Genomic DNA, 111,556 nt, shown 5'->3' on the forward strand with positions numbered 1-111,556 from the left:
GGCCATTTTCCGCGCAGTCATCATCGAACTAAAAGGCAGGCCTATGCAGCGGCTGTATCGAAAACGCATTGTTTTGGGCGTCGGCGGCGGCATTGCTGCTTACAAGAGTGCAGAGCTGGTTCGCCGCCTGCTCGATCAAGGCGCAGAAGTGCGCGTTGTCATGACCCGTGGCGGCAGTGAGTTCATCACCCCCCTCACCATGCAGGCCCTGTCCGGGCACCCCGTTCATCTGGACTTGCTCGACCCTGCGGCAGAAGCCGCCATGGGTCATATCGAGCTGGCCAAGTGGGCGGACCTGGTGCTGATCGCGCCCGCGACGGCCGACCTGATCGCCCGTCTTGCCCAAGGCCTGGCGAATGATCTGCTGACCACGCTGGTACTCGCCACCGATGCAACGGTGGCCATCGCGCCTGCGATGAACCAGGCCATGTGGCGTGACCCGGCGACCCAGGCCAATACCCGATTGCTTGAAAGTCGCGGTCTGCGCGTGTTTGGCCCGGCCTCCGGGAGCCAGGCCTGTGGTGACGTGGGCTTTGGTCGCATGCTCGAAGCCGATGACCTGGTGCACTGCGCCGCCGAGTGCTTCCAGCGTCAGTTGCTGACCGGCAAGCACGTGCTGATCACGGCTGGCCCGACCCAGGAAAATATCGATCCGGTGCGTTACATCACCAACCACAGCTCCGGAAAAATGGGCTTTGCCCTGGCCGAAGCGGCGGTTGAAGCCGGTGCCCGCGTGACCCTGATTACCGGCCCGGTACATTTGCCGACCCCGGACCGGGTTAGCCGCATCGACGTGGTCAGTGCCCGTGACATGCTCGCAGCCTGTGAGGCGGCGATCCCGTGTGACGTGTTTATTGCCTCTGCGGCGGTTGCCGACTACCGCCCGGAAGTCGTTGCCCCGCAAAAACTCAAGAAAGACCCTACCAAGGGCGACGGCCTGTTGCTGCAGATGGTGCGCAACCCGGACATTCTGGCCACTATCGCTTCGCGCCCGGATCGCCCTTTTAGTGTCGGCTTCGCCGCAGAGACCGAGCACCTGCTCGATTACGCTGCGCGCAAGCTGAAGGACAAAAACCTCGACCTGATTGTCGCCAACGATGTGGCTAACCCCAGCATTGGCTTCAACAGTGAGGAAAACGCGTGCAGCGTGATTGACCGCGAACTGCACGCCACTGTGTTTGCCCAGACCAGCAAGGGCAAGATTGCCCGCCAGCTGATCACTTTTATCGCCGAACGTCTGAACCAGGTTTAACTCGTATGCACGCTTTGCAAGCCAAGATCCTCGACCCACGCATTGGTAACGAATTCCCGCTGCCGCAGTACGCCACGCCCGGTTCCGCCGGTCTTGACCTGCGCGCCATGCTTAAACAAGACACTGTTCTGGAGCCGGGCCAGACCCTGCTGATCCCGACCGGCCTGTCGGTGTACATCGGCGATCCGGGCCTTGCCGCGCTGATCCTGCCGCGCTCGGGCCTGGGCCACAAGCACGGCATCGTGCTGGGCAACCTGGTGGGTCTGATCGACTCTGACTACCAGGGTGAATTGATGGTTTCGTGCTGGAACCGTGGCCAGACCGCATTCAACATCACAATCGGCGAGCGTATCGCTCAGCTGGTGCTGGTGCCGGTGGTACAGGCGCACTTTGAGCTGGTCGAAGAGTTCGACGAAAGCCAGCGTGGCGCTGGTGGTTTTGGCCATTCCGGCAAGCTCTGAGCATGCAGTGTCAGGTCAGGCGTTCTGCCTGACCGCTTCAGCGTATCCCTCCGAACCCTCTGAGCGTGGAGTCCCCCTGCAATGAGTAGCCCAGCGTCGGTCGCACCCAAATTCCCTGACAGCATTTTTCGCGCTTACGACATTCGTGGCGTGGTGCCAGAAACGTTGACGGCTGAAACCGCGTACTGGATTGGCCGTGCCATAGGTGCTGAGAGCCTGGCCAAGGGTGAACCCCATGTGTCGGTGGGTCGCGACGGGCGTTTGTCTGGCCCTGAATTGGTCGAGCGTTTGATCCGGGGTGTGGCGGACAGCGGTTGCCAGGTCAGTGATGTGGGCCTGGTGCCGACGCCTGCGCTGTATTACGCAACCCATGTGTTGGCGGGCAAATCGGGCGTGATGCTCACGGGAAGCCACAATCCGCCGAACTACAACGGTTTTAAGATCGTGATCGCGGGCGATACGCTGGCCGACGAACAAATTCAGGCGCTGCATACACGTCTGAAAACCAACGACCTGACCTGGGGCGCAGGCAGCATTGAGCGCGTTGATATTTTGCCGCGCTACGCCGATGTGATTACCGGGGACATCAAGCTGGCCAGGCGCTTGAAGGTGGTTGTGGACTGCGGCAACGGCGTCGCCGGTGTGATCGCGCCGCAACTGATCGAAGCCCTGGGCTGTGAAGTCATCCCGTTGTTCTGCGAGGTGGACGGTAATTTTCCCAACCACCATCCAGACCCGAGCAAGCCGCAAAACCTGCTGGACTTGATTGCCACAGTCAAGGCAAACCATGCCGATATCGGGTTGGCCTTCGATGGTGATGCCGACCGTGTGGGCGTGGTAACCAACGCGGGCACCATGGTGTTTGCGGACCGCCTGCTGATGTTGTTCGCTCAGGATGTGCTGGAACGCAACCCGGCGGCCGAGGTCATTTTCGATGTGAAGTGCACTCGTCGCCTGATCCCGCTGATCAAGGAGCGGGGCGGCCGCCCACTGATGTGGAAGACCGGCCATTCATTGATCAAAAAGAAGATGAAAGAAACCGGTGCCTTGCTCGCCGGTGAAATGAGCGGGCATATCTTTTTCAAAGAACGCTGGTTCGGTTTCGATGACGGTATTTACAGCGCCGCGCGCCTGCTGGAGATCCTCAGCAAGCGCCAGGAGACGTGCGAAGAGCTGTTTGAGGCTTTCCCGAACGATATTTCCACGCCTGAGATCAATATCGATGTGACGGATGAGAGCAAATTCAGCATCATTGATGCCCTGCACGACGCCCAATGGGGTGACGGCGCCGAGCTGACGTCCATTGATGGTGTGCGGGTCGACTACCCGCATGGCTGGGGCCTGGTTCGCGCGTCCAATACCACACCGGTGCTGGTGCTGCGATTTGAGGCCGAAACCGAGGCCGAACTGCAACGTATCAAGGACGTCTTTCACGCCCAACTCAAGCGTGTGGCCCCTGATCTCCAACTACCGTTTTGATCGACTTGTTCTACCGGAGCCCTGAATGACCCTCGAACGTGATGCCGCCTCCAACGTCGCCAAGGTTTTGTCCGAAGCGTTGCCCTACATTCGCCGTTACGTCGGCAAGACGCTGGTGATCAAATACGGCGGCAACGCCATGGAGAACGACGAGCTTAAAACCGGTTTTGCCCGTGACATCGTGTTGATGAAGGCCGTGGGTATCAACCCGGTCGTGGTTCACGGTGGCGGGCCGCAAATCGGTGATCTGCTCAAGCGTTTGTCCATCGAGAGTCATTTCATCGACGGTATGCGCGTGACCGACTCGCAGACCATGGACGTGGTTGAGATGGTGCTCGGTGGCCATGTGAACAAGGAAATCGTCAACCTGATCAATCGCCATGGCGGCAGCGCCATCGGCCTGACGGGTAAAGACGCCACGCTGATCCGGGCCAAGAAAATGGTAGTAACCCGCCAGACGCCAGAAATGACCTCCCCGGAAATCATCGACTTCGGTCATGTGGGTGAAGTGGTCGGGATCAACACGGACCTGCTGCACATGCTGACCAAGGGTGATTTCATCCCGGTCATCGCGCCCATTGGTGTGGGTGAAAACGGCGAGTCCTACAACATCAACGCCGATCTGGTGGCGGGTAAAGTCGCCGAGGCACTGAAAGCTGAAAAGCTGATGCTGCTGACCAACATCGCTGGCTTGATGGACAAGCAGGGCAAGGTGCTGACCGGCCTGACCACTGCCCAGGTGGACGACCTGATCGCCGATGGCACCATCTACGGCGGCATGCTGCCGAAAATCCGCTGTGCGCTGGAAGCCGTGCAAGGTGGCGTGACCACGGCGCATATCGTCGACGGTCGTGTACCGAACGCGGTACTGCTGGAAATCTTTACCGACACCGGTGTGGGTACGCTGATCACCAACAGCAAATCGGTTTAAACCGAACTGAAAAAGCCCCGCCCGGCGATTGCCGGGCGGGGCTTTTTTATGGGGGCTGTGCGGGTTTAGATCCCGTACTGCGCCCGGTACGCTTCAACGGCTGGCAGGTATTGCTTGAGCGTTTCGTCTTCGGCCAGGTACTGCAAAACCTGGTTCAACGACACGATGCTGATAACCGGAATCCCGAAGTCGCGTTCGACTTCCTGGATTGCCGACAGCTCGCCATTGCCACGTTCCTGACGGTTCAAGGCAATCATCACGCCCGCGGCCTTGGCGCCTTGGGCCTGAATGATCTGCATGACTTCACGGATGGCGGTGCCGGCCGTGATCACGTCGTCGATGATCAGGATATCGCCTTCGAGCGGCGAGCCAACCAGGCTGCCACCTTCGCCGTGTGCCTTGGCTTCCTTGCGGTTGAAGCACCATGGAAGATCGCGGTCGTGGTGCTCGGCCAGGGCGACAGCTGTGGTCGCGGCCAGGGGGATGCCCTTGTAGGCCGGGCCAAACAGCACGTCGAAGGAAATGCCGCTGTCAACGATGGCCGCTGCATAGAAGCGCCCCAACTGAGCCAGCGCAGAGCCTGTGTTGAACAGGCCGGCATTGAAGAAGTAAGGACTGGTACGCCCCGACTTCAGGGTGAACTCACCGAAGCGCAGTACGCCGCGATCGATGGCAAAACGGATGAAGTCGCGCTGATACGCTTGCATGAAAAATGCCCCAGATACCACGGATTTAGCTAATTAGTAAGACCGCGTGTATCATACACGCACGTGATTTTTGGGGCCATTTATGCGGATCATCAGTGTGAACGTCAATGGTATTCAGACGGCAGTCGAGCGCGGTTTGCTCAGTTGGCTGCAAGCTCAGAATGCCGACGTTATCTGCCTGCAGGACACCCGCGCCTCCGCCTTTGAACTGGACGATCCAGCTTACCAGCTCGATGGCTACTTTCTTTATGCCTGCGAAGCTGAAGTCCCTGCCCAAGGCGGTGTGGCTTTGTACTCGCGGTTGCAACCGAAAGCAGTCATCACTGGGCTGGGCTTTGAGACGGCCGATCGCTACGGGCGCTACCTGCAAGCCGATTTCGATAAGGTCAGCATCGCGACCTTGCTGCTCCCTTCGGGGCAGAACGGCGATGAAGACTTGAATCAAAAATTCAAGCTAATGGACGATTTTGCACGCTACCTTGACAAGCAGCGCCGCAAACGTCGTGAGTACATCTACTGCGGCTCGTTGTATGTGGCGCAGCAGAAGCTCGACATTAAAAACTGGCGCGACAGCCAGCAATCGCCTGGTTTCCTGGCGCCTGAACGGGCCTGGATGGATGAGATTGTCGGCAACATGGGCTATGTCGATGCCCTGCGTGAAGTCAGCCGTGAAGGTGACCAGTACAGCTGGTGGCCGGACAACGAACAGGCCGAGATGCTGAACCTGGGCTGGCGTTTCGACTATCAGTTGCTGACACCGGGCTTGCGTCGCTTTGTACGAAGCGCTCGTTTGCCGCGTCAGCCACGCTTCTCGCAACATGCGCCATTGATCGTGGACTACGACTGGACACTGACAATCTAAGTGTCTTTTCGTTGATACAAAAAAGCCGACATCGCTGTCGGCTTTTTTGTGGGCGCTGATTTACTTGAGCGGACGCCAGGTGAAGGGGTAGCGGTACACCACCCCGTCATTGGCCTTGACGCCTGCAATCACCACCAGCACCACAGCGCCGATCAGCACCAGGCCGAGCAGGGCGAAGCCGATCAGAACGAACATCAGCACGTAGCAAATAGCCGAAGCAATCGCCACGGTGATCTGAAAGTTCAGCGCTTCCTTGCCCTGGTCGTCGATAAAGGGGTCGCTCTCGCGTTTCATCTGCCACAGGATCAGCGGGCCGATCAGGCTGCCAAACGGAAACCACATCCCGAGGAACGCGGAGAAGTGACAAAACATGGCCCATTTGCGAGCGTCGCGGCTCGGTTCGGGTTTTGAAAGGTCCAGCTCACTCATGGCGTTCTCCGGGTAGTTGTTAAGACTTGGACAATCAATCCGCCAATGCAGCTTGCTGCAGGGCGAAAATTTCGTTCATGCCTTTTTGTGCCAGTGCGAGCATGGCGTTCAGCTCTTCAGGCTGGAACGGCGCGCCTTCGGCGGTGCCCTGAACTTCGATGAAACCACCGGAACTGGTCATTACTACGTTCAGGTCGGTTTCGGCTGCCGAATCTTCAGGGTAGTCCAGGTCAAGTACCGGTACGCCCTGATACATGCCTACCGATACGGCTGCGATCATCTGCTTGATAGGGTCGCCGCCTTTGAGGCCGCCACGCTTCTTGATGATTTTCAGTGCGTCGACCAGTGCAACCATGGCACCGGTGATGGAGGCGGTGCGGGTGCCGCCGTCAGCCTGGATCACGTCGCAGTCGACGTACAGGGTGATATCGCCCAGCTTGGACATGTCCAGCGCTGCACGCAGGGAGCGGCCGATCAGGCGCTGGATTTCCAGGGTGCGCCCGCCTTGCTTGCCGCGGCTGGCTTCACGCTGGTTACGGTCGCCGGTAGCGCGTGGGAGCATGCCGTACTCGGCAGTCAGCCAGCCCTGGCCCTGGCCTTTAAGGAAACGCGGCACGCCGTTCTCGACGCTGACGGTGCAGATGACTTTGGTGTCACCGAACTCGACCAGTACAGAACCCTCTGCGTGTTTGGTGTAGTTGCGGGTGATGCGGATCGGACGGAGCTGATCGGCAACGCGACCACTTGGACGTTTCATGTGGGATACCTGTACGGGACGGAAAACTGCCGAGCATTATAAAGGAAAGGCCATGGCTGCGCAGGGCGCGTCTGTAGTCGCTGACGCGTAACGAAGGGCGCAGTCGGGCGATACGGGTGCTTAAACGTATTTACGACCGACGTCATTTGGGGCAGTTGGCCGCACTGCGCTACAATCTGGCGCCTAAATTGCCGTCAGGCTTAATTCATTGAATCGCGAGGTACCGTCCATGGTGCATAGCATGACCGCCTTTGCCCGCGTCGAAAGCGCCGGCACTCAGGGCACCCTGAGTTGGGAGCTGCGTTCGGTCAACAGCCGCTACCTGGAGCCGCACCTGCGTCTGCCTGAATCGTTCCGTGACCTGGAAGGTGCCGTGCGTGAAGCGCTGCGTCAGGGGATCTCCCGGGGCAAGCTGGAATGCACGCTGCGTTTCACCGAAGAAACCACGGGCAAGCCCTTGCAGGTTGATCGTGAACGCGCGGCGCAACTGGTGGCCGCCGCCGAAACCATCGCGAGCCTGATCAAGCAGCCGGCTGCACTCAACCCGCTGGAAGTACTGGCCTGGCCTGGTGTTCTGGTGGCTGATGCCAGCGACCCGCAAGCCCTGAACAGCCAGGCGCTGGCGCTGTTCAAGCAAGGTCTGCAAGAGCTCAAAAGTGGCCGCGAGCGCGAAGGCGCGGAGCTGGCCCGCTTGATCAGCGAGCGCTTGAGCGCCATTGAAAGCGATGTCGACACCCTGCGCGAACTGGTACCGCAGATGCTCGCCACCCAGCGTCAAAAAGTGCTCGATCGCTTTGCCGACATGAAGGCCGAGCTTGATCCGCAGCGTCTTGAGCAAGAAATGGTCATGCTGGCGCAAAAAAGTGATGTGGCCGAAGAGCTGGACCGCCTGAGCACCCATATTCTTGAGGTGCGTCGCGTGCTCAAGTCGGGTGGTGCCGCGGGTCGTCGTCTGGACTTCCTGATGCAAGAGCTTAACCGAGAGGCCAATACCCTGGGCTCCAAGGCATTCGATCCACGCAGCACTCAAGCGGCGGTCAACCTCAAGGTGTTGATCGAGCAGATGCGTGAACAAGTACAGAATATTGAGTAAGGCATCCCCTGACATGACCCACAGCACTGGCACCCTTTATATCGTTTCTGCTCCTTCGGGCGCAGGCAAGACCAGCCTGGTCAAAGCGTTGATCGACGTTGAACCGCAGATCCGGGTTTCGGTTTCGCACACCACCCGTGCCATGCGCCCAGGTGAAGTGAACGGCGTGAACTATCATTTCGTCGAGCGCGAAGAGTTCGTGAAAATGATCGAGCACGGTGACTTCCTGGAGCGCGCCGAAGTGTTCGGTAACCTTTACGGCACGTCCCAGAGCCACTTGCAGCAGACACTGGATGAAGGCCACGACCTGATTCTGGAAATCGACTGGCAAGGTGCCGAACAGGTTCGCAAGCTGATGCCCCAGGCGCGTTCGATCTTCATCTTGCCGCCTAGCCAGGAAGCCTTGCGTCAGCGCCTGGACAATCGTGGCCAGGACAGCAGCGAAATCATTGACGGTCGCATGCGCGAAGCCGTGAGTGAAATGAGCCACTATGTTGACTACGACTACCTGATCATCAACGACGATTTTGCTCTGGCACTTGAGGACCTGAAGGCCATTTTTCGCGCCAATCGGCTCCAGCAAAAGCGTCAGCAGCAGCGTTTCGGCAAATTACTGGCCGAATTACTCGGTTAAAGAGCACTTCCCAAAACCCCTGTAAGGGCTTTACATTGGCGCTTACAGAGGTTTTTTGGGCAATGCTCGAAAAATCAGCGCTTCCCTAATGGCTGGTGATTTTTTAAACTGTTTAGTCCGCTCGCCCATCCGGGCAGCGCGCATATTGCATTTGCTACGAGGAAGACCATGGCCCGCGTAACCGTTGAAGACTGTCTAGAACACGTGGATAACCGTTTTGAGCTGGTCATGCTCTCTACCAAGCGTGCCCGTCAACTGGCCACCGGCGGTAAAGAGCCACTGGTTGAGTGGGAAAACGACAAGCCTACCGTTGTTGCCTTGCGTGAAATCGCTGCAGGCCTGATGAGCTACGAGTTTATCGCCAACGCTGAAATCGTCGAAGACGAACCGCTGTTCGCAGCGTTCGAGGACGAGTCCAACGAGGCGAACTAAGCCTATGCCCGGTCGACATAGCACGGCGAAGGGTAAAAAGTTTTGGCAGGAGGTTTCCTCATGCCGAGCATAGACGCCCTCGCCGATCGCTTGTCGGCGTACCTCGGCCCGGACCAGGTCAATCTGGTCCGCCGGGCGTACTTCTACGCAGAACAAGCCCACGACGGCCAACGCCGACGTAGCGGCGAGCCTTATGTCACGCATCCGCTGGCAGTGGCAAACATCCTTGCCGACATGCATATGGACCATCAAAGCCTGATGGCGGCCATGCTGCATGACGTAATCGAAGACACCGGTATTGCCAAGGAAGCGCTAGTCGCGCAGTTCGGCGAAACCGTGGCCGATCTGGTCGATGGGGTCAGCAAGCTGACTCAGATGAACTTCGAAACCAAGGCCGAAGCCCAAGCCGAAAACTTCCAGAAAATGGCCATGGCCATGGCGCGTGATATTCGCGTGATTCTGGTGAAGCTGGCTGACCGCCTGCACAACATGCGTACCCTCGAAGTGCTGTCCGGCGAAAAACGCCGACGGATTGCCAAGGAAACCCTGGAAATCTATGCACCCATTGCCAATCGGCTGGGCATGCACAGCATTCGTATCGAATTCGAAGACCTCGGTTTCAAGGCGATGTACCCGATGCGCTCCGCGCGCATTTATCAGGCCGTAAAACGCGCCCGGGGCAATCGCAAAGAGATCGTGAACAAAATTGAAGAATCGCTCAGCCACTGTCTGGCCATTGATGGCATTCAGGGCGAAGTCAGCGGTCGTCAAAAGCATATCTACGGCATCTACAAAAAGATGCGCGGCAAACGCCGGGCCTTCAACGAGATCATGGACGTTTACGCGTTCCGGATCATCGTCGACAAGGTTGACACCTGCTACCGGGTGTTGGGCGCTGTACATAATTTGTACAAACCCCTGCCTGGCCGCTTCAAGGACTACATCGCCATTCCCAAGGCCAACGGCTATCAGTCGTTGCATACCACGCTGTTTGGCATGCATGGCGTACCGATCGAAATTCAGATCCGTACCCGTGAGATGGAAGAAATGGCCAACAACGGTATTGCCGCTCACTGGCTCTACAAATCCAGTGGCGACGAGCAGCACACGGGTACACATGCCCGGGCGCGGCAATGGGTCAAGGGCGTGCTGGAGATGCAGCAGCGCGCTGGCAACTCCCTAGAATTTATTGAAAGCGTGAAAATCGACCTGTTCCCGGACGAGGTCTACGTCTTCACGCCCAAAGGCCGGATCATGGAGCTGCCCAAAGGCTCCACGGCAGTCGACTTCGCTTACGCGGTGCATACCGACGTGGGCAACAGCTGCATTGCGTGCCGGATCAATCGCCGGCTCGCGCCGTTGTCCGAACCGCTGCAAAGTGGCTCCACGGTCGAGATCGTCAGTGCGCCCGGCGCGCGTCCCAACCCGGCCTGGCTCAACTTTGTGGTCACCGGCAAGGCGCGCACGCATATCCGCCATGCGCTCAAGCTGCAGCGTCGCTCCGAGTCGGTCAATCTGGGCGAGCGCCTGCTGAACAAAGTGCTCAACGGCTTCAACAGTGCGTTGGATAAGATCCCGGCCGAGCGCGTCCAGGCCATGCTCCAGGAGTATCGTCTGGAGCAGATCGAAGACCTGCTCGAAGACATAGGCCTGGGCAATCGCATGGCCTACGTGGTGGCCCGACGTCTGCTGGGCGAAGGCGAAGCGTTGCCTAGCCCGGAAGGTCCGCTGGCGATTCGCGGTACGGAAGGTTTGGTGCTCAGTTATGCCAAATGCTGTACGCCGATCCCGGGAGACCCGATTGTTGGCCATCTGTCTGCGGGCAAAGGCATGGTTGTGCATCTGGACAACTGCCGCAATATCAGTGAAATCCGCCATAACCCCGAAAAATGCATCCAGCTTTCGTGGGCCAAGGACGTTACCGGCGAATTCAACGTCGAGTTGCGCGTCGAGCTGGAACACCAGCGCGGCCTGATTGCGCTGCTGGCCAGCAGCGTAAACGCCGCCGACGGCAACATCGAAAAGATCAGCATGGACGAACGCGATGGTCGAATCAGCGTCGTTCAACTGGTGGTCAGCGTGCACGACCGCGTGCACCTGGCTCGCGTGATCAAAAAACTGCGCGCCCTTACCGGGGTTATCCGCATCACTCGTATGCGTGCGTAGCCATCTAATTACAAGGAGTCACCCATGTCCAAGACTGTTATCACCAGCGACAAGGCACCTGCTGCAATCGGTACTTATTCTCAGGCGATCAAAGCTGGCAATACTGTCTACATGTCCGGTCAAATCCCGCTGGACCCAAAAACCATGGAACTGGTTGAAGGCTTTGAAGCCCAGACTGTTCAGGTTTTCGAAAACCTGAAGTCGGTGGCTGAAGCTGCTGGTGGTTCGTTCAAGGACATCGTCAAGCTGAACATCTTCCTGACTGACCTGAGCCACTTCGCCAAGGTCAACGAGATCATGGGCAAATACTTCGAACAGCCATACCCGGCCCGCGCCGCCATCGGCGTTGCAGCCCTGCCAAAGGGTTCGCAGGTAGAGATGGACGCTATTCTGGTACTTGAGTAACACCCTCGGCGCAGCGTCTTCATGCTGCGCCAACCCCCGCTCCTCCTTGTTTCAAAAGGACCCCGCCATGCGCAAAGCGCTCGTGTTGTCACTGCTCACTGTTGTTCTGGGGGGTTGTGCCGGCGTACCCGCCCACCGCGACATCAGTGGTGTCTGGATCAATCAGGCCGCAATCGACGCAGCTGCCAGTGGCGGCAACTTGCGCGAAGCCCTGCTGGCCTATGGGCCGAACCTTGAATGGGACATCGACGCCAAAAACGCTACGGCTCAGTACACCAACGGCTTTGAACGGGTTGAAGGCAAATTGCTGCCTGAAAACGATGGTGGATGGCAAGTCAGCTTTTATGGCAGCAGCGCCACAGGCCTGAGCCTGGACGGTGAGTCGCTGATCCAGGGCGAGACCGAGGCCGAGCCGCGCCAGGCATTTGCTCGTTCGCGTGTCAGCGTTGCAAGCGACGCACCCTTGGGAACCAGCTTTGAAACGTCACTCAACTCAGCCTATCTGGGCGGTAAATGGCGTATTGCTAGCGGTAAGGGCCAGGGCAATCAGGTGATTTTCGCCCCAGATGGCCAGCTTCAAGGTCTGCCCGGCATCCAGAATTACGCCCTGTGCCTGGCTGGCGATTGCGCATCGATGAGTGGCGAGTACGACAGCCTGTGGTTGCAGCAGGGTGAGGTTGGCGCTGCGCACATTTTTGTGCGCGATGGTCGCCGGCTTGAAATCTTCCAGGCGCTGGACGCCTCCGCACCCGACGACATGCCCCAGTTCTACCCGGGCAAGCGTGAGTGGGTGCTGGAGAAGCTGTAAACCGTATTAACCCTGTAGCCGCCGAGGATGCAGCCTTCGATCCTTGTCAGTGGCTACAGGCTTTACAGGGCTTTCCCGTCCAGAATCTCGGCATACCCCTCGCGATAGCTCGAGTAGCGCGGCTCCCAGCCCAGTGCCTTGGCGCGGGCGTTGCTGCAGCGCTTGCTGCCCGCCCTGCGGGTGCTTGTCTCGGCAGCCCACTCGGTCACTCCCAGGCGTTCACGTAACCAGCCCACCACCTCGGCCAGTGGCACCGGTGCGTTATCGACGCCTATGTAGCAGTCGTCCAGGGCTTTACCCTGGCGGTCAGCCTCAAGCAAAAAGGCCAACAGGCCGCCCGCGTCGTCGGCATGGATGCGGTTGCCATACATCGGCGGGTCGATGGCTACGCGATAGCCTTTACGTACCTGCCCCAGCATCCACTCACGGCCCGGCCCGTAGATCCCGGTCAGACGCACCACACTGGCGGCAATGCCGCTGTTGAGCGCCACCTGCTCGGCGTCGAGCATGATTCGCCCCGAGTAGTTTGTTGCCCGGGCGGGTGAGGTCTCATCAATCCACTCTCCGTCCTTCTGGGCAAAAACGCTGCTGCTGGAGACAAACAGCAACCGCTTTGGCTTCTGGCCGTGTTGCTTGAGCCAGCTCAGGGTGTGCTTCAGCCCGTCCACATACGCAGCTTGATAACCCGCCTCGTCATGCTCGGTTGCAGCGGCGCTGTACACCACATAGTCGATGTCGCCCGATGGCCATTGCGCCGGGCACTGCTCGCTGAACAAATCGCCAGCCACCCCGATGACACCCGCAGGCAGCCGCTCGATCGAGCGCCGAAGCCCATACACCTGCCAGTCATTGGCGAGCAGTTGAGTGGCCATGCGGCTGCCGATATCACCGCATCCGGCGATCAAAACAGAGGCTTTTGGCATCTCAAAATTCCTAATGAAAAGTTACAAAGTGACGTAAATAGACACGACCAAAGTCGTGAGTTTCGAAAAAAACAGATGCTATTGCTTTTGTTAACAAGAATTACTTGCAATAATAACGCATCATTTTGCCCTTGGTCTTACACCGCGTTGTAGGGCTTTACCTCATTACTTTTCTCAGGTCCGGCTAGCATGACACGCAATCATCCCACCGCTTCGCCAACCCAGCCTTTGAGCCCAACACGCGTCTGGCGTGGGGTAGCGGCGCTGATGTTCAGCTTGATGTTGGCACCTGTCGCGGCATTTGCCGACGAGCCTGCTGCTCCAGCTGTACACGCCGCCACTGAGGCTGCTGCCCCGGCACCTGTTGCTGCACCAGGTGCGACTGATCCTACACTGGTTGAGGGCGCTGTTGCCCCGGCCGATGACGCGCCGCAAATCATTGCCGAAGAAGAGAACAGCCTGGGCATGGCCCATGACCTGTCGCCTTGGGGCATGTACAAAAACGCGGACATTGTCGTAAAAATCGTAATGATCGGTCTGGCCATCGCCTCGATCATCACCTGGACCATCTGGATTGCCAAAGGCTTTGAAGTTCTGGGTGCCAAGCGTCGTCTGCGCGCAGAAATCATCCACCTGAAAAAAGCCCGCACCCTTAAAGAAGCCAGCGAGACTGCGGCCAAAGAAGGCACGCTGGCACATTTGCTGGTGCAGGACGCCCTTGAAGAAATGCGTCTCTCGGCCAATAGCCGCGAAAAAGAAGGCATCAAGGAGCGTGTGAGCTTCCGTCTTGAGCGTCTGGTAGCAGCTTGCGGTCGCAACATGAGCAGTGGCACTGGCGTACTCGCAACCATCGGTTCAACAGCTCCGTTCGTCGGTCTGTTCGGTACCGTATGGGGCATCATGAACAGCTTTATCGGCATCGCCAAAACCCAAACCACCAACCTGGCCGTTGTTGCACCCGGTATTGCCGAGGCCCTGCTGGCGACGGCTCTGGGTCTGGTTGCAGCGATCCCGGCGGTCGTGATTTACAACGTTTTCGCCCGCTCTATCACTGGCTACAAGGCTCAAGTGGCAGACGCATCGGCTGAAGTGTTGCTGCTGGTAAGCCGTGACCTCGATCACTTGCCGCCCGAGCGTAGCTCGCAACCGCACATGGTGAAAGTGGGGTAATCGGCCATGGGCCTGCATTTAAAAGAAGGCGATGACGATCTCGCCGAGAACCATGAAATCAACGTCACCCCCTTTATTGACGTGATGCTGGTACTGCTGATCATCTTCATGGTGGCAGCACCGCTGGCCACTGTGGATATCAAGGTTGACCTGCCCGCTTCGAGCGCCAAACCGGCGCCTCGGCCTGAGAAACCCGTGTTCCTCAGCGTCAAGGCTGATCAGCGCCTGTACCTGGGCGAAGAACCGGTTACGGTTGAGGCTTTGGGCCCGACCCTGGATGCTAGGACCCACAACAACAAAGACACGACAATCTTCTTCCAGGCCGACAAGGGCGTGGACTACGGTGACCTGATGAGCGTGATGGATGCTTTGCGCGCAGCCGGTTACTTGAAGGTGGGTCTGGTCGGACTTGAGACGGCAGCCAAGAAATGACCATAGCGCGCCAAAAGATGACGCGTTACGCAACCAGCCTGGCCGTGGTATTGGGTGTCCATGCAGTGGCAGTGATTCTTGCCCTGCAATGGTCCACCCCCCGTGCGATCGAACTTCCGCCGCAAGCGATGATGGTTGATCTGGCACCACTGCCGGCACCGCCTCCTCCTGCGCCGCCTAAAGTGGTGACACCACCACAACCGCCGGCGCCAGTGGAAGAGTTGCCGATACCCAAGCTGGCCGAAGCGCCAAAGCCGAAGATTTCCGTACCTAAACCGGTCAAACCCAAGCAAAAGCCTCAACCGCCCAAGCCTGTGGAAAAACCGGAACCGGTCAAAGAGAAGCCTTCAGAAGAGAAACCCAGCGACGCGACGCCGACCAAGAACACCAGCGAGAAATCAGCTGCACCGGCCCCGGGGCCGTCGGCGCAACAACTGGCCGCCAAAGCCAGTTGGGAAGGTACTTTGCTGAGCCATCTGGGCAAGTACAAAAAGTACCCGCCTGCTGCGCAGTCTCGCGGCAAGGAAGGTCTGAACCGTCTGCGCTTCGTGGTGGATGCTGAAGGCAAGGTACTGTCCTACGAGTTGGTAGGGCGCTCCGGCAATGCTGATCTGGACCGGGCCACCCTGGAAATGATCCGCAGGGCACAGCCATTGCCCAAGCCACCGCCTGAAATGCTGACCAATGGCAGTATCGAGATCGTGGCACCCTTCGTTTATTCCATCGACAAACGTCGGCGATAACACCGCAAAGGGCACCTCAGGGTGCCCTTTGTGCATCTGCGAGCAAGATAAATCAGCCCCGCCATTGATTAGCGACTGTAGCTCTGAGGGTAATGTCTGATAACGTGCGTCTATCGATTGCAGCCGCTATGCTTGGCCCGCAACCACAGGGACGCCGCTATGACGCTTACAGAATTACGCTACATCGTTACCCTCGCCCAAGAGCAGCATTTCGGTCACGCCGCTGAGCGTTGCCACGTCAGCCAGCCAACCTTGTCGGTGGGCGTGAAAAAACTGGAAGACGAACTCGGTGTGCTGATTTTCGAGCGCAGCAAAAGCGCCGTGCGCGTGACCCCGGTGGGTGAAACCATCGTGGCCCAGGCCCAAAAGGTGCTGGAGCAGGCCCAAGGCATTCGCGAACTGGCCCAGGCTGGCAAGAACCAGCTGACCGCCCCGCTCAAAGTGGGCGCGATCTACACCGTAGGCCCGTACCTGTTCCCGCATCTGATCCCGCAATTGCACCGGGTTGCCCCGCAGATGCCGTTGTATATCGAAGAAAACTTCACCCACGTGCTGCGCGACAAACTGCGCAACGGCGAGCTGGACGCGATCATCATCGCCCTGCCGTTCCAGGAGGCGGACGTGCTGACCCTGCCGCTGTACGACGAGCCGTTCTACGTGCTGATGCCGAGCGAACACCCATGGACCCAAAAAGAAACCATCGACGCCGCTCTGCTCAACGACAAGAGCCTGCTGCTGCTGGGTGAAGGGCACTGCTTCCGCGATCAGGTGCTGGAAGCCTGCCCGACAGTGGCCAAAGGCAATGATGGCGCCATGCACACCACGGTTGAATCCAGCTCGCTGGAAACCATCCGTCACATGGTGGCGTCAGGTTTGGGTATCTCGATCCTGCCGTTGTCGGCGGTCGATAGCCATCACTACGCTCCCGGCATCCTGGCCGTGCGTCCGTTGACCCCGCCAGTGCCGTTTCGCACCGTGGCCATCGCCTGGCGAGCCAGCTTCCCGCGGCCCAAGGCGATTGAAATCCTCGCGGACTCGATCCGTCTGTGTTCGGTGGCCAAGCCGCCTGCTGCGAAGTAAGTAAGCCGATGACCGAGTTGTCGAATGTGTCGGTCACCGCGCTCAAGGGCGTGGGCGAGGCCATGGCTGAGAAATTGGCCAAAGTGGGACTGGAAAACATACAGGATGTGCTGTTCCATTTGCCATTGCGCTACCAGGACCGTACCCGCGTGGTGCCGATTGGCGCCCTGCGCCCCGGCCAGGATGCCGTGGTAGAAGGCCGGGTCATCGGTGCCGACGTGGTCATGGGCAAGCGCCGCAGCTTGCTGGTGCGCATCAACGATGGCACCGGGGGCTTGAGCCTGCGCTTCTACCACTTCAGTAATGCGCAAAAAGAAAGCCTCAAGCGCGGTACTGAAGTGCGTTGCTATGGTGAAGTCCGGCCCGGTTCCTCGGGGCTGGAGATCTACCACCCCGAATACCGCGCCATTACCGGCGATGAACCACCGCCCATCGACACCACGCTGACGCCGATTTACCCCACAACCGAAGGCCTGACCCAGCAGCGCTTGCGCCAGCTCAGCCTGCAGAGTCTGGACATGCTTGGCCCGCGCAGCTTGCCCGACTGGCTGCCGCGTGAACTGGCCAAGGATTACCAGCTGGCCCCGCTGGCCGAAGCCATCCGCTATCTGCACCAGCCACCCGCCGATGCCGATGTCGAAGAGCTCTCCTTGGGCCATCACTGGGCCCAACACCGTTTGGCCTTTGAAGAACTGCTGACACATCAGCTGTCCCAGCAACGTCTGCGCGAAAGCCTGCGTTCCCTGCGGGCGCCGGCGTTGCCCAAGGCGCAAAAGCTGCCTGTGCAGTTTCTCGCCAATCTGGGCTTCCCGCCGACGGGCGCCCAGACCCGCGTCGGCAACGAAATTGCCTACGATCTCAGTCAGCCCGAACCCATGCTGCGCCTGATTCAGGGCGACGTGGGCTCGGGCAAGACGGTCGTTGCGGCGATGGCCGCCTTGCAGGCGCTTGAGGCGGGTTATCAAGTGGCACTGATGGCACCCACGGAAATCCTCGCCGAGCAGCACTTCATCAACTTCAAGCGTTGGCTCGAGCCCCTGGGGCTAGAGGTTGCCTGGCTGGCTGGCAAGCTTAAAGGCAAGGCCCGGGTGACGGCGATGGAGCAGATTGCGAGCGGCGTACCCATGGTCGTGGGCACCCATGCCTTGTTTCAGGACCATGTGCAGTTCAAGAACCTGGCGCTGGTGATCATCGACGAACAGCACCGCTTCGGCGTGCAGCAACGCCTGGCCCTGCGCAACAAGGGCGTGGGCGGCGTGATGTGCCCGCACCAGTTGATCATGACCGCCACCCCGATCCCGCGCACCCTGGCCATGAGCGCTTACGCCGACCTCGACACCTCGATCCTCGACGAACTGCCGCCCGGCCGAACCCCGGTCAACACTGTGCTGGTGGTCGACACGCGTCGCTTCGAAGTGATTGAGCGGGTGCGCGCCGCCTGTGCCGAGGGGCGGCAAGCCTACTGGGTCTGTACCCTGATCGAAGAGTCTGAAGAGATGACATGCCAGGCTGCCGAAACCACCTTCGAAGACCTCTCCAGCGCCCTCGGCGAACTGCGCGTGGGCCTGATCCACGGGCGCATGAAAGCGGCCGAAAAAGCCGCCGTCATGGCCCAGTTCAAGGCCGGTGAACTGCAATTGCTGGTGGCAACCACGGTGATTGAAGTGGGCGTTGACGTGCCCAATGCCAGCTTGATGATCATCGAAAACCCCGAGCGTCTGGGGCTGTCCCAACTGCACCAGCTGCGTGGGCGTGTAGGCCGGGGCAGCGCCGCGAGTCATTGCGTGCTGCTGTATCACCCGCCGCTTTCGCAAATTGGCCGCCAGCGCCTGGGCATCATGCGTGAAACCAACGACGGCTTTGTGATTGCCGAAAAAGACCTTGAGTTGCGCGGCCCCGGCGAAATGCTTGGCACACGCCAGACCGGCCTTCTGCAGTTCAAGGTCGCCGACCTGATGCGCGACGCCGACCTGCTGCCCGCCGTGCGTGACGCAGCCCAGGCATTGATTGAGCGTTGGCCGAGCCATGTCAGCCCTTTGCTGGACCGCTGGCTGCGTCACGGGCAGCAATACGGGCAGGTGTAAAAGACCGTTCAGTAAATGGACCAGCGGCCGATCAAGTAACGGGTTATCAAATTTGAGTTGTAAAGAATGGATGCAGACCATGACTGAAGTTGCCAGTGCCCCTGTCGTTTTGCGCACGCCGTCGGTAATCGGGCAACTGCTCGGTGATCTGGCCATCACCTATCGAGAAGTGCCCGACCACCCGGGGCTTGACCCTGCCAGCAAGGTACAGGCCGTACTGCTCGATGACACGGTCGGCATCCTGATGGTGTTGTTCACGCAAAATCATTTGCTGGATCTCAACCGCCTGGCCGATTTGACCGGGCGGCGCATGACAGCAGTCTCGGCAGAGCGTCTGGAGCGCATGCTCGACAAGCACGGCCTGAACCAGCTGCCCGGCTTGCCAGCACTGATTAACTCGCCCTGCCTGTACGAAGAGCAGCTGTTGCTGCAACCCGCGCTGTTGATCAGCGCCGGCGAGCCGGGTTTGTTGCTTGAAGTGACTCAAAAGGACTTCAAGCGCCTGCTCAACAATTCCAGTGCTGGCCGTTTTGGCGAGCCCTTGAGTGAAATCAAGCTGGATCATACCGGTGATGACGGTGAGGCCATCACCCGGGCGGTTCAGGCGTTCACGGCGCGGCGCATCCAGCAACGGCTTGAAGCCACCATTGAATTGCCGCCGCTGGCCGAGAGCGTGCGCAAGATCATGCGGCTGCGGTCCGACCCCAACGTCACCATCGATGAGATTACCAGTGTTGTCGAAACCGACCCGGCACTGGCGGCACAAGTCATGAGCTGGGCGTCATCGTCGTACTACGCGTCGCAAAGCAAGATTCGCTCGGTCGAAGATGCCATCGTGCGCGTGCTGGGGGTGGATCTGGTGATTAACCTGGCGCTGAGCCTGTCGCTGGGCAAGAGCCTGAGCCTGCCCAAGGACCACCCGCAATCGAGCACGCCTTACTGGCAGCAATCGATCTACACCGCAGCGGTGATTGAAGGACTGACCCGTGCCATGCCGCGGGAAAAACGCCCGGAAGTCGGCCTGACCTACCTGGCGGGGCTGTTGCACAACTTCGGCTATTTACTGCTGGCCCACGTATTTCCACCGCATTTTTCGCTGATTTGCCGTCATCTTGAGGTTAACCCGCACGTCAGCCACAGCCTGATTGAGCAGCATTTGCTGGGCATCAGCCGTGAGCAGATGGGGGCGTGGTTGATGCGGTTTTGGGGCATGCCGGACGAGTTGGCCCTCGCGGTGCGTTTTCAACATGATCCGACCTACATCGGCACTGATGCCCACTATCCGAATCTGGTGTGCGTGGCACTGGGGTTGCTGCGTAGCCGGGGCATCGGGCACGGGGCTTGTGCGCCGTTGCCGGACGCGTTGTTCGAGCGTTTGGGCGTGCCCCGTGACAAGGCAGAAGCAGTGGTCGGCAAAGTGCTTGAGGCTGAAGTGATGCTGCGTGAAATGGTGGCGCAGTTCGGTCGGCCCTAAAACCAGGCCAGCTCCCTTTCTGTAGGCACTGAGGAGCGAAGCGAGGCTGCGATCGGCTGCGAAGCAGTCGTAAACATCCCGGCATCGCAGCCTCGCTATGCTCCTCAGCGGCTACCAATATCCGAGACCTACGCTTTCGCCTTCTTGCGCGGCTTGAGGTACTTGGTCAGGCCCTGGAACCAGATCACCAGTGCCGGGTTGCCCTTGATCTGAATCGACTTGTCCTGAATCCCGGTCATGAACGCCAGCTGCTTGTTCTTCGCTTGCAGCGTGGCGAAGCCGTAGGCGGCATCTTTAAAGGCGATGGCAAACGCAGGCTCGGGGTACAGGCCGCCATGGCTGGTGATGCGCTGGTCTTTGACTTTGAAATGACGGGCCACTTTGCCGTCGAGGGTCTGCAGTTGAAAAACCAGATCCTTGTCAGCCAGTTGCTGCTGAAACGCAGGATTTTTGCGGCTCGCTTTGCCCATCAAAAAGCCCAGCATCCAGAGTAGAAAACGAAATTTCATGTACGCGGCCTCGGGGGAATAAAAAATGGCCGGCGCAGTGTAACGATTTGAGCGAAGAACGCCATATTTGTGCAGAGATAGGCGCTGATGGGATGGGTTTTGCCACTTATGGCCGCACAATCGGCCCTTGAACAATCAAGAATGGGCTGCCGGCAGTACCAGCCTGCCCATTCTTCAGGCCGTTAAGGATTAACGCTGTCCTTGAGGAACTTGCCTGGTTTGAACGCTACGGTGTTGCTGGCCTTGATGGTGACCGGCTGACCTGTTTGGGGGTTTTGCCCGGTACGGGCACCGCGATGGCGCTGAATGAAGGTGCCGAAGCCGACCAGCGTGACGCTGTCTTTGCGGTGCAGTGCATTGGTGATTTCTTCAAGCACTGCATTGAGTACGCGGCTGGCTTGTTCTTTGGTGAGGTCAGCCTTTTCAGCGATAGCGTTGGCGAGATCTGGTTTACGCATGATGAAGCCTCATTGACGGTTTTTTGTTGTTATGTCCGTGCTGCTCTCTACGGAGCAGCGCCCAAGGCGCCGCAGGCTCTAAACTGCGGCAGACCGGTGTGAGAATGGCACGCGGCCAAGGCCGGCGCCAGCCTCGGTATGGGCTTTGTTGAGTCAAGGCGATGGCATATACGACAGATTACGCAGTGTTTACGCCAAAAGTGCAGGCAGCTCTTTGTTCAGTGCCAGTTTGTCGCGAACCGCTTCACCGGTCAGGGCATAGCCGAGCAATTTGCCATCAGCGTCTCGGCACAGTGCCTTGATGTCGCCGCCTTGCCCCTCCACAGTCCACACGCCTTCGTAGCCACGTGGCACGGGTGAAACCACCAGCGGGCAAACCGGGGTCTTGACCGTAATGGGCATGGCCCCGTAACTGACCGTCGTCGGGTTGCCGGCCAGAGTCTGCGCCAATGCGCGGGCGCAGCTCATCAGCGGCATCACGTACAGCAGGCTCAAACCCTCAACCTCGGCACAGTCGCCCAGGGCATAGATGTTGTCGTGGGAGGTTTTAAGCTGGCGATTGACCTCAATCCCGCGGTTGACCTGAATGCCGGCAGCGGCGGCCATATCAATGCGCGGGCGCAGGCCAATGGCAGACACCACCACATCGCACGGGATCACGCTGCCATCCGACAAGTGGGCCTCAAGCCCGCTCTCAGTGCGCTGCAGGCGCGTCATGACCGGGCCCAGGTGCATGCGGGCGCCCAGGCTTTCAAGCCCGGCTTGAACCGCTGCCGCCGCCGCCGGGTGCAACAGGGTTGGCATCACTTGCTCGCAAGGTGCGACCAGGTCAACTTCATAGCCACCGGCGATCAGGTCATTGGCAAATTCGCAGCCGATCAGCCCGGCACCCAGGATCAGCACGCGGCGCTTGCCTGCCGCGGCGTTACGAAAGCGTGCGTAATCTTCAAGATCATTGATCGGAAAAATGGCGTCCTGGGCATCGCCCTCCACCGGCACTTGCACGGTTTGGGCGCCCCAGGCCAGGATCAGGTCGCGATATGGCACCGCTTCTTCACCGATCCACAACTGCTTGTGGCCCGGATCGATCCCGCTGATACGGGTGTGAGTGCGCACCTGGGCCTTGAGTTGCCCGGCCATCGCTTCGGGCGTGGCCATGCTCAGGCCATCGGCCTCTTTGTTCTTGCCAAAGCCGGTGGACAGCATTGGCTTGGAGTAAGAGCGCCCGTCATCCGCGGTGATCAGCAGCAGCGGTGTCTCGCTGTCCAGCTTGCGAAACTCCCGGGCCAGGTTATAGCCAGCCAGCCCGGTGCCAACGATCACGACAGGTGCGTTCATTCCAATCTCCAGAGGGTCAATCAGGTTGTTAAAGGGTCGATCAGTTGATTTCGATCATCTCGAAATCCATTTTGCCGACGCCACAGTCCGGGCACAGCCAGTCTTCCGGGACGTCCTGCCACAGCGTACCGGGGGCGATGCCGTCATCCGGCCAGCCGTCGGCTTCGTTATAAATAAGACCACATACAATGCATTGCCACTTTTTCATGGGGGTACTTCCTAGGGATTCAGGCCTGGACAAGACCACAGACTTTTTACGTCGACTGAGTTGCTCATCAAATTCAGGGCGTTTTGTACTGATGACGACAGGCAGATGCAAGCACGAATACTGCCAGCAAGCCCTCGGCCGCTCATTCAGGAACCGGCGTGATAAGCTCGCCGGCCTCAATGGCTGCCAATTATGACCCACCGTGCCGCACATAACTTCTCCGCTGATCTCCCCTGTCTGGCTTGAGCAAGGCCAACTTCCTGCGTTGCCTGATGCACAGGTCCTGGACTGGCTGTTTGACCAAGGCTCCCTGACTAGGCGCCTCACTACTGTTTCAGAAAACTCCTTCAGCGTACTTCCGCTTTTTGAAGGCATGCAGGCATTCCGTCCAGACGAATGTGCCGCTTTGAACCTTCCTCGGGGGGCTCAGGGCTGGGTACGTGAAGTGTATTTGCGCGGGCACGGCCAGCCGTGGGTGTTTGCCCGCAGCGTGGTGGTCAAAAGTGCGCTGGAGGATGGTGGCCTGAATATGGATGAGTTGGGCACCCGCTCACTGGGCGAGCTGCTGTTTTGCGATCAGGCGTTTGAGCGCGGCGCATTGCAAGTGTGCCACTACCCGCGTGACTGGTTGCCGCTGGGCGATCAGGCCGATCACTTGTGGGCCCGGCGCTCGCGCTTTGTGCGCGGAGCACTGAGCGTGCTGGTGGCCGAAGTGTTTTTACCCAAACTGTGGGCCGCCCTGAGTGCCCGGTCGGAGAACAACTGATGTACGTGCGCCTGCTCAAATCGCTCAATCGCCTGAACCCCCGGGCCTGGGACTTTATCCAGCTGACCCGCATGGACAAACCCATCGGCATCTACCTGCTGCTGTGGCCGACCCTGTGGGCGTTGTGGGTCGCCGCCAAAGGTGTACCGTCGCTGAGCAACCTGCTGATCTTTGTGTTCGGTGTGATCCTGACCCGAGCCGGTGGCTGCGTAATCAACGACTTTGCCGACCGCAAGGTGGATGGCCACGTCAAACGCACGGAACAGCGACCCTTGGTCAGCGGAAAAATCAGCAGTAAAGAAGCGCTGGTGTTTTTTGCGTTGCTGATGGGTGTCAGTTTCCTGCTGGTGCTGTGCACGAATGCCCCGACCATCTGGCTGTCATTCGGCGGCCTGGCCCTGGCCGCCAGTTACCCGTTCATGAAACGCTATACCTACTACCCGCAAGTGGTGCTGGGCGCGGCGTTCTCGTGGGGCATGCCCATGGCCTTCACCGCTGAAACCGGCAGCCTGCCTGCTGCGGCCTGGTTGCTGTACATCGCCAATCTGCTGTGGACCGTGGGTTACGACACGTACTACGCCATGACCGACCGTGAGGACGACCTCAAAATCGGGGTCAAATCCACCGCCATCCTGTTTGGAGATGCCGACCGCGTCATCATCCTCAGCCTGCAAGGCCTGGCCTTGGGCTGCCTGTTGCTGGCGGGTTCGCACTTTGAGCTGGGAGGCTGGTTCCATCTTGGTCTGCTGTCGGCCGCGGCGTGCTTCGTGTGGGAATTCTGGTACACCCGTAACCGCGATCCGCAGCGCTGCTTTAAAGCCTTCCTGCATAACCACTGGGCCGGGTTGGCGATTTTTGTGGGGATTGTGCTGGATTACGCGTTGGCGTGAACACCTTCGGCAGCTCCTGCGAGTCTGCCGGCTTGCTTGGTCCCTCGGTCTGCGAACCCGCACGCAGGCGCCACCCTCTTTGTTTCGCAGCAAACGGTGGCGCTAGCCTTCAGACGTAGAGACCAAGCCATGAGTACTCAAAACCCTTCCCAACGCTTTGCCCTTCTCCACACCCTGACCACCCAAACCCCGGTGCTGTATATCGACAGTCATGCGCCGGTTCAATTCCAGATGAGTTGGCGCCCCTCGGCCTGAGTCATTTTCGGCAAGTTGGTCAGTGGGATGAACCGCATTGTTTACGAAGTGCGTTCAGAGACGGTCAACGTGCACATCATTGTTGATTCGCGCAAAAGCTTGCAGTTGCTGCTGATTCAGCAATTGCTACAGGTTGGCCAGTCACCTGGGAAAACACCCAAAACCTGTGGGAGCCGGGCTTGCCCGCGATGGCCGCGGTCAGCCAGAGACGCCAGGGCGATCCAGTCGCGAGCAAGCCCGCTCCCACAGCAGGTTTTCAGGGTTTTTACCTCACCGGTACCAACCGCAACGTACCGCGTGTATTGAGCTGGATTTCGGCTTCATCCATGTGGGTGATGTCGTAGTCGCCTTCGATGTAGGACTCGGCCTGGTCGCGGTAGTGTTTATCGAACGGCACGCCGCTTTGACCCACCGGGTTGATGGTCAGGCCGTGGGATGGGGTCGCGAAGTCGATCAGGCGTCGGGTTGACGGGCCGTAGGTCACTGGCCAGGGCGCGTTGCCCAGCTTGGCACTGAGGTTGTTCGGCACTTCGTGGCTGCCGGGGGCGGCGAAGGGGCCTACGTTGAACAGCCAGTCCAGCGGCTTTTGCCGGCCCAGCGGGTGGCCGTGGGTCAGGGTGTGGGCGCGGCCCCAGCGCCATTGGGCAGGGTTGTCGCCCAACGCGGCCTTGAGTTGGGTAATGCTGGCCTGCCACGCCACCTTGACGGTGTCGGCCCGGGTCTCTTTTTGCGCTGTAGTGCGGTTGTCCCACCACGGTGAGTCGGGGCTTTGGGCCAGGCGCGGCAAGGCCGCATCGATCACGCGGGTGCTCAGCATGGCGTCAAAAAAGGCATCGCCCAACTTGTCCCGCATGGCCGCCTCGGTCAGGCTGAACAGGAACTGGTTGAACAGCGTGGCGGCGGTCGAGTCCAGCGGGTAATCGCCTTTCCACTGCGCCAGTTGCTCCACCAGTTTGCGTTCGGCCGGGTCGCTGACCACTTCGCGCAGCACCGGCAGCAGGGGCTTGAGTACACGTTGCCCGTAGTTGGTTGCGGTACCCAGTTGCAGTGCCTGGCTATTCTTCAGGTTCCATTTAACGCCGGGCTCGCTGAGCTGGCGATTCAATTGCTGGCCGCGATCCGCCAGGTTGTAGTACCCGGGGATTTCGATGCCAGCCGGTGAGACCGGCTGAAAGTTGGCCGACACGATATAGCCCCGTGCCGGGTTCTCCTCCTGTGGGTTGGCACTGAACGGGTAAAATCCGTCCTTGTCAGCCTGGCCGGTACTGCCATCCAGAATAAACGCCGGATTCACCCCGGCCGGGCGCTTGGGCAGTTGCGCGGCCGCCCACCAGCCAATGTCACCCTTGGCATTGGCCCATACCAGGTTCAGCCCCGGTGCCTGAATATACGTGGCGGCTGTGCGGGCCTTGCTCAAGCTGTCCGCGCGGTTGAGTTGATAGAAACCTTCGAGGATCGGGTTTTTGGTCTCCAGAAAGCCCCACCACATGGCGATCGGGGTGCTGCCCGCCGTGGCGCCCAGCACATCGTTGATGATCGGCCCGTGGGGCGATTGACGCAGGGTGAGCGTCACCGGTGCTTCGCCCTTGACCGCAATCTGCTGCTCGGTACGGGCCATGTCGACCCACTGGCCGTGGTACCAGACCTGATTCGGGTTGTCGGGGTTGGTCTTCTCGGCGATCAGGTCCAGATCGTCGTTCTGGAACATGGTCAGGCTCCAGCCAAAGTCGCGGTTGTTGCCCAGAAAGGCAAACGGCACCAGCGCCTGATGGTAACCATAAAGCTCAAAATCGGGCGCCGAAAGCTGGGCTTCGTACCACACCGATGGCGCTGAAAAGCGGATATGCGGGTCGCCTGCCAGCAGCGGTTTGCCACTTTGCGTCCGTGTGCCCGACACCGCCCACGCGTTGCTGCCCTCAAACTGCGGCAAGCCGGCCCGGCTCAGGGCCTGGTCGCTGAGTCGGGCCAGCTCGCCCAGGGTTTGCCAGTCGCGGGCGGCCAGTGCCGGGGCCAGTACGCCTTGGGGTTGCCAGTTGAGGTCAAAGATTTTCAGGTAGTCGCTGCCCAATTGATCGCGTACGTATGTCATCAGCGGCTCAGTACGAAAGGCTGCGGCAAAGCTGTAGGCCATGTAACCGGCAACGCTGATGGTGTCTTCCGCGGTAAAGGGCCGTGGCGTGATGCCCAGCAGGTCGAACTCCACGGGTCTGGCGCGGGTGGCTTGGTACTGATTGATCCCGTCCAGATACGCCTGCAAGGCCACAAAGGCCGCAGACTGCTGATCCAGCTCGTTCAGGTAACTGGCCGCCCGCTCGCGAATGCGCAGGCTGCGAAACAGTTTGTCGGTATCGACCAGCTTGGGCCCCAGCACTTCGGCCAGCTCGCCCCGGGCCAGGCGCCGCATGATTTCCATCTGAAACAGCCGGTCTTGCGCCTGCACATACCCAAGGGCGCGGTACATGTCAGCCTGATTGCCTGCGCGAATATGTGGCACCCCGCGCTCGTCATAACGCACTGTGACCACCCCTTGCAGCCCATCCAGCGCGGCCTGGCCCTGGCGCTCGGGCAGCTTGCTTTGCACGTACCAGACCCCGCCGCCTGCGAGGGTGGCGACGATAAGGGCGATGACGGTCAGGCTGCGTTTCATGGAGCGTCCTTAGGGTAATAACTACAGCGAGTGTAGGGGCTGAGACTTGATTGAGAAAGTCAGTCATTCAATTCGAGCAGGTTATTTCGTACAAGATTCAGGGCTTAGCCTTACATGGTAAGACGTTGTGCAGATTAGGATGCCTGTCTATAAATCAAGTGGCGTTATTTATAAGAAGTTTATCGCCTGCTTACCCGCTTAGATATTTAATCAACTGCATGGATACCCTGCCTTTAGTCAGTTTTTTGACAAGGAGTAAGTATGTCATTTGATATAAGTGATAATTCGGCTTTGCAGACCGCCTGTGTTATTGAGGCGCGATCATTTAAATATAAAGCCAAGATAGCCTCGGTGTCACCGCTTGCAAAGCGCAATGAGTTTGAACTGTCAGGTCGTTGTTTTCTTGGAATAAGCCTTGAAAATAGCCACTTCTACCCACAGAAGCTGGCTGGAATTCTGGAGTGGATTTCTCGGCGATTTGCGCAGTGTACGGTGCTGGTCGGGGACAGTATTCATCGGTTGACCCTGCAATCAGTGCATAACTTGCAGCCGCCAGTGGCGATGGTTGCAGCACTGGCGTTGGGCGAGCGTTTTATGCGGGAAAACCAGCCGGTATTTGACCGTTTCAGTACGGCCACACGGTTTCGCTTTCTCACCTGTCACGGGGTTCAGGCGCAAGTTGGCTATCAGTATTTTCATCGCCAGCTCCTGCAGCTCTATCGTACGGATGCTCGGTTCAATCAGTCGGTAAAACGCTTTGCCGAGCACTACTTGCGCAAAAAATTCGATCTGTTGGAGCCATCAGAATGGGCGCGGCAGGTCGCGTTTTCGGCGGATTATTTTCTTGAAGAGTTTGCGATTTTTGCCTGCCTGCAACAACAGGGGCACTCGGTCATGATCTACCCAGGGTCGTTCAGCACCCTGTCGGAGATCGCCCAAGGTTTGCATCCTCTGGCGCCTGAAGAGCTCAAGGCGCTGACCATCGTTTCTCTGTGTGTGAAAGGGCGTTGAATATGCGCAGCTTTAGGGCGCAAGCCCCTGCGAATCAGCTCTACAGCACGGTTTACCACAAACGCGTGGATACCCGCCCCGTAAGCTGTACCGCTGATTTGGTGTGTGCCTGGATGACGGGCCGCCGATTGAGTTTTGCCAGCGACCAGGACCGACACCAAGCCTTTGCCGACGGTGTGTTTCTGCTCAAGATCCCTACCGAACTTGATGTTGGTGCGGCAGACCAGTTTGCTAATCAGTTCTACCGGGGCGATGCCAGTGAATATGGGCATTTCAAGTCCATTACCGCCAGCCAGTTTGGCGACGGTTTGCTGGGTTTTCATGAGCGGGTCGACCAGATTGAACAGTTTTTGCTAGAACGCAGGTTTTGGGCCAGCCATTACCCGGCCGAGGTTGCTGATACTGGAGAGAAAATGACCGCATTGTCCCGGCAGATTCTTTGCGCAGCACTCGATTACGCAGGTATACCTGCACGGGTCTGGACCCGGGCCACGGGGAGCTGCTCCCATGGTGGTGGCGCTTATCACCTGACCTTCAACCATTATCGTGCGCAATTGGCCGAAGTGGGTTTGAGCTCCCACAAAGATGATGGTTTTTTGACGATTTTGCGTACTACCCAACCTGGGCTTGAGGTTAACCGGTTTGATGGTTGGGAAAGGGTTCCCTGTGCGCCTGATAAATTTGTCATTAACTTTGGCCTGTCAATGGAATGGTTAACCGCCCGCTGCAACTCCCCAGTGGCGGCCATTCTGCACCGTGTTGCACGGCAAACCAAAGATCGCTCCAGCTTCGGCCATTTCAGCTCCAGTAACTTTCTACCTCGTGACAGGGGCATTTTTAATTATTGTCCGGTTCGGGGTTTGCAGCGCGTATGTGATGCGCGGGAACTAATCGATAACAATGATCGGGAGATCTATCAAGGCACTTTTTATTCGGGAGATATGCCTGATGATTTATCCTGACGCTCACCTGCATTGCGCCTCGCTTATTAAAGGCAAACTTGTATTTGACAAAGATGGAAGTTTGCGCGACGCCATTGCACAGGGTTTGTTTTTATTGAAAGTGCCTGAGTATTTGGATCTTGAACCGGGTATCAAGCTGTGTCGCGAGTTTTATCTGCCCGCTACAGATCACACGAACTATGGAGGGTTCCGCCAGCAAACGGATATCTACTTTGACCGTGAGCACTTTCAAACCGAGCATCTGTTGGTCGACAAGTCGCGATGGGCCGGGCGCTTGCCCTGTGCTGTAGTGCAGATGGCCCAGGTAATGGATGCAGTAGGACAGGTGATTTTTCAGGCAGCGCTATGGGAACTTGGGGTAGCGGAGCATCTGTGGCGTCGGATCAGTGGTGGCGCCGTGACGGGTGAGGGCACTCATTGGTTTGCCGCCAGCCATTATCGCCCCGAGCGTCGTTTGCCAGGCTGTGCCGAACATAGGGACACCGGCTTTGTGACGCTGCTCTATACCCGCCAACCGGGCTTCGAAGCCTTTATCGGTGGTCAGTGGCAGTCCATCGCGCCTGTGCCTGGGTGTTTTATCGTCAACTTTGGGGCATGCCTTGAAGCGCTCAGTGGTCGTTTGCCGTTGCCTGCCCGGGCGATTGAGCACCGCGTGCGCGAGTGCCCGGCGGTGCCCAAGGGCGAAGACCGCTTTTCCTTTGCAACTTTTATCAACCCGCCTGCCTGTGGCGATCTGTATGAGTTGCAGCCCCAGGGCGAGCTGCTGCGGTTAATGAGCGTTGAAGCCTTTCTTCGCCAGTTCAACCAGTTCACCTGGCAAGACCGGCACACCACATTCGGCATCGAGTCGGTTCCGGCTCCGGATGCGGTCCATGAGTAACCCCAAGGCTCCCTTTGTCGGTGTGATTGCCCATCACCCGGGGCCGTGCCCTGTGCAGGGGCATGGCGATGCGTTCCATCACGCCACGGTGGAACTGGGGTTGCCGGCCACCGAGTACTTTCGATTCAGCGGCATTCGCAGCTGCGCCAAACAGGCGGGCGGCCTCTGCAGTTTCTGGATGGGTGGGCGCTTGGCTCTGTACCAGATCAACAATAGGCCGCTGCTTGATGACGAGTACCTCGCGGCCTCAACCGAGGCCAACCATGAACTGTTTGGCGGCTTTTTGGGCTCGCTGCATATCAGTGATCCGCGGCGAGCCCACAAGCGCCGAGTGGTCGAGCAGGCGTTGGGCAGTCAACGTTTTATCGACGGGTTGAAACCCGAGATTTTCCGATTGGCTGGCGCCTACCTGCGGCCACTTCAGAATCTGCCGTTGTGCATGGAGCAATTGGCTATGCAGTGGGTCAGCCATGTAGACAGCCACTTGCCGGGGGTACTGGATTGCAGGGTAAAAACCCTGGCCCAGTACCTTGAAGATGATCGGTTCAAGGGTGTTGTCAGCGGGTTTTTCGAGCAGGCCTCCAAGGTGATCAGCCACGACGATGCCCAAGGGTTAGAGCAGCAACCGGCGCTGATGCCGTTTGTCAAAGACCTGCTTCTCAGCAATTTTGAGTCCATTGGCGTGGCGCCTTCATCCAACCTGATCCTTGGCCACTTCGCGCTGTGGGGGCTGGCCTTTACCCGCCAGGCTATCGCGGAATTAAGTCAGGATCAGGCGCTGGAAATCGGCACCATCATCATCGCGACCTACGACACCACCGCGCTGAGCCTGCTGTGGTCGATGGCCTATATCGAAACCTCGCCGCGGGTAAAGCGCGAGATCATTTTGGCGGCCACAAACGATAGCGATCACGCCCCGCATGTGATTGATCTGGCGGTGATGGAAGCGCTGCGTCTTGGCGGCTCCAATCCCACGGCGCTGTGGCGGCGCACCATCAAGGCATGCGAGATCGAACATGAGGGGCAGCGCCTGGTGATTCCTGCAGACACCCTGCTGTGGCTCGACCGCTGGCAGGCCAATCGAGACCCGCAGGTGTTCCCTCGCCCTGAGGTTTTCGACCCGGGCAATATTTTGGTTCTGCAAAAAAGTGGCGATCAGCCCCACGCCTTCTGTACGTCGTTGCTGGCGCGCAATCGTTACGACCTCAACTCGTTCAGCATGCTCAATACCCGGCGCAACCCACGCAAATGTCCGGGCCGCCTGTTCTCGGTACAAATGCAGGGTTTGTTGTTGCGTGAGCTCTATGGGCATTACGAAGTGAGCAGCACGGGTATCGACCTGAGCCTGAGGCGTTATTGCGCCATGCCCAAGCCTGCCCGGTCCGGGGTAATGACCCTGCGCCTGAAAGAAGGAGGTCACGCCGATGACCAGCACCCGTAGCGCCACCTACCGTGACAGCCTGACCCTGCCTTCGCCGCTACATCAGGCCCACGCGCAAGCCATGTACCCGCCACTGACTCTGGAGCGTGCGCGGTTTTCGGGCCGTCGGCTGGTGTTCGATTCAGCCAATGGCTTTGCCCGGGGCATTGAGCAGGGTTTTTTCCTGCTGAAAATTCCTCAGGGCATGATCTGCGCTGCAGCTGACCAATTTGCCCGGCAGTTTTACCTGCCCGATGACGGTTATCGCGAGATGGAGGTGCCGGGGCTTTATCAGGGCTACTTCGACCGCCCCCACGATCAGTGGGAGAACTTTTATATTGAGCGCGACAACTGGCACTTGCTGCCGCGAGCGGTGGCGATGCTGGGTACGCAACTGGCCTCGCTTGGCTTGAATGTGCTGCGTAACACCTTTGCTTATCTGCAGCTACCTGCGTTCGATTGGCCCCGTATATCGTCAGGCCTGACCGATAACTGTGGCCACCAGATGCTCGCGTTCAACCATTTCCGCTGCGCAAAAAATGCCCGTGGCTGCAAGTTTCACCGCGACTCGGGCTGGGTCACGGTGCTGCGCTCCACCGAGCCCGGCCTGTACGCCTGGATTGATGGGCAGGTACGCGCCATCAACCCTCTGCCCGGCTATTTCATTATCAATTTCGGCAGCTCGTTCGAGGTGCTGACCGAGCGCCTGGCAACCCCGGTCAGGGCCAATATCCACGGGGTGGCACAACTGGAGCCTCGACCGGTGGAGAGTGAGCGAACGTCCTACACACTATTTCTGGACTCGGCGCTCGACGGCAATCTCTATCAGTACCGCAACGGTCGCGCTGTGGTTGTGCAGAGCGTTGCGCAGTTTGCCGAGCAGGAAGTGGCACGTACTTACGATCAAACCGCAAGGTTGTAGTACCGGGCAAAGTTATCCACAGGAAGATTGAGGTGCAGATGGCATGAGCAATCAATCGGTTTCGTTGTCTTTGCCCCGTGCGCGGCTCACCGGGCACGGGCTTGAGTTCAGTGACAGCAGCCTTGGACAGGCGCTGGCATTGGGTGCGTTTTTGCTGCAAATCCCGTCTTCACTGGATGTAAGCCCGGGGTTTGAGATCTGTCGCAATTTTTACCGACCCAGGCGTGATGCGCAGGATCTGCTGCGCGGTCATCGCGAGGACCCCCACGAGCGCTCAAAGCTGGGCTATGAAGACCGACCCAACCAGGTCGAGCAGCTGCAAATCGAGAGTCACTTGTGGCGCGAGTATTTCCCGCTGCCGATTGCCCGGTTGCTTGGGGCCATCAAGGTTGTGACCTTGCAGGCCTTGCGTCATCTGTTTGAAGCCAGCGGTGTGCATCAGGACCACTGGGCAACCATTACCGGAGGTACGCTGGATGAAACCAGCCTGTGTTACACCACCCTCAATCACTATCGCTCCGGCGTCAGGGGCACCCTGGGGATTGTCGAGCATACCGACAGTGGTTTTATTACGGTGATTGCGGCTGATCAGCCGGGTTTTGAAATCTATCACCAAGGTATGTGGCAAGCGGTTCCCCTTGAACCGGGTTGCTTTATCGTCAACCTGGGCGATGCCTATCAGATATTGACGGCACACCTGCGTCTGCCGGGGCGTGCCGTGCTGCATCGCGTCATCGAAACCGTGCCAGTCTTTGACACGCCGGATCGCTCGTCATTTACGGTGTATATGGGCCCCAACTTTGACATGAGTCTTTATCAGTACTGCGGCTCGGGCGCGCTTGAGGTGTATCAGTCGTTTCGGACATTTTCGGTGCTTAAGGCGCAAGGGATGGGTTATGGCTTTCATGACCGAGTGTAAGTACCAGTGGCAGCGGGCCGTGCTGTCTGCGCGTCGACTGCATTTTGACCGGGCTGAGGGGCTGCAACAGGCGCTGCGCGACGGATTTTTCTTTGTGGAGCCCGCACAGGCATTCGACCTGGCACCGGGTGATCGCTTTGCCCGCCAGTTTTATTTGTCGGGTCACGGCACTTACCGAGGTTTTTGCACGCAAACCGAAACGGAACTGGGCAAACATCAGGGCTATTTTTGCCGGGACGCGGACCAGACCGAGCAGTTCTTTCTGCGCAGTAGCGACTGGCACAGGTTATTCCCCGAAGCAGTGCGCATTCAGGCGCAATGCATGAAAACCCTGGCCATCGAGGTGCTGCTGGCGGTGCTGGCATCTCTGGATATTCCCCCGGCACTTTGGCGCAAGGCCACCGGGCATTGCATGGCCAGCCAGGGCACGCATACCTTGACCTTCAACCACTTTCGCCCGCAGGTGAATGCCCGTGGTTTGAATATTCACAAGGATTCAGGTTGGGTCACTGTGCTGCGGTCGCTGGAACCGGGGCTTGAAGTGCTGCGCGATGGTTTTTGGTACCCGATTGATCCCCGCCCCGGCAGTTTTATCGTCAACTTTGGCTGTGCGATGGAGATTTTGACCCGGCACACGGCCACACCGGTGGCTGCGGTCGCCCACCGCGTGGTGCAACAGCCTCGTGAGCCGGGCAAGGCGGATCGTTTTTCGTACGCGCTGTTTCTCGACAGCAGCCTCGACAAGCGTTTCTGCGAGGGCCTCTACAGCTACCGGCCGCAGATTGGGCTTAGGCTTGAGGCCGACTTTGAGCAATTTTTGAAAAGTATCCTTGAGCACACATACGAACCTCATTCGGCAGGGCTGTATTGAGTGGGGAAGCCTATGACTTTTTTCTCTGATCGATCGCGCCGGTTGGCGCTGCTGGCATTTGCAGCCGGGATCTTTTGTATTCAGTTGGATGCGTTTGCCTTGAATCTGGCATTGCTGTCGATCGCGCAGGATTATGCCGTGCCGGTTGGCCGGCTCAAGTGGGTGGTCAGCGGCTATTTGCTGTCGGTGGGCATTTTTATGCTGGCCGCCGGGCGCCTGAGCGACGGTTTTGGTCACGGGCGCTTGTTACGCCTGGGGCTGGCGTTATTTGGCAGTGCGTCGTTGTTGTGCGCCGTGGCCCCGTCGCTGCTCTGGCTGGTGGCTGCCAGGGTGCTTCAAGGCATTGGCGCTGCGTGCATCATGCCCTCGGGGTTGGCGCTGTTGAGCCATCTGTATCCGAGTGAGCAGCGCGGGCGGGCGATTGGCTTGGCGTTGGGGCTGGGGGCAATTGCCACGGTGATCGGCCCTTTTCTTGGAGGGGGGCTGACGCAGTGGTTTGGCTGGCGGCTTATCTTCTGGATCAACCTGCCCGTGGTGCTGGTCGCACTTGCGTGCTGCTGGCGGCTCGCTGAGCCGCCTGTGTGTGGCGCGCGTGTGGCGGTCAACGGACCCGCGTTGTTGCTGGTGAGTCTGGGGCTGGCGGCCTTGGGCTTGCTGCTGGATGAGCTGGGCAGCCCGGCACGGGCAATGCCCCGGGTAGGGCTGGCGCTGGGGATGTTTGTGTTGTGTGCCAGCCTGTTTGTATGGGGTGAAAAGCGCGCTGCCGCGCCTTTGATCGACACCAGCCTGTTGCGCAATCCGCCGTACTGGATGCTGACCCTGGCCGGTGCTGTGGTGAATACCGCTACGGTGGTGCATCTGCTTGTGGTGCCACTGTCATTGCAAGGCGTATGGAGCCTGAGCCCCTTGCAGGCGGGTATGGCCTTTCTGGCGCCTGCGGCGTTGCTGGCGTGTGGCGGGCCGATTGCCGGGCGTATCCCAGGCTCTGAGGCGGTGTGGGCAATGGCGATATGCCTGGGTGTCAGCGCAATGCTGCTGGCGGGTGCGGCCCTTGCCTATGGCTGGCTGCTTTATCTGCTGTTGGTGACCTTGTGCGGCGCCTCGTTGGGGATTGCCAATGCCCTGACCTTGATTGCAACGCAGGCAGTTGTCGATGAACAGGTCGCGGGGGTGGCCAGCGGGCTGACCAAAACCATCATCACCCTGGCAGCTGGCTTTGGCGTGATACTCGCGGGGCACAGCAATGGGCCGCTATTGAATGTCCAAGGTGTATTTATCAGCCTCGCAGGCTGCTGCCTTGTGGCCTGTTTCGCGCTGCTGATGGGGCAGCGTTTTTGGGCGGGAAAACAGACTGTGGATAAGTTGACTGGCCGGTAGCTCAGTGGGTAGAGCGCGCCCTTGATAAGGGTGAGGTGGGAGGTTCGAGCCCTTCCCGGCCAACCATTTAAAGCCGTTTTTCGCTCAAGGTTGCGGTTGCCACGGGCAATAGCAGCCCACGGCCATGGTGTGGGTGGCCTTGACCGGGCGGCCCTCGCTCAAGGCTTGCAGGATCGGCTCGATAAAGCTGTTGCTGGCGTTGCAGGTGGCGCCTTCGCTGTAGGGGCCGAAGTAGGCCAGCTGGCCGCTGCGGTCCCAGATGGCCACGGCCGGGCTGGCGCTCAGGTGCTCGGCGCCGGGCAGGCTGGCCAAGGGCTGGAGGGCGCCCAGGGTGGCGGGCAACCGGCCCTGGGTGCCGGGTTTTTGCACGGAGTAGAATTCGACGCCCAGTGGCACGTAGTGCGCCAGCAGCTCGCTCAGATGCTGCTGGTTGCCGACGTTGCACGGGCAGGCGGGGTCCCAGAAGTGCACCACACGGATCGGTCCCGGGCCGGACAGTTCGGCGGGCAGGCTCAGCACATCCCCGGCAAACAGAGCGGTCTGATCGCTGAAGGCACGGATGTAGCGGCCCTGAAACCAGTCGTAAGCGACCCACAAACCCACTGCGCAGATCAGCGTCAGCAGGCAGGCCAGCAGAGTCTTGAAGGTGGGCACCGGCATGCAAATAGCTCCTGGAGGGCCGCGTAGCTTGCCATGCTTGACCTGACAGATGAATATCGACGGTCTATAAAGCTTGTTTCGTCATTCCCCCGCTCTGTTTGGAAACCCTTATGCCAGCCCCGTTTACTCCCGATTCCTTGCGCGCCAGCTTGCAGCCTTTGGTCGCGGGTCAGCCGTTATCGAGTGAGGGCCTGGCGTATCAGCACTTTTACGGGCTGGACTTCCCTCACCGCCCGGTGGCGGTCAAGCGCCAGCTGGGTCGCTTTAACGCGGGCAGCTACGAGCTGGTCAGCCAGGTGTGGTGGCCGGAGTCGGCGCCGGTGGCGACGCTGTTTGTGATCCACGGTTTTTACGATCACATGGGGCTGTATCGGCATGTCATCGAGTGGGGCCTGAACCGGGGCTTCGTGGTGATTGCCTGTGACCTGCCGGGGCATGGTCTGTCCAGTGGCGAGCGGGCCAGCATCGACGATTTCGCGCAGTACCAGGCGGCGTTGCAGGGGTTGTTTATCGAGGCGCAATCGCTGCAACTGCCGCAGCCCTGGCATCTGTGCGGGCAGAGCACGGGGGGGGCGATTGTGCTGGATCATCTGCTGCACTACGGGGAGCAAAGCCCGGCTCAGGGCCAGGCGATCCTGCTTTCGCCGCTGGTTCGGCCCATGGGCTGGAGCTGGTCAAAACTTAGCTATTACCTGCTGCGCCCGTTCGTCAAAGGCATTGCCCGCCGTTTCAGCGAAAACTCCAACGACCCGGATTTCTTGCCGTTTTTGCAGGCAGACCCGCTGCAACCGGTACGTCTGCCAACTGCCTGGGTGGGCGCTCTGGCACGCTGGATTCCGCGCATTGAAGGGGCGCCACCGTGTGCGCGTCAACCGTTGGTGATCCAGGGGCAGGCCGACAAAACGGTGGATTGGTCGCATAACCTTGAGGTATTGAAGGCCAAGTTCAAACAGCCTCGGGTGCTGTTGTTGCCCGAAGCGCGGCACCATCTGGCGAATGAAACGGCTGAGATTCGCGAAAGGTATTTTGCGTTTCTGGATAAGTACTTCTGATCTGCGATAAAGACCCCACAGGACATTTGAAACATCAGGCCTATTGAGTCAGGTCGGAAGTACTTTGCCCCACGGCTAACCCGGCGCGGATCGCGGCCAGCGCAGCCTGGTAATAAGTTTTGCCGTCAGACGATTCAGCAAAGGTGACGAATTCTTCCAGCTCCGGGTCAGACAGGTCGCGATAGACGTAGAGCAAGGTGTTATCCAGCTCACCTGCGATCTGATCCATCAAGCGCTGGCGCTGGCCATTGAGCATGCCTTGAGCCTGCCCGCCGCCCAGCAGCCCCGGGATCATGGAACTCAAACTGTCAGCGGCCACCCCGGCAATCGCCAGGCTGACTTCCGCCCCGGCCTCACGGGCGGGCAGCGCGCGGGACAAATGATTGATCAGCAACTGGCGGGTGGCGCTGGCTTCCATGCGCGGCAAGCCTTGCGCGTGCTTGGTCAATTGATCGCGGCGGGTGGCCAGCAGTTCGGCAGCCACAATCTTGCTGCCCAATGGCGACTGAAAAAAGGTCAGTGCGGGGTTCGGGTCAGGCAGATGTTTGCGCATCTGCTCTTTGGCGCGCTTGTCCATCGCCTCGGGTGCAAAACGCTGGTTGCTGTTGTTGACCAGCGCCTGGTAAACCGCCGGCGGCAAATTGTTGCGATAGCGTTCCTGGGCGGCACTGAGAGCGTCATTGAAATGCGCGCGTTGTTGCGGCCAGCCAGCGACCGTAAACAGGTCATCAAGGTTGTCTGCCCATGCGGGTAACGTACAAAACATAACGATCAGTAAAAACAAGCGGCGCATGAGGGACTCCTGTCTGCAGGGCGCTATTGTCCGGGTGGGTGTAGGACTTGTCGAGAATTCGTCTCTCTGTATTCGGCTTAAAGTGCGCAGATGATTTTTTTCGAGGTTGCCAGCCAGACGGAGCTGTCAGATTTTGAGGCGGCTCGATACTATGCGCGCCATGCAAATACCCTCTGATCATCCGCTGTTGCTACGCATCGTCGACGACCTGTACGCGCAGGGATGGTCACAGCAAAATATTTTTCTGCCCGAGGCTTTGACCCTCGAACTGGCGGCTGAGTGCCATAAACGTTCTGCCGAGGGTGAGCTGACCCCGGCAGCGGTAGGGCGCGGCCTGACGCAGGAGGTTCGCGAAGGTATCCGCGGGGACCATATCCAGTGGCTGGAACCGGGAGAGGCTCTGGCCTGCGACAGTTATCTGGGGTTAATGGAAAGCCTGCGAATCGCCATGAATCGCAGGCTTTTTTTGGGCCTGGAGGACTTTGAAAGTCACTTTGCGCTGTACCCGCCCGGTGCGTTCTACCTCAAGCATCTGGACCGTTTCCGCGACGATGACCGGCGCATGGTGTCGGCCGTGGTGTACCTCAATCAAAGCTGGCTGCCCGAGCATGGTGGGCATTTGCGCATGTACCTCGACGGTAATGTCGACTATGACGTACTGCCGACCGGCGGTTGCCTGGTGGTATTTCTCTCCGGGGAGATCCCGCACGAAGTGATGCCGGCGACCCGTGACCGTCTGTCGTTGACAGGCTGGTTCCGCCGCCGCGCTACCGAGGTGTTCTTATGACTCAAAAACTGTTGATCAGCCGCTGCCTGTTGGGCCACCGGGTGCGCTACGACGGCGGCGCCAGCGGCCCGTACGCGCAACTGGCGCAATGGCAGGCCGAAGGGCGGGTCATTGCGCTGTGCCCGGAAGTGGCGGGCGGTTTGCCCACGCCCCGTGCTCCGGCGGAAATACCCGGCGGCCAGGGGGTTCAAGTGCTCGACGGCACGGCGCCGGTAATGACCGTCGAAGGCGAAGACGTGACTGCAGCGTTTGTGTCCGGGGCCCGTCAGGCATTGGCGCTGGTGCAGCAGCACGGTATCGGCATTGCTATCCTCAAGGCCAACAGCCCGTCTTGCGGCAATGTACTGACCTATGACGGCAGCTTCAGTGCCACCAAGGTTGAAGGCCAGGGCGTGACGGCGGCGTTACTGACCCGTGCAGGCGTTCAGGTGTTCAGTGAGTTGCAGCTGGAAGAGGCCGTCGAGGCGTTGGCGCAGCTTGATGCCCGATGCTGACTGCGGCTGGCAAGCCAGCGGCCACAAGGCCTTGTAGAGCGGGGAAATGAGTTCAGGTAACATCCGGTGCCACTTTGCCCAGGGGATACACGATGACTGACAAGCCCAAACCGCAGCCCTCGACCGCGTCTGAAAGTGCCGACACAGCACTGCATCATATCGTTGATGGTTTTTTGCATTTCCATCACGAAATCTTCCCCGAGCAAGAAGCCTTTTTCAAAAAGCTCGCCACGGCCCAAAACCCGCGCGCAATGTTTATTGCCTGCGCCGATTCGCGCATCGTGCCGGAGCTGATCACCCAGAGTGCTCCGGGTGATCTGTTCGTAACGCGTAACGTGGGTAACGTTGTGCCGCCATACGGTCAGATGAACGGTGGTGTTTCGACTGCCATCGAGTACGCGGTGCTGGCACTCGGCGTGCAGCACATCATCATTTGCGGGCATTCGGATTGTGGCGCGATGCGTGCGGTACTCAACCCCGCCAGCCTGAAAAAAATGCCGACGGTCAAAGCCTGGTTGCACCACGTTGAAGTGGCCAAGACCATGGTGCAGGACAACTGCAACTGCGCCAACGAAGCTGAAAGCATGCACGTGCTGACCGAAGAGAACGTGATCGCCCAACTGCAACACTTGCGCACGCACCCGTCGGTGGCGTCACGCATGGCCAACGGGCATTTGTTCATTCATGGCTGGGTGTACGACATCGAAACCAGCGAGATCAAGGCCTACGACGCCGACAAGGGCGCTTTCCTGCCGCTGGACGGCACCAGCCCGATCCCGAGCGCGACGCCCAAGGCGCGGTTTTAAACAGCATGAACTGTGGGAGCGAGCCTGCTCGCGAATGGCCTTCGCGAGCAGGCTCGCTCCCACAGCTGAAGTCTTCCTGCAACCACAGTTACAGCGCCAAACCAACGCCCAATTGCTTGGACAGGCACGGCCAGCGCTTCCAGGCAGCGCCGGTCTGCGGGCTGGTCAGGCGCTCGCGGTAGGCCTCGACGGATTCCAGGGCAAAGCTTTCGTCGTTGAGCATCAGGTCAACGGCGTGATGCACGGCGGCGTCGAGCTGGTTGGCAAAATCTTCGCCGATCAACTGGTGGGCAATCAGGTTGGCCACGGTCATGTCCAGCGGGATCAACGGCTGCTGGAAGTGCTTGATGTAGAGATCGTTGACCTCTTCGACCAGGCGGTGCGCCAGATAAGCCTCGTCCAGCAAACCTTCAAGCCCTTGGTGGCCATCAAGCAGCGGCAGTGGCTGAGCAAAAAACTGTTCGGCGATTTTCAGGATCGGCTTGATTTGCGATTCGATACCGGCCTCGCGAGCGACTTCATTGGCCGCATCGAGCAAGTCGGGTACCTGGTCGATATAGGCGCTGACGAAACGCGTCATCACTACATTGCGGTCGACTTCAGGCAGTTGAATGGCGGTGTGAAGGTGTGGCAATTGAGCGGCCAGATGCTTGGCGAGCAGGCCTGTTTCGGCCTCATGTTCTTGGGCACGCGAGATCTGCACGCGGATGGCGGCGGTGTTCATGGGAACTCCAGGGGGGGTACTAGGCAGGGAAGTACTTTAAAAGTAGCCGTCCTCAAGTCAAGGAGAGGGCTTTTTTCAGGGGGAGTATTGTCATTCATTTTATGACCGGGCAGTGAGTGCCATTTGTCGATGGGGCCTTATTTCATTGTTTTGACCCCTCGCGTTGCGGGGTTGGTCTCGGTGTCTATACTCGTTTTTGTAACCGTTTTTTGATGACGCCCGACTGCCTGAGCAGACGAGGCTCGGCGGTAAGAGTTCGCAGGTTTGAAACCGCCCCCTTGTAGCGCTGCCCGTAACACGATGCAGACCGGCGCAATAACAAGAAAAATAAAGGGGAACCCAGCGATGCGACATCCACACCTATGGATGGGCCTGCTGTTGTGGTCAGTTTTCAGCCAGGCGCAAGCGGCCTGGACAGTGAACATGGCGCCGGGTGCGACCGAAGTCAGTCATGCGGTGTTCGACCTGCACATGACCATCTTCTGGATCTGTGTGGTAATTGGCATCATTGTCTTCGGTGCCATGTTCTGGTCGATGATCGCTCACCGCCGCTCCACCGGCCAGGAGGCGGCCAAGTTCCATGAGAGCACAACGGTCGAGATTCTCTGGACCGTAATCCCCCTGCTTATCCTGATCGCCATGGCCGTGCCTGCGACCATTACCCTGATCAGGATCTATGACAGCAGTGAATCGGATGTCGACATCCAGATCACCGGCTATCAGTGGAAGTGGCACTACAAATACCTGGGCCAGGACGTCGAGTTCTTCAGCAACCTGGCCACCCCCGCCGAGCAAATCCATAACCAGGCCCCCAAGGGCGAGCATTACCTGCTTGAGGTCGATGAGCCGCTGGTGTTGCCGATTGGCGCCAAGGTACGGTTTCTGGTGACCTCGGCCGACGTGATCCACTCCTGGTGGGTGCCGGCCTTTGCGGTCAAGCGTGATGCCATTCCCGGCTTTATCAACGAAGCCTGGACCCGGGTCGAGAAGCCCGGCATCTATCGTGGTCAGTGCGCCGAGCTGTGCGGCAAGGACCACGGGTTCATGCCGATTGTGGTCGACGTCAAAACCCGCCCGGACTACGACGCCTGGCTGGCCGAGCGCAAGGCGCAAGCTGCGCAGCTCAAGGAGCTGACCAGCAAGGACTGGACCCTCGACGAACTGGTGGCCCGTGGCGACAAGGTCTACCACACCGCCTGCGTGGCCTGTCACCAGGCCGAGGGGCAGGGCCTGCCACCCATGTTCCCGGCCCTCAAGGGATCGCCGATAGCCACCGGTCCGGCGGCCGATCACCTGCACCGCGTGTTCTTCGGCAAGCCGGGCACCGCGATGGCCGCTTTCGGCAAGCAATTGTCAGAGGTCGATATTGCGGCCGTGGTCACTTACGAGCGCAACGCCTGGGGCAACAACAAGGGCGACATGGTGACGCCAAAAGACGTGCTGGCGCTCAAACAGGCGCAAGGCAAATGAGCCGCTCAGGGATGTGCGTGCACAACGGCCGGGGGCAACGTGCCGCTGGCTTCTTGGTCCAGCTGTTTGCAGGAGTCAGGACATGAGTGCTGTTATCGATGACCACGGCCATGCAGACGGCCAGGCACATGGCCCGGCCAAAGGCTTGATGCGCTGGGTGTTGACCACCAACCACAAAGACATCGGCACCTTGTACCTGTGGTTCAGCTTCTGCATGTTCCTGCTCGGCGGTTCGTTCGCCATGGTGATTCGCGCCGAGCTGTTCCAGCCGGGCCTGCAGATCGTGGCCCCGGCCTTCTTCAACCAGATGACCACTATGCACGGGCTGATCATGGTGTTCGGCGCGGTCATGCCGGCGTTTGTCGGCCTGGCCAACTGGATGATCCCGCTGATGATCGGTGCGCCGGACATGGCGTTGCCGCGGATGAACAACTTCAGCTTCTGGCTGCTGCCCGCAGCGTTTTTGCTGCTGGTTTCAACCTTGTTCACCGCAGGCGGAGGGCCGAACTTCGGCTGGACGTTCTACGCGCCGCTGTCCACGACCTATGCACCCGAAAGCGTGACGTATTTCATATTTGCAATTCATTTGATGGGTATCAGTTCGATCATGGGCGCGATCAACGTGATCGCCACCATCCTCAATCTGCGTGCCCCCGGCATGACGCTGATGAAAATGCCGCTGTTTGTCTGGACCTGGCTGATCACGGCCTTCCTGCTGATCGCGGTGATGCCGGTGCTGGCCGGTGTGGTGACCATGATGTTGATGGACATTCACTTCGGGACCAGTTTTTTCAGCGCCGCGGGTGGCGGTGACCCGGTGTTGTTCCAGCATGTGTTCTGGTTCTTCGGGCATCCCGAGGTGTACATCATGATCCTGCCGGCCTTCGGGGCGGTGAGCGCGATCATCCCGACCTTCTCGCGCAAGCCGCTGTTCGGTTACACCTCGATGGTCTACGCCACGGCCAGCATCGCGTTCCTGTCGTTTATCGTGTGGGCGCACCACATGTTTGTGGTGGGGATCCCCCTGGTGGGCGAGCTGTTCTTCATGTACGCCACGCTGCTCATCGCGGTGCCGACCGGGGTCAAGGTGTTCAACTGGGTCAGCACCATGTGGCAAGGCTCGCTGACCTTCGAGACGCCGATGCTGTTTGCCGTGGCCTTTGTGATTCTGTTCACCATTGGCGGGTTTTCCGGGCTGATGCTGGCCATCGCCCCGGCGGACTTCCAGTACCACGACACCTATTTTGTGGTGGCGCATTTCCACTATGTGCTGGTGCCGGGGGCGATCTTTGGCATCTTCGCCTCGACCTACTACTGGCTGCCGAAATGGACCGGCCATATGTACGACGAAACCCTGGGCAAGCTGCATTTCTGGCTGTCGTTTGTGGGCATGAATCTGACCTTTTTCCCGATGCACTTTGTGGGACTGGCCGGCATGCCGCGTCGGATTCCGGACTACAACCTGCAATTTGCCGATTTCAACATGGTGTCGTCGATTGGCGGGTTCATGTTTGGCGCGACGCAGTTTTTGTTCCTGTTTATCGTCATCAAATGTATTCGCGGCGGGCCCAAGGCCCCGGCCAAGCCCTGGGAGGGTGCCGAAGGCCTGGAATGGAGCGTGCCTTCGCCCGCGCCCTATCACACCTTTACGACACCGCCAGAAATCAAATGAAAGGTCCAAAGCCCCTCTAAAGGAGGTAAGTGTGAACAACTCAACACCCATCAAACGCCTGGTCCTGCGCCTGTCACTGATGGTGGTGGTGATGTTTGCCTTCGGCTTTGCGCTGGTGCCGATTTACGACGTGATGTGCAGAGCCTTCGGCATCAATGGCAAGACCGCCGGGCAATACGAAGGTGAGCAGGTTGTCGACCCGAGTCGACAGGTGCGGGTGCAGTTCTTGTCCACCAATGCCATAGACATGGTGTGGGAGTTTTACCCCAAGGGCGATCAGTTGGTAGTCAATCCCGGCGCGGTTAACGAGATGGTGTTCGTCGCCTACAACCCCACCGATCACCCGATGTCAGCGCAGGCCGTGCCGAGCATTTCCCCCGCCGAAGCGGCCCAGTACTTCCACAAGACCGAATGTTTTTGCTTTACCCAACAGGTGCTGCAACCGGGTGAACGGATCGAAATGCCGATGCGCTTTATCGTCGATCGTGCCATGCCCAAGGATGTGAAACACCTGACCCTGGCCTACACGCTTTTCGACATCACCGCTCGCCATCCGCCCGTCGCCGCTGTCGCCGGCAAGGACGCTGACCGGCCTGTCCGATAAGGAGAATGCACCATGGCAACTCACGATCAGTACTACGTCCCGGCGCAAAGCAAGTGGCCGATCATTGCCACGGTGGGCCTGCTGGTTACGGTGTATGGCCTGGGGACATGGTTCAACGATCTGAAGGCGGCGCGGCCAGAGTCCCACGGCCCGCTGATCTTTTTCTGTGGCGCCCTGATCGTGGTGTACATGATGTTCGGCTGGTTCGGGGCAGTCATCAAAGAGAGCCGGGCCGGCCTCTACAGTTCGCAGCTGGACCGCTCGTTTCGCTGGGGCATGACCTGGTTCATTTTTTCGGAGGTGATGTTCTTTATCGCGTTTTTTGGCGCGCTGTTTTATGTGCGCCACTTGTCTGGCCCGTGGCTGGGTGGCGAAGGCAGCAAGGCGGTGGCGCACATGCTGTGGCCTGACTTTCAGTTTGCCTGGCCGCTGCTGCATACCCCCGACCCTGCGCTGTATCCGCCGCCCAAAGGCACTATCAGCCCGTGGGGCTTGCCGCTGCTCAACACGGTGTTACTGGTCACTTCCAGCGTCACCCTCACCATCGCTCACCATGCCTTGAACAAAGGCCATCGCGGGGCGCTGAAGTTCTGGCTGGGGCTCACGATATTGCTGGGTATCGGGTTTTTGGGGTTTCAGGCCGAGGAATACATCCACGCATATACGGAACTGGGGCTGACCCTGGGTTCCGGGGTGTATGGCGCGACGTTCTTTATGCTCACCGGCTTTCACGGCGCCCACGTGACCATCGGTGCGCTGATTTTGCTGGTGATGCTGATTCGTATCGTGCGCGGGCATTTCACTGCCGAGCATCAGTTCGGGTTTCAGGCCGCGACCTGGTACTGGCACTTTGTGGACGTGGTGTGGCTCGGCCTGTTCTTGTTTGTGTACGTACTGTGAGCCGCCCATGACGCGCTTTCGCCCCGGCATCGCGCCCACCCTGGTGGTGTTGGCGTTGCTGCCGTTATTGGTGTTTTTGGGCTTCTGGCAGCTGGCCCGCGGCGAGCAAAAGCGCGTATTGCTCGACAGTTATGCCCAGCGCCAGGCCGCCGCGCCGGTGACGGCCGGGCAATTGCTGAGTACCGATGAACCGGCCTTTCGCCGCGTGCAGCTGCGCGGGCATTTCGACGGGCAACACAGCCTGCTGCTGGACAACCGCGTGCGCGACGGCAAGGTCGGTGTCGAGTTGCTGCAACCGTTTCAGGATCAGGCCAGCGGCCAGTGGCTGTTGCTCAATCGTGGCTGGCTGCCCTGGCCGAGCCGCCTTGCGCCGCCGCAGTTCAGCACTCCCGGGCAGATACTGGATATTCAGGCCTGGGTCTATGAGTCGCCGGGTGCCCCCTTTCAATTGCACGCCGACCCGGCCGATGCGCCCTGGCCTCGGCTGGTGACGGCGGTCATGCCGGCCAAACTGTGGGCCGAACTGGGGCGCGAAGGTTTTGCCGATGAAGTGCGTATCGCCCCCGGCCCGGCTGCTTACCAGGCTGACTGGCCGCTGATTTCCACGGGCATGGGCCCGGAAAAACACACCGCGTATGCCGTGCAATGGTTCGCCATGGCGCTGGCCCTGTTCGGTCTTTATCTGTACCTCGGTTGGCACAATGCTCAGGAGAAACGCCATGGGAACGGCCATCAATCCGCCTGATACCCCGCGTGCCATCGCCCCGGCGACACGACGGCGCGGGCGGTTGCAGTTGATCCTGATCTTGCTGCTCACCGTCGGCCCGATGGTGCTGGCCACGGGCATGTACAAACTCAAGTTCTGGGTGCCCGAGAGCCGCAGCTATCACGGTGAAATGATCGGTAACGGGCAAAGCCGCGCCGCCCTTGGCGTGGCCACGGATGAACAGCGGTGGCAACTGCTGGTGACCGCGCCTCAAGGCTGCGCGGCCGATTGCCAGCAACTGGTGTACCTGGCCCGACAGCTGCAAATCGGCCTGGGCCGCGATGCCTCCCGTGCGTCCCACGGGTTGGCCGTCGCACAGCCGGTGAGTGCGGATTATGCCGCCAGGTTGCAACTCGAATACCCGCAGTTGCAGCGTTACACCCTGGACCTGCCGACTTATACACAGGGCGCCGAGGGCAACGGTGCGGCGCAACTGTGGATCATCGACCCCCACGGTAATCTGGTGCTGCGCTACGGCCCCGGGGTCAACGGCAAGGACGTGCTCAACGACCTGCGCCACCTGCTCAAGCTGTCCAATATCGGATAGGGGGATGTCATGGCCAAAGCCGGATTTCGTCTCGCCTTGCTGGCCACCTTGCTGGCGTTGGTGGTGGTATTGCTCGGCGCCTATACCCGCCTGACCCACGCAGGGCTGGGCTGCCCCGACTGGCCCGGCTGTTATGGTTTTATCAGCGTACCCCGGACCGAGGTGCAACTGGCCCATGCCGAGCTGCACTTTCCCGATACGCCGGTGGAGGCCGACAAGGGCTGGAGCGAGATGACCCATCGTTATTTCGCCGGCACTCTTGGGTTGCTGATCCTGCTGTTGGCCGCCCGGGCCTGGAGGCAACGCCATATACCGGATCAACCCCTCAAGTTGCCGCTGTTCATCTTGCTGGTGGTGATTGCCCAGGCGGCCTTTGGCATGTGGACGGTGACGCTCAAGTTGTGGCCCCAGGTGGTCACCGGGCATTTGCTGGGCGGGTTCGCGACCTTGAGCCTGTTGTTTTTGCTGACCTTGCGCCTGTCCGGCGTATTGCCGGCGCTGGCCGTGCCGCGACGCTTACAGCGCTGGGCCACGGCCGGGCTGGTGCTGGCGATCATGCAGATTGCGCTGGGTGGCTGGGTCAGTTCCAACTATGCCGCCGTGGCCTGTGTCGACGTACCGACCTGCCACGGGCAATGGTGGCCCGAGGCTGATTTCGCCAATGGTTTTCATCTGACCCAGCACATCGGCCCCAATTATCTGGGAGGGCAGCTGGACAGCGAGGCCCGCACCGCGATCCACCTCACCCACCGTCTTGGCGCATTGCTGCTGACCCTGGTATTGCTGGGTCTGGCCTGGCAGTTGCGCAAGGTCGGCATGACCCGGCTGGCAGGTTTGCTGCTGGTGGCGCTGGCCGCACAAATCAGCCTGGGGCTCAGTAACGTGCTGTTTGGTTTGCCGCTGGCGGTGGCGGTGGCGCATAACGCCGGAGGTGCGGCGCTGCTGCTGACGCTGGTGCTGGTCAACTACCACGCCCGCACCGCGCTGGTCAGGGTCAGGGCCCCGCGCTTTGCCCGCTGGACCTTCAGCCTTAAAGGAGAACAGCCATGGCGACCTTGATTGTCGAGCGCCCGCAGCAAGCGCTATGGCGTGATTACCTGGAACTGACCAAGCCCAAAGTGCTGGTGTTGATGCTGATTACTTCATTGGTGGGCATGTTTTTGGCGACCCGCGCCGGGGTGCCCTGGACGGTACTGGTCTTCGGCAATCTTGGGATCAGCCTGTGTGCCGGCGGCGCGGCGGCGGTCAACCATGTGGTGGACCGGCGCATTGACGCACTCATGGCCCGCACCCGTAAACGGCCATTGGCCCAGGGCCGTGTTTCGCCGCTGGCGGCGCTGGCATTTGCCCTGTTGCTGGCAGTGGCGGGCATGGTGTTGCTGCTGGTGTTCACCAACCCGCTGACGGCCTGGCTGACCCTGGCCTCCTTGCTCGGCTATGCGGTGATTTACACCGGGTTCTTGAAGCGGGCCACGCCGCAAAATATCGTGATCGGCGGGCTGGCCGGGGCTGCACCGCCGTTGTTGGGATGGGTGGCGGTGACGGGGCATGTCACCGCCGAGCCGTTGCTGCTGGTGCTGATTATCTTCGCCTGGACCCCGCCGCACTTTTGGGCGCTGGCCATTCATCGCAAGGAGGAATACGCCAAGGCGGATATCCCGATGTTGCCGGTGACCCACGGCGAGCACTACACCAAGGTGCATATCCTGCTGTACACCTTCGCATTGCTGGCCGTCAGCTTGCTGCCGTTTGTGATTCACATGAGTGGCTTGCTCTATCTGGTGTGTGCGCTAGGGTTGGGCGCACGCTTTCTGCATTGGGCGTGGGTGCTGTACCGTGGCACCCAGCCGCACGCGGCGATCAACACGTTCAAGTACTCTATCTACTACCTGTTCTTGCTGTTTATCGCGCTGCTTGTCGATCACTACTTAGTGTTGAACCTATGACTAGAACTCAAAAAACCGTCTTTATCCTTGTCGCGCTGGTGGCCCTGGTCATGGGCCTGACGTTTAACAAGATGATGTCGGGTAAAAGCCAGAGCGATAACACCACCCTGATTGATGCAGGAATCATTTTGTTGCCCCAGAGCCGTCAGTTGCCGGATCTGAAGATGACCAACCAGGACGGCCAGCCGGTGGTGATGAACGAGCTGAAAGACAAGTGGAGCATGCTGTTTTTTGGCTACACCTTCTGCCCGGACATCTGCCCGACCACCCTTGCCCAGCTGCGTCAGATCAAAAGCGAACTACCTAAAGAGGTGCAGGACAAACTGCAAATCGTGCTGGTCAGCGTCGACCCCAACCGCGACACGCCGCAGCAGCTCAAGCAGTACCTGGGCTACTTCGATCCGCAATTTGTGGGCCTCACCCCGAGCTCGATCGATGAGCTGCAAACACTGGCCAACGCGGTGAGCATTCCGTTCATTCCGGCCGATACCAGCAAGCCGAACTATACGGTCGATCACAGCGGCAATCTGGCGCTGATCGGGCCGGACGGCACGCAGCGGGGTTTTATTCGCGCACCGTTTAGCACGCCGAAGATGGTTGCCCAATTGCCGGGGTTGGTTGAACGCAAGTAAGGAAGGTTGCAGAAAACTGCTGTGTGGGAGCTGGCTTGCCTGCGATGCAGGCGGCACGGTATTTAAGACAAACCGTAATGATGCCATCGCGAGCAAGCCCGCTCCCACAGGGGGAAGGGTTTGCTCGCGATGGTGTGTGTCAGAACGCCGGAACGATGGCGCCTTTGTACTTTTCAAGAATGAAGGCTTTAACTTCCGGGGTGTGCAGGGCAGCTACCAGCTTTTGCATGTCTGCCGAATCTTTGTCATCCGGGCGAGCTACCAGAATGTTCACGTAAGGCGAGTCGCTGCCTTCGATGACCAGTGCGTCTTTTTCCGGGTTCAGCTTGGCTTCCAGCGCGTAGTTGGTGTTGATCAGCGCCAGGTCAACCTGGGTCAGCACGCGTGGAATGGTGGCCGCTTCCAGCTCGCGGAACTTCAGGTTTTTAGGGTTGCTGGTGATGTCCTTGACCGTGGACAGAATGTTGGTCGAGTCCTTGAGCTTGATCAGCCCGGCCTTGTCCAGCAGCAGCAGGGCACGGCCGCCGTTGGTGGCGTCATTGGGGATCACGACGGTGCTGGCGTCCTTGATCTCATCCAGCTTTTTGTACTTGCTCGAGTAAGCGCCCAGCGGCTCCAGGTGGACAGCGGCAACGCTGACCAGGTTGGTGCCCTTGGCCTTGTTGAACTCATCCAGGTACGGCTGGTGCTGGAAGAAGTTGGCGTCCAGACGTTTTTCGGCAACTTGCACGTTTGGCTGGATGTAGTCGGTGAAAACCTTGACCTTGAGGTTGACGCCCTCTTTGGCCAGCGCAGGTTTCACGAACTCCAGGATTTCAGCGTGAGGTACCGGGGACGCAGCCACCGACAGATCGCCCGCGTGGGCCGAGAACGCCGCTACAGCGGCCACAGCAGCAAATAACTTCTTCATTCAGCAACTCCTTGTGAACACCTGATTTCAGGTATCTGCCAGCCGTGGCTGGCGGTTACGTTTATTAACGCGGGTCGCGTTTACTTGCGCGAAAAGTGCACCACCAGCCTGTCGCCAACGGTTTGCAGAATTTGCACCAGAATCAGCAACAGCACCACCGTGACGATCATCACGTCAGGCTGGAAACGTTGGTAGCCGAACCGGATGGCCAGATCGCCCAGGCCGCCTGCGCCGACCACGCCCGCCATTGCGGTGTAGCCCACCAGCGTAATGGCTGTGACCGTGATCGCGGCAAAGATGCCGGGGCGTGCTTCTGGCAGCAGGGCATTGGTAATGATTTGACGCGTATTGGCGCCCATCGACTGAGTGGCTTCGATGATGCCGCGGTCCACTTCACGAAAGGCGGTCTCAACCAGGCGTGCAAAGAATGGCGTGGCACCCACCACCAGCGGCGGAATGGCCCCGGCAACACCCAGCGATGTTCCGGTGATCACTACAGTAAGCGGGATCATGACGACCAGCAGGATGATGAACGGCAGCGAACGCAGAATGTTCACCACGAACGACAGCGCGGCATACAGACTCTTTTGTTCGAGCAGCTGGCGCGGGCTGCACAGGAACAGCAGGATGCCCAGCGGCAGGCCGAGCAGCACGGTGAACAGCAGCGAACCGCCGAGCATGATCATGGTGTCGCCGGTGGCCAGCCAGATTTCGTACCAGTCGATATTGGCGAAAAAGCCCAGGAAGGATTCCATTAGCGCAGCACCTCCATATGAACGTCTGCAGCAACGAAGCGGGCGAAAGCCGCTTCCATGTCGCCACCGGTGATGGCGAGGGTCAGTTGCCCATAAGGGGTGTCTTTGATGCGGTCAATGCGACCGGCCAGGATGCTGTAGTCCACGCCTGTCTCGCGGGCAATAGTGCCCAGCAACGGTGCGTAGGTAGCTTCGCCCTGGAAGGTCAGGCGTACGATGCGACCAGGAACATGGGCGAAATCGTCGCGCTGCTCGCTTTCGTCGATCTGCTCGTCCTCCTGCACAAAGCGCTTGGTAGTCGGGTGCTTGGGGTGCAGGAACACTTCAGCCACCGGGCCTTGTTCAACGATAACGCCGCCATCCATCACCGCCACTTCGTCACAGACGCGACGGATCACATCCATCTCGTGGGTGATCAGTACGATGGTCAGCTTCAGCTCGCGGTTGATTTCAGCCAGCAACTGCAGCACCGACGCTGTGGTTTGCGGGTCGAGAGCGCTGGTGGCTTCGTCGCACAGCAGTACTTTGGGTTTGGTGGACAGGGCGCGGGCAATGCCCACGCGCTGTTTTTGACCGCCCGAGAGCTGCGCCGGGTATTTTTTTGCGTGATCGGACAAGCCCACTCGCTCCAGCAGCTCGGCAACACGCTGATCGATGGCACTGCGGGACAATTCACCGGCCAGTGTCAGCGGCATCGCGACGTTATCAGCAACCGTCTTGGATGCCAGCAGGTTGAAGTGCTGGAAAATCATGCCCACTTGCTGACGGAAACGGCGCAGGCCGTTGGCGTCCATTGCGGTTACGTCTTCGTTGTCGACGATGATCTTGCCGCCGCTCGGGGTTTCAAGGCGGTTGATCAGGCGCAGCAATGTACTTTTACCCGCGCCAGAGTGGCCAATCAGGCCGAACACCTGGCCGCTCTCAACACGCAAACTGGTGGAGTGCAGCGCGGGGATGTCCTTACCGGCAACCCGGTAAGTTTTATGAACGTTATGAAACTCAATCACGTAGCGAACCTTGTGGGCGCGTAAATAGAAGTTCAGCGGTAAGCCGGGCACGCATCTTATCGTGCTCGCATATGCTTGACTTAGCATTTATTGGTGGCAAAACCTTTGATTTTGGAATAAGAAGTCAAAGGTCAGAAAATGCCAATCGCCGCGTGTGCCAGTTTTGCGCAAGGGCGCAAAACTCTGGGTTGGCACAGGCGGCGATCTTTTGTTTCAAGGCTTGCGCGGTGTCAGTACCAATTGCGCAGGCACATGGCGAATGATCTGACGCTCAAGGCTCAGATCAAACCCGGGGTCGAGCTTTTTAACCCGCTTGCCGATCAGTGTGGCCAACCATGGGTAGTCCGCTGTACGCGGGACTTGCAGGCTGACGGCGCACTGGTAATTGACGATATCTTGCGCGATCAAATCCAGTTGATGGCGAAGTTTCGCAATATCGGTGATGTTCAGCGTTACGGTGGTGCTTGGGGCAGCAGGGTCGATCACCTTGGCCGGTGGTCGGGCCTCGGCAGCCCTGAGGGCGGCTTCAGCCTTGTCCAGCTCGGCTTTGCGCGCCTGGGCGATGGCGCCCGTGACGCCGCCTGTCAGGGCCGGGGCCTTGGGCATCAAGGCACGGGCACGGCTCAGGGCTGTGGCAGCGGCGTTGACATCACCTTTTTGCAGAACGATCTGGCTGCGCTGCAAGTAGGCTTCCGCCAGCTGGCGCTGGTACTGCACCAATTGCGGATCATCCGGCGTTTGGGCCTGCAAGGCGCTCAGTTGGTCTTCTGCGGTCGCAAGTTCGCTGCTGGCCAGGTTTTGCTCCAGCTGTGCGATGGCCACAGCGCGTGCGTCAGCGGCAGTAATGTCGGCCGACGGCGTGCTTTGGCAGGCGCCCAGCAGCAAGGAAAATGCGGCCAGGAGCAAGTAACGGGAGTTGAACAGCTTCATTCCTGCGGCTCTCTAAGTGCGCAAAAAACAAGCAAGTCTACACCCCTCGACGGGGCAGAACAAAACTCAGCAGAAACAGTGCCGCGGCGCACACCACAATCGATGGCCCTGCCGGCGTGTCTTTGAACCATGACAATGCCAGGCCGCCACATACGGCCAGTATTCCCAGCACGCTGGCGCCCAGTGCCATTTGCTCCGGAGAACGGGCGTGGCGTTGGGCCGCCGCTGCCGGAATGATCAGCAAGGACGTGATCAACAGCACGCCGACGATCTTCATCGCCACGGCAATCACCACCGCGATCAGCAACATAAGGGTCAAGCGTAACGCTGCAACGGGCAAGCCTTCAACCTTGGCCAGTTCTTCGTGCACGGTAATGGCCAGCAGTGGCCGCCACAGGGCGACCAGGAGGGCCAGTACTGCGGCACTACCGCCCAGGATCCACATCAGGTCGTTCGGGCTGATAGCCAGCAGGTCACCAAACAGATATGCCATGAGGTCGATCCGAACTTCATGCATGAAGCTTAGTACGACCAGCCCGAGGGACAAGGTGCTGGGTGCGAGAATTCCGAGGAGTGTGTCGGAAGCAAGCGACTGGCGCTGTTGAAGCGTGACCAGCAACACGGCCAGGAGCAGGCAGCCCACGGTCACTGCGATCGTGGGGCTGACGTCCAGCAGAAAGCCCATCGCTACGCCCAGCAGGGCGGCGTGCGACAACGTGTCGCCGAAATAGGCCATGCGTCGCCACACCACAAACGAGCCCAGTGGTCCTGCAACGATTGCCAAAGCCAGGCCTGCCAGCAGGGCGTAAATCAGAAAATCAGCCATGCTTGCAGCCTTCTCCATGTACGTGGGTGGGCGCCGCAGGGGTGCCGTCGCTGACCACTGAGCCATGCAAGTCATGGGCGTGGTCGTGATGGTGGTGATAAATCGCCAGGCTTTGTGCGTTTTGCCCAAACAGCTCAACAAAGGCCGGATCGCCGCTGACCTGCTCCGGGTGGCCCGAGCAGCAGATATGGCGGTTGAGGCACACCACCTGATCGGTTGTGCTCATCACCAGATGCAGGTCGTGAGAAACCATCAGTACGCCGCAGCCGTGGCGGTCGCGCAGACGGGTGATCAAGGCGTACAGCTCTGACTGACCGGCCACGTCCACGCCTTGTACCGGCTCGTCGAGCACCAGCAGTTCGGGTTTGCGCAGCAGGGCACGGGCCAGCAGCACGCGCTGCATTTCGCCGCCCGATACGCTCTGCACCGGGCTATCGATGACCTTTTCAGCGCCGACTTCCTTGAGCGCGGACAATGCCTGGGCGCGGTCTACACCGGGTACCAGACGCAAAAAACGCAACACGGACAACGGCAGCGTCGGGTCGACGTGCAGTTTTTGCGGCATGTAACCGACGCGCAGTCTGGGTTTGCGCCATACGCTGCCGCTGGTTGGCTTGAGCAGGCCCAGCACAGCCTTGACCAGCGTGGTCTTGCCGGCGCCGTTGGGGCCGATCAGGGTCACGATCTGGCCCGGCTCAACGCTCAGTTCAATGTTGTCGAGTACGTTTTGCCCGGCATAGGTCACGGTGACGTGTTCCAGGCGAATCAGTGCAGCGCTCATCAGGCCTCCCGGCAACCCGAACACAAACCGACCACTTCGACGGTCTGGCCTTCGACAGTAAAGCCGACATCGCGCGCGCTGTTGATAATCGCGTCGCTGATGGCTTTTTGTTCAAGTTCAATGGCGGCATGGCAATTTCGGCAGATCAGGAATTGGCCTTGATGCGGATGCTCGGGATGGCTGCAGCCAATAAAGGCATTGAGCGACGAGATGCGGTGCACCAGGCCATTGTCGAGCAGGAAGTCCAGTGCCCGGTACACGGTCGGCGGCGCGGCGCGGCGGCCGTCCTGCTCGCTGAGCACGGCCAGAATGTCGTAGGCACCCAGCGGCTTGTGGCTCTGCCACACCAGCTCAAGCACCCGGCGCCGCAATGCGGTCAGGCGCAAACCCTTTTGCGCACACAGAACGTCGGCTTCTGAAAGCGCGCTGTGGACACAGTGGGAGTGGTCATGGGGACGGCTGGCAAGCGGTGTGATGGGCATGGGCGGCGACGTTTTTTGAGAGAGACGTTATTATGTTACCTGTTTCAGCCACCCTGAGTGCTCATCGTGCCCCGTCTTTTTTCTCTTTTTCTTGCTCTAAGCGCCAGTTTGCTTGTGATTGGCCCGGCTCAGGCCGATGTCAGCGTGCTGACCAGCATCAAGCCCTTGCAGCTGATTGCCGCCGCCGTGCAGGACGGCGTGGGTCAGCCGGAGGTGCTTTTGCCGCCTAACGCATCACCGCATAACTATGCACTGCGCCCATCCGACGTACGGCGTGTGCAGTCGGCTGATCTTTTGTACTGGATCGGCCCGGACATGGAAGGTTTCATGCCGCGGGTAATCAAGACTCGAACATTACCTTCGGTGACGGTGCAAAACCTGCCAGGTTTGAAACTTCGTCATTTCGCCGAAGATAGCCACTCCCACGAAGAAGATGCAGCCGAACACGATCACGATCATCGCCCTGGCACCCTGGATGCGCATTTGTGGCTGGCCCCGGACAATGCGCGGGTGATTGCGGCCAGAATGGCGGCGGACCTGAGCGCCAAAGACCCCGCCAATGCGGCCAGATACCAAAGCAACCTCAAGGCATTCAATGAACGCCTGGATGCACTGGACGCTCGTCTGAAGTCCCGTATGGCCGCGATTGCCGACAAACCTTTCTTCGTCTTCCACGAAGGCTACGACTATTTCGAAAGCGCTTATGGCCTCAAGCACGCGGGTACATTCAGCGTGGCTTCCGAAGTGCAGCCCGGTGCCCAGCACGTAGCGGCCATGCGCAAGCGTTTGGAGGCAGTGGGCAAGACATGCGTATTCAGCGATCCGCCACTGCGCCCGCGGCTGGCTGACACCTTGACGGCGGGGCTGCCGGTCAAGCTGGCGGAGCTGGATGCGTTGGGCGGCTACACCCCTGCGACGGCGAAGGGCTATGAGCAGCTGCTGGAAAAGCTGGGCAATGACCTGGCGGGGTGTCTGGAGAGTTTGTAACCCGTACAGAGTCTGTGGGAGCGGGCTTGCTCGCGATTCAGGTGACGCGGTGCGATTGATACACCGGGTCGATCCCACCGCGAGCAAGCCCGCTGCCACAGTCAGTAATCAGTGTTTCTTACAGCGCGAACGGCAGCTGGATGGTCACGTTCTGGTGCAATGCCAGGAGGCGTTCAAACTCGCCCGGATCGTGAATCAGCACGTCCTGGCCGGCAAAGGAGTGCGCCGCAATCAGGCGCGACAACCAAAACCGCACACATGCAACACGCAGCATGGTTGGCCACAGCTCGGCTTCGCTGGCGGTGAACGGGCGAAGTGCGGCATAGGCACCGAGCAGCGCGCGCGCGCGCGGGCCGTCAATCTTGCCGTCTTCGTCAGCGCACCAGTCGTTCAGGGCAATCGCTACGTCGTACAGCATGGGGCCGGAGCAGGCATTGTAAAAGTCGATCAAGCCCGTCAGGTGCGTGCCTTCGAACATGGCGTTGTCGCGGAACAGGTCCCCGTGCAGGTTGGCCTGAGGCAGCGCCAGGATCTGGGCCTTGCGCTCAGTGATTTCGTTCAGCGCCTTTTGCAGCAATTGTGCCGAATCAGGTGACAGATCGGCCATCAATGAGGGCCCTTCAGCCAGCATCCAGTCCAGGCCGCGATCAGTCTTGCGCACCAGCACGTTGTGGCGGGTAGCGGTATGCAAGTGCCCGAGCAAATCACCCACCTGGGCGCAGTGCTGTGCGTTGGCTTCGCGAATGTGTTTGCCCGCCAGGCGCGGCTGCAGCAGCGCCGGTTTGCCTTTGAGTTCGCGCAGGGCCTGCCCGTCCTGGGTGCGCAGGGCATAAGGCACCGGCAAGTCGGCATCGTGCAGCACATCCAGCAGTTCAATAAAGAACGGCATTTCGCTGATCGGGCCGCGCTCCACCAGGGTCAGGACACATTCACCCTGCTCCAGACTGATGAAGTAGTTGGTGTTTTCGCTGCCAGCGGCAATCCCCTGGAAATCGAGCAGACGGCCGAGCCCGTAAGGCGCAAGGAAGGCTTCCAACTCGCTGCGAGTCAGTGGGGTGAATACAGACATGGTTTAAAACTGCCAGTACGGGCGCCGCATCGAGTCGGCGCCGATTAAAGTTAAGACGCTATTTCCATTCGAAGATTTTCCACGAAGGAATCAGCATATCCGGCTGGTCGGAACGGATGAAATTGGCATCAGTACCATCGGCGCGTACCAGAAAGTACGGCGGTGCTCCTTTTGGGGTGACCTTGATGGCATATAGGAAACCGTTTTGACGGTATTCCTGAATGGTTTTATCGCCTTCCGTGCGAATGGTTACTTCTGGATCATCAGCTGCAAAGGTTAACAGCGGAGTGAATGCAAACAAGCCGGTCAGCAACAGGCGATTGAGTGTGCGCATGATAACCTTGTCCCTTTGTCGTCATTGGTCCGGACATTCTAGCGCCGGACTCGCCGAAAAGGTTGATCCTGCTCATGAGCCAAGCTCCCCTCGTCCTGGTGGACGGTTCTTCATATCTGTACCGCGCCTTCCACGCGCTGCCGCCGCTGACTACGTCCAAGGGCCTGCCTACGGGCGCCGTGAAGGGCGTGCTGAACATGCTCAAAAGCCTGCGAAAACAGTATCCGGACAGCCCCTTTGCAGTGGTTTTCGATGCCAAGGGCGGGACATTTCGCGATGACATGTACGCCGAATACAAGGCCAATCGCCCGAGCATGCCCGATGACATGCGCGTGCAAATCGAGCCATTGCACGCCAGCGTGATCGCGCTGGGCTTCCCTTTGTTGTGCGTCGAAGGCGTTGAGGCGGACGATGTGATCGGTACGCTGGCCCGCAGCAGCGCCGCAGCAGACCGCCCGGTGGTGATCTCGACCGGCGACAAGGACATGGCGCAACTGGTCGATGGCCATATCACCCTGGTCAACACCATGACCGGCAGCGTGATGGACATTGAGGGCGTGAAAGAGAAATTTGGCGTTTCGCCCGAGCAAATCATTGATTACCTGGCGCTGATGGGCGATTCGTCCGACAACATTCCAGGCGTGCCTGGCATTGGCCCCAAGACCGCCTCTGGCTTGCTGGTGGGTGTAGGCGGTGGTCTGGCCGATTTGTACGAGAAGCTCGATATCGTGCCGACCTTGCCCATCCGCGGTGCCAAAAATCTGCCCGCCAAGCTGGAAGAACACCGGGAAATGGCATTTTTGTCGTATCAGCTGGCCACGATCAAGGTCGATGTGCCGCTGGATATCGGCCTGGAAGACCTGCACCTCAAGGCTCCGGACTGCGACAAACTGATCGAGCTGTACACCGAACTGGAATTTAAAAGCTGGATTGCCGAAGTCGAGCGCGAGGCCAAGCGTGTCGGTCAGGTGATTGTGCATGAAGCGCCTGAAGCCCTCGCCGAAGAGGAGCAGCAGCAATACGAAACAATCCTCGATCAGGCGCGTTTCGACGTCTGGTTGAAGAAGCTCAACGATGCCAAATTGATTGCCTTCGATACTGAAACAACCGGTCTTGACGCGCAGCAAGCGCAATTGGTGGGTTTGTCGTTCGCGGTCAAACCCGGCGAAGCGGCCTACATCCCGTTGACCCACTCTTATATGGGCGTGCCGGAGCAACTGGACCGCGACACCGTGTTGCGCGCCCTCAAGCCGTTGCTGGAAGACCCGGGCAAGGCCAAGGTCGGCCAGCACGCCAAGTACGACATCAACATCCTGGCCAATTGCGCCATTGGTGGTGATCAGGCGTGCGGGATCATGGTGCAGGGCGTGGCCTTTGACACCATGCTCGAATCCTACGTGCTCGACTCCACGGCCACGCGCCACGATATGGACAGCCTGGCGCTCAAATACCTGGGGCACACCACTACCAGCTTCCAGGACATTGCCGGTAAAGGTGCCAAGCAACTGACCTTTGATCAGATTTCCCTGGAGCAGGCCGGGCCGTACGCAGCCGAAGATGCCGACGTGACCCTGCGTTTGCATCACGTGCTGCATGAAAAACTGGCTGCGATCCCGAGCCTGAACACCGTACTCACTGATATCGAGATGCCGCTGGTGCCGGTGCTGGCCCGTATCGAGCGTCAGGGCGCACTGGTGGATGCCAACCTGCTGGGTATCCAGAGTGTTGAGCTGGGTGACAAGCTGGTTGCGCTTGAACGTGAGGCTTTTGCCATTGCGGGTGAAGAATTCAACCTGAGCTCACCCAAGCAGCTGGGTGTGATCCTGTACGAAAAGCTCGGTCTGCCGATTCTCAGCAAAACTGCCAAGGGCCAGCCTTCGACCGCCGAAGCCGTGCTGGCCGAGTTGGCCGAGCAGGATTATCCGCTGCCCAAAGTGCTGATGCAGTACCGCTCGATGAGCAAGCTGAAAAGCACCTACACCGATCGCCTGCCAGAACAGATCAACCCGCGTACAGGCCGGATTCATACGTCTTACCACCAGGCGGTCACGGCGACCGGGCGTTTGTCCTCCAGTGATCCAAACCTGCAGAACATTCCGATTCGTACCGCGGAAGGTCGTCGTATCCGTCAGGCGTTCGTGGCCCCCAAAGGCTACAAACTGCTGGCAGCGGACTACTCGCAAATCGAACTGCGGATCATGGCACACCTGGCCAAGGACGAAGGCTTGCTGCACGCCTTCCGCAACAATCTGGACGTGCACAGCGCCACGGCCGCCGAGGTCTTCGGGGTTGAGCTGGGTGATGTCACCACTGATCAGCGCCGCAGCGCCAAGGCGATCAACTTTGGCCTGATCTACGGCATGAGCGCGTTTGGTCTGGCCAAGCAGATCGGTGTGGACCGCAAGCAATCGCAGGCTTACATCGACCGTTACTTCGCACGTTACCCGGGTGTACTGGACTACATGGAGCGCACGCGTACCCAGGCCGCCGAGCAAGGCTATGTCGAAACCATCTTCGGTCGTCGTCTGTACCTGCCGGAAATCAACGCGAAAAATGGAGCGCTGCGCAAAGGCGCAGAACGAACCGCGATCAACGCCCCGATGCAGGGCACGGCGGCCGATATCATCAAGAAAGCCATGGTGGCGGTGGACAACTGGTTGAGCGCGTCGGGCCTCGATGCCCGCGTCATCCTGCAGGTACACGATGAATTGGTGCTCGAAGTGCGCGAAGACCTGGTTGACCAGGTGCGCGATGAAGTGCGTATCCACATGAGTGAGGCAGCGACGCTCGCTGTGCCGCTGGTGGTCGAAGTGGGTGTGGGCAATAACTGGGACGAGGCGCACTAATGGGGCTGAGTGCTCTGTATTGAATGTGGGAACGGGCTTGCTCGCGACGAAGGCGGTGCGGTCTGTCAGGTAGGCCGCAGTGATTTCATCGCGAGCAAGCCCGCTCCCACACTAAAGATTCTTGCTGCTGGAGATCGAAGGCTTATTCCAAATGGTTTTTTAGCCATCGGGAACTAAAGTTGCCCATCACCACTCAGATTTATTGAATGGGTGGTGAAGCCCTTCAAAGCTCCTAATGTTGTGTTAAGTGTTGGCAGATATCTGGACCCCGCCCTAGAGGTCCAGTACTTGAACCCCGAACTTCCGGTCCCCCCCGTGCGAAGTTCGGGGTTTTTTTTGCCTGTGATTCCTTACTCGCCGGCCTCAACCAGTTCTTCACCCTTGTTCGGCAGCTCCATCCAGCGTGCCAACACGGTGTACGCCTCTTCCAGGCCCATGCGCTTGGGGGTGGAGAACAGCTGAATGGTGACTGCGTCGCCCCATTGCTTGCGAATATCTGACTGAATTTTGAGCAATGTATTTTTGGCTGCGCCGTACGTCAGTTTGTCGGCTTTGGTCAGCAAAATATGCATCGGCATGCCGCTGGAAACGGTCCAGTCGAGCATCAACAGGTCGAAATCGGTCATTGGATGACGGATATCCATCATCAAAATCACGCCTCGAAGGCTTTCTCGGCTGCCGAAATAGGCTTCCAGGTGACGCTGCCAGTGCAGCTTCAGCGGGATTGGCACCTTGGCGTAGCCGTAACCCGGCAGGTCGACCAGGCGACGCTCTTCGTCCAGCTGGAAGAAGTTCAGCAGTTGAGTACGCCCGGGCGTTTTCGACGTCCGCGCCAGGCTGGCGTGGGTCAAAGTGTTGAGTGCGCTGGACTTGCCGGCGTTGGAGCGCCCGGCAAACGCGACTTCGTAGCCTTCGTCGTCGGGGCATTGATCGACTTTGGCAGCGCTGAGCATGAAGGTAGCCTGTTGGCACAGACCGAGAATGGGGTTCTTGAGTTGCATGGGATTTCCGATGTGAGCGGCGTCAGGAATGGACGCGGCGAGCGTGTCGTTTCCGTTTCAGTGGCGCCAGTATATAATGCCGCAGATTTTGTGTGCGCTTTGTCCCAGCGTAGGATGAAGTACACGGGAGCGAAAAACATAGGTTGCGCATTAGAACGCAGCAAGCTCCCAACCCTGAAAAGGTCGTTTTATGACGAAATGGCTGCTAGCTGCCGGTATCTTGATGCCACGTTACAGCGCTCAGGCTACACAGGATCCGGAAGCCGTGTACAACCGCGTTTGTATTGTCTGCCATGCTGGCCAGCGTAGGGCCAAGGTTTGAGCAAGGTATGGAGGCGCTGGTGCAACACGTGACCCAGGGTTTCAAGGCGATGCCGCCGCGTGGTTTGTGCATGGACTGCAGTGTCGAGGATCACCGAACTGTCCTACAGTGGATAAGCGAGTGAGCCCGGCCCATAACTCTTTAACCCTTAGCCGTAGTTGGATTAGCTGATGAACAAATTACTCGTGAGTCTGCTGTTGACCTTGGGCGTCACCGGTATTGCCCAGGCTGCAGGCACCGCTCTTGTAGGCGATGCTGCTGCAGGCCAGGCAAAAACCGCTGTGTGTGGCGCATGTCACGGTCCGGACGGCAATAGCATGGCCCCAAACTTCCCTAAACTGGCCGGGCAAGGTGATCGTTACCTGCTCAAGCAGTTGCATGAAATCAAGGACGGCAAGCGCCAGGTGCTGGAAATGACCGGCCTGCTGGCCAACCTGAATGATCAGGACCTTGCGGACATCGCGGCTTACTACTCCAGCCAGAAAAGTTCGGTCGGCGCTGCTGACCCTGCACTGGTTGCCCAGGGCGAAGCGCTTTTCCGTGGCGGCAACCTTGAAAAAGGCATGCCGGCCTGCACCGGTTGCCACTCCCCGGACGGCCAGGGCAACGCAGCTGCCGGCTTCCCGCACCTGGGTGGCCAGCACGCAAGTTACATCGAGAAGCAGCTGACGGATTTCCGTGAAGGCGATCGCACCAACGATGGTGATTCGATGATCATGCGCGGCATCGCGGCCAAGATGAGCAACAAGGATATCAAGGCGCTGGCCAGCTACATTCAAGGCCTGCACTAGGTTTTATACGGTCTGCGGGGCCAGGGGTTGATACATATGGTCACGTTAACGATCGTTTAATCCTTGGATGTGAACCTCAAAGGGCAGCTTCGGCTGCCCTTTTTCATGGCATCTGCCGTTACACTACAGAACTCAAGCCAGAACGGACCTGTCTGAATACAGGTCACGTTGAAGCGACCTTATCTGCCCAGGAGTAAAGCATGCGTAATCTGATCCTCAGCGCCGCTCTCGTCAGCGCCAGCCTGTTTGGCATGACCGCTCAAGCTGCCGAACCGCTAGAAGCGGGCAAACAATATGTAGAGCTGAGCAGCGCCGTTCCGGTTGCCGTACCTGGCAAGATCGAAGTGGTTGAACTGTTCTGGTATGGCTGCCCGCATTGCTTCGCCTTTGAGCCAACCATCAACCCGTGGGCTGAAAAGCTGCCGGCGGATGTGAACTTTGTACGCATCCCTGCCATGTTTGGCGGGATCTGGAATGTTCACGGCCAGCTGTTCATCACCCTTGAAGCCATGGGCGTTGAAAACAAGGTCCACAAAGCGGTATTCCAGGCCATCCATGACGGCAAAAAACTGGCGACCCCTGAAGAAATGTCCGAGTTCCTTGCCGGCGAAGGCATCGATAAAGACAAGTTCCTGAGCACTTACAACTCGTTCGCCGTTAAAGGCAAGGTTGAAGACGCCAAGAAGAAGGCTCAGGCCTACCAGATCTCCGGCGTACCGACCATGGTTGTCAACGGCAAGTACCGTTTCGACCTGGGCACTGCCGGTGGTCCTGAAGGCACGCTCAATGTTGCCGATCAGTTGATCGCCAAAGAGCGTGCAGCGAACGCTAAAAACTAAGCGGCGCCCTCTCCCGTGCGCGGCTGGAAGAGCGAACGAATCGTTGGCCTGCATGAACCGCAGGTCAACGAGGACCATCTGGCAGCCTGCGGGATGCCGGATGACCGACGTTTGCGTTTGCTCAGTTTCAATATCCAGGTCGGTAACAGCACCCAGGGTTACCGGCACTACCTGACCCGCAGCTGGCAGCATGTGCTGCCACACAAGGGGCGGGCCGGAAACCTGGAACGCATTGGTGATTTGTTGGGCGACTTCGATCTGGTCGCCCTGCAAGAGGCGGACGGTGGCAGCCACCGCTCCGGCTACATCAATCAGGTCAAGTACCTGGCCCAACAGGGCGAATTTCCCTACTGGTATCAACAGCTGAATCGCAATCTCGGCCGCCTGGCCCAGCACAGCAACGGGCTGCTAAGCCGGCTGCGTCCCAGCGCGATTGAAGATCATCCCTTGCCCGGCCCTGCGGGTCGTGGCGCGATTCTGGTGCGTTTTGGTGAGGGCCCGGATGCACTGGTGGTTGTGGTCATGCACCTGGCGTTGGGGACAAAAACCCGCACCCTGCAGCTGGCCTATATTCGTGAGCTCATTGGTGGCTATCAGCATCAAGTGCTGATGGGCGACATGAACACCCATGCCAACGACCTGCTGCATACTTCGCCTCTGCGCGACCTCGGTTTGCTGGCGCCGCAAATGGAGGCCACTTTCCCCAGCTGGCGTCCGCAGCGTTGCCTTGATCACATTTTGCTCAGCCCCAGCCTGACCCTTGAACGGGTAGAGGTGCTGAACCAGCCTATTTCTGACCATCTGCCAGTAGCGGTCGATATCCGCTTGCCCGGCTCTGTCGGCGTTGATTCACAGCTTGTGTTGAGGCCGCCTGACATTGAGCCCAAGGCATGAGAGACGACGCAGCGCACTGGAAAGAAAAATACCTCAAAAGCATCGAACAGCAGGACACGCTTGAGCGCCGCTGGAATGCCCGTCTCGATTTGCTGCGCCGTGGGCTGGTGCGCAGCACCCTGGCGGCGGAAGGCACCGACCGGACTGTCGATCAGTGCATGAAGGAAATGCGCGAAGCAGTACGTACCAATGAGATGGATGCTGCCCTGGCCGCCTTGTTGCCGCGCCTGGAAAAAGCCGTGCTCGACTCCGAGCAGCGCCGCGCAACGCGGGTCGAGCAAGTCAGCGAGGCACTCACTAGCCTGGTTACCCAACTGCAAGCCTTGCCGCTGCCCCGTGAAGTCAGCAGGCCACTCAAGGCGTTTGCCAAGCAGCTCGACAACCGGGTGGCCCACGCCCGTGAGATACCGTTGCTGCTGGGGGAGCTCAGCCACTTGCAGGGGCAGGCACTGGCGCCACAGCTCAATGGCTTGGAGCCACCCCGTCCGGGGTTGCTGCAACGCTTGTTCGGGGGCAACGACGCCGATAACGCGCCGAGCGAGCCTGGTGAAGTCATAGCGCCACCGGCTGTTGCCAGACCGCTGGCAGCGCCCTCGCCAGAGGTTGCGCCTCGTGTCGCAATTGAGGTGGCCCCTGCGCAAGTCAAAGCACCGGAGCCGGAGGTTCTACCTTTGGCCGACGCTGAACCTCAACCGCTCCCTGAAGTTGAGCCGGAGCCTGAGCCCCGGGTTCCTGAGGCGCCTGAAGAGCAGGCCGCGAGCGGTGCGCTGGAGTCGGTTGTTGCGCTGGTAGATGCAGAAAACACGCTGATCGAACCGCCGGCCCTTACGGCGATGGTCAGCCCCGCCCCGGTCGGAGCTGACATTGATGCTGTCTATGCCCTGCCTGAGAGCCCCGAGCCGTCCTACAGCTCGGTCGCGGCGCATATCGAAGCCACATTGCTCGGTTTGCTGAGCGATCTGTCACTGCCCGAGCACCACAGGCCGCAGGCAGAAGCTATGCGGCAGCGTCTTGAAAAAGGGCTCAACTGGTACGAATTACTGCCGATTCTCGACGATCTTGCCGTCTTGATGCTGGCCATCACTGACAGTGGCCAGCACGAATTCGAGGCCTATCTCAAACAGCTTAACGAGCGCCTGGAGTCGTTCCAGAACAACCTTCAGGCAGCCAGTGAGGGTCATGCTGAAGGTCAGTCCGCCGCCGACGATTTGCACGCCCAACTGCGCGAACACCTGGGCGGAATGCAAAACAGCGTGCAATCGGCCGTCGACCTGCGCAGCCTCAAACACCTTCTGGAAAACCGCCTTGAAGGATTGTTGGGCACGCTGGACCAACATCAGCAGCAGCGTAATGCCCGTGAGCAAGAAGTGTGCGCCCATCTGCAAGGGCTGACCGAGCGCGTAGCGCACATGGAGCAGCAAGCCCAGGGCTATCGCGAACACCTTGAAGAGCAACGCCAGAAAGCGCTGATAGACCCTCTCACCGGGCTGCCCAACCGGGCGGCCTGGGGTGAGCGCCTGCAGCATGAGGTGCAGGCGTGGCAAACCCATGGCAATTCCTTGTTGATAGCCATGCTCGACCTTGACCACTTCAAGCGCATCAATGATGGCTATGGCCATCTGGCCGGCGACAAGGTGCTCAAGATCATCGCTGCGCAGTTGCGAAAACACCTGCGCCCCGGCGACTTTGTTGCCCGCTTTGGCGGCGAAGAGTTTGTGTTGCTGATGCCTGACACAACACCGGTGACCGGCCTGCAACAGGCCGAAAAACTGCGGGCGGCCATCGAGGCGTGCCCTTTCCACTTCAAGGGCGAACCAGTGACCCTCACAGCGTCCATCGGTGTGTCAGCGTTCAAGGCAGGTGATCGCAGCGACCACGTGCTCAAACGGGCAGATGAGGCGTTGTATCGGGCCAAGGCTAATGGGCGCAATGTCGTCGAACCGAGCTCGTCAGATAATTAACTGAAGTGTGTAGTTGGTGTGTGTTAATAATTAAAGTTTGGTTGGTTGATGCTTGATACATGTAATAACTGTCCAGTGGATCGGTAGTACTTGTCGGTTTTTTAACTTCTCCGGTTAATACCTTCTCTGCTTTCTTGACGCGCTATGCGTGAGCAACTTATATGAAATGGCAGGCTGTTAAAGGTTGCTTCTCCGGTAGCCGCAGTACTGCCGTCGATTTCTCAATCGAATGTTCATCAACAGTGCCCTGCTGGCGTATTCAGTCGATGTGGTGCCCTGCGCGACTCAAAAAGGTAATGTATGAAAACGTTAATCTCCTTGTTGTCCGTCCTTGTTTTAATGGCGGGCGCCGTCTCGGTTAATGCGGCGGATAAAACACATATATATTCAGCCTATATAAATAAAGATGGAACGCTGGCGGCTCAATCGCCCCGTTGGATTCAAGCTGTCGAATATTCCAGTCAGCCTGATTATGCCGCCAGTTATAAAGTTAAGTTGATGCCCGGTGCCTTTCAAAAAGCGCCGAAGTTCTGTGTGGTATCGGCCGACGACAAATCAAGTTATGAACACACACTGTATGGCATCGCAAAGCTGTCGGGAAAACCGACACGCGAAGAGGTCAATGTCATTGGCCTGATGCTGGGGCTGGATGTGCCGTCTGGCGACTCATCCACGAGCTTTTACCTGGTGTGCGGTAAATAAAAGCTGGCCCCTTGCTCCTGGGCGAGCAGGGGGCTTGCTTCAGCCCGGCGCAGTACTTCAGCTGCGCGACAACAGCACTGAGGTATGCTTGAGCATTAACTGTTAGCTGTGTTGTCTTTGCCCATGAAATTATCCGCCCTGCTTTTGTCCATTGCTTTGCTGGCCGGTTGCGCCAGCGGTCCCCGCATGGACACCAGTCATCCTTCGATCAACCACGACAGCCGTGTGCAATTCGTGGTGCTCCATTACACCTCGACCTCGCTGGAGCGCTCGCTGGAGCTGCTGACCCGAGGGCCTGTGAGCAGCCATTACCTGGTGGGCGATACACCGCCGACGATCTACAAGCTGGTGGACGAGAACCAGCGTGCCTGGCACGCCGGTGAAAGCCAATGGAAAGGCCGCACCTGGCTGAACTCCAGCTCCATTGGTATCGAGATCGTCAACAAGGGGTTCCGTGATACGCCAAACGGGCGAGTCTGGTACCCCTATACCGAAGGCCAGATCCAGTCTGTAATTGCGCTGCTTAAAGACATTTCGACCCGTTACAAGATCGACCCTCACAACATCATCGGCCACAGCGACATAGCTCCGTTGCGCAAGCTCGACCCGGGCCCGTTGTTCCCCTGGAAGCGTCTGGCCGATGAAGGCTTTGGTATCTGGCCAAACGCTCAGGCGGTCGCCCGCGAACAGGCCCTGTATGCCAACGCATTGCCGAGCATTACCTGGTTCCAGCAGCAACTGGCGCTATTGGGCTACGAAACCCCGCAAACCGGTGAGCTGGATGTAGCAACCCGCCACGTGCTGGCAGCATTCCAGATGCATTTTCGGCCTTCACGATTCGATGGCACACCCGATGCAGAAAGTGCGGCCATCCTGAAAGTGCTGAACACGCAAAAGGGCCGATCCGCGTAGCCTCGTGCCCCCGACAGCGACTACACCAACGGCAGCGCCATGTAAAACTGTGTGCCTTGCCCGGGCCGCGAGTACGCCCCGATGCGCCCGCCATGCAGTTGCACAATCTCTTTGCACAGGGCCAGGCCAAGGCCGGCGCCGCCCTTTTTGCGCCCGACTTGCACGAAGGGTTCGAAAATACGCCCTTGCTGGCCGTAGGCAATACCTTCGCCATTGTCTTCGACACTGATGATCACCCGCTCGCCATGGCGTCGGGCCTGCAGACGAATCTGCCCGCCATCGGCGGTGTGGCGCAAAGCGTTATCCAGCAGGTTATCCAGCACACGTTCCAGTTGGGCCTGGTCGGCATTCAGCTCGGGCATTGGCGGCTGCAGGTCGATCAACAATTCGATGCTTTTGGCGGCTGCCCGGTCGGCGAAGCGGGCGCGGGCCTGTTCGAGCATTTCCTCGATATCGCAGGGGGCCAGCGTGAGCTTTTGCAGGCCGTTCTGGTAGCGGGAGAAGTTCAGCAGGTCATTGATCAGCTGCATCAGCCGCTGCATTTCTTCGTTGACCGTGTTGAGCAAATCGGTTTCACGGGACTGAGGATCAAAGCGTGCACGCTCCAGAAACAAGCCGAACGCCATATGCATGCCGGTCACAGGAGTGCGCAACTCATGGGAGGCGCGCAGTACGAACTCGCTGCGTACACGCTCAAATGCGCGTTGCTCGGTCACATCATGCAGCACCATTACCGCGCCGAGAATCGGCCCTTTGGGTTGGCTGACCGGGGTCAGGCTGTAGGTCAGCAGGCGGTTCTCGCCCTCGATATCCACGCTCAAGTCTTCAGGTAGCCGTTCAAGGCTGCCGCCGCGCAGCACCGTTTGCAGCTGCTGGTCGAGTTCGGTGCGTTGCAACGCCTCACCCAGCGGCTGGCCGAGACGGCTCTCGTCCCAGCCCAGCTGTCGTTGGGCTACCGGGTTCAAATGCTCAAGCCGGCCCTGCTGATCGATCATCAACAGACCGTCATCAATACTGTCGAGCACCGCCTGAAGCCGCTGCTGGCCTGCCAGCAGTTCGTCGACATTGGTTGCTTGATGCTGACGCAAAGCCTCGGCCATGATTCCGAAGCGCCGGGTCAGCAGGTTCATTTCAGTGGCAGACGAGAGCGGCAACACCACCTCGAAGTTGCCCTTGCCGATGTTGTCGGCCGCTTTGGCCAGCGCCTCGATAGGCGCACCAAAGCGCCGGGCAATGCCGTGGGCGGTAATAAAGCCGATGATCAGCACCGCAAGCCCGACCAGGCCAAGCAGGGAGGCGATGATCAGGGCCCGGTCACGGGCCGATGCCTGTGCGGCATAAATAGTGTCTAGCGCACGGCGGTGCTCGGTAATCAGGCCATTGCGCAACTGGTTGAAACGGCTTGAAAGCTCGTTGTCGGTACTCAGGTTGAGTGCTTCGCTGTCGGCCTGGTGTAACGCTTGCAGAAAGTGGTTGTAGTCTTCCCGCGCCTGGGCAAAGCCGCTGTGCAGATCGTTTTTGCGCTCATGCTCGATGCCTTCGTCGAGCAGTGCCAGATACTCCCCGGTCGATGCCTGGAGTGCTTTCGAGTCGGGCTGGTTGCGCAGCATCAGGATCAGTTGGTCACCCAGTGACTGGCGCAGCTTCAGGCCCAGGTCCAGGGTGATGAAATTGTTGCGGATCAGCGCTTCCTGGCTCTTGGCCATTTGCATCACGCTGACGACGCCCAGCAGAAGCCCGAGCAACGCCACCGTGATCAGTGCCGAAATACTCAGGAACAGACGGGTACGCAACTTGATCGCCAGTTTCATCGGATGCTCACAGGTTGTACTGCTTACGTTTGCGATACAGCGTCGAGGCATCGATGCCCAAGGTTTTTGCGGCCTGGTCCAGGGTTTCGCTGGTAGCCAGGACGGCGCCGATATGGGCTTTTTCCAGTTGGTCCAGGCTCAGAGCCGCACCGATACGCGGAGCATTGGGGGTGGTTTGCTCAGCCATGCCCAGGTGGCTGATTTCGACCACTTCCTGTGGGCAAATAATGCTTGCACGCTCCACCACGTTGCGCAGCTCGCGGATATTGCCCGGCCATCGATAATTGGCCAGCGCCAGGCGGGCTTCTTCGCTGAAGCCGCGGGCAGGGCGGGCGTACTCTTTGACGAAACGGGCCAGAAAGCGGTCGGCCAGGGTCAGGATGTCTTCACTGCGTTCGCGCAGCGGCGGCAGATGCAAGGTGATCACGTTCAGGCGGTAGAGCAGGTCTTCGCGAAAACGCCCGTCGCGCACCATGTCTTCAAGGTTGAGGTTGGTGGCGGCCAGAATCCGCACATCGGCGCGGCGGGTTACGGGGTCGCCGACGCGTTCGTATTCCTTGTCCTGAATAAAGCGCAGCAGCTTTGGTTGAAGTGCCAGCGGGAAATCACCGATTTCATCCAGGAACAATGTACCGCCGTCGGCCTGGTTGACCCGGCCCAGGGTGCTTTCGCTGGCGCCGGTAAACGCCCCGCGGGTGTGGCCGAACAGTTCGCTTTCCATCAGCTCGGCGGTCAGGGACGGACAGTTGATAGTGACGCAGGACTTCTTGGCGCGTTTGCTCCAGCCATGAATCGCCCGTGCAAGCTCGCCTTTACCGGTGCCGGACTCGCCGAGGATCAGGATATTGGCATCGGTGCCTGCGACCTGACGGGCAGTTTCCAGTACCGCCATCATGGCCGGGCTGTGGGAGTCCAGGCCGTCCTTGGGTTTGCGCACTTCACCTTCGAGGGCTTCAAGGCGGGCGGCCAGCTGGCGCACTTCCAATTGCTTGGCCGTGGCCAGGCGCAATTGGTCAGGGCTGCAGGGCTTCACCAGATAGTCGGCCGCACCGGCCTGGATCGCATCAACTGCGGTGTCGACGGCCGAGTGGGCAGTGACAATCACCACACGCATCCACGGCGCTTGAATGCGCATCTGGGCCAGCACATCCAGGCCGTTGTCCTCACCCAGGCGCAGGTCCAGAAAGCACAGGTCGAACACCTGGCGCTGTAACAGCGCGTCGGCCTGTGCCGCGCTGCTGGCGGTGGCGACGGTGTAACCCTCATCTTCGAGGCAGTAGCGGAATGTACGCAGGATGGCGGACTCATCGTCGACCAGCAGAATGCGGCCCTGGTGCTCTTTGGCTGATTCCATTTCCTACGTTCCTTTATGAGTGATCTTGGTTAGTGTCGGAATAATCGGGCAAGTTGCATGGTTTTTCTGGATTGATTCCGAGGCTAGCACTGAAGGCGTTGCACTGCCTTGAGTAACTGACTGATTTTAAAGCTTATTAGATGTTTTTTTTCGGCTATCAAAAAGGTGAACATCGTGCTTGCCCTGTAGCCGCTGCCGGGGCACGAAGGCTGCGTCCGGCTGCGCAGCAGTCGTAAATCCTGAGTTCGAAGTTTATCTGATGTACCGCGTACTCCGACGTTACGACGCGCTTCGCGTTCGATCGCAGCCTTCGGCAGCAGCTACATGTGCACATGAGATCGTGCAGAACGCACGACAGCCGTTGAGGGTATCGTGCAGGATGCGCGTAAAACCTATCTCAATAAATTACTAAGCTATTGATTTATATAGGTTTTATTTCTATTCAAAAGCTGGCACGCCCCCTGCAGATACCCTTGTACAGAATGTCGCTGCTGGCGACGCAACCTCACATTGACCGCCGGGTGGCAGGAGTTTGAACATGAATCGTCAAGATTTCTCCAACATGCGCGTTACGTCATTGCATCTGCAGCAGGGGCTGTTTGCCAGCCTTGCATTGTCGGTGACCTTGATCGGTGGTCAACAGTTGGGTCGCTGGGAGACAACGCCGCAGCCCGTTGCCACGGTTGTGCATTCAGTCGCTCCCCAGCAGCATTTCAAGGCACTGGGCCCGGTAACGGATTCCATTGGTCACTTCGAACTGGCGGCTTCGGATGAAACGCAAACAGCGAATTCGCAACCTGAACCGCAACGTTGGGTGTTTTAAGCGTTCACAACCTTGAGGCCCATGACGGGCGTCGAGTTGCACCATTGGCCTAATCCTGTTTCGTACAGTAATAAGGAGAATCACCATGTTGAGTTGGGCAATTACCTTCCTGATTATCGCCATCATCGCTGCTGTTCTGGGCTTCGGTGGTATTGCGGGCACCGCGACCGGCATCGCCAAGATTCTCTTTGTCGTGTTCCTGGTGATGTTTGTGGTGTCGTTCATCTTTGGCCGTCGCGGTCGAGGTTGAACCTGCCCCACCCAAACCTGTAGTCGCTGCCCAAGGTTGCCTGGCCTTTTTAGCAACCTTGGGCAGCGACTACAGAAGATCTTGTACAGGGCTTGCCCTGTTTTTTTATGCCCGCCGAGAACTATTCCGTTTTTGTAATGCCTTATCAGGGCTCATTTTTTCCAAAAAAATGTGGCTTCAGACGTCCTTCAGAACGTCGACCGTATATCGACTAAAAGAAAAATAGCCCGTCCTTATATCTGATTTGTGTTGTCGGATATTTCTTGGATATATGTGGCTTTTTGTCACCCCATCCCTGCCTAAAAAGACCTTGAAACAGCCGGTCCACGGCACTTATGTCGTCTATTCTGTGGAATCGCAGAAGGGGCGATTTGAGGTCTTGTCGGACAAAACCCATGCCGATTCGGCATGGGGTAGGCGTTTACGGCATTAGACGGCCACCTCATGCATGGGAATAGTTGCGCCTTTTTTCGCCTGCCAAAGAGCCTTTCTGGCTCGGTTTGGGCGACCTTCTACGGGGGTAGAGGTTTCTGGTTTTTGCGCTTTACAGCGCTCTAGTCTGAGCCTTTGCCCGAGTCCACTTGAAGTAAGGGTAATGACATGAAGAAGGCAAAACTTAGCCTCGCCTGGCAGATCCTGATTGGTCTGGTCCTCGGGATTGCAATCGGCGCGCTGCTTAACCATTTCAGTGCTGAAAAGGCCTGGTGGATCAGTAACGTTCTGCAACCTGCCGGCGATATCTTTATCCGTCTGATCAAGATGATCGTAATCCCAATCGTGATTTCTTCACTGGTTGTCGGGATTGCAGGCGTGGGAGATGCGAAGAAACTCGGTCGCATCGGTTTTAAAACCATCATCTACTTCGAGGTGGTGACCACCATCGCGATCCTGGTCGGCCTGGTGCTGGCCAACGTGTTCCAACCCGGTGCCGGGATCGACATGAGCACCCTGGGCACGGTCGATATCTCCAAATACGCAGCCACTGCTGCTGAAGTAACGCATGAACATGCGTTTATCGAGACCATCCTCAACCTGATTCCATCGAACATCTTCGCGGCCATGGCTCGCGGTGAGATGCTGCCGATCATCTTCTTCTCGGTGCTCTTCGGTCTCGGCTTGTCGAGCCTGAACGCCGAGCTGCGCGACCCGCTGGTGAAAACCTTCCAGGGCGTGTCCGAGTCGATGTTCAAAGTCACTCACATGATCATGAACTACGCGCCAATCGGTGTGTTTGCCCTGATCGCCGTGACTGTCGCCAACTTCGGTTTCGCCTCGCTGGTGCCATTGGCCAAGCTGGTGCTTCTGGTTTACGGCGCCATCCTGTTCTTCGCCGTCGCGGTGCTGGGCCTGATCGCCAAGCTGTTCGGCTTCTCCGTGTTCAAGCTGATCCGCATCTTCAAGGATGAGCTGGTCCTGGCTTACTCCACCGCCAGCTCCGAAACCGTGCTGCCGCGCGTGATCGAGAAGATGGAAGCCTACGGCGCGCCGAAAGCCATTTGCAGCTTTGTGGTACCGACCGGCTACTCGTTCAACCTTGACGGTTCGACCCTGTACCAGAGTATCGCGGCGATCTTTATCGCTCAGCTGTACGGCATCGACCTGTCGATCAGCCAGCAGCTGCTGCTGGTTCTGACCCTGATGGTGACCTCCAAAGGCATCGCCGGTGTACCGGGCGTGTCCTTCGTGGTGCTGCTGGCCACTCTGGGCAGCGTGGGTATCCCGCTGGAAGGCCTGGCCTTTATCGCCGGTGTTGACCGTGTGATGGACATGGCCCGTACTGCCCTGAACGTGATTGGTAACGCCTTGGCGGTGCTGGTGATCTCGCGTTGGGAAGGCATGTACGACGACGCCAAGGGCGAGCGTTACTGGAACTCGCTGCCGCACTGGCGCAGCAAGGAAGCCCTGCCAAAAGGCGAATAATCGCCCCTCGGCAGCCGCACTCCCACAAACCCCGGACTTGTCCGGGGTTTGTTGTTTCTGGGGGTTGGCCGCTATCATTCGCCGCATCTTCCAGGAGTTCTCTCGATGCTCAACGGCCTATGGCTCAGCTTTTTCGTCGTCGCTATGGTGTCGGCGCTCGTCCAGTGGCTGGTGGGCGGCAATGCGGGGATTTTCTCGGCGATTGTGGAAAGCATCTTCGCCATGGCCAAGTTGTCGGTCGAAGTGATGATTCTGATGTTCGGCACCCTGACCTTGTGGCTGGGGTTTTTGCGCATTGCCGAAAAAGCCGGGATCGTCGACTGGCTGGGCAGGGCGCTGGGGCCGCTGTTCAAGCGCTTGATGCCGGAGGTGCCCGAAGGCCACCCGGCGCTGGGCTTTATCACCCTGAACTTCGCTGCCAATGGCCTGGGGCTGGACAACGCCGCCACGCCCATTGGCCTCAAGGCCATGCGGGCGCTGCAAGAGCTCAACCCCAGCGCCACCAGCGCCAGCAATGCGCAGATCCTGTTTCTGGTGCTCAATGCCTCGTCCCTGACCCTGTTGCCGGTCACGATCTTCATGTATCGCGCCCAGCAAGGCGCTCCTGACCCGACGCTGGTGTTCCTGCCGATCCTGCTGGCCACCAGCGCCTCGACCCTGGTGGGTCTGCTCTCGGTTGCAGTTGTGCAGCGTTTGCGCCTGTGGGACCCGGTGGTGCTGGCGTATCTGGTGCCGGGGGCGTTGATCCTCGGGGGGTTCATGGCACTGCTGGCGACCTTGTCGGCCACGGCGCTGGCCAGCCTGTCCTCGATTCTGGGCAACTTGACGCTGTTCGGGCTGATCATGCTGTTTTTGGTGATTGGCGCCCTGCGCAAGGTCAAGGTGTACGAAGCGTTTGTCGAAGGGGCCAAGGAAGGCTTCGACGTGGCGAAGAACCTGCTGCCGTATCTGGTGGCGATGCTCTGTGCGGTGGGTGTGCTGCGGGCTTCGGGAGCGCTGGACTTTGGCCTCGACGGCATTCGCCATGTGGTCGAGTGGCTGGGCTGGGACACCCGCTTTGTCGACGCGCTGCCGACGGCAATGGTCAAACCTTTCTCAGGCAGCGCCGCTCGGGCCTTGCTGATCGAAACCATGCAGACCCAGGGCGTGGACAGCTTCCCGGCGCTGGTGGCTGCCACGGTGCAGGGCAGCACTGAAACCACGTTCTATGTGCTGGCGGTGTACTTTGGCGCCGTTGGCATCCAGCGCGCCCGGCATGCGGTGGGTTGCGCCTTGCTGGCCGAGCTGGCGGGCGTCGTGGCCGCGATTCTGGTGTGCTACTGGTTCTTTGGCTAACCCCGCGCCGACACAACCCCCCTGTGGGAGCGGGCTTGCTCGCGATGGTATCGCCCCGGTTCATCCATAGACCGAGGCGCCTGAATCGCGAGCAAGCCCGCTCCCGCGGATTTAAAGCGTTTTACGCCAAACGCTCACCAGCCACGGCTGCTGGTCACGGGGCAGGCCTGCCGGGCGATAGTAGTGTTCAAGTTCAACAAAGCCGGCAGCGACCAGCATCGCGCGCCAGTGTTCCAGGTCGTGATACGCGCCATAGCGCTCACCGTTCCAGCCTTCGCGGTTGTCGCCCCGGGGGTTGGAGCTGAGCAGCACGCCGCCGGGTTTCAAGCTGCTGTGCAGTTTGCTCAGGACTTGCCCCAGTTCCTGGGTCGGTACGTGGAACAGCGAGGCGTTGGCGAAGATGCCGTCGAAGCGCCCGGCGGGCAAATCGAGCTTGAGAAAGTCCTGGTGCAACACCTCGCAGCCGCTGTCTTCGCGGGCCATTTGGGTGAAACGTTCGGTGCCGTCCAGCCCGACTGCTATATGTCCCAGGCGGGTGAAGGTTTGCAGGTCGCGGCCTGGCCCGCAGCCAAAATCCAGGATCGTGAACGGCGGCGTGCCTTGAATATGGCGCAGCAATGCGTCGATGTTCTGGCTCACGTCGTGATCGCGGGTACCTTCGCGAAAGCCTTCGGCGCTCTGTTGATAGTGGCCAAGGGTAATGGCAGCGATCTGTTCGAGGGTTTTTGGGTCGAGGGTCATCGCAGGCTCGGTCGGCGGCAGTCAGGCCGCCGACTATACCTCAGCGTTTGTTGAGGGCCAGGGCCAAACGGTCGCCACCGAGCTGAATCAGGGCCACCAACGCCACCAGCAATACGATCACGGTCAGCATCACTTGTGTGTCGAAGCGCTGATAGCCGTAGCGGTACGCGATGTCACCCAGACCGCCGGCGCCAATCGCCCCGGCCATGGCGGAGGAGTTGATCATCGTCACCAGAGTGATGGTGAAACCGCCGACGATGCCCGGCAAGGCTTCGGGCAACAGCACGTGCCAGATGATGTGATGGCGCTTGCAGCCCATGGCCTGGGCGGCTTCGATCAAACCGTGATCTACTTCCCGCAAGCTGACTTCGGCGATCCGCGCAAAGAACGGTGTTGCCGCTATGGTCAGCGGTACGACGGCCGCCCATACGCCGTAGGTGGTGCCCACAATCAAGCGGGTAAACGGGATCAGTGCCACCATCAAAATCAGAAAGGGGATCGAGCGAAACAGGTTCACGAACGCGCCCAGTGCCTTGTTCAGGGCCGGCGCTTCATAGATCCCGCCCTTGCCGCTGGTGACCAGAATCACCGCCAGCGGCACCCCCAGGATCAGTGCGATCAGCGACGACACGCCGACCATCAGAAAGGTGTCGATCACCCCCTGCCATAAACGATCAAATCCCATAGCCCACCACCTCGACCTGTTGCGCCCATTGACCGGCGCGTTTGCGCAATTCATCCGCGCCCAGCGACGTGCTGGTCACGCTGAGCAGTAATTGCCCCAGGGCGTGGCCCTGAATCTGCTCGACCCCGCCGTGCAGCAACCGCACTTGACCGCCCAGGGCACTGAACAACGCGCCCAGGTCGGGTTCTTGCGCCTGGCTGCCGGTAAAGCGCAGTCGCAGGATCACGCTCGATTGTGCCGACAGCGGCTGCGCCGTAATGCGGTTTTGCAGTGCCGCGGGCAGGGCGTCCTGCAAGGGCGCGAGCAGGGTTTTGCTGACCTCGTGTTGCGGGTCGCCAAACACTTGCCACACCGGGCCTTGCTCGACCACCCGACCTTGCTCCAGCACCACCACGCGGTGGCAAATGTCGCGAATCACGGCCATCTCATGGGTGATCAGGATGATGGTCAGGCCCAGGCGCTGATTGATTTCGCGCAGCAAGCCGAGGATCGACTGGGTGGTTTCGGGGTCGAGTGCCGAGGTGGCTTCGTCGCAGAGCAGAATGGCCGGGTCGTGAACCAGCGCCCGGGCAATGCCCACCCGCTGTTTTTGCCCTCCGGAGAGCTGTGCCGGGTAAGCCGTGTGCTTGCCTTGCAGGCCAACCAGCTCCAGCAGCTCGCGCACCTTGCGCTCGCGTTGCAGTTTGGGCACGCCCGCCACCTTGAGCGGCAGCTCGACGTTTTGCCACACGGTCTTGGCCGACATCAAATTGAAGTGCTGGAAGATCATGCCGGTTTGGCGGCGCAGGGCTACCAGCTTGTTTTCATCGAAGTCACCGATGTCGATCTGATCGATCAGCACGCGACCGGTGCTGGGTTGTTCGAGGCGGTTGATGGTGCGGATCAGCGACGATTTTCCGGCGCCGCTGCGACCAATAATGCCGAAGATCTCCCCGCGCTGAATCGCCAGGTCGATACCTTTGAGCGCATCGACTAGGCCCTGGCGGCCTTCATAGGTTTTGCCGACGCCAATGAAGCGCACATGGGCGCGGCTCAGTTCGGGGTGCAACTCGGTATGGGTCGCGCCGGGCAGCGGCTCATCGAGCCGCACGCGAGCAATGGCCACGCTCATGATCAGCCTCCCCAGCCAGGTTGGTACAAGGTGCCGTAGGTTTTATCCAGCGCGGCCTTTACCACAGGCGAGTGCTGGTAAATGTCGACGAACTTGGCCAGGCGCGGGTCGTCCTTGTTTTTTGGCTGGATCACGAACTGGATCACGTACTCGGGGTGGTCGATGCCGTCGAACAACAGCGCCGATTCGGCATCGAAGGTTTTGGACAGGCGGATATAGGCCGGGTAGCCCTGCACCAGGTCGGCATCGTCGTAGGCACGCACCAGTTGCACGGCTTCGACTTGCAGGATCTTGATCTTTTTCGGGTTGGCGATGATGTCCTCTTCGGTGGCCTTGTAACCGACGCCGGGCTTGAGGGTGATCAGACCGGCCTTGGCCAGCAGTTGCAGGCCGCGCCCGCTGTTGATCGGATCGTTGGCGATGGCCACCGTGGCACCCGCCGGCAAGTCTTCAAGGCTTTTGTGCTTCTTGGAATACAGCCCCACGTTGTTGATCACGCCTTTGGCATACGGCACCAGATCAAACCCGGCGGCGGCCTTGGCGTTTTCCAGAAAGGGGATGTGCTGGAAGTAGTTCACGTCGATATCGCCGGCGGCCAGGGTGGTGTTGGGCGCGATCCAGTCGGTGAACTCCACCAGTTCAACTTTCAGCCCTTGCTTGTCGGCTTCGGCCACGGCGGCTTCCAGCGGGATGGCGAAGGCGGCAGTGGTGCCGACCTTGAGGGGCTTTTCGGCCGCGTGGGTAATACCGCTTAACAGCCCCAGGGCCAGAACCAGTGCGTGTTTTTTGTTCATGGTGTTTTCTCAGTCAAATAGTCGGAATTCGGACCCTGTGGGAGCGAGCTTGCTCGCGATGGCAGCGCTGCGGCTTGCCTGACAGACCGCGTCGCGAGTATCGCGAGCAAGCCCGCTCCCACAAAAAATCAGTTATGTGTTGTGTCTGAAGGCCGCACCGGTATGCCGCTCGGGCAAATGTGCGCCGCCTTCGGCAAACAGCTTCTGGCGCAGGCTGCCGGTGTCATAAGCCGTCTTGTAGGAGCCCCGGCGTTGCAGTTCCGGGACCACCAGGTCGATAAAGTCGACGTAGCTTTCGGGGGTGACGATGCGGGTCAGGTTGAAACCGTCCAGGCCGGTTTCAGCGATCCACGATTCCAGCTCATCGGCCACCTGCCCGGGTGAACCCACCAGCGTGATGTAGCGTCCGCCCAAGGCGTGTTGTTCAAGCAATTTGCGCCGGGTCCAGTCGTTGTTTTGCAGCACTTTGGTCGCCGACTGGATCGCGTTGCTCTTCACGTACTGGATCGGTTCATCCAGTTCGTAGTCGGCAAAGTCGATGCCCGTGGAGCTGGAAAAATGCGCCACGCCCGCTTCGGCGCTGGCATAGCTCAGGTACTCGTCACGCTTGGCCAGAGCCAGTTCTTCGGTAGGTGCCACGATCACGTTAAGGCCCATGAACAGCTTGATGTCGTCGGGGTTGCGGCCCGCCGCCACAGCGCTGGCGCGGACCTTGTCGACCTGGGCCCTGGTGGCGGCCTTGGTCTGCCCGCTGATGAACACACACTCGGCATGACGCCCGGCAAACACCAGCCCGCGATCCGAACTGCCGGCCTGAAACAGCACCGGCGTGCGCTGGGGCGACGGCTCGCAGAGGTGATAACCCTCCACCTGATAGAACTCACCGGCGTGTTTGACCTTGTGCACCTTGTCGGGCCGGGCGTAGATGCGCTGCGCCGGGTCATTGAGCACGGCGCCGTCTTCCCAGCTGCCTTCCCAGAGCTTGTAGAGGACTTCGAGGTACTCGTCGGCCTGGTCATAACGGCGGTCGTGCTCGACCTGTTCGGTCAGGCCCATGGCCTTGGCGGCGCTGTCGAGGTAGCCGGTGACAATGTTCCAGCCCACGCGGCCACGGGTCAGGTGGTCAAGGGTCGACATGCGGCGTGCGAACAAGTACGGCGTTTCGTAGGTCAGGTTGGCGGTTAAACCGAAGCCGAGGTTTTTAGTGACAGCCGCCATGGCCGAAACCAGCAGAAGCGGGTCATTGACCGGCAGCTGGATCGCCTCTTTGAGCGGAACATCAACCGATTGTTGATAAACGTCATACACGCCCACGATGTCGGCGATAAAGAGCCCGTCAAACAGCCCGCGCTCCAGCAGCTGCGCCAGCTCAGTCCAGTATTCCAGGGTGTTGAACGTGGTCGAGGTGTCCCGCGGGTGCGTCCACAGCCCGTGGTTGATATGGCCAATGCAGTTCATGTTGAAGGCATTGATCAGGATTTTCTTTTTGCTCATCAGATGGTCCCCCGCAGCGGCGGGTTGGCATCGTTGAGGTAGTAGTTGCCCACGGCGTGGTACTTCCAGCGCACCGGGTCGTGCAGCGTGTGCACCCGGGCGTTGCGCCAGTGACGGTCAAGGCCGTGTTCGGCCAGAGTGGCCTGGCTGCCTGCCAGTTCAAAGAGGGTGCTGGCAGCGGCCAGGGAAATTTCAGTGCTGATGGCCCGGGCCTCGGCGATGGCAATCGATGCGGCAGCCACCGTGCTGGCGGTGGTGTCGGTGCGGGCCTTGTCGAGAAACTCCCCGGCCCGGTCCAGCAAGGCTTCGGCGGCGTGCAAGCGCACGCTCAAGTGGCCGAAGCTCTTGAGGGTCAGGGGGTCTTCGCTGGCAATATCGGTGGTGGCGTCGATCCACGGCCGGGTTTTGGTTCGCACAAAGTGCAGTGCGTCTTCAAAGGCGGCGCGGGCGATGCCGGTGTCGATGGCCGCGTGCAGAATCTGCGCCAGCGGGCCAACCGTGGTCGGTCGCTCGAAAGCGCTCTGGAAGGGGATAACGTCTTCAGCGCCGACAAAAACGTTGTCGAAGACCACCGAACCGCTGCCCGTGGTGCGCTGGCCAAAGCCGCTCCAGTCGTCAATCACGCTCAGGCCGTCGCTGTCGCGGGGCACAAATGCCAGTTGCTGGACGCCATTGTCATCCACCACGGAGGTAGGGATGCGCTGCGCATACAGTGCGCCGGTGGCGTAGAACTTGCGGCCGGTGATCCGATAACCCTGCTCGGCCTTGGCCAGATGCGTGGTGCGGTCGTGGGCGGTTTTAGTGCCGATTTCTGCCAGCGCATTGCCGAAGCGCTGCCCGGCCAATACCTCGGCATACAGCCGCTGCTTTTGCGCCTCGCAGCCGTTGAACCGCAAGACTTCCAGTGCATAAAAGTGGTTTTGCGGGATTTGCCCCAGCGAGGCATCTGCGGCGGCGATCAACGCCACCACCTGAGCCAGGGTGACATTGGACACGTCCGCGCCGCCGTAAGCTTTGGGCACGGTAATGCCCCACAGGCCAGTATGGGAAAACAGTTCAAGTTCATCAAAAGGCAGGCGGCGTTCACGGTCGCGCAGGGCGCTGTCACGTTTGAAATGTGCGGCCAGTTCACGGGCTACGCTCAGGGCCTCGGCATCGCTGTGGATAACCGGGACCTGTTTGGATATCAGTGACATGGGTGTCTCCGTAGTCAGATCCAGGAATGCCGGGCGGGCAGAGTGCCGTTGAGGCGGTAAGCGCCGATGGCGTAGTACTTCCAGCGCACCGGGTCGTGCAGGGTATGCACCCGGGCGTTGCGCCAGTGGCGATCGAGGTTGAACTCGGCGAGGCTGGCGCGACTGCCGGCCAGCTCGAAGAGTTTTTCGCTGGCCAGCAACGACAGCTCGGTGCTCAACACCTTGGCTTCGGCCACGGCAATCGAAGCCAGGGCAGCGGCAGGTGCGTCAATCGGTGCGGCGCTGACCTCATCGAGCACCCGGCCGGCCTTGCGCAACAGTGCTTCAGCTGCGTGCAGTTCAATGCTCAACTTGCCGATGTCGGCGATCACGTAGGGGTCGTCGCTGTTGCGCTCGACCTTGGCATCGATCCAGGGGCGGGAGCGCTCACGCACAAAACTGATGGTGTCGGTGATGGCGGCGCGGGCAATGCCCAGGTCGATGGCGGCCTGGATCAACTGCGACACGGCGCCTTGAATATTCGGGGAGTCGTTCAGGCGCCAGTTTTCGACCACCAGCCCGGCTCCAACCTGCACGTTGTTGAGCAATACGGTGCCGCTGGAGGTGGTGCGCTGACCAAAGCCTGACCAGTCATCCACCACGCGCAGGCCGGGCGTGCCACGACGGACAAAGGCAATCACCTGCTTGCCGTCGTCATTGAGTGCCTTGACCGCGATCCAGTGGGCAAACAGTGCACCGGTGGAGTAAAACTTCTGGCCGTTGATGACGAAATCATCACCGTCAGCCGTGATGCGAGCCTTCAGCTCCAGAGTGTTTTTACTGCCGCGCTCGGGCCCGGCATTGGCGATGCGCCAACCTTGCAGCACGCTGGTGAACAGTTGCTCTTTTTGCGTATGCGTCGCGGTGTTCGCAATCAGGCTGAGCAGGCCCACCTGGTTTTGCGGAATCTGCCCCAGCGCCGGGTCGGCGGCCGAGATGATGGCGAATACTTCGGCCAAGGTGACAAAAGACACCTGCGGCCCGCCAAATTCGCGGGGAATGGAAATACTGCCCAGGCCGCTACGGGTGAATGCTTCGATATGTGACCACGGCAGTTTGCGTTGCCGGTCGCGCTTGGCCGCATGTTCAAGGGCGCTGGCAGCCAGCGTGCGGGCGGCTTCAAGGGCTTCGTTATCGGTGCGCAGAACATGCGCTGCCAATAACAGAGGCGCGACATCCTGGTCGCTTTGCAGGTGTGCATTGGCCAAGTCAGACATCAGTGCCGCTCCTTGGCTGCACGCAATGCCCTGGGGCCAGGGTGATTGTGTTACTGACCATACCTACCTCGCATCTCGTTTGGGAGCGCCGCTTGAGCGGCGCGAATAACAGCTGAGAGTCCGGTGGTCCGGTGCATATACCCTAATCGAGTATAAAAATTAAAAGAACTAACTTTTAGGAATATAGATAGATGATTCCATCGAGCCCTAGTTGCGCCAGTTGGGCCGTGGTTCTGCAGCGCGCAGTGCCTCGCGGGGGGCGGGATTGATATAGAGCTTCGTGGCGCCGACTTTAAGCGTGCGTGCCGGAGCCCAGCGTGAATTGTTGCCTGCGCGATCGATCACACAGTAAGTGACTTCCAGTTTGGGGTCTTCACCGGCTTCCTGAATGATGTGCGCAGGGATGAAGACGTTGACGGGCTGGTCGATATCGACCTTGCGCAGTTTGGGCAAGTCCAGGCGCACGTCCCCCCAGAGCAGGGTGATTGCATCTTCGCAAGCCATGTTTCGATAAGGTTCGATGGTCACGGGAACGCCGCGCTTCATCTGCCCGGGGTTAACCCCGTAACGCAGGATGGGTTCCGGGATCATGAGCGGGGCGAGCCCCTGGTTTTCGTCACCGATGGCCTCGCCACCGGGGCAATCAAGTTTGATAAATACTTTAAGTTGCGCTGAGAGCGCGGGGCTGCTGCCGATATGCATGACCCGGTAATAAAGGCGTGCGGTACCGTTTTGAATAAAACTCTGCGGCACTCTTAATGAAACAGGCTGGCCGATGTCCGCCTTGTGAAGATGTTGTGAGGTTACATAGCAACCGTCCCAGAATAATTCGATCAGGTCGCCTTCTTCCATATTCTTGTAAGGCGTTATTGTAATAAGCAGTTGTTCGGCCGCCCGGGCACAAATAGTGTTTTTGCCCGGGTTTGAAAGTGCAGGAGGTGGCAGTTTGTTGAGGCATGAAGTGAAGGGCATATATAAAAGATTCCTTTCTGGCGTGTAAGGGAGCGGTGCTCGCCTGAACAGGGCGTTTATTCGGCTTGTTAGCAGAGTGGTGCGGCGGCCGTCATGACTTTGATCGTCGGGCTGGAGCGACTTGTTTTTATTAGATAAGAGGCTGTAGTAATGAGTGTCAAGGGCGAGTGGAGTTAATCTGGATGTCTTTTGTTTATTCGGAAAGTTCCTACCAGTAGAGTGCTGAATAGTATGCTGCGTGTAGTGTTCGAAATGGGGTGATGAATAAAGTTTATATAAAATATCGTAGAGTCTTGGTTGTTTGACAGGAATAAGTAATGTGCTGAATTTAGCGACTGAAGTTAAAGATGCCTCCTACATATGTGCTTATAGCTCCGGGCGGTTTTTTGTTGTTGGGCTACGCTACTCGTTCAATCGAACTGGGCCAGTGCCCTGACGATTTTTTTGTGCATTTACCATTTCTTTCACATGGCATTTGCATAATCACTGCGCGCGAGGCAGTCGGTTTGCCCGCTTTGTGATATTTAGATGCAGCCAAATTTCTCGGAAGACCATTCAAATGGCCATAGACCCTCAGTTGACTCCGCCTGCCCGCCGCCGCCCGCGCTTTAACTTGCGCTGGTATCACTGGCTTCTGCTGTTTGGTGCAGCGCTTTATACATTAGCGTCGGCCATGCATTGGGATGACCGCGGCGCATTGTGGATGCTGGAGCGGTTTGAGAGCCCGACAGAGCAGAACGAAAGTGTGTGGTTGCCCGACTATACGGCGGTGATTGATGCCAAGCCGTTACCGGGGATGGAAAGGGACGAAGCCTCGGATCTGGCTTACAGCCCTTTGAGCAAAACGCTGTTTTCGGTGATGGGTAAAAACCCGTTCCTGGTGGAGCTGAGCCTCGACGGTGATGTACTGCGCAAAATTCCGCTGGTGGGCTGGAGCAACCCGGAAGGTCTGACGGTGATGGAGAACGGTCTGCTGGCCATTGTCGATGAGCGTGAGCACTTGCTGACCATCATCAAGGTCGATGCGGACACCAAAAGCCTGAATATTGCTGACTTCCCGAAGTACGATCTGGGCCCTTCGAAAAACCAGAACAAGGCCTTTGAAGCCATTGCCTGGGACCCGCGTCGCCAGCAGCTATTGCTGGGCGAAGAGCGTCCGCCGGCGTTGTTTGTATGGAAAAGCGACGGCAGCCAGGTGCTGACCGGCAGCAAGCAAAAAGTGCCCAGCGACGAACTTGACCTGCGCAACCTGTCTGCCCTGAGCGTTGACCCGCGCACGGGCCATACGCTGGTGCTCTCGGCAGATTCGCATATGCTTCTGGAACTCGACGAGCTGGGCGAACAGGTCAGCTTCATGACCTTGCTCGGTGGTTTCAACGGCCTTGAAAAAACCATTCCCCGGGCTGAAGGGGTCGCAATTGATGAAAACGGCACGCTGTATATGGTGAGCGAGCCGAACCTGTTTTATCGCTTCGAGAAGAAAACCCGGTAAGCAGGCTTGAAGATTAAGTTTGAATTCATGAAGTCGTGGTATTCCAACCGCCTGATTTGTTTAGAGTTCGACCCATGCGCCGTGTCAGCCGTACTACCGCTCTTGTTCTTGGTGTAACGCTGGTGGCCCTTGTGGCCGCCGGTTTTGCTGCGCAACACTTTCGTCTGTTCGAACGAACCTGGTTCCAAGTCAGCCAACTGTGGCAGACCACCGATCCGGCAGCGATCAACCTGGACCAATATCAGGCCGTGCTGCAAGGCAAGGCGATTGAGGGGCTTGAGGACGATGTTTCTGCACTGACCTACGATCCGCTGCGCAAAAGCCTGTTTACCGTGACCAACAAGAAAGCCGAGCTGATAGAGCTGTCCCTCGATGGGCGGATCTTGCGGCGTATTGCACTGATCGGCTTTGGCGATGCCGAAGCGGTCGAGTTTGTTGGCGAGAACACCTACGTCATTACCGATGAGCGTCAACAACGGCTGATCAAGGTCAAGGTTGATGACAGCACACAGGTGCTGGATGCCCGCGATGCGGAGCAATTGACGCTGGGGCTCAATCGGTCAGGCAACAAGGGCTTTGAAGGCCTGGCCTACGACTCTGTGGGCAAGCGCCTGTTTGTGGCCAAGGAGCGTGACCCGATGCTGATTTATGAGGTGCGCGGGTTCCCCCAGGACAATCCGCAGCAACCCTATGCCACCCATGTGGTGACCAACCCGAGACGTGATGCGCGATTGTTTGTGCGGGATTTGTCGAGCTTGCAGTTTGACGAACGCACCGGTCATTTACTGGCGCTGTCGGATGAGTCGAAATTGCTGCTGGAGCTGAATATCGAGGGGCGGCCGATCAGCACGTTGTCGCTGAAAAAGGGCCGGCATGGCCTGAGAAAATCAGTGCCGCAAGCTGAAGGTGTCGCGATGGACGATGAGGGGACGATATACGTGGTGAGTGAGCCGAACTTGTTTTATCGCTTCGAGAAAAAGCCCGGCGCTGTCACACCTTGATCGTGTGGGAGCGGGCTTGTTTGCGATGCAGGCTCTGCGGTCTGCCAGACAAACCGTAGAGATGCCATCGCGAGCAAGCCCGCTCCCACACGTCTGTAACGGGGTTACTTGCTCAGGGTTTTCACGCCTTCAGGCGTACCCAGCAACAGCAGGTCAGCCGGGCGGGCGGCGAACAGCCCGTTGGTCACGACGCCGACAATGGCGTTGATCTGACGCTCCAGCTCAACCGGGTTGGTGATCTGCATGTTGTACACGTCGATGATGATGTTGCCGTTGTCGGTCACCACGCCCTCGCGGTAAACCGGATCGCCGCCCAGCTTGACCAGTTCGCGGGCCACGTGGCTGCGGGCCATCGGGATCACTTCAACCGGCAGCGGGAACGCACCCAGCACCGGTACCAGCTTGCTGGCGTCGGCGATGCAGATAAAGGTCTTGGCCACGGCGGCCACGATCTTCTCGCGGGTCAGGGCTGCGCCACCGCCCTTGATCAGGTTCAGGTTTTCGTCGCTTTCATCGGCGCCGTCCACGTAGAACTCCAGGTCGCTGACCGTGTTCAGCTCATACACCGGAATGCCGTGGCCCTTGAGGCGGGCGGCAGTGGCTTCGGAGCTGGCTACCGCGCCGTCGAAGGCACCCTTGTGTTGGGCCAGGGCGTCGATAAAGCAGTTGGCCGTGGAGCCGGTGCCGACCCCAACGATGCTCTTGTCATCCAGTTTTGGAAGGATGAAGTCGACAGCAGCCTGGGCTACGGCCTGTTTGAGTTGGTCCTGGGTCATGGGAGCTCCGGGGCGGGAAGGGTAAACAGAAAGGCGGCGAGTATAACCCAGCCTGTAAAACCTTTGGATTCGTATGGTCGCCCGCGCAAACGCTGGGGTAGACTCCTTGGTCCCTGCCAACCCGCCCAGTGAAGCTTTCCGATGCTCGAACAGTACGTTAAGAAGATCCTCACCTCGCGCGTTTATGACGTTGCCGTAGAAACCCCATTGCAGCCGGCCAATCAGCTGACCGAGCGGCTGGGCAACCAGATTTTGCTCAAGCGCGAAGACTTGCAGCCGGTGTACTCGTTCAAGATTCGTGGCGCTTACAACAAGCTGATGCACCTGACTGACGCCGAGCGCGCGTGCGGTGTGGTGACGGCCTCTGCGGGCAATCACGCCCAGGGACTGGCCCTGGCGGCCAAGGTGCTGGGCGTCAAAGCAACCATCGTGATGCCCAAGACCACCCCCGAGATCAAGGTTGAAGGCGTGCGCTCCCGTGGCGGCATTGTGGTGCTTCACGGCGATTCATTCCCGGAAGCCCTGGCCTACTCGCTGCAGTTGGTCGAGAAAGAAGGCTACGTTTATGTTCATCCCTACGATGACCCGCACACCATTGCCGGGCAGGGCACCGTGGCGATGGAAATTCTGCGCCAGCATCCGGCGCCGCTGGATGCGATTTTCGTACCGGTGGGCGGTGGCGGGCTGATCGCAGGGATCGCGGCGTACGTGAAATACCTGCGTCCGGATATCAAGATCATTGGCGTCGAGCCCGATGACTCCAACTGCCTGCAAGCCGCGATGGCCGCCGGCGAGCGCGTGGTGTTGCCAGCCGTGGGCATTTTCGCCGACGGCGTGGCCGTGGCACAGATTGGCCAGCACACCTTCGACATCTGCAAAGACTATGTGGATGAAGTCATCACCGTCAGCACCGACGAGATCTGCGCAGCAATCAAGGATATCTTCGACGATACCCGCTCGATCACCGAACCTGCCGGCGCTTTGGGCGTGGCCGGGATCAAGAAGTACGTTGAGCAACGCGGCGTTCGCGGCCAGACCCTGGTAGCGATCGATTCCGGGGCCAACGTCAACTTCGACCGCCTGCGCCATGTGGCCGAGCGCGCCGAGCTGGGTGAGGGCCGTGAAGCCATCATCGCAGTGACCATCCCTGAGGTGCCGGGCAGCTTCAAGGCGTTCTGCCAGGCCATCGGCAAGCGTCAGATCACCGAGTTCAACTACCGGTATCACACCGGCAGCGAAGCGCACATTTTTGTCGGCGTGCAGACCCACCCCGAGAACGATCCGCGACGTGCGCTGCTGGCCAGCCTGGCGGAGCAGGGCTTCCCGGTGGTCGATCTGACCGAGAACGAATTGGCCAAGCTGCATATCCGGCACATGGTGGGCGGGCACGCGGCCAAGGTCAGTGATGAGCTGCTGTTCCGTTTCGAGTTCCCGGAGCGCCCGGGGGCGCTGTTCAACTTCCTCAACAAACTGGGTGGGCGCTGGAACATTTCGATGTTCCATTACCGCAACCATGGCGCGGCTGATGGCCGGGTAATGGCCGGGCTGCAAGTGCCTGCGGATGAGCGTCATCTGGTGCCGGCCGCGCTGGCTGAAATCGGTTACCCGTATTGGGATGAAAGTGATAACCCGGCCTATCAGCTGTTTCTTGGCCGATAGCCGCTACGCTGAGTGAACGGCTCAAGGGATTAGTCAAATGGAAATGTTCACGGCGTTAAAACTGCTGCATGGCGTGTCGACACTGCTGTTGTTTGTCAGCGCCATTGCCTTGCTGGTTGTGGTGATCCGTCGTTGGCGGGCAGGGGATAAAAACCTGTCGGGCGGGATGGTGCAGCGGCCATGGAGTTTTGTATGGGCGTTGATGGGGCTGTGTTTGCTGGCGTTGCCGGTCAGCGGCTGGTTTCTGGTGCACCTGGCCGGCTGGCCGCTGAGCCAGTTGTGGCTACTGGCGGGCAGTTGCTTGTATCTGGTTGGCAGCCTGAGCTGGGTGTGGCTGGTGGTGCGCCTTAATCGCCTGCGGTTGGGGCGAATGGCCAGGTATCCGGGCTTTACGCTGGGGTTGGCGATTTTTTGTGCAATTTGCTTTATTGCGATTGCCGGGTTGATGGGCGCGAAGCCGGTTTAAGCACAATTGCTTGTGTGGGAGCGGCGGTGCGACGATTCGACTTGCTCGCGATGGCATCACTGCGGTCTTGCAGAAAAACCGCGGCGATCTTATCGCGAGCAAGCCCGCTCCCACGGGTTGTGTGTCAGTCGCGTAGCGAAATGATTTCCCAGCCACGCTTGATGGCCTCGGCCTGCAAGTTTGGATCCGGGTCTACCGCCACCGGATGGTCAACTTGCTCCAGCAACGGCAAGTCGTTCATCGAGTCGCTGTAGAAATAGCTGTCTTCAAGGCTGTAGCCGTTTTCCTCAACCCATCGGTTCAAACGCGTGACCTTGCCTTCACGGAAACACGGCACGTCGGTGCTGCGGCCGGTGTAGCGGCCATCGACGATTTCGCACTCGGTGGCAATCAAGTGTTCCACGCCGAGTTTTTTGGCAATGGGGGCTGTGACCACGCGGTTGGTAGCGGTGATAATCACCAGCGTGTCGCCCGCTTCGCGGTGTCTGGCCAGCAGGTCCAGAGCCTTGGGCAGCATCAGGGGTTCGATGCAGTCGCGCATGAATTCGCGGTGCCACTGATCCAGTTGCGCCATGTCATGGCGGCCAAAGATTTCCATGCTGAAGTTCAGATAGGCAGCGTTATCGAGCTGGCCGGCCAGGTAATCCTGGTAGAACGCGTCGTTGCGCGCCTTGTAGGCGTCGCCATCGAGAATGCCCCGTTGGCACAGGTAATCGCCCCAGGCGTGATCGCTGTCACCGCCCAGAAGGGTGTTGTCCAAGTCGAATAAAGCCAGACGCATTGAGGTTACCCGTTGAGTTGTCTGAGAAAAGGCCACAAGAATACGGTCTTTTAATAAGAGTGCACATAAGGCAGGAAGGCGCGTTGCTGCTTTCACAACCTTTGTGGAACAATGCGGCGACATGCGTTTGCGAGGTTGTTGCCGTGATCGACCCCGATGGTTTCCGCCCTAATGTCGGGATTATTCTGACAAATGATGCTGGTCAGGTACTTTGGGCTCGCCGTATCAATCAAGATGCCTGGCAGTTTCCGCAGGGGGGTATCAACCCTGATGAAACGCCGGAAGACGCCTTGTACCGTGAGCTGAACGAAGAAGTTGGCCTTGAACGCGAAGATGTAGAAATACTCGCCTGCACGCGAGGCTGGTTGCGTTATCGTTTGCCGCAACGCCTGGTCCGTACCCACAGCCAACCGCTGTGCATCGGCCAGAAGCAGAAGTGGTTTTTGCTGCGCCTGGTCTCTAACGAGCAGCGGGTGCGGATGGATTTGACCGGTAAACCGGAGTTCGATGGCTGGCGTTGGGTCAGTTATTGGTACCCGTTGGGCCAGGTGGTGACATTCAAGCGCGAGGTCTACCGTCGCGCTCTCAAAGAGCTTGCCCCGCGCCTTTTAACGCGCGCCTGACACGGAGTTCGACCCCGAGCCATGCTCAATACGCTGCGCAAGATCGTCCAGGAAGTTAACTCCGCCAAGGATCTCAAGGCGGCGTTGGGGATTATTGTGTTGCGCGTCAAAGAGGCCATGAGCAGCCAGGTCTGCTCGGTCTATTTGCTTGATCCAGAGACCAACCGTTTTGTCCTGATGGCCACCGAGGGCTTGAACAAGCGCTCGATCGGCAAAGTCAGCATGGCGCCCAACGAAGGCCTCGTCGGCCTTGTGGGGACCCGTGAAGAGCCTCTGAACCTCGAAAACGCCGCCGATCACCCGCGCTATCGTTACTTTGCCGAGACCGGGGAGGAGCGTTATGCCTCTTTCCTGGGGGCGCCGATCATCCACCACCGTCGCGTGGTCGGGGTTCTGGTCATTCAGCAAAAGGAACGCCGCCAGTTCGATGAGGGCGAAGAAGCCTTCCTCGTGACCATGAGCGCGCAACTGGCCGGGGTTATTGCCCACGCCGAAGCAACGGGTTCGATTCGCGGTCTGGGGCGTCAGGGCAAGGGCATCCAGGAAGCCAAGTTCGTCGGCGTACCGGGTTCACCGGGTGCGGCGGTGGGTACTGCGGTGGTCATGCTGCCCCCGGCTGATCTGGATGTGGTCCCCGACAAGACCATCACTGATATTCCTGCCGAAATTGCGTTGTTCAAAACCGCCCTCGAAGGCGTGCGCAATGACATGCGCGCGGTGTCTAAAAAGCTCGCCACCCAGCTGCGACCCGAAGAGCAGGCGCTGTTCGATGTGTACCTGATGATGCTTGACGATGCGTCGCTGGGCAGCGAAGTCAAAAATGTAATCAAGACCGGTCAGTGGGCCCAGGGCGCTTTGCGCCAGGTGGTGACTGATCACGTCAACCGTTTCGAATTGATGGACGACGACTACCTGCGTGAGCGGGCGTCGGATGTGCGTGACCTCGGGCGCCGACTGCTGGCCTACTTGCAGCATGATCGCCAGCAAACCATGGTCTACCCCGACAACACCATTCTGGTCAGCGAAGAACTGACCGCGACCATGCTCGGCGAAGTGCCTGAGGGCAAGCTGGTCGGTCTGGTGTCGGTATTGGGTTCGGGCAACTCCCACGTCGCCATCCTGGCCCGGGCCATGGGTATCCCGACAGTGATGGGCCTGGTCGACCTGCCGTACTCCAAGGTCGACGGCATTCAGATGATCGTCGACGGCTACCACGGGGAGGTCTACACCAACCCCAGCGAAATGCTGCGCAAGCAATACGCTGAAGTGGTCGAAGAAGAACGCCAGCTGTCCCAGGGCCTCGATGCCCTGCGTGAGCTGCCGTGCATTACCCCTGACGGGCACCGCATGCCGCTGTGGGTCAACACCGGCCTGCTGGCCGATGTGGCGCGTGCGCAGCAGCGTGGGGCCGAAGGCGTAGGTCTATACCGCACTGAAGTGCCGTTCATGATCAATCAGCGCTTTCCGAGTGAAAAGGAGCAGCTGGCGATTTATCGCGAGCAACTTGCCGCCTTCCATCCGCAGCCGGTGACCATGCGCAGCCTGGACATTGGCGGCGACAAGTCACTGTCGTACTTCCCGATCAAAGAAGACAACCCGTTCCTCGGCTGGCGCGGGATTCGCGTCACCCTCGACCACCCCGAAATTTTTCTGGTTCAGGCCCGGGCCATGCTCAAGGCCAGCGAAGGCCTGAACAACCTGCGTATTTTGCTGCCGATGATCTCCGGCACCCACGAGCTCGAAGAAGCCCTGCACCTGCTGCACCGTGCCTGGGGTGAAGTGCGTGACGAAGGCACCGATGTGCCGATGCCGCCCATTGGCGTGATGATCGAAATCCCGGCTGCGGTGTACCAGACCAAAGAGCTGGCGCGCCAGGTGGACTTCCTGTCTGTGGGCTCCAACGACCTGACCCAATACCTGCTGGCCGTGGACCGCAACAACCCGCGGGTTGCCGATTTGTACGACTACCTGCATCCGGCCGTGCTGCAAGCCCTGCAATCGGTGGTGCGTGACGCACACGCTGAAGGCAAACCGGCGAGTATCTGCGGTGAAATGGCCGGTGACCCGGCGGCGGCGATCCTGCTGATGGCGATGGGCTTTGACAGCTTGTCGATGAACGCCACCAACTTGCCGAAAGTGAAATGGATGCTGCGCCAGGTCACCCTGAGCCGCGCCAAGGAACTGCTGGCCGAAGTGATGACCATCGATAACCCGCAGGTCATTCGCAGCACCATTCAGCTTGCGCTGAAGAATATGGGGCTGACCCGCATGATGAACCCGGCGGCGATCAAGCCGTACTGAAAAGCTCTCACCCTCCTGTGGGAGCGTGCCTGCTCGCGAAAGTCTCAAGAACATCGCGTTTTAAGAGCCTTCGCGAGCAGGTTCGCTTCCACAGAGTGTGTGTTTGCAATATTCGTCACACCGCCAATGTCACTTCCCCCAGCCGCCCGCCAAGCGGCCCGAAGCTGTGCTCCACGATCACCCTGGAACCGTCTGCATTGACGATCAACGCCGTGCTGGCGCGGGTGCCGTAGCTGGGGCTGGCGATAAACACACTCGACAACAGGCTTTCGGTGGCCAGGCCGACGCCGGTGTCCGGCAGCTCGGTGAACGGTGCGGTTTGCGGGTCCTTGAGCAATGCCAGTAACGCTTGAGGTTGCGGATCGCTGAGCACTTCAGCCAACGCTGCCTTGGCCTTGAGCAGCTTGGGCCAGGGCGTATCCAGCCCGGCATTCGACAGGCCGTAGATGCCAGCACCCAGCGGTTGTGGCGCAAGGTCCCGGGAATTGAAATGCCAGAGTTGATCGCCGGTGCCCAGGAGCAGATTGAAACCCGCGTAGTCGAGAGAGCGTTGGCCAACGTGCGCAAAGTACTCGGCAACTGTCTGCTTGCCGGTCAAAAAGTCGGCCACCAACTCGCCTCGCGAGCGGCGTGAGGGCGGCTTGTGGGGTTCACGGATATTGGTCAGGGCCGCAAATCGCCCGTTGGCACCAATGCCCAGCCAGGTTCCGCCCGCTTCAAGGTCGCGGCCGGCATACACCTGCGGCGCATTGGCCCACTGTGCAAGGGGTTTGGCGGGTCGTGCATAAAATTCATCGCGGTTGGCCGCAACCACCAGAGGCTGGGCGTGGCCGGGGCGCCAGGCGAAAACGATCAGACACATGGGCAGTCCTTAATGTTTTTTTAATCACTCTACTTATAGATTGCCCCGGCGTGTCGCGCCATTGAGTGGACTTCCGTTACCATGCCGACCCAGTTTGTGTACCGCGCCGATGTCCTGTGCCGGTGTGAGTTTCCTGATCTAACAAGGAGTCGCAATGCTGCCTTATCCGCAGATTGACCCGGTGGCATTGGCCATTGGACCGCTGAAAATTCATTGGTACGGCTTGATGTACCTGATCGGAATTGGTGCAGCCTGGCTGATCCTGTCGCGACGCTTGAACCGCTTCGACCCGACCTGGACCAAAGAAAAACTGTCCGACCTGGTGTTTTGGGTGGCCATGGGCGTGATTGTCGGTGGTCGCCTGGGCTACGTGCTGTTTTACGACCTGAGTGCTTACATCGCCAACCCGCTGCTGATTTTTGAAGTGTGGAAAGGCGGCATGGCGTTCCACGGCGGGTTGATCGGCGTGATGCTGGCGGTTTGGTGGTTCGGCAAGCGCAATGGCAAGTCGTTCTTCCAGATCATGGACTTCATCGCCCCCGTGGTGCCGATTGGTCTGGGCGCCGGGCGCATCGGCAACTTCATCAACGCCGAATTGTGGGGCAAGGCCAGTGATGTGCCGTGGGCGATGATCTTCCCCACCGACCCGCAACAACTGGCGCGCCACCCGTCGCAGCTTTATCAGTTTGCGCTGGAAGGTGTGGCACTGTTCCTGATTCTTTGGCTGTACTCGCGTAAACCTCGCCCAACCATGGCGGTTTCCGGGATGTTCGCCCTGTTCTACGGCATTTTCCGCTTTATCGTCGAGTTCGTCCGCGTGCCGGATGCTCAGCTAGGCTATCTGGCGTTTGGCTGGGTGACGATGGGGCAGATCCTCTGTATTCCGATGATCGCGGGCGGCCTGCTCCTGATCTGGTGGGCTTACCACCGCGATCCGGCGGCTAACAAAGCTGTGTAATGAATTCGAATCGCAGGGCTCATAAAGCCCTGCATTCAAACGGTAGGAAAACCATGAAGCAATATCTCGACCTCGTTGCCAACGTCATCAAAAACGGCACCTTGCAAGCTAACCGCACGGGCGTTAAGACCATCAGTCTGCCCGGCGCCATGTTGCGCTATGACCTCAAGGAAGGCTTCCCGGCCATCACTACCCGCCGCATGGCATTCAAGTCTGCGATTGGCGAGATGTGCGGTTTCCTGCGCCCGGTCAACAGCGCGGCAGACTTCCGTGCACTGGGTTGCAAGGTCTGGGACCAGAACGCCAACGAAAACGCCCAATGGCTGGCCAACCCGTTCCGCCAGGGCGAAGACGACCTTGGCGAGATCTACGGTGTGCAATGGCGCAAATGGCCGGCTTACAAGCAAGTCGGGCGCAGCAACCAGGCGGCCATCGAGTTGTGCCTGAGCCAGGGCTATCGCCAGATTGCCGAAGGTGAAGAAGACGGTCAGGCCTATGTGGTGCTGTACAAGGCCATCGATCAGGTGCGTCAGTGTGTGGACACCATCATCAATGACCCGGGCAGCCGACGCATTTTGTTCCATGGCTGGAACTGCGCCCAGCTCGACGAAATGGCCTTGCCACCGTGCCATTTGCTGTACCAGTTCCACCCGAATGTCGAGACGAAGGAAATCTCCCTGACGCTCTACATCCGTTCCAACGACCTGGGCCTGGGCACGCCGTTCAACCTGACTGAAGGCGCTGCGTTGCTGAGCCTGATCGGGCGCCTGACCGGCTACACGCCGCGCTGGTTCACCTACTTCATCGGCGACGCCCATGTGTATGAAAACCACCTGGACATGCTCAACGAACAGCTGACCCGCGAGCCGTTCCCAATGCCGAAACTGGTTATTTCGGACCGCGTGCCGGAATTCGCCAAGACCGGCGTTTATCAGCCCGAGTGGTTGGGCCTGATCGAGCCAAGCGACTTCAGCCTCGAAGGCTATCAGCACCATGCACCCATGACCGCGCCGATGGCGGTGTAACTGCATCCCTGTGGGAGCGAGCCTGCTCGCGAAGGTCTTGTTGATGTCTTCGCGAGCAGGCTCACTCCCGCAAGGTGAGTGGTGTTTTTGCTTTAATGCCCGTGGCTTCTGCCCACATGGCTTGGCTCGCCTTCCGGTGTGCTGACCGATCCGCTGATCTCCAGCCGCTGCAAAATCCCGCAATGTTCCCCGTTCGGCCCTTCGCTGCAGCGTTGGCGCAGGTCAAGCAGTTGCATCTGCAACGCCAGTAAACTGTCGATCCGCGCCTTGACGTGGTGGATGTGCTCGTCGATCAGCGCATTCACGCTTTCGCACTGGTCCTGCGGGCTGTCGCGCAAGTTGAGCAGGCTGCGGATCTCTTCGAGGGTCATGTCCAGGCTGCGGCAATTGCGGATAAACGTCAGCCGCTCCACATGGGCCTGGGTGTACAGACGGTAATTGCCTTCACTGCGCGCAGGCTCCGGCAGCAGCCCTTCACGCTCGTAATAACGGATGGTTTCGACCTGACAGTCGGTCAATTTCGCCAGCTCACCAATTTTCATCACGCTAATCTCCGAAAGGGTGCTTGACCCTATAGTGGCTACAGGGTCTTTACTTGGCAACAGGCACCTTCTCTGGACGCAACCTGATGAGCGACTCCATTCACACGACCCACAAGCATTCCCACGATCATGGCGACAAGCACGACCACGCCAGCCATGCTCACAGCTGCTGCTCGACAGCGGCCGGGCCTAGCGTAATCAAGCTTGGCGCCGCCCCTACGGCGGGCGCCCGCCTGAGCAGCTTTCGCATTGAAGCCATGGACTGCCCCACCGAACAGACGCTGATCCAGAACAAACTGGGCAAGCTGGCGGGTGTGCAGCAACTGGAGTTCAACCTGATCAACCGGGTGTTGGGTGTGACCCACGACCTGCCGTCCACCGACCCGATTGTGGAGGCGATCAAATCCCTTGGCATGCAGGCCGACCCGCTGGAGCCCGGAGTAGAAGCTGCGGCGCCACCGGCCAAGAAGCATTGGTGGCCGCTGGCGGTGGCCGGTGTGGGTGCGTTGGCGGCTGAAGTGCTGCACTTCACCGATGCGGCGCCGACCTGGGTGATTGCGTTGGTGGCGCTGGTGTCGATCCTCAGCGGCGGCCTGACCACCTACAAAAAGGGCTGGATTGCCCTGAAAAACCTCAACCTGAACATCAACGCCCTGATGAGCATCGCCGTGACCGGCGCGGTGCTGATCGGTCAATGGCCAGAGGCGGCCATGGTGATGTTCCTGTTTACCGTGGCCGAGTTGATCGAAGCCAAATCCCTCGACCGTGCGCGCAATGCCATTAGCGGCCTGATGCAAATGGCACCGGACAAGGCCACCGTGCAACAAGCCGATGGCAGCTGGCTTGAGCTGGAGGTCAAGGACATCGCGCTGGGTGCCATCGTGCGGGTGCGCCCCGGTGAGCGGATCGGCCTGGACGGCGAAGTGATCGCGGGCAGTTCGACTATCGATCAGGCACCGATTACCGGCGAAAGTCTGCCGATCGAAAAGACCATTGGCGACAAAGTCTTCGCCGGCACCATCAACCAGGCCGGAGCCCTGGAGTACCGGGTGACGGCTGCGGCCAACAACTCGACCCTGGCCCGCATCATCCACGCCGTGGAACAAGCCCAGGGCGCACGGGCACCGACCCAGCGCTTCGTCGACAGCTTCGCCAAAATCTACACCCCGCTGGTATTTATCTTTGCCCTGGCAGTGGCCGTGATCCCGCCTCTGTTTATGGGCGGCGTGTGGTTCGATTGGGTCTATCGGGCGCTGGTGTTGCTGGTGGTGGCGTGCCCGTGCGCGCTGGTGATTTCGACCCCGGTGACCATTGTCAGCGGCCTGGCGGCAGCGGCCCGCAAGGGGATTCTGGTCAAGGGCGGTGTGTACCTGGAAAGCGGTCACAAACTCGATTTTCTGGCCCTCGACAAGACCGGCACCATCACCCACGGCAAACCGGTACAGACCGACTATCTGCCGCTTGATCCGTTGGTCGCCGACAGCGCGGTGTTGCTGGCAGCGAGCCTGGCTTCGCGCTCCGACCACCCGGTATCGCTGGCCGTGGCCACTGCGGCTGTGGATAAAAAACTGCAATGGCGCGCTGTGGATAACTTTGCCGCCCTGGCAGGTCGCGGTGTGCGCGGCGAGATTGACGGCAAGCTTTACCACTTGGGTAACCACCGCCTGGTGGAAGATCTGGGCCTTTGCTCGCCTGCCCTTGAAGCCAAACTCTTTGCACTGGAAGAGCAGGGCAAAACCGTGATTCTGCTCTGCGACAGCACAGGCCCCATGGCCCTGTTCGCGGTGGCTGACACGGTCAAGGAATCGAGCCGTCAGGCGATTGCTGAACTGCACGCCCTGGGCATCAAAACCCTGATGCTGACGGGAGACAACCCGCACACAGCCAATGCGATTGCCGCACAAGTGGGCATCGATCAGGCCGAGGGCAACCTGCTGCCAGAGGACAAGCTCAAGGCGATTGAAGCGCTGTATGCCCAGGGCCATCACGTGGGCATGGTGGGTGACGGGATCAACGATGCCCCGGCCCTGGCCCGTGCCGAGATTGGTTTTGCGATGGCGGCAGCCGGCACCGATACTGCCATCGAGACCGCCGATGTCGCCCTGATGGACGACGATCTACGCAAGATCCCGGCATTCATTCGTCTGTCACGCCAGACCTCCAGCATCCTGAAGCAGAACATTGCCCTGGCATTGGTCATTAAAGCGATCTTTCTTGCGGTAACCTTCCTCGGTATGGCCACCATGTGGATGGCCGTGTTTGCCGACATGGGCGTCAGCCTGTTGGTGGTATTCAACGGTTTGCGCCTGTTGCGCAAATAGATCAAGAGAGGCCGCAGTGCTGAGTGCCGAGCTGAAAGCGTTTTACCGGGTGGCCCAGTTGGGCAGCATTACTCAGGCCGCGAAAAAGCTCGGGCTTAGCCAGCCGACCGTGACCACGCAAATCCGCAACCTCGAAAGCCAGTACGCCGTGGAGCTGTTTTATCGCGGCGGACGGCGCCTGACCCTCAGCGATGAGGGGGTGCGCTTGCTGCCGATGGTCAAGGCGCTGATGCAGCAAGAGGCCGATATCGAGTTTTTTTTGCGCAACAGCGGCCAGGGCAGCGGCACCTTGCGCATCGCCGCCACGGCCCCGTATTACATTCTCGATCTGGTGAAGGCCTTTCGCGAACGCTTGCCGCAGATCGAAGTGTCGGTGGACATCGGCAACTCCCAGCAGGTGCTGGAGGCGCTGGATGAATACCGGGTCGACATCGCCGCGTCGTCGCAGTTACTGGAAGACCCACGCCTGATTCGCCGCGTACTCGGCACCGATCCGCTGGTGCTGGCGGTGCATCGCAATCACCCGCTGGCCAAGCTCGAACACGTGCCGTTGAGTGCGCTGGCGGGGCATTGCCTGTTGATGCGCGAGCAGGGTTCGACCACGCGCAAGCTGACAGAAGAGCTGCTGGCCAGCGCCGGTGTGAGCTTTGGCCCGCTGCTGGAGATCGGCAGCCGCGAGTCGATCCGCGAGGCGGTATTGCGCAATATCGGCATCAGCATCATTGCCCGGCAAGAGGTGCCGCACGACCCGCAACTGCGGGTACTTACGCTGGAAAATGCGCCGCTTATCCATGAATACCTGTACTGCCTCAAAGAGCGTAAATCGGCGCGTTTGCCCGCTGCCTTTTTGGGGTTGGCCCAGGAAATGGCCCCGGCCTGAAACACGTCATTAATGTGGGAGCGGGCTTGCTCGCGATGCAGACGATGCGGTCGGTCAGGCAAAACGCGGTAAGGCCTTCGCGAGCAAGCCCGCTCCCACAATGACCCTGCAGCCATACCCAAATTCACCAATACCACTATCGGCAGCTTTGGCCTTGCTGCCACATCTTGTACGCATTGCGCCTCTAGGATGACCCCCATCTGCTTGATGAGGTGCATCCATGAACCACTCGAACGCAACCGCTTTGACCCAACCCGGCGTACCGATGAAGGTGCGCAACGTGAGCAAGCGCTTTGGCGCCTTTACCGCCCTGGACAACGTCTCGCTGGACGTGGCTGCAGGCGAGCTGGTGTGTCTGCTCGGGCCTTCCGGCTGCGGCAAGACCACGCTATTGCGTTGCATCGCAGGGCTGGAGCGTCAGGACGACGGTGCGTTGTACCTCGGTGAGCGCAATGTGTCCGACCTTGCACCTCAAGCCCGTGATTACGGGATTCTGTTTCAGTCCTACGCCCTGTTCCCCAACCTGAGCGTTGAAGCCAACATCGCTTACGGCCTGGCTGGCAGCAATCGCGATGTGGTGCGCAAGCGGGTTGGCGACATGCTGGAGCTGGTGGGCCTGACCGGCAGCGAAAAGAAGTTCCCGGGCCAGCTTTCCGGCGGCCAGCAGCAACGCGTTGCGCTGGCCCGCGCACTGGCGCCGTCGCCGTCCTTGTTGTTGCTCGATGAGCCGATGTCGGCACTCGATGCCCGAGTCCGTGAGCATCTGTGTACCGAACTGCGCCAACTGCAGCGCAGCCTGGGGATTACCACCTTGATGGTGACCCACAACCAGGACGAAGCCATGTTGATGGCCGACCGCATCGCCGTGATGAACAACGGCAAGGTCGAGCAATACGCCACCCCGCAAGAAATCTACGACAAACCCGCCACGCCGTTTGTCGCCGAGTTTGTCGGGCAGGGCAACTGGTTGCCGTTCCAGCGCAACAGTGACAGCCACGCGCAGGTGGGCGGGATGAACATGCGACTGGCAGACGACGCCGGGCGGGCCGCCTCGGGCCGTTTGTTCTGTCGCCCCGAAGCCATCAGCGTCAACCCGGTGCTGCACCAGGAAAACCTGTTCCCGGCGCGGGTGCGTGAAATCACCTTTCTGGGCAATCGCTGCCGCATGAGCTTCGAGCTCAACCATTTGCCGGGCCATGCGCTGACTGCCGAAGTCGGTACCCAGGACTTGCCGCGCCTTGGCGCTCCGGACATTTTTGTCGCCCTGCCGCCTGGCAGCCTGCAGGTGTTTGCCTGAGATGGCCGCCCAAATGTCCCTGCCGTTGACCGGCAACGTGACCCGTAAAGCCTCGAAGGCCGAGCTCGGTGACCGCATCTTCGTCGTGGGCGGCAAGCTGCTGTTGCTGCTGTTGTTGGGCGTCGCGGTGTTGATGCCGTTGCTGGCGATCTTCTGGCGCGGGTTCAGCGCCGAAGATGGCCAGGGCGGCGGTTGGGTCGCCGCCCGGGAGCTGGTCACCAGCGATAACTTCCATTGGCTGGTCGGTAACAGCCTCAAGGTGTCGTTGAGCGTGGCGGCGATTGTCGTACCGCTGGCCTATCTGTTTGCCTACGCTTTGCAGCGCACCATGATCCCCGGCAAGCGTGTCTGGCGCGGGCTGTCGCTGTTGCCGCTGATGGCGCCGTCGATGTTGCCGGGCATTGCACTGGTGTACCTGTTCGGTAACCAGGGCATGTTGCGTGGGCTGATTTCGGACAACATCTACGGCTTCTGGGGGATTGTCCTCGGTGAAGTGATTTACACCTTCCCCCATGCCCTGATGATTTTGCTGTCGGCCTTGTCGCTGGCCGATGCGCGTCTGTTCGATGCCGCATCGAGCATGGGCGCCGGGCCTTTCAAAGCCTTTCGCAGCATCACCTGGCCGGGCACCAAACAAGCCGTGTTCGCAGCGTTCTGCCTGGTGTTCACCCTGACCATCACCGACTTCGGCGTGCCTGTGGTGGTGGGCGGCGACTATCAAGTGCTGGCGCTGGAAGCCTATAAGGCCGTGGTCGGCCAGCAACAGTTTGGTCGCGGCGCCTTGATCGGCATGGTGTTGCTGCTGCCGGCGCTGCTCAGCTTCGGCGTCGATGCCTGGCTGCGTCGCCAACATGGCGATTCAATGAGCGGCCGCGCCCAGGTGTTCAAGCCGGTACCGTCCAAAGTTCGCGATCGCTGCTATCTGGCCATCGTGATGCTGATATGCGCCACCTTGCTACTGGTGTTCGGCATGGCCGTGTATTCGTCGCTGGTCAAGTTCTGGCCGTACAACCTGTCGTTGTCGCTCAGCCACTACCAGTTCAATGACACCGCCGGCGGCGGCTGGCTGGCCTATCGCAACAGCGTGACGATGGCGCTGTGTACCGCCCTGATTGGCAGCGCGGTGATCTTCACCGGTGCCTACCTGATGGAAAAAACCAAGGGTCAGAAAGGACTGAACCTGGCGCTGCGCATGCTCAGTTTTGTACCGATGGCGGTGCCGGGCCTGGTTCTGGGCCTGGGCTATGTGTTCTTTTTCAACCTGCCGGGCAACCCGTTACACGTGCTCTACGGCACCATGACCCTGCTGGTGGTGTGCACCATTGCTCACTATTTGACCACCGCGCAAATGACCGCCACCACCGCCTTGCGCCAGCTCGACGGCGAATTCGAAGCAGCTGCGCTGTCGCTCAAGGCCCCGCTATATCGCCATTACTGGCGGGTCACCGTCCCGATCTGCCTGCCGGCGCTGCTGGACATCATCCGCTACCTGTTCGTTTCGGCGATGACCACCGTATCGGCGGCGATCTTTCTCTACAGCCCCGACACCATCCTGGCGGCGGTGGCGGTGCTGAACATGGACGACGCCGGCAACGTTGGCGGCGCGGCGGCCATGTCGACCCTGATCCTGTTCACCTCGGCGGGTGTGTCCCTGCTGCTGGCCTGGGCTTCGCGGGGTTTGCTGCGTCGCTCCCAGGCCTGGCGCCAGGGCGCTCCAGCGCAATGATTTGCCAACCCACTAAAACTAAAAGGAACCGCACCATGTTCAAGCCACTTGCTCTTGCCGCTGCTGTCCTCACCGCTTTTAGCTTCAACGCGTTTGCTGCCAAAACCGAGCTGACCGTGTACACGGCCCTCGAAGCCGAGCAGCTCAAAACCTATAAGCAGGCTTTTGAGAAGGCCAACCCGGACGTAGAGATCAAGTGGGTACGTGACTCCACCGGCATCATCACTGCCAAGCTGCTGGCCGAAAAAGCCCGCCCGCAAGCGGATGCCGTGTGGGGCCTGGCGGCTTCCAGCCTGGCGATCCTCGATCAGCAAGGCATGCTGCAAAGCTATGCGCCCCAAGACCTGGCCAAGATCGGCGCCAACTACCGTGATGCGGCCAACCCGCCGGCCTGGGTGGGGATGGACGTGTGGGCCGCGACCATTTGCTTCAACACCATCGAAGCCGAAAAGCAGGGCCTGACCAAGCCGGTGAGCTGGCAGGACCTGACCAAGCCCGAGTACAAGGGCAAGATCGTCATGCCAAACCCGGCCTCGTCCGGCACGGGCTTTTTGGACGTCAGCGCCTGGCTGCAAACCTTCGGCGAGAAGCAGGGCTGGCAGTTTATGGATGATCTGCACCAGAACATCGGCCAGTACGTCCACTCGGGTTCCAAGCCGTGCAAGCTGGCGGCCTCGGGTGAGTTCCCGATCGGTATTTCGTTTGAATACCCCGCCGTTCAGCTCAAGCGCCAGGGCGCACCGCTGGACATCGTGTTGCCAAAAGAAGGCCTGGGCTGGGAAATCGAAGCCACGGCTGTGATCAAGGGCACGCCACACGAAGAAGCGGCGAAAAAGCTGGCTGACTTTTCCGCCAGCCCTGCGGCGATGGAGCTTTATAAAGAGAACTTTGCCGTACTGGCACAACCCGGCATTGCCAAGCCCCAGACCGAACTGCCGGCCGATTACGAGCAGCGCCTGATCAAGAACGACTTCGCCTGGGCTTCGCAGAACCGCGACAGCATTCTGGCCGAATGGCGCAAGCGCTATGACGGCAAGTCCGAGAAAGCGGCGCAGTAGTTTTGTAGCCACAAAAGACCTGTGGGAGCGGGCTTGCCCGCGATTGGATCGCTGCGGTTGGACAGCCGCACCGCGGCGTTTGTATCGCGAGCAAGCCCGCTCCCACAAGGGAAGTGAAGTTGCCCTTCAGGACATCGTTATGACTCAACCAATCCTTATCGTCGGCGCAGGCATTCTGGGCTTGTCCCATGCCTACGCCGCTGCAAGACGCGGGCTCAAGGTGCGCGTATTCGAACGCACCGCTACGCCCCTGGGTGCTTCGGTGCGCAACTTTGGCCAGGCGCTGGTCACCGGCCAGCCGCCGGGGGTGATGCTCGACCTGGCCCAGGCCAGCCGTGGTATTTGGGGCGAATGGGCGCAGCGTGCGGGCTTTGACCTCAAGCGTAATGGCTCGTATCTGTTCGCCCGCACTGAGGCCGAAGAGCAGTTGCTCGACGCCTTCTGCCAGGGCCGTGCCCGCGAGTTTGGCTACCGTGCCGAGCTGCTGCGTGGGGCGGAGCTGAACACCCTCTATGGCGGCCAGTTCAGCCATCACCGTGCTGCGCTGCACGGGCTGGACGATCAGCAGGTTTATTCCCGCGAAGCTATCCCGGCACTGATCGATTACCTGAGACAGGATTTGGGTGTCGAGTTTCACTTTTCGACTCTGGTGCGCGACGTCGAGCCCGGTCAGGTGCACACCACCGCGGGCAGCTTCAAGGGCGCGCAGGTGATTGTGTGTTCGGGTCACGATTACCTGACGTTGCTGGCCGAGCCGCTGGCCAAACTGAATCCACAGATCTGCCGTCTGCAAATGCTGCGTGTGCGGCCCAAGGTCGATTTGCAGCTGCAACACGCGCTGATGACCGGCCTGAGCTGTGTGCATTACGGTGCATTTGCCGACCTGCCGGAAGCGGCAGAGGTACAGGCCGAGATCCTGCGCGACAGCCCGCACCTGGACCGGCACGGCATCCATTTGCTGATCAGTCCAACACCTTATGGTGAGTTGATCGTCGGTGATTCTCACGATTACAGTCGCGATCCTTCACCGTTCAACGGTGAACAAGTAGATAACTGGATGCTCCAGCTGTGTGAAGAAACCCTGGGCTGCGAAGTGCAAGTGGTTGAACGCTGGCAGGGCGTCTATGGTGCTCGAGGGGCCAAACCGTTCAGCTGGCTGGAAGTGGCGCCCGGCCTGAATGCGGCACTGATGCACACCGGGGTGGGCATGAGCGTGGGCCCGGCGATGGCCGAGGGTAATATCGCCCGGATGCTGGAGTGCATGTAATGACGCTTGCCCAACAAGTGGTTGAAGACGTGTTTGGTTTGTATCAGCAATACGGTACCGACGATTACATCGGTGAACCCGTGTCGCAGATTGAACACATGTCCCAGGCGGCGCAGCTGGCGTTGGCCGAGGGCTGTGACGACGAAGTGGTACTGGCCGCCTTCTTTCACGATATTGGGCACTTATGCGTCAATGATGCGCAGAACATGGGCGGTTATGGCGTGGTCAGCCATGAGTTGGTGGGCGCCAACTACCTGCGTCGTGCAGGTTTCAGCGAGCGGCTGGTCAGGCTGGTGGAGTACCACGTACAGGCCAAGCGCTATCTCACATTGCGCGAGCCGGGTTACTACGACCTGTTGAGCGAAGCCAGTATTCGCACCCTGGGTTATCAGGGCGGGGTGATGAGCGAGGCCGAGGCGGATGTCTTTGAACAAGACCCGCTGTGCCAGCTGAGCCTGCGCATGCGGGGCTGGGATGAGCAGGCCAAGGAAATGCACGTGCCGCTGATCGACCTGCAAATCCTCAAGGACAAGGCCATCCGCCTGTTAGAGGCTTAAGCACCGTTTCTTGTGGGAGCGGGCTTGCTCGCGATCGGATCGCCGTGGTGTAACAGTTACACCGCGTCGCCTGCATCGCGAGCAAGCCCGCTCCCACAAAAAAAGGTCAGATCTGGCGGGCGAGCAACTCGATCTGCTCCTGACGCTCAGCCTGGCTCAGTTTCGGATGCGGGTTAAGCGACGACCATTGCGGATGCGCCCGAGCCTTGCCCAGGGCTTCGGGCAACTTGCCCTCGCGCCAGATCTTGTCCTGCGGGGTGGCGACCTTGATGCTCTCCACCGCCGCATGACCTCGCGCATTCAGTGCGTGCAGCAATTGACGTTGGCGCAAGGCCAGCAAGCGCAGCACGCTGTCGTCCACCGTTAATTCGCGCTGGCCCTTGAGCTTGCCCAGCAAGCGGCTGCCGTAGCTGCGTGCCGTTTGCAGTGCGCCTCCGGCAATCGCCCCGGCCAGGGCAGCGGCGCCCAATGTCAGGCCGCCGACCATCAAGTCCACACCGGCCCCGGCTGCTGCGCCTGCGGCAATCCCGCCACCGACCCGCACACCCAGGTGCTTGAGGGTTTCGGGGTTGAACAAGTCATCGCCCCAGCGGCCGTCGAGCAGCGGTAAGTCACTGGTCGCCGCGTCGCTGGTGCGAAAGCCATACAGTTTGAGCATGGCTTCAACGCAGCTTTGCTCACGCTGGCGGATCGCTTCGCGCAGTTGCTGGATGGCCTGCTGTTCGGCGGCTTTTTCGCTGACCACGCTGCGTCGACATGCGGCGCAGTCAATCAACAGTTCGGCGATCAGGCGCAATGCGCTGTGCTTGCGGGCTTCGCGCTGGGCTTCCTGATCAGCAATCAGTCGTTGCAGTGCCCCGCGTGAATGTTCCAGCAACAGCGCCAGGCTTTCATACAGGCGGCGCTCACCGTTTTCGGGCGGGGCCACGCTGTCAAAGCGCACCAGCGCGTGCAAACCCAGGCGGGCCAGCGCCTCGCGCCATTCGGGCTCGCGGTGTTGCGGGCTGCTGACAAAGTTGAGCACCGGCAGCAACGGTTTGCCGCAACTGGCCAGTACGCTGAGTTCGTCGCGGTACTTGGCCAGTACCGGCTCGCGGGCGTCGATTACATACAAGCCGGCGTCCGAGGCCAGCAACTGGCGCAGCACTTTGGCTTCTTGCTCAAAGCGCTGGCGCGCCTCGCTGCCGTCCAGAAAGCGCGCGACCCGTGCCGGCCCATCAAGGCGTTCGCCGGGGTGGTCGAGGCGTTCAAGGTAGTCGAGCAGGGCGATGGCGTCTTCCAGCCCCGGCGTGTCGTACAGCTCCAGCAACGGCTCGCCGTCTACTGACAGCCGTGCACCTTCGACATGGCGCGTGGTGCTGGGGCGATGGGACACCTCGCCAAAGCCGACATCCCGGGTCAAGGTGCGCAGCAATGAGGTTTTGCCGACATTGGTGTGGCCGACCACGGCCAGCGTCAGTGGCTTAGTCATGGCCAGTCTCCAGCCAATTCAGGGGGGCACTGGCAGCGAAGGGTAGCCCCAGCTGTTGCAGGGCGGTGTGCCAGTCGCTCAGGCGATCGGCATCCAGTGCCTGGCCGGGCGGTGCTTGCAGCAGCCAGATGCGGGTTTGGCTGGCACTGCGCGCCAGTTCGCCGATCAATGCCAGGCTGCCGCGATCCGGTGAGCGTCGAGGGTCGCAGGCGATGGCCAGGCGCGCGGGCGGGAAGCGGGTCATTTGCTCCAGCAGTTTTTGCCGGGACTCGCGGCTGTCGAGAATGCCGGCGTCTTTGACCGTGGCGGGCAATTTGGGCGGCCACGGGTGCTGGTCGTCCAGTTCAATGGCTACGATCAGCGCGCCATCGGTCTGCAAATCCGTGTGCCCGGCCTGTACGTTGGGCAAGTGCTCGGGGGCAATGTCGTTGACGCCCAGGCGTTCGCTGCTGGGCATCAGGCGCTCGCGCAGCTGGCTGTAGCCGGGCAGGTTGAGGTCCAGTTGCAGCGCGTTGCGCCCGGTTTTCCAGCGCCACAGGCACAAGGCTGCCAGCACCAGACGCGGGATCACGCCGTAAATCAGCACCACACCGACCAGCCAGACGGCCCACGCCTGACGCACCAGTTCGTTGTTGTAGAGGCTGCTGTCGTTGCTGATGCGGATCATCTCCACGGTCGGTACGCCAAAACCCAGCCAGTTGGGCAGGGCGCCAAGGGCGCGGGTGGCGGCGACAAATACGTCGGCACCCAGGATCGTGGTTTCCCAGATAAAGCCGTAACGCCGGGTGGCCATCAGCAACAGCATCATCACCAGCGCGCTGAGCATCGCCAGCAGCCACAGGCCGTTGACCAGAGTACCCAGTGCCCAGCGATTGAGTTTGCGCCGTTGCAGCAACAGCAATAAAGCGGGGGCCAATTGTGCGGCCTTGGCGTCGCGGGCGAATTTCTCGCTGAGCCACAACCACAGGCGGCCCAGGCCGGCGCCGTGTTCGCCGGCAAACAGCAGGCCCAACCCCCAGCTCAGAAGCAGGATCAGATTGAGCCCGAGCAAACTGCCCAGTGCCCAGAACACATTGACCGGAGTTTGCCCGTCGCCCAGGGCGGCAAAGGCCAGGCCGCTGCCGCTGACAACCGCCACGATGGCCAGCACCAGCAGCGCCAGGCGCGCACCTTGCAGCCAGTGCTGCATGGCTGCGAGCAGGCCATCGCGCTCGGCCAGCCACAGGGCGCGGTTCTGCAGGCGTGTGGATAAGTCGCCGCCCGTGGTTCGGGCCCGGCGATTGGCTTCCATGTCTTCCAGCGGCCCGGCGTGTTCTTCGCGCAGGCGTACGGTTTCGGTCAGCCAGAGGCGTTGCAATGGGGAAAGTTGAGTCACGCGACATTCCATTCAATAGACTCTGGGAGCATAACCGCTGTTACGTCGCACGGGGTACTGCCGGTGCAGTTGGCTCTGGTATCCTCGGCGCCATGAAAAAATCACTCCCCCTTAGCCTGATCGCAGCGCTCGGTGAAAACCGCGTGATCGGCGTCGACAACAGCATGCCGTGGCATTTGCCGGCGGATTTCAAATATTTCAAGGCCACTACCCTGGGCAAGCCGATCATCATGGGTCGCAAGACCTGGGATTCGCTGGGCCGCCCGTTGCCGGGTCGCTTGAACCTGGTGGTCAGTCGTCAGACCGACTTGCAGCTCGAAGGTGCCGAGGTGTTTGCCTCCCTTGAGGCCGCCGTTGAGCGCGCGCAAGAGTGGGCACAGGAGCAGGGCGTCAGCGAAGTGATGTTGATTGGCGGCGCGCAGCTGTACACCCAGGGCCTGGCGGATGCCGACCGGTTGTACCTGACGCGGGTGGGCCTGAGCCCGGAAGGCGATGCGTGGTTTCCTGAGTTTGATCAGGCGCAATGGAGGCTGGTGTCAGAAGAGCCGCACGGGGCGGCGGATGGCAAGCCGGCGTTCAGCTTTGAAGTGTGGGAAAGGGCTTAAAGGCAAGCCATTACTCTGTGGGAGCGGGGTCAGTCAGGTATTAAGCGTGCGCCAGATCACCATGATCGTCTTCAGCCAGAATGGCCTTGTCGGTCTGGTTCAGGATCTGGCTGGTCACCGTACCGGCCACCATCGAACCGCTGACGTTCAGCGCCGTGCGGCCCATGTCGATCAACGGCTCGACCGAAATCAGCAGCGCCACCAGCGACACCGGCAAGCCCATGGCCGGCAGCACGATCAGTGCCGCGAAGGTTGCACCACCACCCACACCGGCCACGCCCACCGAGCTCAGCGTCACAATGGCTACCAGCGTTGCGATCCACATCGGGTCCAGCGGGTTGATGCCCACGGTCGGGGCAACCATCACGGCCAGCATCGCCGGGTACAGACCGGCACAGCCGTTCTGGCCAATGGTGGCGCCAAACGAGGCAGCAAAGCTGGCAATGGAAGACGGAATCCCCAGACGTCGGGTTTGCGCTTCGATGCTCAACGGGATGCTGGCGGCGCTCGAACGGCTGGTGAAGGCGAAGGTCAGCACCGGCCATACCTTGCGGAAAAAGCGCAGCGGGTTAACCCCGGACACCGACACGATCACGCCGTGGATCACAAACATCAGCGCCAGGCCGATGTAGGACACCACCACAAAGCTGCCCAGCTTGATGATGTCTTGCAGGTTGGACATGGCGACCACTTTGGTCATCAGGGCCAGCACGCCGTATGGGGTCAGCTTCATCACCAGACGCACCAGACGCATCACCCAGGCTTGCAGGGTGTCGATGGCACTCAGGATCTTGCCGCCTTTTTCCGGTTCGTCCTTGAACAGCTGGAGTGCAGCGATACCCAGGAATGCAGCGAAAATCACCACGCTGATGATCGACGTCGGCTTGGCCCGGGCCAGATCGGCAAACGGGTTTTGCGGGATAAACGACAGCAGCAGCTGCGGCACGTTCAGGTCCGAAACCTTGCCCGCGTAATCGCTCTGGATCACTTGCAGACGGCTCATTTCAGCCACGCCGGCCACCAGGCCATCGGCGGTCAGGCCGAACAGGTTGGTCAGGCCGATGCCCACCAGCGCTGCGATCATGGTGGTGAACAGCAGCGTGCCGATGGTCAGAAAGCTGATCTTGCCCAGCGACGAAGCGTTATGCAGACGGGCTACGGCGCTCAGGATCGATGCGAAGACCAGCGGGATAACGATCATTTGCAGCAATTGCACGTAGCCGCTGCCGACCAGATCGAACCAGCCGATGGAGGTTTTCAGCGTAGGGCTGTCTGCCCCGTAGGTCATGTGCAGGCACAGGCCGAAGACCACGCCGAGAACCAGCGCCAGCAAGACTTTTTTCGCCAGGCTCCACGCGGTGTGGCGGGTCAGCGACAAGCCGAACAGCAACGCGAGGAACACCAGCAGATTGAGGATCAGCGGGAAATTCATGAAAGCTCCGAGGGGCGACTTGTACCAGTCTTAGGATGTAACAATTTCGAACCGGAAATGCTAACAGGTTGATATAGCTGGAAATATACCGTTGTGGAATGACTACCTTTGTTTTGGGCATAAGCCCGTGCCGCTATCAGGACGGTAGCGGTCGTGTCGAAGTGAAAACTGTCACCTGATTTTGCTAGCGTCGATGCCTTTGACGAGGAGCATAGCTGATGAATCTGACCACGAAGTTGATCGCTGCGACCCTGTGTATAGGCTTGACCGGCCAAGCGTTGGCCACCGATTTGAAGCATTGGCCCGCGGACCAGGCCAAACAACTGGAGGCCATGATCGCCGCCAACGCGAACAAGGGTAACTTCGCGGTCTTCGACATGGACAACACCAGCTATCGCAACGATCTGGAAGAAGCGTTGCTGCCCTTTATGGAAAACAAGGGCCTGATCACCCGCGAGAGCCTCGACCCGTCACTCAAGCTGATCCCGTTCAAGGACACCGCCGACCACAAGGAAAGCCTGTTCAGCTACTACTACCGTCTGTGTGAAGTCGACGACATGGTCTGCTACCCGTGGGTGGCCCAGGTATTTTCCGGTTTTACCCTGCAACAGCTCAAAGGTCATGTGGACGAGTTGATGGCGTCGGGCAAGCCGGTGCCGGTGACTTACTTTGAGGGCGATGTGGTCAAGAGCTCCGAGGTGCAGCCGCCCAAGGTGTTTACCGGCCAGGTCGAGCTGTTCAACAAGCTGATGGAAAACGGCATCGAGGTCTACGTGATGACCGCCGCCTCGGAAGAACTGGTGCGTATGGTCGCGGCGGACCCCAAGTACGGCTACAACGTCAAACCGCAGAACGTGATCGGCGTGACCACCTTGCTCAAGGACCGTAAAACCGGTGAGTTGACCACTGCCCGTAAACAGATCAGCGCCGGTACCTACAACGAAAAGGCCAACCTGGGGCTGGAGCTGACGCCTTACCTGTGGACCCCGGCGACATGGATGGCAGGCAAGCAGGCGGCGATCCTGACGTATATCGATCAGTGGAAGAAACCGGTGCTGGTGGGTGGTGATACGCCATCCAGCGACGGTTACATGCTGTTCCACGGGGTGGACGTGGCCAAGGGCGGGATTCACCTGTGGGTCAACCGCAAGGATAAATACATGGCGCAGCTGGAAGGCATGATGGCCAAGAACGCAGCGGCCCAGGCCAAGGAAGGTTTGCCGGTGACTGCGGACAAGAACTGGGTGATCGTCAAGCCTGACCAGATCCAGTAATTCCTGTGGGAGCGGGCTTGCTCGCGATGCAGGCGGCGCGGTCTGCCTGCATGACCACGGCGATGCCATCGCGGGCAAGCCCGCTCCCACAAGGGTGGTTATGTTGCC

At 59.6% G+C, this 111,556-nt stretch carries 108 protein-coding genes, 1 tRNA gene and 2 pseudogenes; 72 read left to right on the plus strand and 39 right to left on the minus strand.

Features of this window, described 5'->3' with window-relative positions:
- Positions 1-43 precede the first annotated feature (43 nt).
- The 4 genes and pseudogenes from coaBC to argB all read left to right on the plus strand — a co-directional run bounded on the left by coaBC (position 44) and on the right by argB (position 4,123).
- Entirely contained in the window at positions 44-1,252 is a 1,209-nt protein-coding gene (gene coaBC, locus ACZRMS_RS04935; RefSeq protein ID WP_048361376.1) for a bifunctional phosphopantothenoylcysteine decarboxylase/phosphopantothenate--cysteine ligase CoaBC, read from the plus strand.
- 5 nt (positions 1,253-1,257) lie between these two features.
- Positions 1,258-1,713, plus strand: coding sequence for a dUTP diphosphatase (gene dut, locus ACZRMS_RS04940; RefSeq protein ID WP_019828201.1), 456 nt, complete (start codon positions 1,258-1,260; stop codon positions 1,711-1,713).
- Positions 1,714-1,788: 75 nt separating this feature from the next.
- Positions 1,789-3,192: pseudogene (locus ACZRMS_RS04945) on the plus strand (phosphomannomutase/phosphoglucomutase); the annotation flags it as partial.
- A gap of 25 nt (positions 3,193-3,217) precedes the next feature.
- Positions 3,218-4,123, plus strand: coding sequence for an acetylglutamate kinase (gene argB, locus ACZRMS_RS04950; RefSeq protein ID WP_048361374.1), 906 nt, complete (start codon positions 3,218-3,220; stop codon positions 4,121-4,123).
- Between the two features lie 65 nt (positions 4,124-4,188).
- On the opposite strand, the gene pyrE is transcribed toward argB, so the two are convergent.
- Positions 4,189-4,830, minus strand: a complete 642-nt coding sequence (pyrE, locus tag ACZRMS_RS04955) for an orotate phosphoribosyltransferase (protein WP_016782697.1) — start codon at positions 4,828-4,830, stop codon at positions 4,189-4,191.
- A gap of 82 nt (positions 4,831-4,912) precedes the next feature.
- Between pyrE and ACZRMS_RS04960 the strand changes: the two genes are divergently transcribed.
- The gene (locus tag ACZRMS_RS04960) at positions 4,913-5,692 is read left to right on the plus strand and encodes an exodeoxyribonuclease III (RefSeq protein WP_003437806.1); all 780 of its coding nucleotides are present in this window, start codon (positions 4,913-4,915) and stop codon (positions 5,690-5,692) included.
- Between the two features lie 60 nt (positions 5,693-5,752).
- Here the strand turns inward: ACZRMS_RS04960 and ACZRMS_RS04965 are convergent, their stop codons facing one another.
- A complete protein-coding gene (locus tag ACZRMS_RS04965; protein WP_463994362.1) occupies positions 5,753-6,121 on the minus strand; it encodes a DUF4870 domain-containing protein in 369 nt (122 codons plus the stop codon).
- Between the two features lie 34 nt (positions 6,122-6,155).
- Positions 6,156-6,878: a ribonuclease PH gene (gene rph / locus ACZRMS_RS04970; protein ID WP_016782701.1), complete on the minus strand. Its 723-nt coding sequence runs from the start codon at positions 6,876-6,878 to the stop codon at positions 6,156-6,158.
- A 229-nt stretch (positions 6,879-7,107) separates the two neighbouring features.
- Here rph and ACZRMS_RS04975 point away from each other — a divergent pair, with 229 nt between their 5' ends.
- The 6 genes from ACZRMS_RS04975 to ACZRMS_RS05000 all read left to right on the plus strand — a co-directional run bounded on the left by ACZRMS_RS04975 (position 7,108) and on the right by ACZRMS_RS05000 (position 12,416).
- A complete protein-coding gene (locus ACZRMS_RS04975; RefSeq protein ID WP_048361370.1) occupies positions 7,108-7,971 on the plus strand; it encodes a YicC/YloC family endoribonuclease in 864 nt (287 codons plus the stop codon).
- Positions 7,972-7,984: 13 nt separating this feature from the next.
- Positions 7,985-8,605 (plus strand): guanylate kinase, encoded by a 621-nt coding sequence (gene gmk / locus ACZRMS_RS04980; protein WP_048361369.1) that lies wholly within the window; start codon positions 7,985-7,987, stop codon positions 8,603-8,605.
- Positions 8,606-8,773: 168 nt separating this feature from the next.
- The gene (rpoZ, locus tag ACZRMS_RS04985) at positions 8,774-9,037 is read left to right on the plus strand and encodes a DNA-directed RNA polymerase subunit omega (RefSeq protein ID WP_003437783.1); all 264 of its coding nucleotides are present in this window, start codon (positions 8,774-8,776) and stop codon (positions 9,035-9,037) included.
- A gap of 60 nt (positions 9,038-9,097) precedes the next feature.
- Positions 9,098-11,203 (plus strand): bifunctional GTP diphosphokinase/guanosine-3',5'-bis pyrophosphate 3'-pyrophosphohydrolase, encoded by a 2,106-nt coding sequence (gene spoT, locus ACZRMS_RS04990; RefSeq protein WP_016782708.1) that lies wholly within the window; start codon positions 9,098-9,100, stop codon positions 11,201-11,203.
- A 24-nt stretch (positions 11,204-11,227) separates the two neighbouring features.
- The gene (locus ACZRMS_RS04995) at positions 11,228-11,608 is read left to right on the plus strand and encodes a RidA family protein (RefSeq protein WP_019410296.1); all 381 of its coding nucleotides are present in this window, start codon (positions 11,228-11,230) and stop codon (positions 11,606-11,608) included.
- 67 nt (positions 11,609-11,675) lie between these two features.
- On the plus strand, positions 11,676-12,416 hold the full coding sequence (locus ACZRMS_RS05000) for a hypothetical protein (RefSeq protein ID WP_463994363.1): 741 nt from the start codon (positions 11,676-11,678) through the stop codon (positions 12,414-12,416).
- Between the two features lie 62 nt (positions 12,417-12,478).
- Here the strand turns inward: ACZRMS_RS05000 and ACZRMS_RS05005 are convergent, their stop codons facing one another.
- A complete protein-coding gene (locus ACZRMS_RS05005) occupies positions 12,479-13,339 on the minus strand; it encodes an SDR family oxidoreductase (protein WP_463994364.1) in 861 nt (286 codons plus the stop codon).
- A 189-nt stretch (positions 13,340-13,528) separates the two neighbouring features.
- On the opposite strand from ACZRMS_RS05005, the gene exbB reads away from it, so the two are divergent.
- The 6 genes from exbB to ACZRMS_RS05035 all read left to right on the plus strand — a co-directional run bounded on the left by exbB (position 13,529) and on the right by ACZRMS_RS05035 (position 20,322).
- Complete coding sequence (gene exbB, locus ACZRMS_RS05010) at positions 13,529-14,509, plus strand: tonB-system energizer ExbB (protein WP_463994365.1); 981 nt, start codon at positions 13,529-13,531, stop codon at positions 14,507-14,509.
- Between the two features lie 6 nt (positions 14,510-14,515).
- The gene (gene exbD, locus ACZRMS_RS05015) at positions 14,516-14,941 is read left to right on the plus strand and encodes a TonB system transport protein ExbD (RefSeq protein ID WP_016782713.1); all 426 of its coding nucleotides are present in this window, start codon (positions 14,516-14,518) and stop codon (positions 14,939-14,941) included.
- Complete coding sequence (locus tag ACZRMS_RS05020) at positions 14,938-15,684, plus strand: TonB family protein (protein WP_463994366.1); 747 nt, start codon at positions 14,938-14,940, stop codon at positions 15,682-15,684. The genes exbD and ACZRMS_RS05020 overlap by 4 nt, the downstream gene beginning before the upstream one ends.
- Positions 15,685-15,843: 159 nt before the next feature.
- The gene (locus tag ACZRMS_RS05025; RefSeq protein WP_463994367.1) at positions 15,844-16,764 is read left to right on the plus strand and encodes a LysR substrate-binding domain-containing protein; all 921 of its coding nucleotides are present in this window, start codon (positions 15,844-15,846) and stop codon (positions 16,762-16,764) included.
- A gap of 8 nt (positions 16,765-16,772) precedes the next feature.
- Entirely contained in the window at positions 16,773-18,848 is a 2,076-nt protein-coding gene (gene recG, locus ACZRMS_RS05030; protein WP_463994368.1) for an ATP-dependent DNA helicase RecG, read from the plus strand.
- A gap of 79 nt (positions 18,849-18,927) precedes the next feature.
- Positions 18,928-20,322 carry an aminoacyl-tRNA deacylase and HDOD domain-containing protein gene (locus tag ACZRMS_RS05035; RefSeq protein ID WP_463994369.1) on the plus strand — a complete coding sequence of 465 codons (1,395 nt, stop codon included), beginning with the start codon at positions 18,928-18,930 and terminating at the stop codon, positions 20,320-20,322.
- Positions 20,323-20,450: 128 nt separating this feature from the next.
- Here the strand turns inward: ACZRMS_RS05035 and ACZRMS_RS05040 are convergent, their stop codons facing one another.
- The 4 genes from ACZRMS_RS05040 to ACZRMS_RS05055 all read right to left on the minus strand — a co-directional run bounded on the left by ACZRMS_RS05040 (position 20,451) and on the right by ACZRMS_RS05055 (position 22,835).
- Complete coding sequence (locus ACZRMS_RS05040) at positions 20,451-20,831, minus strand: helicase (RefSeq protein WP_463994370.1); 381 nt, start codon at positions 20,829-20,831, stop codon at positions 20,451-20,453.
- A 182-nt stretch (positions 20,832-21,013) separates the two neighbouring features.
- Positions 21,014-21,289: an HU family DNA-binding protein gene (locus ACZRMS_RS05045; RefSeq protein ID WP_463994371.1), complete on the minus strand. Its 276-nt coding sequence runs from the start codon at positions 21,287-21,289 to the stop codon at positions 21,014-21,016.
- A 189-nt stretch (positions 21,290-21,478) separates the two neighbouring features.
- Positions 21,479-22,627: an NAD(P)/FAD-dependent oxidoreductase gene (locus ACZRMS_RS05050; RefSeq protein ID WP_463994372.1), complete on the minus strand. Its 1,149-nt coding sequence runs from the start codon at positions 22,625-22,627 to the stop codon at positions 21,479-21,481.
- A gap of 40 nt (positions 22,628-22,667) precedes the next feature.
- On the minus strand, positions 22,668-22,835 hold the full coding sequence (locus ACZRMS_RS05055) for a rubredoxin (RefSeq protein ID WP_003437744.1): 168 nt from the start codon (positions 22,833-22,835) through the stop codon (positions 22,668-22,670).
- Positions 22,836-23,037: 202 nt separating this feature from the next.
- Between ACZRMS_RS05055 and ACZRMS_RS05060 the strand changes: the two genes are divergently transcribed.
- The 3 genes from ACZRMS_RS05060 (at position 23,038) to ACZRMS_RS05070 (ending at position 24,746) form a co-directional block, all read left to right on the plus strand.
- The gene (locus tag ACZRMS_RS05060) at positions 23,038-23,601 is read left to right on the plus strand and encodes a chorismate--pyruvate lyase family protein (protein ID WP_463994373.1); all 564 of its coding nucleotides are present in this window, start codon (positions 23,038-23,040) and stop codon (positions 23,599-23,601) included.
- Positions 23,601-24,491: a 4-hydroxybenzoate octaprenyltransferase gene (ubiA, locus tag ACZRMS_RS05065; RefSeq protein ID WP_463994374.1), complete on the plus strand. Its 891-nt coding sequence runs from the start codon at positions 23,601-23,603 to the stop codon at positions 24,489-24,491. The genes ACZRMS_RS05060 and ubiA overlap by 1 nt, the downstream gene beginning before the upstream one ends.
- Positions 24,492-24,620: 129 nt before the next feature.
- A complete protein-coding gene (locus tag ACZRMS_RS05070; protein WP_463994375.1) occupies positions 24,621-24,746 on the plus strand; it encodes a hypothetical protein in 126 nt (41 codons plus the stop codon).
- Between the two features lie 265 nt (positions 24,747-25,011).
- Here the strand turns inward: ACZRMS_RS05070 and ACZRMS_RS05075 are convergent, their stop codons facing one another.
- Positions 25,012-27,393, minus strand: a complete 2,382-nt coding sequence (locus ACZRMS_RS05075; protein ID WP_463994376.1) for a penicillin acylase family protein — start codon at positions 27,391-27,393, stop codon at positions 25,012-25,014.
- 261 nt (positions 27,394-27,654) lie between these two features.
- Between ACZRMS_RS05075 and ACZRMS_RS05080 the strand changes: the two genes are divergently transcribed.
- The 9 genes from ACZRMS_RS05080 to ACZRMS_RS05120 all read left to right on the plus strand — a co-directional run bounded on the left by ACZRMS_RS05080 (position 27,655) and on the right by ACZRMS_RS05120 (position 35,821).
- Entirely contained in the window at positions 27,655-28,404 is a 750-nt protein-coding gene (locus ACZRMS_RS05080) for a tRNA-dependent cyclodipeptide synthase (RefSeq protein WP_463994377.1), read from the plus strand.
- 2 nt (positions 28,405-28,406) lie between these two features.
- Positions 28,407-29,366: a 2OG-Fe(II) oxygenase family protein gene (locus ACZRMS_RS05085; RefSeq protein ID WP_463994378.1), complete on the plus strand. Its 960-nt coding sequence runs from the start codon at positions 28,407-28,409 to the stop codon at positions 29,364-29,366.
- Positions 29,353-30,246, plus strand: a complete 894-nt coding sequence (locus ACZRMS_RS05090) for a 2OG-Fe(II) oxygenase family protein (RefSeq protein WP_463994379.1) — start codon at positions 29,353-29,355, stop codon at positions 30,244-30,246. The genes ACZRMS_RS05085 and ACZRMS_RS05090 overlap by 14 nt, the downstream gene beginning before the upstream one ends.
- On the plus strand, positions 30,239-31,687 hold the full coding sequence (locus tag ACZRMS_RS05095; RefSeq protein WP_463994380.1) for a cytochrome P450: 1,449 nt from the start codon (positions 30,239-30,241) through the stop codon (positions 31,685-31,687). Before ACZRMS_RS05090 ends, ACZRMS_RS05095 begins: the two co-directional genes overlap by 8 nt.
- Positions 31,671-32,588, plus strand: coding sequence for a 2OG-Fe(II) oxygenase family protein (locus ACZRMS_RS05100; protein ID WP_463994381.1), 918 nt, complete (start codon positions 31,671-31,673; stop codon positions 32,586-32,588). Before ACZRMS_RS05095 ends, ACZRMS_RS05100 begins: the two co-directional genes overlap by 17 nt.
- A gap of 43 nt (positions 32,589-32,631) precedes the next feature.
- Positions 32,632-33,507, plus strand: a complete 876-nt coding sequence (locus ACZRMS_RS05105; protein ID WP_463994382.1) for a 2OG-Fe(II) oxygenase family protein — start codon at positions 32,632-32,634, stop codon at positions 33,505-33,507.
- Positions 33,494-34,378 (plus strand): 2OG-Fe(II) oxygenase family protein, encoded by an 885-nt coding sequence (locus tag ACZRMS_RS05110; protein ID WP_463994383.1) that lies wholly within the window; start codon positions 33,494-33,496, stop codon positions 34,376-34,378. The genes ACZRMS_RS05105 and ACZRMS_RS05110 overlap by 14 nt, the downstream gene beginning before the upstream one ends.
- A 12-nt stretch (positions 34,379-34,390) precedes the next feature.
- Complete coding sequence (locus tag ACZRMS_RS05115) at positions 34,391-35,755, plus strand: MFS transporter (protein WP_463994384.1); 1,365 nt, start codon at positions 34,391-34,393, stop codon at positions 35,753-35,755.
- Positions 35,746-35,821, plus strand: a tRNA-Ile gene (locus tag ACZRMS_RS05120). Before ACZRMS_RS05115 ends, ACZRMS_RS05120 begins: the two co-directional genes overlap by 10 nt.
- A gap of 18 nt (positions 35,822-35,839) precedes the next feature.
- Here the strand turns inward: ACZRMS_RS05120 and ACZRMS_RS05125 are convergent.
- Positions 35,840-36,415 (minus strand): DUF6436 domain-containing protein, encoded by a 576-nt coding sequence (locus ACZRMS_RS05125; RefSeq protein ID WP_463994385.1) that lies wholly within the window; start codon positions 36,413-36,415, stop codon positions 35,840-35,842.
- A gap of 110 nt (positions 36,416-36,525) precedes the next feature.
- Between ACZRMS_RS05125 and bipL the strand changes: the two genes are divergently transcribed.
- A complete protein-coding gene (gene bipL / locus ACZRMS_RS05130) occupies positions 36,526-37,467 on the plus strand; it encodes a phospholipase BipL (protein WP_463994386.1) in 942 nt (313 codons plus the stop codon).
- Positions 37,468-37,507: 40 nt separating this feature from the next.
- Here bipL and ACZRMS_RS05135 read toward each other — a convergent pair whose 3' ends face one another.
- Positions 37,508-38,260 (minus strand): hypothetical protein, encoded by a 753-nt coding sequence (locus ACZRMS_RS05135; protein WP_463994387.1) that lies wholly within the window; start codon positions 38,258-38,260, stop codon positions 37,508-37,510.
- A 151-nt stretch (positions 38,261-38,411) separates the two neighbouring features.
- On the opposite strand from ACZRMS_RS05135, the gene ACZRMS_RS05140 reads away from it, so the two are divergent.
- The 3 genes from ACZRMS_RS05140 to ACZRMS_RS05150 all read left to right on the plus strand — a co-directional run bounded on the left by ACZRMS_RS05140 (position 38,412) and on the right by ACZRMS_RS05150 (position 40,347).
- Positions 38,412-39,047: a 2OG-Fe(II) oxygenase gene (locus ACZRMS_RS05140; RefSeq protein ID WP_048361352.1), complete on the plus strand. Its 636-nt coding sequence runs from the start codon at positions 38,412-38,414 to the stop codon at positions 39,045-39,047.
- Positions 39,044-39,541, plus strand: a complete 498-nt coding sequence (locus tag ACZRMS_RS05145; protein ID WP_463994388.1) for a 2-thiouracil desulfurase family protein — start codon at positions 39,044-39,046, stop codon at positions 39,539-39,541. The genes ACZRMS_RS05140 and ACZRMS_RS05145 overlap by 4 nt, the downstream gene beginning before the upstream one ends.
- Positions 39,542-39,633: 92 nt before the next feature.
- Positions 39,634-40,347, plus strand: a complete 714-nt coding sequence (locus ACZRMS_RS05150; protein WP_048361350.1) for a carbonic anhydrase — start codon at positions 39,634-39,636, stop codon at positions 40,345-40,347.
- An 88-nt stretch (positions 40,348-40,435) separates the two neighbouring features.
- Here ACZRMS_RS05150 and ACZRMS_RS05155 read toward each other — a convergent pair whose 3' ends face one another.
- Positions 40,436-41,071, minus strand: a complete 636-nt coding sequence (locus ACZRMS_RS05155; RefSeq protein WP_463994389.1) for a hypothetical protein — start codon at positions 41,069-41,071, stop codon at positions 40,436-40,438.
- A 345-nt stretch (positions 41,072-41,416) separates the two neighbouring features.
- On the opposite strand from ACZRMS_RS05155, the gene coxB reads away from it, so the two are divergent.
- From coxB to ACZRMS_RS05200, 9 genes are all read left to right on the plus strand, one after another.
- Positions 41,417-42,541 (plus strand): cytochrome c oxidase subunit II, encoded by a 1,125-nt coding sequence (gene coxB / locus ACZRMS_RS05160; protein ID WP_463994390.1) that lies wholly within the window; start codon positions 41,417-41,419, stop codon positions 42,539-42,541.
- 82 nt (positions 42,542-42,623) lie between these two features.
- The gene (gene ctaD / locus ACZRMS_RS05165) at positions 42,624-44,213 is read left to right on the plus strand and encodes a cytochrome c oxidase subunit I (protein WP_463994391.1); all 1,590 of its coding nucleotides are present in this window, start codon (positions 42,624-42,626) and stop codon (positions 44,211-44,213) included.
- 31 nt (positions 44,214-44,244) lie between these two features.
- Positions 44,245-44,817 carry a cytochrome c oxidase assembly protein gene (locus tag ACZRMS_RS05170; protein ID WP_463994392.1) on the plus strand — a complete coding sequence of 191 codons (573 nt, stop codon included), beginning with the start codon at positions 44,245-44,247 and terminating at the stop codon, positions 44,815-44,817.
- Positions 44,818-44,829: 12 nt separating this feature from the next.
- Positions 44,830-45,717: a cytochrome c oxidase subunit 3 gene (locus tag ACZRMS_RS05175; RefSeq protein WP_463994393.1), complete on the plus strand. Its 888-nt coding sequence runs from the start codon at positions 44,830-44,832 to the stop codon at positions 45,715-45,717.
- 7 nt (positions 45,718-45,724) lie between these two features.
- The gene (locus tag ACZRMS_RS05180; RefSeq protein WP_463994394.1) at positions 45,725-46,462 is read left to right on the plus strand and encodes an SURF1 family protein; all 738 of its coding nucleotides are present in this window, start codon (positions 45,725-45,727) and stop codon (positions 46,460-46,462) included.
- Positions 46,437-47,030, plus strand: a complete 594-nt coding sequence (locus tag ACZRMS_RS05185) for a hypothetical protein (protein WP_463994395.1) — start codon at positions 46,437-46,439, stop codon at positions 47,028-47,030. The genes ACZRMS_RS05180 and ACZRMS_RS05185 overlap by 26 nt, the downstream gene beginning before the upstream one ends.
- Before the next feature lie 9 nt (positions 47,031-47,039).
- Positions 47,040-48,089 (plus strand): COX15/CtaA family protein, encoded by a 1,050-nt coding sequence (locus ACZRMS_RS05190; protein WP_463994396.1) that lies wholly within the window; start codon positions 47,040-47,042, stop codon positions 48,087-48,089.
- On the plus strand, positions 48,077-48,976 hold the full coding sequence (cyoE, locus tag ACZRMS_RS05195) for a heme o synthase (RefSeq protein ID WP_463994397.1): 900 nt from the start codon (positions 48,077-48,079) through the stop codon (positions 48,974-48,976). Before ACZRMS_RS05190 ends, cyoE begins: the two co-directional genes overlap by 13 nt.
- Positions 48,973-49,608, plus strand: a complete 636-nt coding sequence (locus tag ACZRMS_RS05200) for an SCO family protein (RefSeq protein ID WP_463994398.1) — start codon at positions 48,973-48,975, stop codon at positions 49,606-49,608. Before cyoE ends, ACZRMS_RS05200 begins: the two co-directional genes overlap by 4 nt.
- A gap of 139 nt (positions 49,609-49,747) precedes the next feature.
- Here ACZRMS_RS05200 and ACZRMS_RS05205 read toward each other — a convergent pair whose 3' ends face one another.
- The 7 genes from ACZRMS_RS05205 to ACZRMS_RS05235 all read right to left on the minus strand — a co-directional run bounded on the left by ACZRMS_RS05205 (position 49,748) and on the right by ACZRMS_RS05235 (position 55,299).
- On the minus strand, positions 49,748-50,518 hold the full coding sequence (locus tag ACZRMS_RS05205) for a MetQ/NlpA family ABC transporter substrate-binding protein (protein ID WP_463994399.1): 771 nt from the start codon (positions 50,516-50,518) through the stop codon (positions 49,748-49,750).
- Positions 50,519-50,598: 80 nt separating this feature from the next.
- The gene (locus ACZRMS_RS05210; RefSeq protein WP_048361338.1) at positions 50,599-51,273 is read right to left on the minus strand and encodes a methionine ABC transporter permease; all 675 of its coding nucleotides are present in this window, start codon (positions 51,271-51,273) and stop codon (positions 50,599-50,601) included.
- The gene (locus ACZRMS_RS05215) at positions 51,273-52,280 is read right to left on the minus strand and encodes a methionine ABC transporter ATP-binding protein (RefSeq protein ID WP_048361468.1); all 1,008 of its coding nucleotides are present in this window, start codon (positions 52,278-52,280) and stop codon (positions 51,273-51,275) included. Before ACZRMS_RS05215 ends, ACZRMS_RS05210 begins: the two co-directional genes overlap by 1 nt.
- Before the next feature lie 213 nt (positions 52,281-52,493).
- Positions 52,494-53,210, minus strand: a complete 717-nt coding sequence (locus ACZRMS_RS05220; RefSeq protein ID WP_463994400.1) for a PA5502 family lipoprotein — start codon at positions 53,208-53,210, stop codon at positions 52,494-52,496.
- Between the two features lie 37 nt (positions 53,211-53,247).
- Positions 53,248-54,036, minus strand: coding sequence for a zinc ABC transporter permease subunit ZnuB (gene znuB, locus ACZRMS_RS05225; RefSeq protein WP_463994401.1), 789 nt, complete (start codon positions 54,034-54,036; stop codon positions 53,248-53,250).
- The gene (gene znuC / locus ACZRMS_RS05230; protein ID WP_463994402.1) at positions 54,029-54,817 is read right to left on the minus strand and encodes a zinc ABC transporter ATP-binding protein ZnuC; all 789 of its coding nucleotides are present in this window, start codon (positions 54,815-54,817) and stop codon (positions 54,029-54,031) included. The genes znuB and znuC overlap by 8 nt, the downstream gene beginning before the upstream one ends.
- Positions 54,817-55,299, minus strand: a complete 483-nt coding sequence (locus tag ACZRMS_RS05235) for a Fur family transcriptional regulator (protein WP_463994403.1) — start codon at positions 55,297-55,299, stop codon at positions 54,817-54,819. Before ACZRMS_RS05235 ends, znuC begins: the two co-directional genes overlap by 1 nt.
- A 66-nt stretch (positions 55,300-55,365) precedes the next feature.
- On the opposite strand from ACZRMS_RS05235, the gene ACZRMS_RS05240 reads away from it, so the two are divergent.
- Positions 55,366-56,286 carry a zinc ABC transporter substrate-binding protein gene (locus ACZRMS_RS05240; protein WP_463994404.1) on the plus strand — a complete coding sequence of 307 codons (921 nt, stop codon included), beginning with the start codon at positions 55,366-55,368 and terminating at the stop codon, positions 56,284-56,286.
- A 118-nt stretch (positions 56,287-56,404) separates the two neighbouring features.
- On the opposite strand, the gene ACZRMS_RS05245 is transcribed toward ACZRMS_RS05240, so the two are convergent.
- The gene (locus tag ACZRMS_RS05245) at positions 56,405-57,355 is read right to left on the minus strand and encodes a homoserine kinase (protein WP_463994405.1); all 951 of its coding nucleotides are present in this window, start codon (positions 57,353-57,355) and stop codon (positions 56,405-56,407) included.
- Between the two features lie 58 nt (positions 57,356-57,413).
- The gene (locus ACZRMS_RS05250) at positions 57,414-57,689 is read right to left on the minus strand and encodes a DUF2782 domain-containing protein (protein ID WP_048361331.1); all 276 of its coding nucleotides are present in this window, start codon (positions 57,687-57,689) and stop codon (positions 57,414-57,416) included.
- A gap of 74 nt (positions 57,690-57,763) precedes the next feature.
- Between ACZRMS_RS05250 and polA the strand changes: the two genes are divergently transcribed.
- Positions 57,764-60,535, plus strand: coding sequence for a DNA polymerase I (polA, locus tag ACZRMS_RS05255; RefSeq protein WP_463994406.1), 2,772 nt, complete (start codon positions 57,764-57,766; stop codon positions 60,533-60,535).
- A 350-nt stretch (positions 60,536-60,885) separates the two neighbouring features.
- Here the strand turns inward: polA and yihA are convergent, their stop codons facing one another.
- The gene (gene yihA / locus ACZRMS_RS05260) at positions 60,886-61,536 is read right to left on the minus strand and encodes a ribosome biogenesis GTP-binding protein YihA/YsxC (RefSeq protein WP_261740502.1); all 651 of its coding nucleotides are present in this window, start codon (positions 61,534-61,536) and stop codon (positions 60,886-60,888) included.
- A gap of 190 nt (positions 61,537-61,726) precedes the next feature.
- Between yihA and ACZRMS_RS05265 the strand changes: the two are divergent.
- From ACZRMS_RS05265 to ACZRMS_RS05295, 7 genes and pseudogenes are all read left to right on the plus strand, one after another.
- A pseudogene (locus tag ACZRMS_RS05265) lies at positions 61,727-61,982 on the plus strand (c-type cytochrome).
- A 46-nt stretch (positions 61,983-62,028) separates the two neighbouring features.
- Entirely contained in the window at positions 62,029-62,649 is a 621-nt protein-coding gene (locus tag ACZRMS_RS05270) for a c-type cytochrome (protein WP_048361328.1), read from the plus strand.
- 200 nt (positions 62,650-62,849) lie between these two features.
- Positions 62,850-63,488 (plus strand): thiol:disulfide interchange protein DsbA/DsbL, encoded by a 639-nt coding sequence (locus ACZRMS_RS05275; RefSeq protein ID WP_463994407.1) that lies wholly within the window; start codon positions 62,850-62,852, stop codon positions 63,486-63,488.
- Between the two features lie 15 nt (positions 63,489-63,503).
- The gene (locus ACZRMS_RS05280) at positions 63,504-64,382 is read left to right on the plus strand and encodes an endonuclease/exonuclease/phosphatase family protein (protein WP_463994408.1); all 879 of its coding nucleotides are present in this window, start codon (positions 63,504-63,506) and stop codon (positions 64,380-64,382) included.
- Positions 64,379-66,343 carry a GGDEF domain-containing protein gene (locus tag ACZRMS_RS05285; protein WP_463994409.1) on the plus strand — a complete coding sequence of 655 codons (1,965 nt, stop codon included), beginning with the start codon at positions 64,379-64,381 and terminating at the stop codon, positions 66,341-66,343. The genes ACZRMS_RS05280 and ACZRMS_RS05285 overlap by 4 nt, the downstream gene beginning before the upstream one ends.
- Positions 66,344-66,643: 300 nt before the next feature.
- Complete coding sequence (locus ACZRMS_RS05290; protein ID WP_463994410.1) at positions 66,644-67,045, plus strand: hypothetical protein; 402 nt, start codon at positions 66,644-66,646, stop codon at positions 67,043-67,045.
- A gap of 123 nt (positions 67,046-67,168) precedes the next feature.
- On the plus strand, positions 67,169-67,957 hold the full coding sequence (locus ACZRMS_RS05295; RefSeq protein ID WP_463994411.1) for an N-acetylmuramoyl-L-alanine amidase: 789 nt from the start codon (positions 67,169-67,171) through the stop codon (positions 67,955-67,957).
- A 20-nt stretch (positions 67,958-67,977) separates the two neighbouring features.
- Here ACZRMS_RS05295 and ACZRMS_RS05300 read toward each other — a convergent pair whose 3' ends face one another.
- Both ACZRMS_RS05300 and algB read right to left on the minus strand, forming a co-directional pair.
- Positions 67,978-69,768, minus strand: coding sequence for a KinB sensor domain-containing domain (locus ACZRMS_RS05300; RefSeq protein ID WP_463994412.1), 1,791 nt, complete (start codon positions 69,766-69,768; stop codon positions 67,978-67,980).
- Between the two features lie 7 nt (positions 69,769-69,775).
- Positions 69,776-71,122: a sigma-54-dependent response regulator transcription factor AlgB gene (gene algB / locus ACZRMS_RS05305; protein WP_463994413.1), complete on the minus strand. Its 1,347-nt coding sequence runs from the start codon at positions 71,120-71,122 to the stop codon at positions 69,776-69,778.
- Between the two features lie 538 nt (positions 71,123-71,660).
- Here algB and ACZRMS_RS05310 point away from each other — a divergent pair.
- The 4 genes from ACZRMS_RS05310 (at position 71,661) to ACZRMS_RS05325 (ending at position 75,450) form a co-directional block, all read left to right on the plus strand.
- Positions 71,661-71,945, plus strand: coding sequence for a hypothetical protein (locus ACZRMS_RS05310; protein WP_463994414.1), 285 nt, complete (start codon positions 71,661-71,663; stop codon positions 71,943-71,945).
- Between the two features lie 85 nt (positions 71,946-72,030).
- Positions 72,031-72,195 (plus strand): DUF1328 domain-containing protein, encoded by a 165-nt coding sequence (locus ACZRMS_RS05315; RefSeq protein WP_019828122.1) that lies wholly within the window; start codon positions 72,031-72,033, stop codon positions 72,193-72,195.
- A 600-nt stretch (positions 72,196-72,795) separates the two neighbouring features.
- Positions 72,796-74,115, plus strand: coding sequence for a glutamate/aspartate:proton symporter GltP (gltP, locus tag ACZRMS_RS05320; protein WP_463994415.1), 1,320 nt, complete (start codon positions 72,796-72,798; stop codon positions 74,113-74,115).
- 105 nt (positions 74,116-74,220) lie between these two features.
- Complete coding sequence (locus tag ACZRMS_RS05325; protein WP_048361318.1) at positions 74,221-75,450, plus strand: nucleoside recognition domain-containing protein; 1,230 nt, start codon at positions 74,221-74,223, stop codon at positions 75,448-75,450.
- Between the two features lie 111 nt (positions 75,451-75,561).
- Here the strand turns inward: ACZRMS_RS05325 and ACZRMS_RS05330 are convergent, their stop codons facing one another.
- From ACZRMS_RS05330 to ACZRMS_RS05365, 8 genes are all read right to left on the minus strand, one after another.
- Positions 75,562-76,191 carry a class I SAM-dependent methyltransferase gene (locus ACZRMS_RS05330; RefSeq protein ID WP_463994416.1) on the minus strand — a complete coding sequence of 210 codons (630 nt, stop codon included), beginning with the start codon at positions 76,189-76,191 and terminating at the stop codon, positions 75,562-75,564.
- A 40-nt stretch (positions 76,192-76,231) separates the two neighbouring features.
- Positions 76,232-76,876: a methionine ABC transporter permease gene (locus tag ACZRMS_RS05335; protein ID WP_048361316.1), complete on the minus strand. Its 645-nt coding sequence runs from the start codon at positions 76,874-76,876 to the stop codon at positions 76,232-76,234.
- Positions 76,866-77,987 (minus strand): methionine ABC transporter ATP-binding protein, encoded by a 1,122-nt coding sequence (locus ACZRMS_RS05340; protein ID WP_463994417.1) that lies wholly within the window; start codon positions 77,985-77,987, stop codon positions 76,866-76,868. Before ACZRMS_RS05340 ends, ACZRMS_RS05335 begins: the two co-directional genes overlap by 11 nt.
- Before the next feature lie 2 nt (positions 77,988-77,989).
- A complete protein-coding gene (locus ACZRMS_RS05345; protein WP_463994418.1) occupies positions 77,990-78,781 on the minus strand; it encodes a MetQ/NlpA family ABC transporter substrate-binding protein in 792 nt (263 codons plus the stop codon).
- A 132-nt stretch (positions 78,782-78,913) separates the two neighbouring features.
- The gene (locus tag ACZRMS_RS05350; RefSeq protein WP_463994419.1) at positions 78,914-80,275 is read right to left on the minus strand and encodes an LLM class flavin-dependent oxidoreductase; all 1,362 of its coding nucleotides are present in this window, start codon (positions 80,273-80,275) and stop codon (positions 78,914-78,916) included.
- The gene (locus ACZRMS_RS05355; protein ID WP_463994420.1) at positions 80,275-81,471 is read right to left on the minus strand and encodes an SfnB family sulfur acquisition oxidoreductase; all 1,197 of its coding nucleotides are present in this window, start codon (positions 81,469-81,471) and stop codon (positions 80,275-80,277) included. The genes ACZRMS_RS05350 and ACZRMS_RS05355 overlap by 1 nt, the downstream gene beginning before the upstream one ends.
- Before the next feature lie 14 nt (positions 81,472-81,485).
- Positions 81,486-82,727 (minus strand): SfnB family sulfur acquisition oxidoreductase, encoded by a 1,242-nt coding sequence (locus tag ACZRMS_RS05360; RefSeq protein ID WP_463994421.1) that lies wholly within the window; start codon positions 82,725-82,727, stop codon positions 81,486-81,488.
- Between the two features lie 207 nt (positions 82,728-82,934).
- Complete coding sequence (locus ACZRMS_RS05365; RefSeq protein WP_463994422.1) at positions 82,935-83,699, minus strand: hypothetical protein; 765 nt, start codon at positions 83,697-83,699, stop codon at positions 82,935-82,937.
- Between the two features lie 559 nt (positions 83,700-84,258).
- On the opposite strand from ACZRMS_RS05365, the gene ACZRMS_RS05370 reads away from it, so the two are divergent.
- Together ACZRMS_RS05370 and ACZRMS_RS05375 are read left to right on the plus strand one after the other, a co-directional pair.
- Positions 84,259-85,191 carry an SdiA-regulated domain-containing protein gene (locus ACZRMS_RS05370; RefSeq protein ID WP_463994423.1) on the plus strand — a complete coding sequence of 311 codons (933 nt, stop codon included), beginning with the start codon at positions 84,259-84,261 and terminating at the stop codon, positions 85,189-85,191.
- Between the two features lie 74 nt (positions 85,192-85,265).
- Positions 85,266-86,192 carry an SdiA-regulated domain-containing protein gene (locus ACZRMS_RS05375; protein ID WP_463994424.1) on the plus strand — a complete coding sequence of 309 codons (927 nt, stop codon included), beginning with the start codon at positions 85,266-85,268 and terminating at the stop codon, positions 86,190-86,192.
- A 104-nt stretch (positions 86,193-86,296) separates the two neighbouring features.
- Here the strand turns inward: ACZRMS_RS05375 and rpiA are convergent, their stop codons facing one another.
- Positions 86,297-86,968: a ribose-5-phosphate isomerase RpiA gene (gene rpiA, locus ACZRMS_RS05380; RefSeq protein WP_463994425.1), complete on the minus strand. Its 672-nt coding sequence runs from the start codon at positions 86,966-86,968 to the stop codon at positions 86,297-86,299.
- Between the two features lie 141 nt (positions 86,969-87,109).
- Here rpiA and ilvA point away from each other — a divergent pair, with 141 nt between their 5' ends.
- On the plus strand, positions 87,110-88,627 hold the full coding sequence (gene ilvA / locus ACZRMS_RS05385) for a threonine ammonia-lyase, biosynthetic (protein WP_463994426.1): 1,518 nt from the start codon (positions 87,110-87,112) through the stop codon (positions 88,625-88,627).
- A gap of 37 nt (positions 88,628-88,664) precedes the next feature.
- Complete coding sequence (locus ACZRMS_RS05390) at positions 88,665-89,093, plus strand: DUF2269 family protein (protein WP_463994427.1); 429 nt, start codon at positions 88,665-88,667, stop codon at positions 89,091-89,093.
- Positions 89,094-89,217: 124 nt separating this feature from the next.
- On the opposite strand, the gene ACZRMS_RS05395 is transcribed toward ACZRMS_RS05390, so the two are convergent.
- The gene (locus ACZRMS_RS05395; RefSeq protein ID WP_463994428.1) at positions 89,218-89,874 is read right to left on the minus strand and encodes a histidinol-phosphatase; all 657 of its coding nucleotides are present in this window, start codon (positions 89,872-89,874) and stop codon (positions 89,218-89,220) included.
- 143 nt (positions 89,875-90,017) lie between these two features.
- On the opposite strand from ACZRMS_RS05395, the gene ACZRMS_RS05400 reads away from it, so the two are divergent.
- On the plus strand, positions 90,018-90,497 hold the full coding sequence (locus tag ACZRMS_RS05400; RefSeq protein ID WP_019828104.1) for an RNA pyrophosphohydrolase: 480 nt from the start codon (positions 90,018-90,020) through the stop codon (positions 90,495-90,497).
- A gap of 21 nt (positions 90,498-90,518) precedes the next feature.
- On the plus strand, positions 90,519-92,798 hold the full coding sequence (gene ptsP / locus ACZRMS_RS05405) for a phosphoenolpyruvate--protein phosphotransferase (RefSeq protein WP_463994429.1): 2,280 nt from the start codon (positions 90,519-90,521) through the stop codon (positions 92,796-92,798).
- A gap of 115 nt (positions 92,799-92,913) precedes the next feature.
- On the opposite strand, the gene ACZRMS_RS05410 is transcribed toward ptsP, so the two are convergent.
- Entirely contained in the window at positions 92,914-93,660 is a 747-nt protein-coding gene (locus ACZRMS_RS05410) for an NRDE family protein (RefSeq protein WP_463994430.1), read from the minus strand.
- A gap of 154 nt (positions 93,661-93,814) precedes the next feature.
- Here ACZRMS_RS05410 and lgt point away from each other — a divergent pair, with 154 nt between their 5' ends.
- Positions 93,815-94,618: a prolipoprotein diacylglyceryl transferase gene (gene lgt, locus ACZRMS_RS05415; protein WP_463994431.1), complete on the plus strand. Its 804-nt coding sequence runs from the start codon at positions 93,815-93,817 to the stop codon at positions 94,616-94,618.
- A gap of 53 nt (positions 94,619-94,671) precedes the next feature.
- A complete protein-coding gene (locus tag ACZRMS_RS05420) occupies positions 94,672-95,643 on the plus strand; it encodes a thymidylate synthase (RefSeq protein ID WP_463994432.1) in 972 nt (323 codons plus the stop codon).
- A gap of 92 nt (positions 95,644-95,735) precedes the next feature.
- Here ACZRMS_RS05420 and cadR read toward each other — a convergent pair whose 3' ends face one another.
- Positions 95,736-96,185 (minus strand): Cd(II)/Pb(II)-responsive transcriptional regulator, encoded by a 450-nt coding sequence (gene cadR, locus ACZRMS_RS05425; RefSeq protein WP_463994628.1) that lies wholly within the window; start codon positions 96,183-96,185, stop codon positions 95,736-95,738.
- 86 nt (positions 96,186-96,271) lie between these two features.
- On the opposite strand from cadR, the gene ACZRMS_RS05430 reads away from it, so the two are divergent.
- The 7 genes from ACZRMS_RS05430 to ACZRMS_RS05460 all read left to right on the plus strand — a co-directional run bounded on the left by ACZRMS_RS05430 (position 96,272) and on the right by ACZRMS_RS05460 (position 105,291).
- Positions 96,272-98,506, plus strand: a complete 2,235-nt coding sequence (locus ACZRMS_RS05430; protein ID WP_463994433.1) for a heavy metal translocating P-type ATPase — start codon at positions 96,272-96,274, stop codon at positions 98,504-98,506.
- Positions 98,507-98,522: 16 nt separating this feature from the next.
- A complete protein-coding gene (locus tag ACZRMS_RS05435) occupies positions 98,523-99,386 on the plus strand; it encodes a LysR family transcriptional regulator (RefSeq protein ID WP_463994434.1) in 864 nt (287 codons plus the stop codon).
- A 220-nt stretch (positions 99,387-99,606) separates the two neighbouring features.
- On the plus strand, positions 99,607-100,683 hold the full coding sequence (locus ACZRMS_RS05440; RefSeq protein WP_463994435.1) for a putative 2-aminoethylphosphonate ABC transporter ATP-binding protein: 1,077 nt from the start codon (positions 99,607-99,609) through the stop codon (positions 100,681-100,683).
- A 1-nt stretch (position 100,684) separates the two neighbouring features.
- Positions 100,685-102,409, plus strand: a complete 1,725-nt coding sequence (locus ACZRMS_RS05445; protein ID WP_463994436.1) for a putative 2-aminoethylphosphonate ABC transporter permease subunit — start codon at positions 100,685-100,687, stop codon at positions 102,407-102,409.
- Positions 102,410-102,444: 35 nt separating this feature from the next.
- Complete coding sequence (locus ACZRMS_RS05450; protein ID WP_463994437.1) at positions 102,445-103,467, plus strand: putative 2-aminoethylphosphonate ABC transporter substrate-binding protein; 1,023 nt, start codon at positions 102,445-102,447, stop codon at positions 103,465-103,467.
- Between the two features lie 139 nt (positions 103,468-103,606).
- The gene (locus ACZRMS_RS05455; RefSeq protein WP_463994438.1) at positions 103,607-104,734 is read left to right on the plus strand and encodes a TIGR03364 family FAD-dependent oxidoreductase; all 1,128 of its coding nucleotides are present in this window, start codon (positions 103,607-103,609) and stop codon (positions 104,732-104,734) included.
- Positions 104,734-105,291 carry a phosphonate degradation HD-domain oxygenase gene (locus ACZRMS_RS05460; protein ID WP_463994439.1) on the plus strand — a complete coding sequence of 186 codons (558 nt, stop codon included), beginning with the start codon at positions 104,734-104,736 and terminating at the stop codon, positions 105,289-105,291. The genes ACZRMS_RS05455 and ACZRMS_RS05460 overlap by 1 nt, the downstream gene beginning before the upstream one ends.
- Positions 105,292-105,397: 106 nt before the next feature.
- Here ACZRMS_RS05460 and ACZRMS_RS05465 read toward each other — a convergent pair whose 3' ends face one another.
- The gene (locus ACZRMS_RS05465; protein WP_463994440.1) at positions 105,398-106,762 is read right to left on the minus strand and encodes a DUF3482 domain-containing protein; all 1,365 of its coding nucleotides are present in this window, start codon (positions 106,760-106,762) and stop codon (positions 105,398-105,400) included.
- A complete protein-coding gene (locus tag ACZRMS_RS05470) occupies positions 106,755-108,137 on the minus strand; it encodes a DUF2868 domain-containing protein (RefSeq protein ID WP_463994441.1) in 1,383 nt (460 codons plus the stop codon). The genes ACZRMS_RS05465 and ACZRMS_RS05470 overlap by 8 nt, the downstream gene beginning before the upstream one ends.
- A gap of 92 nt (positions 108,138-108,229) precedes the next feature.
- Here ACZRMS_RS05470 and ACZRMS_RS05475 point away from each other — a divergent pair, with 92 nt between their 5' ends.
- Positions 108,230-108,742, plus strand: a complete 513-nt coding sequence (locus tag ACZRMS_RS05475; protein WP_463994442.1) for a dihydrofolate reductase — start codon at positions 108,230-108,232, stop codon at positions 108,740-108,742.
- 40 nt (positions 108,743-108,782) lie between these two features.
- Here the strand turns inward: ACZRMS_RS05475 and ACZRMS_RS05480 are convergent, their stop codons facing one another.
- Positions 108,783-110,174, minus strand: coding sequence for an L-cystine transporter (locus ACZRMS_RS05480; protein WP_463994443.1), 1,392 nt, complete (start codon positions 110,172-110,174; stop codon positions 108,783-108,785).
- A 218-nt stretch (positions 110,175-110,392) separates the two neighbouring features.
- On the opposite strand from ACZRMS_RS05480, the gene ACZRMS_RS05485 reads away from it, so the two are divergent.
- Positions 110,393-111,448, plus strand: coding sequence for an HAD family hydrolase (locus tag ACZRMS_RS05485; protein ID WP_463994444.1), 1,056 nt, complete (start codon positions 110,393-110,395; stop codon positions 111,446-111,448).
- Positions 111,449-111,556 lie beyond the last annotated feature (108 nt).

The organism is Pseudomonas sp. B424 (assembly GCF_055408345.1).

Coding starts and splice junctions, on each gene's coding strand:
- ACZRMS_RS05210 (WP_048361338.1), bottom strand. CDS start 51,273: ATGGAATCCTTCCTGGGCTTTTTCGCCAATATCGACTGGTACGAAATC.
- ACZRMS_RS05020 (WP_463994366.1), top strand. CDS start 14,938: ATGACCATAGCGCGCCAAAAGATGACGCGTTACGCAACCAGCCTGGCC.
- ACZRMS_RS05420 (WP_463994432.1), top strand. CDS start 94,672: ATGAAGCAATATCTCGACCTCGTTGCCAACGTCATCAAAAACGGCACC.
- ACZRMS_RS05080 (WP_463994377.1), top strand. CDS start 27,655: ATGTCATTTGATATAAGTGATAATTCGGCTTTGCAGACCGCCTGTGTT.
- ACZRMS_RS05125 (WP_463994385.1), bottom strand. CDS start 36,415: ATGCCGGTGCCCACCTTCAAGACTCTGCTGGCCTGCCTGCTGACGCTG.
- ACZRMS_RS05430 (WP_463994433.1), top strand. CDS start 96,272: ATGAGCGACTCCATTCACACGACCCACAAGCATTCCCACGATCATGGC.
- ACZRMS_RS05460 (WP_463994439.1), top strand. CDS start 104,734: ATGACGCTTGCCCAACAAGTGGTTGAAGACGTGTTTGGTTTGTATCAG.
- ACZRMS_RS05390 (WP_463994427.1), top strand. CDS start 88,665: ATGGAAATGTTCACGGCGTTAAAACTGCTGCATGGCGTGTCGACACTG.
- ACZRMS_RS05480 (WP_463994443.1), bottom strand. CDS start 110,174: ATGAATTTCCCGCTGATCCTCAATCTGCTGGTGTTCCTCGCGTTGCTG.
- rpiA (WP_463994425.1), bottom strand. CDS start 86,968: ATGACCCAGGACCAACTCAAACAGGCCGTAGCCCAGGCTGCTGTCGAC.
- ACZRMS_RS05070 (WP_463994375.1), top strand. CDS start 24,621: ATGAGTACTCAAAACCCTTCCCAACGCTTTGCCCTTCTCCACACCCTG.
- ACZRMS_RS05410 (WP_463994430.1), bottom strand. CDS start 93,660: ATGTGTCTGATCGTTTTCGCCTGGCGCCCCGGCCACGCCCAGCCTCTG.
- ACZRMS_RS05290 (WP_463994410.1), top strand. CDS start 66,644: ATGAAAACGTTAATCTCCTTGTTGTCCGTCCTTGTTTTAATGGCGGGC.
- ACZRMS_RS05000 (WP_463994363.1), top strand. CDS start 11,676: ATGCGCAAAGCGCTCGTGTTGTCACTGCTCACTGTTGTTCTGGGGGGT.
- ACZRMS_RS05300 (WP_463994412.1), bottom strand. CDS start 69,768: ATGAAACTGGCGATCAAGTTGCGTACCCGTCTGTTCCTGAGTATTTCG.
- ubiA (WP_463994374.1), top strand. CDS start 23,601: ATGTACGTGCGCCTGCTCAAATCGCTCAATCGCCTGAACCCCCGGGCC.
- ACZRMS_RS05025 (WP_463994367.1), top strand. CDS start 15,844: ATGACGCTTACAGAATTACGCTACATCGTTACCCTCGCCCAAGAGCAG.
- ACZRMS_RS04965 (WP_463994362.1), bottom strand. CDS start 6,121: ATGAGTGAGCTGGACCTTTCAAAACCCGAACCGAGCCGCGACGCTCGC.
- ACZRMS_RS05055 (WP_003437744.1), bottom strand. CDS start 22,835: ATGAAAAAGTGGCAATGCATTGTATGTGGTCTTATTTATAACGAAGCC.
- ACZRMS_RS05235 (WP_463994403.1), bottom strand. CDS start 55,299: ATGCCCATCACACCGCTTGCCAGCCGTCCCCATGACCACTCCCACTGT.
- bipL (WP_463994386.1), top strand. CDS start 36,526: ATGCCAGCCCCGTTTACTCCCGATTCCTTGCGCGCCAGCTTGCAGCCT.
- ACZRMS_RS05310 (WP_463994414.1), top strand. CDS start 71,661: ATGAATCGTCAAGATTTCTCCAACATGCGCGTTACGTCATTGCATCTG.
- dut (WP_019828201.1), top strand. CDS start 1,258: ATGCACGCTTTGCAAGCCAAGATCCTCGACCCACGCATTGGTAACGAA.
- coxB (WP_463994390.1), top strand. CDS start 41,417: ATGCGACATCCACACCTATGGATGGGCCTGCTGTTGTGGTCAGTTTTC.
- ACZRMS_RS05045 (WP_463994371.1), bottom strand. CDS start 21,289: ATGCGTAAACCAGATCTCGCCAACGCTATCGCTGAAAAGGCTGACCTC.
- ACZRMS_RS05035 (WP_463994369.1), top strand. CDS start 18,928: ATGACTGAAGTTGCCAGTGCCCCTGTCGTTTTGCGCACGCCGTCGGTA.
- ACZRMS_RS05155 (WP_463994389.1), bottom strand. CDS start 41,071: ATGAACACCGCCGCCATCCGCGTGCAGATCTCGCGTGCCCAAGAACAT.
- ACZRMS_RS04975 (WP_048361370.1), top strand. CDS start 7,108: ATGGTGCATAGCATGACCGCCTTTGCCCGCGTCGAAAGCGCCGGCACT.
- ACZRMS_RS05095 (WP_463994380.1), top strand. CDS start 30,239: ATGAGTAACCCCAAGGCTCCCTTTGTCGGTGTGATTGCCCATCACCCG.
- ACZRMS_RS05285 (WP_463994409.1), top strand. CDS start 64,379: ATGAGAGACGACGCAGCGCACTGGAAAGAAAAATACCTCAAAAGCATC.
- ACZRMS_RS05275 (WP_463994407.1), top strand. CDS start 62,850: ATGCGTAATCTGATCCTCAGCGCCGCTCTCGTCAGCGCCAGCCTGTTT.
- rph (WP_016782701.1), bottom strand. CDS start 6,878: ATGAAACGTCCAAGTGGTCGCGTTGCCGATCAGCTCCGTCCGATCCGC.
- ACZRMS_RS05360 (WP_463994421.1), bottom strand. CDS start 82,727: ATGTCTGACTTGGCCAATGCACACCTGCAAAGCGACCAGGATGTCGCG.
- exbD (WP_016782713.1), top strand. CDS start 14,516: ATGGGCCTGCATTTAAAAGAAGGCGATGACGATCTCGCCGAGAACCAT.
- ACZRMS_RS05135 (WP_463994387.1), bottom strand. CDS start 38,260: ATGCGCCGCTTGTTTTTACTGATCGTTATGTTTTGTACGTTACCCGCA.
- ctaD (WP_463994391.1), top strand. CDS start 42,624: ATGAGTGCTGTTATCGATGACCACGGCCATGCAGACGGCCAGGCACAT.
- ACZRMS_RS05040 (WP_463994370.1), bottom strand. CDS start 20,831: ATGAAATTTCGTTTTCTACTCTGGATGCTGGGCTTTTTGATGGGCAAA.
- znuC (WP_463994402.1), bottom strand. CDS start 54,817: ATGAGCGCTGCACTGATTCGCCTGGAACACGTCACCGTGACCTATGCC.
- pyrE (WP_016782697.1), bottom strand. CDS start 4,830: ATGCAAGCGTATCAGCGCGACTTCATCCGTTTTGCCATCGATCGCGGC.
- ACZRMS_RS05050 (WP_463994372.1), bottom strand. CDS start 22,627: ATGAACGCACCTGTCGTGATCGTTGGCACCGGGCTGGCTGGCTATAAC.
- znuB (WP_463994401.1), bottom strand. CDS start 54,036: ATGGCTGATTTTCTGATTTACGCCCTGCTGGCAGGCCTGGCTTTGGCA.
- ACZRMS_RS05465 (WP_463994440.1), bottom strand. CDS start 106,762: ATGACTAAGCCACTGACGCTGGCCGTGGTCGGCCACACCAATGTCGGC.
- ACZRMS_RS05350 (WP_463994419.1), bottom strand. CDS start 80,275: ATGAGCAAAAAGAAAATCCTGATCAATGCCTTCAACATGAACTGCATT.
- exbB (WP_463994365.1), top strand. CDS start 13,529: ATGACACGCAATCATCCCACCGCTTCGCCAACCCAGCCTTTGAGCCCA.
- ACZRMS_RS05250 (WP_048361331.1), bottom strand. CDS start 57,689: ATGCGCACACTCAATCGCCTGTTGCTGACCGGCTTGTTTGCATTCACT.
- rpoZ (WP_003437783.1), top strand. CDS start 8,774: ATGGCCCGCGTAACCGTTGAAGACTGTCTAGAACACGTGGATAACCGT.
- ACZRMS_RS05075 (WP_463994376.1), bottom strand. CDS start 27,393: ATGAAACGCAGCCTGACCGTCATCGCCCTTATCGTCGCCACCCTCGCA.
- ACZRMS_RS05270 (WP_048361328.1), top strand. CDS start 62,029: ATGAACAAATTACTCGTGAGTCTGCTGTTGACCTTGGGCGTCACCGGT.
- ACZRMS_RS05455 (WP_463994438.1), top strand. CDS start 103,607: ATGACTCAACCAATCCTTATCGTCGGCGCAGGCATTCTGGGCTTGTCC.
- ACZRMS_RS04995 (WP_019410296.1), top strand. CDS start 11,228: ATGTCCAAGACTGTTATCACCAGCGACAAGGCACCTGCTGCAATCGGT.
- ACZRMS_RS05100 (WP_463994381.1), top strand. CDS start 31,671: ATGACCAGCACCCGTAGCGCCACCTACCGTGACAGCCTGACCCTGCCT.
- gltP (WP_463994415.1), top strand. CDS start 72,796: ATGAAGAAGGCAAAACTTAGCCTCGCCTGGCAGATCCTGATTGGTCTG.
- ACZRMS_RS05395 (WP_463994428.1), bottom strand. CDS start 89,874: ATGCGTCTGGCTTTATTCGACTTGGACAACACCCTTCTGGGCGGTGAC.
- ACZRMS_RS05445 (WP_463994436.1), top strand. CDS start 100,685: ATGGCCGCCCAAATGTCCCTGCCGTTGACCGGCAACGTGACCCGTAAA.
- polA (WP_463994406.1), top strand. CDS start 57,764: ATGAGCCAAGCTCCCCTCGTCCTGGTGGACGGTTCTTCATATCTGTAC.
- ACZRMS_RS04960 (WP_003437806.1), top strand. CDS start 4,913: ATGCGGATCATCAGTGTGAACGTCAATGGTATTCAGACGGCAGTCGAG.
- ACZRMS_RS05295 (WP_463994411.1), top strand. CDS start 67,169: ATGAAATTATCCGCCCTGCTTTTGTCCATTGCTTTGCTGGCCGGTTGC.
- ACZRMS_RS05085 (WP_463994378.1), top strand. CDS start 28,407: ATGCGCAGCTTTAGGGCGCAAGCCCCTGCGAATCAGCTCTACAGCACG.
- ACZRMS_RS05370 (WP_463994423.1), top strand. CDS start 84,259: ATGGCCATAGACCCTCAGTTGACTCCGCCTGCCCGCCGCCGCCCGCGC.
- yihA (WP_261740502.1), bottom strand. CDS start 61,536: ATGCAACTCAAGAACCCCATTCTCGGTCTGTGCCAACAGGCTACCTTC.
- ACZRMS_RS05180 (WP_463994394.1), top strand. CDS start 45,725: ATGACGCGCTTTCGCCCCGGCATCGCGCCCACCCTGGTGGTGTTGGCG.
- lgt (WP_463994431.1), top strand. CDS start 93,815: ATGCTGCCTTATCCGCAGATTGACCCGGTGGCATTGGCCATTGGACCG.
- ilvA (WP_463994426.1), top strand. CDS start 87,110: ATGCTCGAACAGTACGTTAAGAAGATCCTCACCTCGCGCGTTTATGAC.
- ACZRMS_RS05345 (WP_463994418.1), bottom strand. CDS start 78,781: ATGAACAAAAAACACGCACTGGTTCTGGCCCTGGGGCTGTTAAGCGGT.
- argB (WP_048361374.1), top strand. CDS start 3,218: ATGACCCTCGAACGTGATGCCGCCTCCAACGTCGCCAAGGTTTTGTCC.
- ACZRMS_RS05110 (WP_463994383.1), top strand. CDS start 33,494: ATGACCGAGTGTAAGTACCAGTGGCAGCGGGCCGTGCTGTCTGCGCGT.
- ACZRMS_RS05205 (WP_463994399.1), bottom strand. CDS start 50,518: ATGAAGAAGTTATTTGCTGCTGTGGCCGCTGTAGCGGCGTTCTCGGCC.
- ACZRMS_RS05090 (WP_463994379.1), top strand. CDS start 29,353: ATGATTTATCCTGACGCTCACCTGCATTGCGCCTCGCTTATTAAAGGC.
- cadR (WP_463994628.1), bottom strand. CDS start 96,185: ATGAAAATTGGTGAGCTGGCGAAATTGACCGACTGTCAGGTCGAAACC.
- ACZRMS_RS05145 (WP_463994388.1), top strand. CDS start 39,044: ATGACTCAAAAACTGTTGATCAGCCGCTGCCTGTTGGGCCACCGGGTG.
- spoT (WP_016782708.1), top strand. CDS start 9,098: ATGCCGAGCATAGACGCCCTCGCCGATCGCTTGTCGGCGTACCTCGGC.
- ACZRMS_RS05330 (WP_463994416.1), bottom strand. CDS start 76,191: ATGACCCTCGACCCAAAAACCCTCGAACAGATCGCTGCCATTACCCTT.
- ACZRMS_RS05485 (WP_463994444.1), top strand. CDS start 110,393: ATGAATCTGACCACGAAGTTGATCGCTGCGACCCTGTGTATAGGCTTG.
- coaBC (WP_048361376.1), top strand. CDS start 44: ATGCAGCGGCTGTATCGAAAACGCATTGTTTTGGGCGTCGGCGGCGGC.
- ACZRMS_RS05335 (WP_048361316.1), bottom strand. CDS start 76,876: ATGGGATTTGATCGTTTATGGCAGGGGGTGATCGACACCTTTCTGATG.
- ptsP (WP_463994429.1), top strand. CDS start 90,519: ATGCTCAATACGCTGCGCAAGATCGTCCAGGAAGTTAACTCCGCCAAG.
- ACZRMS_RS05440 (WP_463994435.1), top strand. CDS start 99,607: ATGAACCACTCGAACGCAACCGCTTTGACCCAACCCGGCGTACCGATG.
- ACZRMS_RS05245 (WP_463994405.1), bottom strand. CDS start 57,355: ATGTCTGTATTCACCCCACTGACTCGCAGCGAGTTGGAAGCCTTCCTT.
- gmk (WP_048361369.1), top strand. CDS start 7,985: ATGACCCACAGCACTGGCACCCTTTATATCGTTTCTGCTCCTTCGGGC.
- ACZRMS_RS05220 (WP_463994400.1), bottom strand. CDS start 53,210: ATGAAGCTGTTCAACTCCCGTTACTTGCTCCTGGCCGCATTTTCCTTG.
- ACZRMS_RS05175 (WP_463994393.1), top strand. CDS start 44,830: ATGGCAACTCACGATCAGTACTACGTCCCGGCGCAAAGCAAGTGGCCG.
- ACZRMS_RS05190 (WP_463994396.1), top strand. CDS start 47,040: ATGGCCAAAGCCGGATTTCGTCTCGCCTTGCTGGCCACCTTGCTGGCG.
- ACZRMS_RS05150 (WP_048361350.1), top strand. CDS start 39,634: ATGACTGACAAGCCCAAACCGCAGCCCTCGACCGCGTCTGAAAGTGCC.
- ACZRMS_RS05340 (WP_463994417.1), bottom strand. CDS start 77,987: ATGAGCGTGGCCATTGCTCGCGTGCGGCTCGATGAGCCGCTGCCCGGC.
- ACZRMS_RS05475 (WP_463994442.1), top strand. CDS start 108,230: ATGAAAAAATCACTCCCCCTTAGCCTGATCGCAGCGCTCGGTGAAAAC.
- ACZRMS_RS05200 (WP_463994398.1), top strand. CDS start 48,973: ATGACTAGAACTCAAAAAACCGTCTTTATCCTTGTCGCGCTGGTGGCC.
- ACZRMS_RS05355 (WP_463994420.1), bottom strand. CDS start 81,471: ATGTCACTGATATCCAAACAGGTCCCGGTTATCCACAGCGATGCCGAG.
- ACZRMS_RS05185 (WP_463994395.1), top strand. CDS start 46,437: ATGGGAACGGCCATCAATCCGCCTGATACCCCGCGTGCCATCGCCCCG.
- recG (WP_463994368.1), top strand. CDS start 16,773: ATGACCGAGTTGTCGAATGTGTCGGTCACCGCGCTCAAGGGCGTGGGC.
- ACZRMS_RS05375 (WP_463994424.1), top strand. CDS start 85,266: ATGCGCCGTGTCAGCCGTACTACCGCTCTTGTTCTTGGTGTAACGCTG.
- ACZRMS_RS05105 (WP_463994382.1), top strand. CDS start 32,632: ATGAGCAATCAATCGGTTTCGTTGTCTTTGCCCCGTGCGCGGCTCACC.
- ACZRMS_RS05450 (WP_463994437.1), top strand. CDS start 102,445: ATGTTCAAGCCACTTGCTCTTGCCGCTGCTGTCCTCACCGCTTTTAGC.
- cyoE (WP_463994397.1), top strand. CDS start 48,077: ATGGCGACCTTGATTGTCGAGCGCCCGCAGCAAGCGCTATGGCGTGAT.
- algB (WP_463994413.1), bottom strand. CDS start 71,122: ATGGAATCAGCCAAAGAGCACCAGGGCCGCATTCTGCTGGTCGACGAT.
- ACZRMS_RS05365 (WP_463994422.1), bottom strand. CDS start 83,699: ATGCCCTTCACTTCATGCCTCAACAAACTGCCACCTCCTGCACTTTCA.
- ACZRMS_RS05115 (WP_463994384.1), top strand. CDS start 34,391: ATGACTTTTTTCTCTGATCGATCGCGCCGGTTGGCGCTGCTGGCATTT.
- ACZRMS_RS05315 (WP_019828122.1), top strand. CDS start 72,031: ATGTTGAGTTGGGCAATTACCTTCCTGATTATCGCCATCATCGCTGCT.
- ACZRMS_RS05140 (WP_048361352.1), top strand. CDS start 38,412: ATGCGCGCCATGCAAATACCCTCTGATCATCCGCTGTTGCTACGCATC.
- ACZRMS_RS05005 (WP_463994364.1), bottom strand. CDS start 13,339: ATGCCAAAAGCCTCTGTTTTGATCGCCGGATGCGGTGATATCGGCAGC.
- ACZRMS_RS05325 (WP_048361318.1), top strand. CDS start 74,221: ATGCTCAACGGCCTATGGCTCAGCTTTTTCGTCGTCGCTATGGTGTCG.